Annotated in this window: 97 protein-coding genes; 31 read left to right on the top strand and 66 right to left on the bottom strand. The window is 53.3% G+C overall.

The window, feature by feature from the left end; translation table 11 throughout:
• Nucleotides 1-139 precede the first annotated feature (139 nt).
• From gyrA to ACLJR2_RS15990, 3 genes are all read right to left on the bottom strand, one after another.
• Nucleotides 140-2776 (bottom strand): DNA topoisomerase (ATP-hydrolyzing) subunit A, encoded by a 2637-nt coding sequence (gyrA, locus tag ACLJR2_RS16000; protein ID WP_001281271.1) that lies wholly within the window; start codon nt 2774-2776, stop codon nt 140-142.
• A gap of 409 nt (nt 2777-3185) precedes the next feature.
• A complete protein-coding gene (locus ACLJR2_RS15995) occupies nt 3186-4388 on the bottom strand; it encodes a mandelate racemase/muconate lactonizing enzyme family protein (protein ID WP_000705582.1) in 1203 nt (400 codons plus the stop codon).
• Nucleotides 4389-4402: 14 nt separating this feature from the next.
• Nucleotides 4403-5728, bottom strand: a complete 1326-nt coding sequence (locus tag ACLJR2_RS15990; protein ID WP_000098087.1) for an MFS transporter — start codon at nt 5726-5728, stop codon at nt 4403-4405.
• A gap of 49 nt (nt 5729-5777) precedes the next feature.
• On the opposite strand from ACLJR2_RS15990, the gene ACLJR2_RS15985 reads away from it, so the two are divergent.
• The 5 genes from ACLJR2_RS15985 (at nt 5778) to yfaE (ending at nt 11611) form a co-directional block, all read left to right on the top strand.
• The gene (locus ACLJR2_RS15985) at nt 5778-6662 is read left to right on the top strand and encodes a GntR family transcriptional regulator (RefSeq protein WP_000944714.1); all 885 of its coding nucleotides are present in this window, start codon (nt 5778-5780) and stop codon (nt 6660-6662) included.
• A gap of 82 nt (nt 6663-6744) precedes the next feature.
• Nucleotides 6745-7473, top strand: coding sequence for a bifunctional 2-polyprenyl-6-hydroxyphenol methylase/3-demethylubiquinol 3-O-methyltransferase UbiG (gene ubiG, locus ACLJR2_RS15980; protein WP_001091009.1), 729 nt, complete (start codon nt 6745-6747; stop codon nt 7471-7473).
• A gap of 355 nt (nt 7474-7828) precedes the next feature.
• Nucleotides 7829-10114 (top strand): class 1a ribonucleoside-diphosphate reductase subunit alpha, encoded by a 2286-nt coding sequence (nrdA, locus tag ACLJR2_RS15975; RefSeq protein ID WP_001076494.1) that lies wholly within the window; start codon nt 7829-7831, stop codon nt 10112-10114.
• Between the two features lie 112 nt (nt 10115-10226).
• Entirely contained in the window at nt 10227-11357 is a 1131-nt protein-coding gene (nrdB, locus tag ACLJR2_RS15970) for a class Ia ribonucleoside-diphosphate reductase subunit beta (RefSeq protein WP_000332026.1), read from the top strand.
• On the top strand, nt 11357-11611 hold the full coding sequence (gene yfaE / locus ACLJR2_RS15965) for a ferredoxin-like diferric-tyrosyl radical cofactor maintenance protein YfaE (RefSeq protein WP_000533921.1): 255 nt from the start codon (nt 11357-11359) through the stop codon (nt 11609-11611). Before nrdB ends, yfaE begins: the two co-directional genes overlap by 1 nt.
• Nucleotide 11612: 1 nt before the next feature.
• Here the strand turns inward: yfaE and ACLJR2_RS15960 are convergent, their stop codons facing one another.
• Nucleotides 11613-12803 carry an MFS transporter gene (locus ACLJR2_RS15960; RefSeq protein WP_000660250.1) on the bottom strand — a complete coding sequence of 397 codons (1191 nt, stop codon included), beginning with the start codon at nt 12801-12803 and terminating at the stop codon, nt 11613-11615.
• A gap of 161 nt (nt 12804-12964) precedes the next feature.
• On the opposite strand from ACLJR2_RS15960, the gene ACLJR2_RS15955 reads away from it, so the two are divergent.
• Nucleotides 12965-13843 (top strand): LysR family transcriptional regulator, encoded by an 879-nt coding sequence (locus ACLJR2_RS15955; protein ID WP_000176721.1) that lies wholly within the window; start codon nt 12965-12967, stop codon nt 13841-13843.
• Nucleotides 13844-13958: 115 nt separating this feature from the next.
• Here ACLJR2_RS15955 and glpQ read toward each other — a convergent pair whose 3' ends face one another.
• Together glpQ and glpT are read right to left on the bottom strand one after the other, a co-directional pair.
• On the bottom strand, nt 13959-15029 hold the full coding sequence (gene glpQ, locus ACLJR2_RS15950) for a glycerophosphodiester phosphodiesterase (protein ID WP_000858946.1): 1071 nt from the start codon (nt 15027-15029) through the stop codon (nt 13959-13961).
• Between the two features lie 4 nt (nt 15030-15033).
• Entirely contained in the window at nt 15034-16392 is a 1359-nt protein-coding gene (gene glpT, locus ACLJR2_RS15945; protein ID WP_000948740.1) for a glycerol-3-phosphate transporter, read from the bottom strand.
• Nucleotides 16393-16664: 272 nt separating this feature from the next.
• Here glpT and glpA point away from each other — a divergent pair, with 272 nt between their 5' ends.
• From glpA to sseL, 4 genes are all read left to right on the top strand, one after another.
• Nucleotides 16665-18293, top strand: coding sequence for an anaerobic glycerol-3-phosphate dehydrogenase subunit A (glpA, locus tag ACLJR2_RS15940; protein WP_000857218.1), 1629 nt, complete (start codon nt 16665-16667; stop codon nt 18291-18293).
• Nucleotides 18283-19542 carry a glycerol-3-phosphate dehydrogenase subunit GlpB gene (glpB, locus tag ACLJR2_RS15935; RefSeq protein WP_000667160.1) on the top strand — a complete coding sequence of 420 codons (1260 nt, stop codon included), beginning with the start codon at nt 18283-18285 and terminating at the stop codon, nt 19540-19542. The genes glpA and glpB overlap by 11 nt, the downstream gene beginning before the upstream one ends.
• A complete protein-coding gene (glpC, locus tag ACLJR2_RS15930; RefSeq protein ID WP_001285726.1) occupies nt 19539-20729 on the top strand; it encodes an anaerobic glycerol-3-phosphate dehydrogenase subunit GlpC in 1191 nt (396 codons plus the stop codon). The genes glpB and glpC overlap by 4 nt, the downstream gene beginning before the upstream one ends.
• 425 nt (nt 20730-21154) lie before the next feature.
• The gene (gene sseL, locus ACLJR2_RS15925) at nt 21155-22177 is read left to right on the top strand and encodes an SPI-2 type III secretion system effector deubiquitinase SseL (protein WP_001017724.1); all 1023 of its coding nucleotides are present in this window, start codon (nt 21155-21157) and stop codon (nt 22175-22177) included.
• Between the two features lie 109 nt (nt 22178-22286).
• On the opposite strand, the gene ACLJR2_RS15920 is transcribed toward sseL, so the two are convergent.
• Together ACLJR2_RS15920 and ACLJR2_RS15915 are read right to left on the bottom strand one after the other, a co-directional pair.
• A complete protein-coding gene (locus tag ACLJR2_RS15920; protein ID WP_000935682.1) occupies nt 22287-23483 on the bottom strand; it encodes a nicotinamide mononucleotide deamidase-related protein YfaY in 1197 nt (398 codons plus the stop codon).
• A 114-nt stretch (nt 23484-23597) separates the two neighbouring features.
• Nucleotides 23598-24140 carry a YfaZ family protein gene (locus tag ACLJR2_RS15915; protein WP_001670658.1) on the bottom strand — a complete coding sequence of 181 codons (543 nt, stop codon included), beginning with the start codon at nt 24138-24140 and terminating at the stop codon, nt 23598-23600.
• 278 nt (nt 24141-24418) lie between these two features.
• Between ACLJR2_RS15915 and nudI the strand changes: the two genes are divergently transcribed.
• Entirely contained in the window at nt 24419-24844 is a 426-nt protein-coding gene (gene nudI / locus ACLJR2_RS15910) for a nucleoside triphosphatase NudI (protein ID WP_001249902.1), read from the top strand.
• 44 nt (nt 24845-24888) lie between these two features.
• Here nudI and pmrG read toward each other — a convergent pair whose 3' ends face one another.
• A complete protein-coding gene (gene pmrG / locus ACLJR2_RS15905) occupies nt 24889-25494 on the bottom strand; it encodes a lipopolysaccharide core heptose(II)-phosphate phosphatase PmrG (RefSeq protein ID WP_000879258.1) in 606 nt (201 codons plus the stop codon).
• A gap of 298 nt (nt 25495-25792) precedes the next feature.
• Between pmrG and arnB the strand changes: the two genes are divergently transcribed.
• Genes arnB through arnF form a run of 7 tightly spaced genes read left to right on the top strand, consistent with a single transcriptional unit; the run spans nt 25793 to nt 33145 of the window.
• Nucleotides 25793-26932 carry a UDP-4-amino-4-deoxy-L-arabinose aminotransferase gene (arnB, locus tag ACLJR2_RS15900; RefSeq protein ID WP_001279289.1) on the top strand — a complete coding sequence of 380 codons (1140 nt, stop codon included), beginning with the start codon at nt 25793-25795 and terminating at the stop codon, nt 26930-26932.
• 2 nt (nt 26933-26934) lie between these two features.
• Entirely contained in the window at nt 26935-27918 is a 984-nt protein-coding gene (arnC, locus tag ACLJR2_RS15895; protein WP_000458893.1) for an undecaprenyl-phosphate 4-deoxy-4-formamido-L-arabinose transferase, read from the top strand.
• The gene (arnA, locus tag ACLJR2_RS15890; protein ID WP_000648768.1) at nt 27915-29897 is read left to right on the top strand and encodes a bifunctional UDP-4-amino-4-deoxy-L-arabinose formyltransferase/UDP-glucuronic acid oxidase ArnA; all 1983 of its coding nucleotides are present in this window, start codon (nt 27915-27917) and stop codon (nt 29895-29897) included. Before arnC ends, arnA begins: the two co-directional genes overlap by 4 nt.
• A complete protein-coding gene (gene arnD / locus ACLJR2_RS15885; protein ID WP_000169765.1) occupies nt 29894-30793 on the top strand; it encodes a 4-deoxy-4-formamido-L-arabinose-phosphoundecaprenol deformylase in 900 nt (299 codons plus the stop codon). The genes arnA and arnD overlap by 4 nt, the downstream gene beginning before the upstream one ends.
• Nucleotides 30790-32436, top strand: coding sequence for a lipid IV(A) 4-amino-4-deoxy-L-arabinosyltransferase (arnT, locus tag ACLJR2_RS15880; protein WP_000978034.1), 1647 nt, complete (start codon nt 30790-30792; stop codon nt 32434-32436). The genes arnD and arnT overlap by 4 nt, the downstream gene beginning before the upstream one ends.
• Nucleotides 32433-32768: a 4-amino-4-deoxy-L-arabinose-phosphoundecaprenol flippase subunit ArnE gene (gene arnE / locus ACLJR2_RS15875; protein WP_000579482.1), complete on the top strand. Its 336-nt coding sequence runs from the start codon at nt 32433-32435 to the stop codon at nt 32766-32768. The genes arnT and arnE overlap by 4 nt, the downstream gene beginning before the upstream one ends.
• Nucleotides 32768-33145, top strand: a complete 378-nt coding sequence (gene arnF, locus ACLJR2_RS15870; RefSeq protein WP_000538692.1) for a 4-amino-4-deoxy-L-arabinose-phosphoundecaprenol flippase subunit ArnF — start codon at nt 32768-32770, stop codon at nt 33143-33145. Before arnE ends, arnF begins: the two co-directional genes overlap by 1 nt.
• On the opposite strand, the gene pmrD is transcribed toward arnF, so the two are convergent.
• The 9 genes from pmrD to ACLJR2_RS15825 all read right to left on the bottom strand — a co-directional run bounded on the left by pmrD (nt 33140) and on the right by ACLJR2_RS15825 (nt 41421).
• Nucleotides 33140-33397: a signal transduction protein PmrD gene (gene pmrD / locus ACLJR2_RS15865; RefSeq protein ID WP_000455132.1), complete on the bottom strand. Its 258-nt coding sequence runs from the start codon at nt 33395-33397 to the stop codon at nt 33140-33142. The two genes, arnF and pmrD, sit on opposite strands and share 6 nt — an antisense overlap.
• Before the next feature lie 97 nt (nt 33398-33494).
• A complete protein-coding gene (gene menE, locus ACLJR2_RS15860) occupies nt 33495-34862 on the bottom strand; it encodes an o-succinylbenzoate--CoA ligase (RefSeq protein WP_000144658.1) in 1368 nt (455 codons plus the stop codon).
• The gene (gene menC, locus ACLJR2_RS15855; protein ID WP_001255571.1) at nt 34859-35821 is read right to left on the bottom strand and encodes an o-succinylbenzoate synthase; all 963 of its coding nucleotides are present in this window, start codon (nt 35819-35821) and stop codon (nt 34859-34861) included. The genes menE and menC overlap by 4 nt, the downstream gene beginning before the upstream one ends.
• Nucleotides 35821-36678, bottom strand: coding sequence for a 1,4-dihydroxy-2-naphthoyl-CoA synthase (gene menB / locus ACLJR2_RS15850; protein WP_000640013.1), 858 nt, complete (start codon nt 36676-36678; stop codon nt 35821-35823). The genes menC and menB overlap by 1 nt, the downstream gene beginning before the upstream one ends.
• A 14-nt stretch (nt 36679-36692) precedes the next feature.
• A complete protein-coding gene (gene menH, locus ACLJR2_RS15845; protein ID WP_000979135.1) occupies nt 36693-37451 on the bottom strand; it encodes a 2-succinyl-6-hydroxy-2,4-cyclohexadiene-1-carboxylate synthase in 759 nt (252 codons plus the stop codon).
• Nucleotides 37448-39118 (bottom strand): 2-succinyl-5-enolpyruvyl-6-hydroxy-3-cyclohexene-1-carboxylic-acid synthase, encoded by a 1671-nt coding sequence (gene menD, locus ACLJR2_RS15840; protein WP_000116395.1) that lies wholly within the window; start codon nt 39116-39118, stop codon nt 37448-37450. Before menD ends, menH begins: the two co-directional genes overlap by 4 nt.
• Before the next feature lie 85 nt (nt 39119-39203).
• A complete protein-coding gene (gene menF / locus ACLJR2_RS15835) occupies nt 39204-40499 on the bottom strand; it encodes an isochorismate synthase MenF (RefSeq protein ID WP_000555674.1) in 1296 nt (431 codons plus the stop codon).
• A 100-nt stretch (nt 40500-40599) separates the two neighbouring features.
• Nucleotides 40600-40905, bottom strand: a complete 306-nt coding sequence (elaB, locus tag ACLJR2_RS15830; protein ID WP_001519663.1) for a stress response protein ElaB — start codon at nt 40903-40905, stop codon at nt 40600-40602.
• A 54-nt stretch (nt 40906-40959) separates the two neighbouring features.
• The gene (locus ACLJR2_RS15825; RefSeq protein WP_000568155.1) at nt 40960-41421 is read right to left on the bottom strand and encodes a GNAT family N-acetyltransferase; all 462 of its coding nucleotides are present in this window, start codon (nt 41419-41421) and stop codon (nt 40960-40962) included.
• A gap of 60 nt (nt 41422-41481) precedes the next feature.
• Here ACLJR2_RS15825 and rbn point away from each other — a divergent pair, with 60 nt between their 5' ends.
• Together rbn and ACLJR2_RS15815 are read left to right on the top strand one after the other, a co-directional pair.
• Nucleotides 41482-42399: a ribonuclease BN gene (rbn, locus tag ACLJR2_RS15820; protein ID WP_000419092.1), complete on the top strand. Its 918-nt coding sequence runs from the start codon at nt 41482-41484 to the stop codon at nt 42397-42399.
• Nucleotides 42400-42464: 65 nt separating this feature from the next.
• On the top strand, nt 42465-43466 hold the full coding sequence (locus ACLJR2_RS15815) for a chemotaxis protein (RefSeq protein WP_000368560.1): 1002 nt from the start codon (nt 42465-42467) through the stop codon (nt 43464-43466).
• Nucleotides 43467-43506: 40 nt separating this feature from the next.
• Here the strand turns inward: ACLJR2_RS15815 and ACLJR2_RS15810 are convergent, their stop codons facing one another.
• Nucleotides 43507-45321, bottom strand: coding sequence for a vWA domain-containing protein (locus ACLJR2_RS15810; protein WP_000931760.1), 1815 nt, complete (start codon nt 45319-45321; stop codon nt 43507-43509).
• Nucleotides 45322-45779: 458 nt separating this feature from the next.
• On the opposite strand from ACLJR2_RS15810, the gene ACLJR2_RS15805 reads away from it, so the two are divergent.
• Nucleotides 45780-45947, top strand: coding sequence for a DUF1877 family protein (locus tag ACLJR2_RS15805; RefSeq protein WP_223151138.1), 168 nt, complete (start codon nt 45780-45782; stop codon nt 45945-45947).
• 376 nt (nt 45948-46323) lie between these two features.
• Here ACLJR2_RS15805 and nuoN read toward each other — a convergent pair whose 3' ends face one another.
• The 15 genes from nuoN to lrhA form a co-directional block, all read right to left on the bottom strand.
• Nucleotides 46324-47781 (bottom strand): NADH-quinone oxidoreductase subunit NuoN, encoded by a 1458-nt coding sequence (nuoN, locus tag ACLJR2_RS15800; RefSeq protein WP_000156667.1) that lies wholly within the window; start codon nt 47779-47781, stop codon nt 46324-46326.
• Nucleotides 47782-47787: 6 nt separating this feature from the next.
• Nucleotides 47788-49317 (bottom strand): NADH-quinone oxidoreductase subunit M, encoded by a 1530-nt coding sequence (nuoM, locus tag ACLJR2_RS15795; protein WP_000926428.1) that lies wholly within the window; start codon nt 49315-49317, stop codon nt 47788-47790.
• Between the two features lie 313 nt (nt 49318-49630).
• A complete protein-coding gene (gene nuoL / locus ACLJR2_RS15790; protein WP_001056579.1) occupies nt 49631-51472 on the bottom strand; it encodes an NADH-quinone oxidoreductase subunit L in 1842 nt (613 codons plus the stop codon).
• A complete protein-coding gene (gene nuoK / locus ACLJR2_RS15785; protein WP_000612687.1) occupies nt 51469-51771 on the bottom strand; it encodes an NADH-quinone oxidoreductase subunit NuoK in 303 nt (100 codons plus the stop codon). Before nuoK ends, nuoL begins: the two co-directional genes overlap by 4 nt.
• A complete protein-coding gene (gene nuoJ, locus ACLJR2_RS15780; RefSeq protein WP_000393522.1) occupies nt 51768-52322 on the bottom strand; it encodes an NADH-quinone oxidoreductase subunit J in 555 nt (184 codons plus the stop codon). The genes nuoK and nuoJ overlap by 4 nt, the downstream gene beginning before the upstream one ends.
• Before the next feature lie 10 nt (nt 52323-52332).
• Nucleotides 52333-52875, bottom strand: coding sequence for an NADH-quinone oxidoreductase subunit NuoI (gene nuoI / locus ACLJR2_RS15775; RefSeq protein ID WP_000172747.1), 543 nt, complete (start codon nt 52873-52875; stop codon nt 52333-52335).
• 14 nt (nt 52876-52889) lie between these two features.
• On the bottom strand, nt 52890-53867 hold the full coding sequence (nuoH, locus tag ACLJR2_RS15770) for an NADH-quinone oxidoreductase subunit NuoH (protein ID WP_000118515.1): 978 nt from the start codon (nt 53865-53867) through the stop codon (nt 52890-52892).
• Entirely contained in the window at nt 53864-56590 is a 2727-nt protein-coding gene (gene nuoG / locus ACLJR2_RS15765; RefSeq protein WP_001533724.1) for an NADH-quinone oxidoreductase subunit NuoG, read from the bottom strand. Before nuoG ends, nuoH begins: the two co-directional genes overlap by 4 nt.
• A gap of 30 nt (nt 56591-56620) precedes the next feature.
• Nucleotides 56621-57958 (bottom strand): NADH-quinone oxidoreductase subunit NuoF, encoded by a 1338-nt coding sequence (gene nuoF, locus ACLJR2_RS15760; protein ID WP_000800048.1) that lies wholly within the window; start codon nt 57956-57958, stop codon nt 56621-56623.
• The gene (gene nuoE, locus ACLJR2_RS15755; protein ID WP_000545038.1) at nt 57955-58455 is read right to left on the bottom strand and encodes an NADH-quinone oxidoreductase subunit NuoE; all 501 of its coding nucleotides are present in this window, start codon (nt 58453-58455) and stop codon (nt 57955-57957) included. The genes nuoF and nuoE overlap by 4 nt, the downstream gene beginning before the upstream one ends.
• Nucleotides 58456-58457: 2 nt before the next feature.
• A complete protein-coding gene (gene nuoC / locus ACLJR2_RS15750; protein WP_000247855.1) occupies nt 58458-60260 on the bottom strand; it encodes an NADH-quinone oxidoreductase subunit C/D in 1803 nt (600 codons plus the stop codon).
• Nucleotides 60261-60346: 86 nt separating this feature from the next.
• Nucleotides 60347-61009, bottom strand: coding sequence for an NADH-quinone oxidoreductase subunit NuoB (nuoB, locus tag ACLJR2_RS15745; protein WP_000386728.1), 663 nt, complete (start codon nt 61007-61009; stop codon nt 60347-60349).
• Between the two features lie 15 nt (nt 61010-61024).
• A complete protein-coding gene (gene nuoA, locus ACLJR2_RS15740; protein ID WP_000062993.1) occupies nt 61025-61468 on the bottom strand; it encodes an NADH-quinone oxidoreductase subunit NuoA in 444 nt (147 codons plus the stop codon).
• A gap of 394 nt (nt 61469-61862) precedes the next feature.
• A complete protein-coding gene (locus ACLJR2_RS15735; protein ID WP_001121022.1) occupies nt 61863-62015 on the bottom strand; it encodes a hypothetical protein in 153 nt (50 codons plus the stop codon).
• Nucleotides 62016-62095: 80 nt separating this feature from the next.
• Nucleotides 62096-63034 carry a transcriptional regulator LrhA gene (gene lrhA, locus ACLJR2_RS15730; protein ID WP_000606288.1) on the bottom strand — a complete coding sequence of 313 codons (939 nt, stop codon included), beginning with the start codon at nt 63032-63034 and terminating at the stop codon, nt 62096-62098.
• A 931-nt stretch (nt 63035-63965) separates the two neighbouring features.
• Here lrhA and alaA point away from each other — a divergent pair.
• Both alaA and yfbR read left to right on the top strand, forming a co-directional pair.
• A complete protein-coding gene (gene alaA, locus ACLJR2_RS15725; RefSeq protein ID WP_000074540.1) occupies nt 63966-65180 on the top strand; it encodes an alanine transaminase AlaA in 1215 nt (404 codons plus the stop codon).
• Nucleotides 65181-65273: 93 nt separating this feature from the next.
• Complete coding sequence (gene yfbR / locus ACLJR2_RS15720) at nt 65274-65873, top strand: 5'-deoxynucleotidase (RefSeq protein WP_000813882.1); 600 nt, start codon at nt 65274-65276, stop codon at nt 65871-65873.
• Nucleotides 65874-65978: 105 nt separating this feature from the next.
• On the opposite strand, the gene ACLJR2_RS15715 is transcribed toward yfbR, so the two are convergent.
• The 4 genes from ACLJR2_RS15715 to yfbV form a co-directional block, all read right to left on the bottom strand.
• Complete coding sequence (locus ACLJR2_RS15715; RefSeq protein WP_001012856.1) at nt 65979-67805, bottom strand: SLC13 family permease; 1827 nt, start codon at nt 67803-67805, stop codon at nt 65979-65981.
• Between the two features lie 76 nt (nt 67806-67881).
• On the bottom strand, nt 67882-68559 hold the full coding sequence (locus ACLJR2_RS15710) for a sugar phosphatase (RefSeq protein WP_001555201.1): 678 nt from the start codon (nt 68557-68559) through the stop codon (nt 67882-67884).
• Complete coding sequence (locus tag ACLJR2_RS15705; protein WP_000426137.1) at nt 68552-69046, bottom strand: YfbU family protein; 495 nt, start codon at nt 69044-69046, stop codon at nt 68552-68554. The genes ACLJR2_RS15710 and ACLJR2_RS15705 overlap by 8 nt, the downstream gene beginning before the upstream one ends.
• Before the next feature lie 82 nt (nt 69047-69128).
• The gene (gene yfbV / locus ACLJR2_RS15700) at nt 69129-69584 is read right to left on the bottom strand and encodes a terminus macrodomain insulation protein YfbV (RefSeq protein WP_000106617.1); all 456 of its coding nucleotides are present in this window, start codon (nt 69582-69584) and stop codon (nt 69129-69131) included.
• Nucleotides 69585-69923: 339 nt separating this feature from the next.
• On the opposite strand from yfbV, the gene ackA reads away from it, so the two are divergent.
• The 3 genes from ackA (at nt 69924) to yfcC (ending at nt 75085) form a co-directional block, all read left to right on the top strand.
• Entirely contained in the window at nt 69924-71126 is a 1203-nt protein-coding gene (gene ackA, locus ACLJR2_RS15695) for an acetate kinase (protein WP_000095689.1), read from the top strand.
• A 76-nt stretch (nt 71127-71202) separates the two neighbouring features.
• Complete coding sequence (gene pta, locus ACLJR2_RS15690; protein WP_000086692.1) at nt 71203-73347, top strand: phosphate acetyltransferase; 2145 nt, start codon at nt 71203-71205, stop codon at nt 73345-73347.
• Between the two features lie 217 nt (nt 73348-73564).
• On the top strand, nt 73565-75085 hold the full coding sequence (yfcC, locus tag ACLJR2_RS15685; protein WP_000117932.1) for a putative basic amino acid antiporter YfcC: 1521 nt from the start codon (nt 73565-73567) through the stop codon (nt 75083-75085).
• A 48-nt stretch (nt 75086-75133) separates the two neighbouring features.
• Here the strand turns inward: yfcC and ACLJR2_RS15680 are convergent, their stop codons facing one another.
• The 5 genes from ACLJR2_RS15680 to ACLJR2_RS15660 all read right to left on the bottom strand — a co-directional run bounded on the left by ACLJR2_RS15680 (nt 75134) and on the right by ACLJR2_RS15660 (nt 79115).
• A complete protein-coding gene (locus tag ACLJR2_RS15680) occupies nt 75134-76087 on the bottom strand; it encodes a transketolase family protein (protein ID WP_000593030.1) in 954 nt (317 codons plus the stop codon).
• Complete coding sequence (locus tag ACLJR2_RS15675; RefSeq protein ID WP_001103256.1) at nt 76080-76910, bottom strand: transketolase; 831 nt, start codon at nt 76908-76910, stop codon at nt 76080-76082. Before ACLJR2_RS15675 ends, ACLJR2_RS15680 begins: the two co-directional genes overlap by 8 nt.
• A complete protein-coding gene (locus ACLJR2_RS15670; RefSeq protein WP_001522266.1) occupies nt 76907-78298 on the bottom strand; it encodes a PTS ascorbate transporter subunit IIC in 1392 nt (463 codons plus the stop codon). The genes ACLJR2_RS15675 and ACLJR2_RS15670 overlap by 4 nt, the downstream gene beginning before the upstream one ends.
• 20 nt (nt 78299-78318) lie before the next feature.
• Nucleotides 78319-78591 (bottom strand): PTS sugar transporter subunit IIB, encoded by a 273-nt coding sequence (locus ACLJR2_RS15665; RefSeq protein WP_000699818.1) that lies wholly within the window; start codon nt 78589-78591, stop codon nt 78319-78321.
• 80 nt (nt 78592-78671) lie between these two features.
• Nucleotides 78672-79115 (bottom strand): PTS sugar transporter subunit IIA, encoded by a 444-nt coding sequence (locus ACLJR2_RS15660; protein WP_000901813.1) that lies wholly within the window; start codon nt 79113-79115, stop codon nt 78672-78674.
• A 252-nt stretch (nt 79116-79367) separates the two neighbouring features.
• Between ACLJR2_RS15660 and ACLJR2_RS15655 the strand changes: the two genes are divergently transcribed.
• Entirely contained in the window at nt 79368-80387 is a 1020-nt protein-coding gene (locus ACLJR2_RS15655) for a LacI family DNA-binding transcriptional regulator (protein ID WP_000026949.1), read from the top strand.
• Nucleotides 80388-80392: 5 nt separating this feature from the next.
• On the opposite strand, the gene yfcD is transcribed toward ACLJR2_RS15655, so the two are convergent.
• From yfcD to yfcF, 3 genes are read right to left on the bottom strand one after another with little or no spacing between them, the layout of a single operon-like run.
• Nucleotides 80393-80947: an NUDIX hydrolase YfcD gene (yfcD, locus tag ACLJR2_RS15650; protein WP_000230215.1), complete on the bottom strand. Its 555-nt coding sequence runs from the start codon at nt 80945-80947 to the stop codon at nt 80393-80395.
• Between the two features lie 56 nt (nt 80948-81003).
• A complete protein-coding gene (gene yfcE, locus ACLJR2_RS15645; RefSeq protein WP_000772458.1) occupies nt 81004-81555 on the bottom strand; it encodes a phosphodiesterase in 552 nt (183 codons plus the stop codon).
• 55 nt (nt 81556-81610) lie between these two features.
• A complete protein-coding gene (gene yfcF / locus ACLJR2_RS15640; protein WP_000043010.1) occupies nt 81611-82255 on the bottom strand; it encodes a glutathione transferase in 645 nt (214 codons plus the stop codon).
• A 142-nt stretch (nt 82256-82397) separates the two neighbouring features.
• On the opposite strand from yfcF, the gene yfcG reads away from it, so the two are divergent.
• Together yfcG and ACLJR2_RS15630 are read left to right on the top strand one after the other, a co-directional pair.
• Nucleotides 82398-83045: a GSH-dependent disulfide bond oxidoreductase gene (yfcG, locus tag ACLJR2_RS15635; protein WP_000566561.1), complete on the top strand. Its 648-nt coding sequence runs from the start codon at nt 82398-82400 to the stop codon at nt 83043-83045.
• 125 nt (nt 83046-83170) lie between these two features.
• Nucleotides 83171-84064: a TIGR01777 family oxidoreductase gene (locus ACLJR2_RS15630; protein ID WP_001166277.1), complete on the top strand. Its 894-nt coding sequence runs from the start codon at nt 83171-83173 to the stop codon at nt 84062-84064.
• Between the two features lie 51 nt (nt 84065-84115).
• Here the strand turns inward: ACLJR2_RS15630 and hisP are convergent, their stop codons facing one another.
• The 10 genes from hisP to ACLJR2_RS15580 form a co-directional block, all read right to left on the bottom strand.
• Complete coding sequence (gene hisP, locus ACLJR2_RS15625) at nt 84116-84889, bottom strand: histidine ABC transporter ATP-binding protein HisP (protein WP_001293591.1); 774 nt, start codon at nt 84887-84889, stop codon at nt 84116-84118.
• Between the two features lie 13 nt (nt 84890-84902).
• A complete protein-coding gene (hisM, locus tag ACLJR2_RS15620; protein WP_000569771.1) occupies nt 84903-85610 on the bottom strand; it encodes a histidine ABC transporter permease HisM in 708 nt (235 codons plus the stop codon).
• Nucleotides 85607-86293 carry a histidine ABC transporter permease HisQ gene (locus tag ACLJR2_RS15615; RefSeq protein ID WP_000965500.1) on the bottom strand — a complete coding sequence of 229 codons (687 nt, stop codon included), beginning with the start codon at nt 86291-86293 and terminating at the stop codon, nt 85607-85609. The genes hisM and ACLJR2_RS15615 overlap by 4 nt, the downstream gene beginning before the upstream one ends.
• A gap of 182 nt (nt 86294-86475) precedes the next feature.
• Nucleotides 86476-87258 carry a histidine ABC transporter substrate-binding protein HisJ gene (gene hisJ / locus ACLJR2_RS15610; RefSeq protein WP_000731868.1) on the bottom strand — a complete coding sequence of 261 codons (783 nt, stop codon included), beginning with the start codon at nt 87256-87258 and terminating at the stop codon, nt 86476-86478.
• A gap of 237 nt (nt 87259-87495) precedes the next feature.
• Complete coding sequence (gene argT / locus ACLJR2_RS15605) at nt 87496-88278, bottom strand: lysine/arginine/ornithine ABC transporter substrate-binding protein ArgT (RefSeq protein WP_000754423.1); 783 nt, start codon at nt 88276-88278, stop codon at nt 87496-87498.
• Between the two features lie 288 nt (nt 88279-88566).
• Nucleotides 88567-89136: a UbiX family flavin prenyltransferase gene (locus tag ACLJR2_RS15600; RefSeq protein WP_000825684.1), complete on the bottom strand. Its 570-nt coding sequence runs from the start codon at nt 89134-89136 to the stop codon at nt 88567-88569.
• Nucleotides 89137-89162: 26 nt separating this feature from the next.
• Nucleotides 89163-90569 carry an amino acid permease gene (locus tag ACLJR2_RS15595; RefSeq protein ID WP_000380356.1) on the bottom strand — a complete coding sequence of 469 codons (1407 nt, stop codon included), beginning with the start codon at nt 90567-90569 and terminating at the stop codon, nt 89163-89165.
• A 63-nt stretch (nt 90570-90632) separates the two neighbouring features.
• On the bottom strand, nt 90633-91736 hold the full coding sequence (locus ACLJR2_RS15590; RefSeq protein WP_000281910.1) for an alanine/ornithine racemase family PLP-dependent enzyme: 1104 nt from the start codon (nt 91734-91736) through the stop codon (nt 90633-90635).
• A 1-nt stretch (nt 91737) separates the two neighbouring features.
• Nucleotides 91738-93159, bottom strand: a complete 1422-nt coding sequence (locus tag ACLJR2_RS15585) for an APC family permease (RefSeq protein WP_000072512.1) — start codon at nt 93157-93159, stop codon at nt 91738-91740.
• A 90-nt stretch (nt 93160-93249) separates the two neighbouring features.
• Nucleotides 93250-94647: a diaminopimelate decarboxylase family protein gene (locus tag ACLJR2_RS15580; RefSeq protein ID WP_000132306.1), complete on the bottom strand. Its 1398-nt coding sequence runs from the start codon at nt 94645-94647 to the stop codon at nt 93250-93252.
• 210 nt (nt 94648-94857) lie between these two features.
• Between ACLJR2_RS15580 and ACLJR2_RS15575 the strand changes: the two genes are divergently transcribed.
• Nucleotides 94858-96285: a sigma-54 interaction domain-containing protein gene (locus ACLJR2_RS15575; RefSeq protein ID WP_000168925.1), complete on the top strand. Its 1428-nt coding sequence runs from the start codon at nt 94858-94860 to the stop codon at nt 96283-96285.
• Between the two features lie 35 nt (nt 96286-96320).
• Here ACLJR2_RS15575 and purF read toward each other — a convergent pair whose 3' ends face one another.
• The 9 genes from purF to pdxB all read right to left on the bottom strand — a co-directional run bounded on the left by purF (nt 96321) and on the right by pdxB (nt 105476).
• The gene (gene purF, locus ACLJR2_RS15570) at nt 96321-97838 is read right to left on the bottom strand and encodes an amidophosphoribosyltransferase (protein WP_000334205.1); all 1518 of its coding nucleotides are present in this window, start codon (nt 97836-97838) and stop codon (nt 96321-96323) included.
• Nucleotides 97839-97875: 37 nt separating this feature from the next.
• Complete coding sequence (cvpA, locus tag ACLJR2_RS15565; protein ID WP_000262102.1) at nt 97876-98364, bottom strand: colicin V production protein; 489 nt, start codon at nt 98362-98364, stop codon at nt 97876-97878.
• A gap of 310 nt (nt 98365-98674) precedes the next feature.
• Nucleotides 98675-99349, bottom strand: a complete 675-nt coding sequence (dedD, locus tag ACLJR2_RS15560) for a cell division protein DedD (protein WP_000157037.1) — start codon at nt 99347-99349, stop codon at nt 98675-98677.
• Nucleotides 99339-100607: a bifunctional tetrahydrofolate synthase/dihydrofolate synthase gene (gene folC / locus ACLJR2_RS15555; RefSeq protein WP_000792290.1), complete on the bottom strand. Its 1269-nt coding sequence runs from the start codon at nt 100605-100607 to the stop codon at nt 99339-99341. Before folC ends, dedD begins: the two co-directional genes overlap by 11 nt.
• Before the next feature lie 67 nt (nt 100608-100674).
• The gene (gene accD / locus ACLJR2_RS15550) at nt 100675-101589 is read right to left on the bottom strand and encodes an acetyl-CoA carboxylase, carboxyltransferase subunit beta (protein WP_000118383.1); all 915 of its coding nucleotides are present in this window, start codon (nt 101587-101589) and stop codon (nt 100675-100677) included.
• 149 nt (nt 101590-101738) lie between these two features.
• Nucleotides 101739-102398, bottom strand: coding sequence for a DedA family protein (locus ACLJR2_RS15545; RefSeq protein WP_000364318.1), 660 nt, complete (start codon nt 102396-102398; stop codon nt 101739-101741).
• A gap of 48 nt (nt 102399-102446) precedes the next feature.
• Nucleotides 102447-103259, bottom strand: a complete 813-nt coding sequence (gene truA / locus ACLJR2_RS15540; RefSeq protein WP_000016631.1) for a tRNA pseudouridine(38-40) synthase TruA — start codon at nt 103257-103259, stop codon at nt 102447-102449.
• Nucleotides 103259-104272 (bottom strand): aspartate-semialdehyde dehydrogenase, encoded by a 1014-nt coding sequence (locus ACLJR2_RS15535; protein ID WP_001289135.1) that lies wholly within the window; start codon nt 104270-104272, stop codon nt 103259-103261. Before ACLJR2_RS15535 ends, truA begins: the two co-directional genes overlap by 1 nt.
• A 67-nt stretch (nt 104273-104339) precedes the next feature.
• Nucleotides 104340-105476 (bottom strand): 4-phosphoerythronate dehydrogenase PdxB, encoded by a 1137-nt coding sequence (gene pdxB / locus ACLJR2_RS15530; protein WP_000699178.1) that lies wholly within the window; start codon nt 105474-105476, stop codon nt 104340-104342.
• A gap of 103 nt (nt 105477-105579) precedes the next feature.
• Here pdxB and flk point away from each other — a divergent pair, with 103 nt between their 5' ends.
• Nucleotides 105580-106581 carry a flagella biosynthesis regulator Flk gene (flk, locus tag ACLJR2_RS15525; protein ID WP_000553395.1) on the top strand — a complete coding sequence of 334 codons (1002 nt, stop codon included), beginning with the start codon at nt 105580-105582 and terminating at the stop codon, nt 106579-106581.
• Here the strand turns inward: flk and ACLJR2_RS15520 are convergent.
• Complete coding sequence (locus ACLJR2_RS15520) at nt 106578-107756, bottom strand: MFS transporter (RefSeq protein ID WP_001533705.1); 1179 nt, start codon at nt 107754-107756, stop codon at nt 106578-106580. The two genes, flk and ACLJR2_RS15520, sit on opposite strands and share 4 nt — an antisense overlap.
• Between the last annotated feature and the right edge of the window lie 296 nt (nt 107757-108052).

The following is a 108052-nucleotide window of genomic DNA, read 5'->3' as shown; positions in this document are numbered from 1 at the left end:
CGCAAGATGTTTTAACAAATCAAAAGGGGTTTTAATAACTGACTTAAAGCTGAAAGCTTTCCGGAACCCCCAGCCTAGCTGGGGGTTTTCCATAGACAAGAAAAAGGGCCGGATATCCGGCCCTCGCACAGTAATAACATTACTCGTCAGCGTCATCCGCAACGTCGTCATCGCTTTCCGCTTCCGGGGCGATATCCTCATCCCCTTCCGCCACGCTACCGTCGATAGCGTCGAGTTCTTCGTCATCTACCGGTTCAGCAACGCGTTGCAGACCCACCACGTTTTCATCTTCCGCCGTGCGGATAAGGATAACGCCCTGGGTATTACGTCCCACTACGCTGATCTCGGACACACGGGTACGCACCAGAGTACCGGCATCCGTGATCATCATGATCTGGTCGCAATCGTCTACCTGTACCGCACCGACAACGGAACCGTTGCGCTCGGTCACTTTGATAGAGATAACGCCCTGCGTCGCACGAGACTTGGTCGGGTACTCGTCCGCTGCGGTACGCTTCCCGTAGCCGTTTTGCGTTACGGTCAGAATAGCGCCTTCGCCGCGTGGGATGATCAGAGAGACGACTTTATCGTCTCCCGCCAGCTTAATACCGCGCACACCGGTCGCGGTACGCCCCATCGCACGGACGGCGTCTTCTTTGAAGCGCACCACTTTACCCGCGGCCGAGAACAGCATGACTTCGTCAGAACCAGAAGTCAGGTCAACGCCAATCAGCTCGTCGCCGTCGTTGAGGTTCACCGCGATAATACCGGCGGAACGCGGACGGCTGAATTCGGTCAGCGCCGTTTTCTTCACGGTACCGCTGGCGGTCGCCATAAAGACGTTGACGCCTTCTTCGTACTCACGAACCGGCAGAATCGCGGTGATACGTTCGTTGGCTTCCAGCGGCAGCAGGTTGACGATCGGACGACCGCGCGCGCCACGACTGGCTTCCGGCAACTGATAGACCTTCATCCAGTACAGACGGCCCCGGCTGGAGAAGCAGAGGATGGTGTCATGGGTGTTGGCCACCAGCAGGCGGTCGATAAAGTCTTCTTCTTTAATACGCGCGGCAGATTTACCTTTCCCACCACGACGTTGCGCTTCGTAATCCGTCAGCGGTTGATATTTGACGTAACCCTGGTGAGACAGCGTCACGACAACATCTTCCTGGCTAATCAGATCTTCGATATTAATATCGGCGCTGTTGGCGGTGATTTCGGTACGACGCTCATCGCCGAACTGATCGCGAATTAACTCCATCTCTTCGCGGATCACTTCCATCAGGCGATCGGCGCTGCCCAGAATGTGCAGCAGTTCAGCAATCTGCTCCAGCAACTCTTTGTATTCGTCGAGCAGTTTTTCATGCTCCAGACCGGTCAGTTTCTGCAAACGCAGATCCAGAATCGCCTGCGCCTGCTGCTCAGTCAGGTAATACTGACCGTCACGCACGCCAAATTCTGGCTCCAGCCATTCCGGACGCGCAGCGTCATCACCGGCGCGCTCCAGCATCGCAGCAACGTTGCCCAGATCCCACGGACGCGAAATCAGCGCCGCTTTTGCTTCTGCCGGCGTTGGCGCGCGGCGAATCAGTTCGATAATCGGGTCGATATTCGCCAGCGCAATCGCCAGAGCTTCAAGGATATGCGCGCGGTCACGGGCTTTACGCAGTTCAAAAATAGTACGACGCGTCACCACTTCACGGCGGTGGCGCACGAACGCTGAAATGATGTCTTTCAGGTTCATGATCTTCGGCTGGCCGTGATGCAGCGCCACCATGTTAATACCGAAGGAAACCTGTAGCTGGGTCTGGGAGTAGAGATTATTAAGCACCACCTCGCCCACCGCATCGCGTTTCACTTCAATCACGATGCGCATCCCGTCTTTGTCGGATTCGTCACGCAGCGCGCTGATGCCTTCCACGCGTTTATCTTTCACCAGCTCGGCGATTTTCTCGATCAGGCGCGCTTTGTTCACCTGATAGGGAATTTCATGGACGATGATGGTTTCACGGCCCGTTTTCGCGTCAGCTTCAACTTCCGCGCGGGCGCGAATGTACACTTTGCCACGACCGGTACGGTAGGCTTCTTCGATACCACGACGACCGTTGATGATCGCGGCGGTCGGGAAGTCCGGACCCGGAATATGTTCCATCAGCCCTTCAATGCTGATGTCTTCGTTGTCGATATACGCCAGGCAGCCGTTAATCACTTCCGTCAGGTTGTGCGGCGGGATATTCGTCGCCATACCAACTGCGATACCGGAAGAACCGTTCACCAGCAGATTCGGAATTTTGGTCGGCATGACGTCCGGAATTTTTTCCGTACCGTCATAGTTATCCACGAAGTCCACCGTCTCTTTTTCGAGATCGGCCATCAGTTCGTGGGCGATTTTCGCCAGACGGATCTCCGTATAACGCATTGCCGCCGCGGAGTCGCCGTCAATAGAACCGAAGTTACCCTGACCATCCACCAGCATGTAACGCAGCGAGAATGGCTGCGCCATACGAACGATGGTGTCATACACTGCGGAATCGCCGTGGGGATGGTATTTACCGATTACGTCACCAACGACACGGGCAGATTTTTTATAGGCTTTGTTCCAGTCATTGCCCAATACGTTCATGGCGTAAAGTACGCGACGGTGTACCGGCTTCAGGCCATCTCGGACATCCGGCAGCGCACGGCCAACAATGACCGACATCGCATAATCCAGATAGGAGCTCTTCAGCTCTTCCTCAATGTTGACCGGTGTAATTTCTCTCGCAAGGTCGCTCATCTAACCGCTATCCCTCTACTGTATCCCGGATTCAAAGGTCGCAAATTATAACACATTCGCCCACGTACTGGTAAACGGAATGCAGCCAGACAATGCTTTATTCGGGTGCCGCATGCTCTCTTCATTTATAAGCGTGGTCTCGGCGTTTATTGGCGATCGGCTTCAGAGGCGACACAGGGGAGATCGGGGCCTGGCCAGGAAGAGGTTAGAAAATCAATACCTCCCGTGTATACCCGTCATACTTCAAGTTTCATGTGCGTTGGCTGCGAGTTACTCGGCCCATCCCTGGGCCTCGCCCCGTCGCGGTTAGCGCAAGCGCTGTTCAAGACGGTTAACCATTTTATCCTGCAACTCGAATTATTTAGGGGATATGCCGGGAGGCATAAACCATAATCAGTATCACCAGATGCTATTTAATCACATAGGCCAGATATTCTTTCACTACCTCATCGTTTAATTCCTGACCCAATCCGGGCTGTTCCGGCGCGACATAATAGCCATTTTCCGGTTGATAATCGTGGGTACAAAGTTCCCGAATAGATGCTTTCATCGCATTGGTATGATGCTCATGAATAATAAAGTTGGGAATTGCTGTTTCCATATGCAGCGCGGCTACCGTGGAAACAGGACCGCCGCAAACATGCACCTGTACAGTGGTGTCATAAATATTAGCATAGTCACAGATTTTCTTTCCTTCGGTAATTCCGCCGCAGAGACACAAATCAGGTTGCGCTACGGCAATAGACTGCTTCTCCAGTAATTCCCTGTATCCCCATCTTGTGTAGGAACGCTCGCCAGTGGCGATTGGAATCGTTGTTGAACGGGAAACTTTCTGCATATTATCAGAATTTAATGGATGAATCGGTTCTTCATAAAGAAAGATACGATACTTTTCTATCGCCTTCGCAAATTGAATAGCTGAGTTTGTACCGAGAAGATAATGGATTTCCACGATAATATCAGCATCATCCCCCATTGCTTCACGCATAGCGGCAATTCGCGCTTCCCCCATTTTTAATTGATCGGCCAGTAACAATCCTGAATAGTTACGATTTTTATTCTGAAAAACACAGTCATCGCCATTACGATCGATTTCGAGTGGATCCACTTTAATCGCATCATATCCATCGTCAAGAGCCGCACGCGCCGCCTCAGCATATTCATCAGGTGTCACTAATATCTGGCGTTTATCCCCCCAACCAAATTGTAACTGACTAGCATAGGTTCTTAATTTTTCATTAGTTTTCCCGCCAAGGAGCTGATAAACAGGTACACCTAAATATTTACCTTTGATATCCCAAAGAGCAATATCAATAGCGCTCATTCCGGCATAAAAAACGTTCCCGCCTCCCATTCCCCAAAAAGTCTTTCTGAAAAAGAACTCCCAAATTTTTTCGATATTTAATGGATCTTCACCCACAATCAATGGCGCCAGATCTCTGATGATCCCTACGCCAGCTTTAGCGCCTGCGCCATAGGCCAGTCCTACTTCGCCAATACCACTTAATCCTGAGTCGGTATTCACCCGAATTAGTACTGGATTATAGGAGGACATCGTTTGATCTCTTTTTTTTAATTCACAGTCAAAAACTTCAATAGACGTAATTTTCATAATTTCTCCATTTATCAGGTTCGTGATACAATATTTGTTTGTTGGCTTTTTTCTTTTTTCACATCAATTTTCATTAACGCCAGAACGGCTACCGCAGCGAAGCAAAGTATTGCCTCTACAATAAATATTCCTGTCGCACCATAATGAGTAGAAACGAATCCCAGTGACTTATTAATCAGGAATCCGCCAAGACTTGAACATGAGTTAATAAACGCAATGCTGATAGCCAACCCTGACGGCGACAATAATGCAGAAGGCAGCGCCCAGTAAGGTCCGTAATAGCTGAGGATCCCAACACCATAGAACGTTAGCCCCAGCATTCTCAGCGACATTGAGGGGACAAGAGCAATCATCAGAAAACCACAGCCTGCCAGAAACATGGGTAATGCAGCATGCCATTTTCGTTCATTCTTTTTATCGGAATGCCAGCCCCACCAGGGCATGCTGAACATAGCGAAAATAAACGGAATACTCATGATTAAGCCAACGTCAGTATCCGTAAAATCAGCTGAAAATCCCTTCACCAACCCCGGCAACCAGTAGTTTGCCGCCAGAGCAGCCGCCTGAATCAACATGTAGGCGAAAGAAAGCTGAAGCAAAACTGGATTTTTGATTACGGAAAGAAAGGATGAGTTGGTATTTTTATTTAATGCAGCTGCGGTTTCATTGTCAGTGCGTAATTTATTAACTAAGGCCGATATCTGCTGTGGCGTAAGCCATTTAGCCTTTTCTGGACTGTCAGGCAGTAAATAAAATGTCAGGATGCCAAGGAATACGGTAGGGATACCTTCAATAGCAAAAAGCCAGCGCCAGCCTTCATAATCCGGGGTATTCAAATGCTCGATGATCCAACCAGACATCGGCGAAGCCAATACCGATGCAACAGCAATAGATAACATGAAGAAACTATTGACTTTTCCGCGTTCACGAGCCGGGAACCAGCATGCAAGATAATAAACCATGCCCGGGAAAAAGCCAGCTTCAAATACCCCCAAAAAAATGCGAGCCAGCAAAATATGTTGAGTATCTTTAGCAAAAAAAATCAGCCCTGTTACCGCTCCCCAGCCGATAATAATGGAACTAATCCATTTTCTTGCACCAAGCTTTTGCAAGCCAATGCTACTCGGAATTTGAAAGATTAAATATGATATGAAGAATATAGAAGAAATATTAGCGAAATCCTCAGGCGTAATACCGAGAGATTCATTCATGCGTAATGCAGCAAGCCCAATATTGACACGATCCATATAGTTAAAAAAGTAAAGAATAAAGGCCAAAGGAATGATTTTCCTTTTTACAATACGAATTGCATCGTATAAATTTTCTTGTGGACTACTCATTTTGCATCACCTTTTATGATTCAATGAATAAGGGTATTGACCGGAATCGATGTTACGTAAAAAACAATACAATTCAAAAGCTAATGTGTCATATCTGATATATCAGCAAGCAAACTTAATGAAATATACAATAACAACAATAAAGTATGTAAATTTTCTTATATCTGATATATTAGATCCGTTAATTTTGAATAAATTAATTACAATGGAGCCGGGTTTAACCATGGAGGAGAAGAAAATGAAAAATAGATTAAAGCGTGACTTTAGTCACATATCAATTGAAATACCCAAATCCATCACCCAGGTGATTAAAGAGAAAATAAGGGAGATGATTATCCATGGCGATTTCGATCTTGGGCAAGCGATCAGTGAAAATGAACTATCAAATATTCTGATGGTAAGTAAAACACCAATTCGTGAAGCTTTTATTTGGCTGAGCTATAATGAAAACCTGGTCAACATCATTCCCCGCAGTGGGACATTTGTTTTTTCTGTCACCGACGAGGATATCAATGATCTCATCAAAATGAGGGTTATCCTTGAACAGGGCGCAATTCGTGAAGCGATGGAGAAAAATGCTAACAATGTCATAGTCGAATTAAGCAATATTTTATCGAAGTCAGCAAAAATTAATGCAGAGCGAGATACGCAAGCTTACCTCAAACTGGATCATGATTTTCATTATGTTTTTGTGAAATATGCCGATAATAAATACATTTCACAAGCACACCTGTTGATCTCTGCACGTTTATTGGCAATTCGCTACAGACTGGATTTTACCGCTGAATATATCACCAGCTCTAACCGTGGACATGCCACTATTTTGGATATGTTAAAAAACAACAACGTCGAGGGCGTCTGTAATTTTATCACGCACCACATCGGTAGCGGTTTTACAGAACGCGCAAGAAAACTTCTTGCGCTGAAAGCGTAATAAAGACGGCAGTAGATATAACGCAGCGACTTTGCACCTGCTATACTGCCCCGATAGATCAATAGCGGAATCTCATGTACTCATGAACACTGAAAAACCGTCGGTAGCTCACAACGTTGACCATAATGAAATCGCCAAATTCGAAGCCGTCGCGTCGCGCTGGTGGGATCTGGAGGGCGAATTCAAGCCATTGCATCGCATCAACCCTCTACGCCTTGGCTACATTACTGAGCGCTCAGGCGGCCTGTTTGGTAAAAAGGTACTCGACGTCGGCTGCGGCGGCGGCATTCTGGCGGAAAGTATGGCACGCGAAGGCGCAACCGTCACCGGGCTGGATATGGGCTTTGAGCCTTTGCAGGTCGCCAAACTGCATGCGCTGGAAAGCGGCATCGAGGTAGAGTACGTGCAGGAGACGGTTGAGGAACATGCGGCAAAACACGCCCAGCAATACGACGTCGTCACCTGTATGGAAATGCTGGAGCACGTTCCCGATCCGCAATCGGTCGTCCACGCCTGCGCCCAACTGGTTAAACCCGGCGGCGAGGTGTTCTTCTCAACGTTGAACCGCAATGGAAAATCCTGGCTGATGGCGGTCGTCGGCGCTGAGTATATTCTGCGCATGGTGCCAAAAGGCACGCACGACGTGAAGAAATTCATTAAGCCTGCTGAACTGTTAAGCTGGGTAGATGAAACCGTCCTGAAAGAGCAACATATCACCGGGCTGCACTACAACCCGATAACCAATACTTTCAAACTCGGTCCCGGAGTAGACGTTAACTACATGTTGCATACCCGCGCTAAAAAAGCCTGACATCAAAGAATTTTCCTATAAGGGTTGCGTTAGATCATCGGGCGCAACCTTTCCCTTCGATGAAGAAATCAGCATTCGATCAACTTTTGATTTTTTTTTATGAATTGTTGACATCCTCTCCAGGCCTTATCAGACGCGCATTTAGCGATTCTTACGCTTTTGCAACCGCAATTTAACGCCAAAATCAACTCTTGTACTCAAAAGAATCCCTACTAGAATACTCACCATATAGCGTTTCACTTATCGATTACCCCCTATATATAGTATTTATCCACAGAGTTAGTCACAACGTGGCGTTGTGGATAAGCGGGGGGATATTTTTCTTTCACGGACAGGTAAACAGGTAGAAAACCACATGAATCAGAGTCTGCTGGTGACAAAGCGTGACGGCCGTACTGAGCGCATCAATCTCGACAAAATTCATCGCGTGCTTGATTGGGCGGCAGAAGGACTGAATAACGTATCGGTTTCTCAGGTCGAGCTACGCTCGCATATTCAGTTTTATGATGGGATTAAGACCTCCGATATCCATGAAACTATCATTAAGGCCGCCGCAGACCTGATCTCTCGCGATGCGCCGGATTATCAATACCTGGCTGCGCGTCTGGCGATTTTCCACCTGCGTAAGAAAGCCTTCGGCCAGTTTGAGCCGCCCGCACTTTACCACCATGTGGTAAAAATGGTTGAGCTTGGCAAATACGACAATCATCTGCTGGAAGACTACACGGAAGAAGAGTTCAAGCAGATGGATTCGTTTATCGTTCACGATCGCGATATGACCTTCTCCTACGCTGCCGTTAAGCAGCTGGAAGGGAAATATCTGGTGCAAAACCGCGTGACCGGCGAAATCTATGAAAGCGCACAGTTCCTCTACATTCTGGTAGCGGCCTGCCTGTTCTCGAACTACCCGCGTGAAACGCGTCTTGACTATGTAAAACGTTTTTACGATGCGGTCTCTACGTTCAAAATCTCGCTGCCGACGCCCATCATGTCCGGTGTGCGTACCCCAACCCGTCAGTTCAGCTCCTGCGTACTGATCGAGTGTGGCGACAGTCTGGATTCCATCAACGCCACCTCCAGCGCTATCGTGAAATACGTTTCTCAGCGCGCCGGTATCGGCATCAACGCTGGCCGCATTCGTGCGCTGGGCAGCCCGATTCGCGGCGGCGAGGCCTTCCACACCGGCTGCATCCCGTTCTACAAGCACTTCCAGACGGCGGTGAAATCCTGTTCGCAGGGCGGCGTGCGCGGCGGCGCGGCGACACTGTTCTACCCGATGTGGCACCTGGAAGTGGAAAGCCTGCTGGTACTGAAAAACAACCGTGGCGTGGAAGGTAACCGCGTACGTCACATGGACTACGGCGTACAGATCAACAAACTGATGTATACCCGCCTGCTGAAGGGCGGCGACATTACGCTGTTCAGTCCGTCCGATGTACCCGGGCTATACGATGCGTTCTTCGCCGACCAGGACGAATTCGAACGCCTGTACGTGAAATATGAAAACGACGACAGCATCCGCAAACAGCGTGTGAAAGCGGTCGAACTGTTCTCGCTGATGATGCAGGAACGCGCCTCTACCGGTCGTATCTATATCCAGAACGTTGACCACTGCAATACTCACAGTCCGTTCGATCCGGTTGTCGCCCCGGTACGCCAGTCTAACCTGTGTCTGGAGATTGCCCTGCCGACCAAACCGCTGAACGATGTCAACGATGAAAACGGCGAAATTGCGTTGTGTACGTTGTCTGCATTCAACCTGGGCGCCATTAAAACTCTGGACGAGCTGGAAGAACTGGCTATTCTGGCAGTACGCGCTTTGGATGCTCTGCTCGATTATCAGGATTACCCGATTCCGGCTGCCAAACGCGGCGCAATGGGCCGTCGTACGCTGGGCATTGGCGTGATTAACTTCGCCTACTGGCTGGCGAAAAACGGTAAACGTTATTCCGACGGCAGCGCCAATAATCTGACGCATAAAACCTTTGAAGCCATTCAGTACTATCTGCTTAAAGCGTCCAACGAACTGGCGAAAGAGCAAGGCGCCTGCCCATGGTTCAACGAAACCACCTATGCAAAAGGCATTTTGCCGATCGACACCTACAAAAAAGATCTGGATGCGATCGTCAACGAACCGCTGCACTACGACTGGGAACAGCTGCGTGAGTCGATCAAAACCCACGGTCTGCGTAACTCCACGCTATCGGCGCTAATGCCGTCGGAAACGTCGTCCCAGATCTCCAACGCCACCAACGGCATTGAGCCGCCGCGCGGCTACGTCAGCATCAAGGCCTCGAAAGACGGTATTTTGCGTCAGGTCGTGCCGGATTATGAGCATCTGAAAGACGCTTACGAACTGTTGTGGGAGATGCCGAACAACGACGGTTATCTGCAACTGGTGGGTATCATGCAGAAGTTTATCGATCAGTCGATTTCCGCCAATACCAACTACGATCCGTCACGTTTCCCGTCAGGAAAAGTGCCGATGCAGCAACTGCTGAAAGATTTGCTCACCGCGTATAAGTTTGGCGTGAAAACTCTGTACTATCAAAATACCCGCGACGGCGCGGAAGATGCGCAGGACGATTTGGCGCCTTCTATTCAGGACGATGGCTGCGAAAGCGGCGCTTGTAAGATCTGATGAATAGTGCCGGGTAGCGCTATGCTTACCCGGCCTACGATTGTACGGTTTGTAGGCCGGATAAGGCGCTTGCGCCGCCATCCGGCGCTCATCCCATAAAGGATTCACTTCAATGGCATACACCACTTTTTCACAGACGAAAAACGATCAGCTCAAGGAACCCATGTTCTTTGGCCAGCCGGTCAACGTTGCACGCTATGACCAGCAGAAATATGACATCTTCGAAAAACTGATCGAAAAACAGCTCTCTTTCTTCTGGCGTCCGGAAGAGGTCGACGTCTCCCGCGATCGTATCGATTATCAGGCGTTGCCGGAGCACGAAAAACATATCTTCATCAGCAACCTCAAATACCAGACGCTGCTGGATTCCATTCAGGGACGTAGCCCGAACGTCGCCCTGCTGCCGCTCATTTCCATCCCGGAGCTGGAGACGTGGGTAGAGACCTGGGCGTTTTCTGAGACGATTCACTCACGATCCTACACCCACATTATTCGTAACATCGTCAACGATCCGGCTGTCGTTTTTGACGATATCGTGACCAATGAGCAAATTCAGAAGCGCGCCGAAGGGATCTCCGCCTACTACGACGAACTTATTGAGATGACCAGTTACTGGCACCTGCTCGGTGAAGGCACCCATACCGTTAATGGCAAAACGGTTGTCGTGAATCTGCGTGAGCTGAAGAAAAAACTGTATCTGTGCCTGATGAGCGTGAACGCGCTGGAAGCCATCCGCTTCTACGTCAGCTTCGCCTGCTCTTTCGCATTTGCCGAGCGTGAACTGATGGAAGGCAACGCCAAAATTATCCGTCTGATCGCCCGTGACGAAGCTCTGCATCTGACCGGCACGCAACATATGCTGAACCTGTTGCGTAGCGGCGTGGACGACCCGGAGATGGCGGAAATCGCCGAAGAGTGTAAACAGGAATGTTATGACCTGTTCGTGCAGGCGGCGCAGCAGGAAAAAGAGTGGGCGGACTATCTGTTCCGCGACGGTTCGATGATCGGCCTGAATAAAGATATCCTGTGCCAATACGTTGAATATATTACTAATATTCGTATGCAGGCGGTGGGGCTGGATCTGCCGTTCCAGACCCGCTCCAACCCAATCCCGTGGATCAATACCTGGTTGGTGTCCGATAACGTTCAGGTCGCGCCACAGGAAGTGGAAGTTAGCTCTTATCTGGTCGGACAAATCGATTCGGAAGTCGATACTGACGATCTGAGTAATTTCCAGCTCTGATGGGACGCGTCACGCTGCGTATCACTGGCACACAACTGCTGTGCCAGGATGAACACCCTTCTCTGCTGGCCGCGCTGGAATCGCATAACGTTGAGGTGGAGTATCAGTGCCGCGAAGGGTATTGCGGCTCCTGTCGTACCCGGCTGGTTGCCGGTCAGGTTGACTGGATTACGGAACCTTTAGCGTTTATCCAGCCGGGAGAGATTTTGCCCTGCTGCTGCAGGGCAAAAGGCGATATCGAAATAGAGATGTAACTCAGTGCAACTCGCTGGTGGAAACCAAAGGCATCGCGCCACGTTTTTTCATCTGCACGGCATACAGTGCGCCAGCGAGTACCACCAGCACCGCACCAGCGACATAAATCATACGATAGCCAACCGACTCAACCATCATTCCCATGATAAAGGCGCCAATCGCCATTCCGGCATCCATCGCGTTAAAGAACAGTGAATTCGCCACGCCGATTTTATGCGGTTCAACCGAGCTGATAATTTGCGTCTGGAAAACCGGCGTGACCGAACCGTAGCCGATACCGATTAGCCCGCCGGAAATAATCATCATGATGCTGCCATTGGTGTAGCCCAGCGCCACCAGACCGATGGTAAAAGCCAACAGGCATGGGTAAACAACATATTTCGGCCCTTTTTTATCACAAATATTCCCGGTGAAGGTACGACATATCATCAGGAAAATAGCGTAGCACAGCAGGAAATTACTGGCCGCCGCCATCAAATCCAGCTCACGAGCATACAGCGCCAGGAAAGCCGACACGCCGGCATAGGAGAAAGTCATAAAAAAGGTGACCAGCGCAAAAGGCAAGGCGGCGCGGTCAAACATCGCGGCAAAACCCAGATTCGGTTTCGAACCATCGGCATGACGAATTACCGGAGGGACCGTCACAATCAGGGAAAGCAAAATCCCTAACACCGCTACAGCGGAACAAAGCCAGAATGCGGCAGTGAACGCGTTCCAGCGGGCCATATTCAAACCGATCCACGGTCCTACGACCATCGCCAGGCCCATCGCTAAAGAGAAAAAGCTGATGCCCTCTCCACGTCGGGAGGCCGGAATCAACCGCGCTGAAATAGTTCCTTTTACCGTGGTAATAACACCAAACGTAATCCCATGAAGTACGCGGATAAAGAGCAGCGACTCAATGGAATGGCAAACCGGATACAGAGCGGTAATCACCAAAAAAGCCAGAGAAGAGAGCACCAGAATCTTTTTATTCGAATATTTTCCCACCCACTGTCCGGCAAACGGCCGAATAACAATTGCCGCAGCCAGGAAACATGTCACTAACAATCCTGCCTTATCTGCAGAAGCATGCAGGCGGTCAGCGATATAAATGGGTAATAAGGTTAGCAGTACATAAAAAACAAAAAAGATAATAAAACTAACTATGGTTATTGCCCAAAAATCCTTCGTCCATAATTTTTCTTTCATTCTTAACGACCCGTTCAGATGGCGCACGCAGGCAACGCTCAGCTCAACTGAACACCTATCAGGTGCGTCAAAATGTGATGTATTCGATAGAATCGCAGTATAAACAAGTGCACTCTATTAGAAAAATTAATCGTTTTAATTATATTAATTAGGTTTTACTAATGACACTAACCCAAATCCACGCCCTGCTTGCCGTACTGGAGTACGGCGGATTTACCGAGGCCAGCAAACGGCTATACATGACGCAATCCGCCGTCAGCCAGGCCATCTCCGCGCTTGAGGAGGAGCTCGGCGTTGACATATTGATTCGTGAGCGTCGTAAAGAGATTGAGCTTACCGCCGCCGGTAGCCGCATCGTCAGGCACTTACGCGCGATCCAGCGCGACGTCAACGCGGTAAAAGAGATTGCCGAACAAGAAAAAAAGAACCCGGCCCGTACGCTACGGATTGGCTGTTTTCCCAGCGCCTGCGCCTGCATTTTACCCGGCGTCATTCGCTATTTTGAAAGCCATCATCCAAATGTAAAAATTATCCCTTATGAAGAGAACAGTACGGCTATTATTGATTCGCTGCAGGACGGAAGTATTGATGCCGGTTTCGTTCCTTTCCCGGTCAATGGTATGTATTGCGTCCCCATTTACCGGGATAAATTCACCGTAGTGGTGCCTGAAAATCATCCCCTGGCGACCAACAGTACAGTAACAGTCGAAGAACTGATGGACGAACCACTTATTGTCAGTAAAGGTCGTTATGAATTAAGCATTATGGCGTTGTTTAAAGAAAAGGGGATTGAGCCGATATTTAAATATGAATTTAACCATCCCGATACTGCGCTGAATTTTATTCGCCAGGGATTAGGCATCGCCTTATTGCCAGAATTAACCTTAAAAGCCACGACAGGAAAATTATGCTCCGTGGCGCTGGAACCCACCTTTTATCGACAAATTTCCCTGTTAGCAAAAGAACCGCCGGTAGAAGGAAGTCCGCTATTTTTATTACAAAAATGTATGGAAACACTGACCGATGAGGGTTTGCTATAAAACAATACCGCCTGATGGCATTGCGTTTACCAGACCTACGCTGGCAAACGTTGCGCCAGGCCGGATGAGGCGTTTATGCCCTCATCCGGCGCTTCACTTCGACTATGGCAAACCTTTAGTCATTTTTTTGCAGGAACATGACCGCCTTATCCGGGAAGTCGGTGAACAGCCCGTCGACGCCCGCCTTGTTATACAGGATGTCGTACAACTGATTAACGTCTGTGGCATAGTCCGGCAATTGATCGGCACGCACAGTGTAAGGATGCACTACCATCTTATTCTGATGCGCGTCTTGCACCATTCCAGTCAGTTTGATATTCCCTTTTGTTGAGCCTTCCGCGACCAGCATATGGTAATCCGGACCAATACCGTCCGCATATTCCGCCACCTGCTTCATAGCGCCCGGCTTAAACATCCAGTCGTAGTTGTAATTTACCCAACGACCGTCCGGCTGTTTCTGCTGTGTTTCATTCCAGTCGGTATACGCAATAAGTTGAACCAGATTGAGATCCATCCCCATTTTGGGTTCCAGTTCATTCTTAATACGTTTCAGCTCAGCGACATCAAAACACTGCAAATAGACATTGTCCTGCTTGCCGGTGTAACCATATTTCTTCAGCACTTCCAGCGTTTTCGCGGCAATATCTTTCCCTTCCTGATGATGGAACCACGGTGCTTTAATTTCCGGATAAATACCGATATTTTTACCGGTAGAGTGATTTAATCCCTGAACGAATTCAATTTCCTCTTCAAAGGTATGAATGCGGAAATCTGATTTTCCCATCGGGAAACGGCCCGGATAAGTTTGTACTTTTTTGCCGTTTTCAATATCAAACCCTTCAGTAAACTTCAGGGATTTAATTTCATCCAGCGTAAAATCGATAGCGTAATAGCGCCCATCTTTACGCGCCCGGTCCGGAAAACGGTCTGCGACGTCAGTCACCCGGTCAAGGTAGTGGTCATGGAGGACGACCAGATGGTCGTCCTTTGTCATCACCAAATCCTGTTCCAGATAATCTGCCCCTTGCGCATACGCCATCGCTTTCGCCGGTAGCGTATGCTCCGGCAGATAACCGCTGGCGCCACGGTGGGCGATAACGACTTTTTCAGCCGCCACGGCGCCGCTTCCGATGGCCATTCCTGCCAACATCAACGCCACGCTAAGATTTTTCAGTGTGGTTTTCATGTTATTAGCCTCCGTTGCGTTTTAACTGCTGCTCATCATGATGGCGTTTTTCGCCAATCATCACGACCACCAGCAGGATTACCGCCAGAATGCTGCCGCCAATCATCACCATAAAGCCGCCATCCCAACCGAAGAAGTCAACGGTATAACCCACAATGGCGCTTGCAGCGACAGAACCGCCCAGATAACCAAACAGACCGGTAAAGCCCGCCGCCGTACCCGCCGCTTTTTTCGGCGCCAGTTCCAGCGCATGCAGACCGATCAACATTACCGGGCCGTAGATCAGGAAGCCGATGATAATCATACAAGCCATATCAACGTTCGGGTTTCCTGCCGGGTTCATCCAGTAAACGATGGTCGCGATAGTCACCAGGGTCATAAAGAATACGCCGGTCGCGCCACGGTTGCCGCGGAAGACTTTATCCGACATCCAGCCACACAGCAGCGTGCCCGGAATACCCGCGTATTCATACAGGAAGTAGGCCCAGGAGGATTTATCCAGTGCGAAATGCTTCACTTCTTTCAGGTAGGTCGGCGACCAGTCGAGGATGCCGTAGCGCAGCAGATAAACAAACACGTTGGCGATAGCGATGTACCACAACAGTTTGTTTGGCAGTACGTACTGCATGAAGATCTGCTTCGCAGTCAGCTCTTCTTCCGCTTTTTCGTTGTAGTCGTCCGGATAGTCGTTTTTATACTCTTCGATAGGCGGCAGACCGCAGGATTGCGGCGTATCGCGCATCATTGCGAAAGCGAACAGCGCCACCACAATCGCGCCAAAGGCTGGCATATAGAGCGCCGCTTTCCAGTCGTTAAACCACGCCATCCCCAGCAGGAACAGCAGTGGCGGGATCCCGCCGCCGACGTTATGCGCGCAGTTCCAGACCGACACAATGCCGCCGCGTTCTTTCTGCGACCACCAGTGAACCATCGTACGTCCGCACGGCGGCCACCCCATCCCCTGGAACCAGCCGCAAAGGAACAACAGTACAAACATCACGGCGATGCTGGATGTCGCCCACGGTACAAAGCCCATAAACAACATGACTGCTGCGGCCAGAATCAACCCTGCCGGCAGGAAAACGCGCGGATTCGAGCGATCGGACACCGAACCCATTATAAATTTCGAAAAACCATAAGCGATGGAAATCCCGGACAGCGCAAAGCCCAGATCGCCGCGTGAAAAACCCTGTTCTACCAGGTAGGGCATCGCGAGGGCAAAGTTCTTGCGCACCAGATAATACGCGGCATAGCCAAAGAATATCCCCAGGAAAATCTGCCAGCGTAATCGGCGATAGGTCGGATCAATCTCCGCCGCTGGCAAGCGCGCTTTATGCGGCGCTGGTTTAAAAATACTCAACATATTGTAGCCTCCGTGGCCCGTATTTTATTTAGAGGTAAACACCGCAGTTTGTTCAAACAACCCCGCTGCTCCCAGTGTGGCCGCGATGTTAAGTAAAGATACGTCACGTTAATGTGAATTACAGCACATATTGTTACAGATTTATGACTAATGTTCAGAAAGGCGCACGAAATCACGTTTCATTTTCGAATAGTGAGCGATTATGCGCGAAATCAAACATTCCATATGATTTGTATGGCTAAATGATAAAAAACGAACTGTGAGGAAAAACAATGAAAACTCGCGACTCGCAAGCAAGTGACGTGATTATCATTGGCGGTGGAGCAACAGGCGCAGGGATCGCCCGCGACTGCGCGCTGCGCGGTTTACGTGTCGTTCTGGTGGAGCGGCATGATATAGCGACCGGCGCGACCGGGCGTAACCACGGGCTGCTGCACAGCGGCGCTCGTTATGCGGTTACCGATGCGGAATCCGCGCGCGAGTGCATTAGTGAAAACCAGATTTTAAAACGGATCGCCCGCCATTGCGTCGAACCGACGGATGGTCTGTTTATTACGTTGCCGGAAGATGATCTTGCGTTTCAGGCCACCTTTATTCGCGCCTGTGAAGCGGCAGGCATTCGCGCTGAAGCCATCGATCCGCAGCAGGCTCGCATCATCGAACCCTCCGTTAATCCTGCGCTCATCGGTGCGGTAAAAGTGCCGGATGGCACCGTGGACCCTTTCCGCCTTACCGCCGCCAATATGCTGGATGCCAGAGAACATGGCGCAATCGTGTTAACGGCGCATGAAGTGACCGGGCTCATTCGTGAAGGCGCAACGGTCTGCGGCGTCCATGTGCGCAACCATCTCACTGGCGAAACCCAGACGCTTCACGCGCCGGTGGTGGTCAATGCGGCAGGTATCTGGGGGCAACGGATCGCCGAATACGCCGACCTGAGTATTCGCATGTTCCCGGCGAAAGGCTCGCTGTTGATCATGGACCATCGGATCAACCAGCATGTCATTAACCGCTGCCGGAAACCATCGGATGCCGACATTCTGGTACCTGGCGATACGATTTCACTGATCGGCACCACCTCTACCCATATTGATTACAATGAGATAGACAGCAACCGCGTCACCGCAGATGAAGTCGATATCCTGCTGCGTGAAGGGGAAAAACTGGCCCCTGTCATGGCGAAGACGCGTATTCTGCGCGCGTATTCCGGCGTCCGCCCGCTGGTGGCCAGCGATGACGATCCCAGCGGTCGTAACGTCAGCCGCGGTATTGTGTTGTTCGACCACGCCGAACGCGACGGGCTTGAAGGCTTTATTACCATTACCGGCGGGAAGCTAATGACTTACCGCCTGATGGCGGAATGGGCGACCGATGCCGTGTGCCGCAAGTTGGGCAATACTCGCCCCTGCATCACGGCGGATACGCCGTTGCCTGGCTCAAAAGAGTCTACGGAACATACGCTGAAACGCATTATCTCGCTTCCCGCGCCGCTACGCGGATCGGCGGTTTATCGGCATGGCGATCGCACGCCGGGGTGGCTGAGTGAAGGCCGCCAACACCGTAGCCTGGTCTGTGAATGCGAGGCCGTCACGGCGGGGGAAGTGCAGTATGCCGTCGAAAACTTAACCGTGAATAGCCTGCTGGATCTGCGCCGTCGCACCCGCGTAGGGATGGGCACTTGCCAGGGCGAGCTATGCGCCTGCCGCGCGGCCGGGCTATTGCAGCGTTTTAATGTGACGACCGCGGCGCAATCTATTACGCAACTCTCTGAATTTCTGAATGAGCGCTGGAAAGGCGTACAACCTGTCGCCTGGGGAGACGCGCTGCGCGAAAGCGAATTCACGCGCTGGGTTTATCAGGGATTATGCGGTCTGGAGAAGGAGCACCAGGATGAAATTTGATACGGTTATTATGGGCGGCGGTCTCGCCGGTTTGCTATGCGGACTGCAACTCCAGCAGCATGGATTACGCTGCGCCATCGTCACCCGCGGACAAAGCGCGCTGCATTTTTCCTCCGGCTCGCTGGATCTGCTCAGCACCCTGCCCGACGGCCAACCGGTAACCGACATTACCGCCGGGCTTGATGCGCTGTGCCGCCAGGCGCCTGAACATCCTTATTCGCGTTTAGGCGCGCAAAAAATCCTTACGCTGGCGCAACAGGCGCAAACACTACTTAACGCCAGCGGCGCGCAGTTATACGGCGACGTACAGCAGGCGCACCAGCGTGTCACGCCGCTTGGCACATTGCGTTCAACCTGGCTTAGCTCGCCGGAAGTACCGGTCTGGCCGTTATCCGCACAGCGAATTTGCGTCGTCGGCGTTAGCGGATTACTGGATTTCCAGGCGCACCTTGCGGCAGCGTCGCTGCGCCAACGCGACCTCAACGTGGAAACCGCAGAAATCGACCTTCCGGAACTGGACGTACTGCGTGATAACCCGACGGAATTTCGCGCGGTCAATATTGCGCGTCTACTTGATAACGAAGAAAAATGGCCACTGCTGTACGACGCGCTGTCGCCAATAGCGACAAACTGCGACATGATCATCATGCCCGCCTGTTTCGGGCTGGCGAACGATACGCTGTGGCGCTGGCTTAACGAACGTCTGCCCTGCGCGCTCACGCTGCTGCCGACGCTGCCGCCATCGGTGCTCGGTATTCGTCTGCACAATCAACTCCAGCGCCAGTTTGTCCGTCAGGGCGGCATCTGGATGCCGGGCGATGAAGTGAAGAAAGTCACCTGCCGTCGCGGTACCGTGAGCGAAATATGGACCCGCAACCATGCCGATATCCCACTGCGCCCGCGTTTTGCCGTACTTGCCAGCGGTAGCTTCTTTAGTAGCGGGCTGGTTGCCGAGCGCGAAGGGATCCGCGAACCTATTTTAGGGCTCGACGTACAGCAAACGGCCACCCGCGCCGAATGGTATCAACAACATTTCTTCGACCCACAGCCCTGGCAGCAGTTTGGCGTCGTGACGGATGACGCTTTCCGCCCCTCCCTTGCGGGCAACACGGTAGAAAATCTGTATGCAATAGGTTCTGTGCTGGCGGGATTCGATCCTATAGCTGAGGGATGCGGCGGCGGCGTCTGCGCAGTCAGCGCCCTCCAGGCCGCGCACCATATCGCTGAGCGTGCAGGAGAACAGCAATGAGCGACACACGTTTTGAAAGTTGTATTAAATGTACGGTGTGCACCACCGCGTGCCCGGTCAGCCGCGTTAATCCTGGCTACCCTGGCCCTAAACAGGCCGGACCGGATGGCGAACGCCTGCGTCTGAAAGACGGCGCACTGTATGATGAGGCGCTGAAATATTGCATTAACTGCAAACGGTGTGAGGTCGCCTGTCCGTCGGACGTGAAGATTGGCGATATCATCCAGCGCGCCCGCGCGAAATACGATACGACGCGCCCGTCATTGCGTAACTTTATTCTCAGCCATACCGATCTGATGGGCAGCGTTTCAACGCCGTTCGCGCCGGTGGTCAATACCGCCACCGCATTAAAGCCAGTGCGCCAGTTGCTTGATTACGCGCTCAAAATCGATCATCGCCGCACCTTACCAAAATACTCTTTCGGCACCTTCCGCCGCTGGTATCGTAGCGTGGCGGCGCAGCAGGCTAAATACAAAGATCAGGTCGCCTTTTTCCATGGCTGTTTTGTGAATTACAACCATCCGCAGCTCGGAAAAGATCTGATTAAGGTGCTGAACGCAATGGGTACTGGCGTACAGTTACTGAGTAAAGAGAAGTGTTGCGGCGTACCGCTGATCGCTAACGGTTTTACGGATAAAGCTCGCAAACAGGCTATCAGCAATGTAGAGTCGCTACGCGAGGCGATTGCCGTCAAAGGTATTCCGGTCATCGCCACGTCATCCACCTGTACGTTTGCGTTGCGCGATGAATATCCTGAAGTGCTGGACGTGGACAACGCCGGGCTGCGCGAACATATCGAGCTGGCCACCCGCTGGCTATGGCGCAAACTGGATGCCGGGAAAACGCTGCCGCTTAATCCTTTGCCGCTGAAAGTGGTCTACCATACGCCGTGTCATATGGAAAAAATGGGCTGGACGCTTTACACGCTTGAATTATTGCGGCAAATTCCGGGGCTTGAATTGACGGTACTTGATTCACAGTGCTGCGGCATTGCCGGTACGTATGGATTTAAAAAGGAAAACTATCCGACATCACAGTCCATCGGCGCGCCGCTGTTCCGCCAGATTGAAGAGAGCGGCGCCGACATTGTCGTCACCGATTGTGAAACCTGTAAGTGGCAAATTGAGATGTCTACAAGCAAGCGCTGCGAACACCCCATTACGCTACTGGCCCAGGCGCTCGGCTAAGTAAAAAGCGCCGGAGCCCCTCCGGCGCCATTACCCTACTCACCAGGGCCGATTTTCCATCAGACATATACCCTTCATACTTCAAGTTGCTTATGTGTTGGCTACGGATTATTTTGGGTATAAACGCGGATGTCTCTTTGCAATAACCTGCCCTATTTGGTCAACCATGACCGCTAACCCACGGGGTCATGACAGATAACGACGTTACTGTTTATAGAGCAATATCTCTTGTATCGACGCGTTACCAGCCCCCTTTAAAGAGGGGGATAACTGAATATCCCCAATAATAATTGAGAGTTATGTGAATAATAAGAAAATCAGGTCTATGCCTGATTTAATATATCCTCCACTAATAATAATATTTTTACAAATAATTATACATTACATCATATTCGCTACTTTCACCTACCAGGAAACAGAGCAAAATGAATATATGTGTAAATTCACTTTACCGATTGAGCATACCGCAATTTTACAGCTTATATGCAGAAGAGGTGAGCGATGAGACGCTTGCGTTGTTGTTTAGCGCAGTAGAGAACGGTGATCAGAATTGTATTGATCTGTTATGCAATCTTGCGTTACGCAACGATGACCTGGGACATAAAGTTGAGAAATTACTTTTTGATCTCTTTAGCGGAAAAAGATCGGGATCACCAGATATAGACAAAAAAATCAATCAGGCTTGCCTTGTATTACATCAAATCGCCAATAACGATATAACAAAAAATAATACTGAGTGGAAAAAGCTACATGCCCCTTCCAGATTACTTTATATGGCCGGTTCCGCGACAACCGACCTTTCTAAAAAAATAGAAATAGCACATAAAATTATGGGCGACCAGTTCGCTCAGACAGATCAAGAACAGGTAGGAGTTGAAAATCTTTGGTGTGGTGCGCGAATGTTGTCGTCAGATGAGCTGGCAGCTGCAACGCAAGGTCTGGTTCAAGAATCACCTTTTCTCTCGGTAAACTATCCTATTGGGCTTATTCATCCTACCACCAAAGAAAATATATTACGCACTCAGCTACTTGAAAAGATGGCTCAATCAGGATTATCTGAAAATGAAGTCTTTCTGATAAATACAGGAGATCACTGGCTTATCTGTTTATTTTATAAACTTGCAGAAAAAATAAAATGCCTTATATTTAATACTTATCATGATTTAAATGAAAATACTAAGCAAGAGATTATAGAAGCAGCAACAATTGCAGGCATATCAGAAAGCGATGATGTTAATTTTATCGAAATGAATTTACAAAATAATGTACCCAACGGCTGTGGTCTATTTTGTTACCATACAATTCAACTCTTATCGAATGCCGGACAAGACGATCCTGCTACCACACTACGAGAATTTGCGGAAAATTTCTTAACGCTTCCAGTAGAGGAAAAAACACTATTTAACACCCAAACCCGGCGACAAATATATGAATACAGTCTCCAGTAATGGTGAGTACTTAGAGCCTATCCCATTAGGCTCTTATCCTGAAATGATGCTCTGCGAAGAATTTATAAGTATATAAGGGTGGGAAGGCCAGACCTTCCCACTAAAAGTTCTATGCCGTCAATGATTCAACCACGTCTATCCAGCCATGCTCGCTGATAATGTCCTCGCCATTAAGCCAGCGGCGCAACATATTTAGCGCCATCATCGCGCAGACCTCCTGACGTATTGCCAGACTATACCGATTGGCGCTAAAACGCACGCGTAAGGCATACGTGCCATCCGGCGTCGCCAGCGCGAAATTAAGATGTTCGTTTTCCAGCCCCGACACGGCCAGCGCCAGACCGGCATAATGATTGCTGCGCCGTTCTGTCGTCCAGTGCGCCGTTTGCGCCAGCGTCTCTTCCTGAGAAGGAACGACTTCGCTGGCAAGAACAGGCGCCCCGGCGCGGGAAAGCTGTAGCGCCAGTAAGCCGCTGGTGTATTGCTCGCTCAACGTCAGACTCAACTGCCTTTCCTGCAGGCGGCGGGCTATTTGCGCCGGCAGGTTTTCCGTACCTTCAAAAATCAGGTTCTGTCCGGCGACCCGTTTGACCTCTGGCCATAACGCCAGCATCGCCTCCCGTTGCGTCGCCGGGCCGGTCAATTTCAGTTCAATGATCGGCATTGATGAGCGATACCCCATCGTCACGCCGGGCGGCAACGGCAGTGAATCGAGACGCTGCGCGAGGTCACTTTCTGAACGTCCAAAAGTCGTTAACCGCAGGCAAAGCGGCGGCTCCGGCAGCGAAAAACGCGCGCGTAACCGCGGTAAGATTTCCTTCTCCACCATAACCTTAAATTCCGACGGTACGCCGGGGGTGAAAAACATCAGGCAGCGGTTGAGCTGTAGCGCAAATCCACAGGCAGTGCCGACCGGATTATTAATAAACTCCGCGCTGGCAGGCAGTTCCGCCTGTTTACGGTTGCTCGGCGCCATCACGCGACCACGCTGCTGAAAGTAGCGTTCCATTTCGGTCAGCCACGCCTGGTGCAGTACTAATCCTTCGCCTTTTGCCGTTGCCGCGGCGAGCGCGCTTAAATCATCGCTGGTCGGCCCTAACCCGCCATTAACAATCAAAACATCAGCATGTTGACTGCGTTCACGCAAGATAGCGACCAGACTGTCCAGATTATCGCCTACCGTATTTCGCCGTGATAACGGAACGCCCTGATGAAAGAAAAAATCAGCCAGCCAGGCGGCATTGGTGTCAACGATTTGTCCGTGCAACACCTCATCCCCGGTGGATAGCATTTCCACATTTAGCATTGTGTTCTCCTGCTCTTATGATGAAAACACTATAACGCAAAGACGAATATGACGTGGAAAGAAGAATGACGGGAAAAGGAGGAATATGGCGCGACGATTGCCGCGCCGTTAGCATCAAAAGCTGGCGTTTACGCCAACATAAGGGCCGTCAGCAATCGCATTATCGCGGTTGCCGTCTTTACCCGCCAGGTTCAGGTAACGATAACCGGCTTCAATGCTCAGCGGGCGCATAATGGTGAAACGCGCGCCTGCATTCGCTTCTTCATAGCTGTCGATACCGCTGGACAGCGAATCTGGTGAATAATAATACTCGCCGAACAGACGGAAGCTGTTGCCGATTTTCCATTGTAGCCCACCGCCGACAGCCGCCGCATAGCCTTCATCGCTGTCTTTCGGATTGGTATAAATACCTTTACCGCCGACCGTCGCCAGCAGCGGTCCCACCGGAATGTTCAGCCCCAGACCCACGCCCGCAGCGTCGCCATCATCATCGTTGTGCATCCAGTTGCCGCTTAGCGCCAGCCCCGTCGATTCCGTACCAAAACCCACGCCAATGTTGGTGTAATCTTCGCCCGCCTGGCCGCTAATACTGATGGCCTGCGCCGATGCAGAAACGAACAGCATTCCGGCAAAACCTAATAATATGCTTTTTTTCATTTTTACCCTTTCCAGCAAGCACATAAAGAAAAACTCCCCAAAACGGCAGAATTGTACTGCCAGACGCTGAGGAATCAATGCACTAAAAAACCATTCCAAAAACATATTGTAACGAAATACTACTTTCGCCATGCCGCATCATTGCGCCATCACATGGCGACGCCTGCATCAACAGGATTAACAAAAAACGCAGTCTGCGTTATCGCTTCCATTTTTCACAAAGAATTTCGCAGAATGATTTGTTAAGCTGATGTCCTGGTGGTTTAAGGAAGCGACTTATGCGTCAACGAACTATAGTTTGCCCATTAATTCAAAATGATGGCTGTTATCTGCTGTGCAAAATGGCCGACAACCGCGGCGTCTTTCCCGGTCAGTGGGCGCTGTCGGGCGGCGGGGTCGAGCCGGGCGAACGCATTGAAGAGGCGCTGCGTCGGGAGATTCGGGAGGAACTCGGCGAACAACTAATTCTGAGCGATATTACGCCGTGGACCTTTCGCGACGATATCCGTGTTAAAACCTACGCTGATGGCAGACAAGAAGAGATTTATATGATTTATCTCATCTTCGACTGTGTTTCCGCTAACCGCGATATATGTATTAACGACGAATTTCAGGACTACGCCTGGGTCAAGCCAGAAGAACTGGCGCTGTATGATTTGAATGTAGCGACACGCCACACATTAGCATTGAAAGGGTTATTATAATGACGACAGCCGCTTCAGGCTGTCTTTACGCTTTTAACATGCGGCTAGCCGGGAACAAATTCACCATCTAAAAAGAGTTTTCCGTTTTCCGCATGCATAACGAGCGCATTAAGATAGTCCGGATCAAACTTTACGCCGCGCTTATTTTTTGCAATATACGTCAAACAATGATTATGGGTAAAAATGACTATATTTTTATTCTGCGACTTTTTCAGTAACGTATTGATTGAAGCATAAATACCGCTGCCGCAATCCATCATTTTTTTATCCACCGTAAGCGACCTGCCCGCAGAAAACCAGGTTGCCGACTGGATGGTGCGCACCGTATTACTGGAATAGAGATTGTAATTTTGTATATCGGCACTGAAGGCTTTACCCAGCGCTCTGGCATCTTGCGCACCGTTGACCGTAATCCCCGTGCTGTCTGACAGGCAGGTATTATCGGAACGATCGCACCGCTCGGCATGGCGGAATAACACGACTACCGGATGCTGCTTCGCCAGCGCCGCCAGCGCTTTACCGTTAATCTGCGGTAGACCGTTACCACTCCAGGCATGTTGTGAGGTCAACCCGGCGATAATAACCAACGCCCCCGCCAGAGTCGCGAGATAGCGTTTGTTTTTAATAAAGCGTAGGGTAAATGCCAGCACATTAACCTCTCAGGCAGACAGTGCAGCTAACTTAATAGCAATACGATTAAAATGAAATTCCGCAACGGAAGACCAGGCCAGAAACATAAAAACAGCTTTTGGGCATGCATAAAATGCCTTAAACTTTCGGCGAAAGCAAAGCATAATTCCGTTAAAAATTATCTTTTTACTTCACCTTAATTTCTTAATGTTAATTTAATATTCATCCAGTAGGGTTCAGCTAAATGCGTTAAAAAATAAGCCCTTTTCTATTGCCGAAATATTTGAAAAGCGGCTTTCAATGGCTGAAGGAAAAATGATGTCGGACTTTTTGCCTTTCTCCCGTCCGGCGATGGGCGCGGAAGAGCTCGCTGCCGTTAAGACCGTACTGGACTCAGGTTGGATAACAACTGGCCCGAAAAATCAGGAACTGGAAGCGGCGTTTTGTCGGCTAACAGGCAATCAATATGCCGTTGCCGTCAGTTCAGCCACTGCCGGTATGCACATCGCGTTGATGGCGCTGGGCATTGGTGAAGGCGACGAGGTCATTACACCGTCAATGACGTGGGTTTCTACGCTAAATATGATCGTTTTACTCGGCGCGACCCCCGTCATGGTCGATGTCGATCGCGATACGCTGATGGTCACGCCTGAACATATCGAAGCCGCGATTACGCCACAAACCAAAGCAATTATCCCCGTCCACTACGCTGGCGCGCCCGCCGATCTGGACGCTATTTACGCTCTTGGCGAGCATTATGGCATCCCGGTGATTGAAGACGCGGCGCACGCGACAGGAACCAGATACAAAGGTCGCCACATTGGCGCCCGGGGCACCGCGATTTTCTCCTTCCACGCCATTAAGAACATTACCTGCGCTGAAGGCGGTATCGTCGTCACGGATAACCCGCAATTCGCCGATAAACTGCGCAGTCTCAAGTTTCACGGGCTTGGCGTTGATGCCTGGGATCGACAGAGCGGAGGACGCGCGCCACAAGCGGAAGTCCTGGCGCCGGGCTACAAATATAATTTGCCCGACCTCAACGCCGCTATCGCGCTTGCTCAGTTACAGAAACTGGATGCGCTTAACGCTCGCCGCGCCGCCATCGCAGCGCAGTACCACCAGGCAATGGCAGACCTGCCTTTTCAGCCTCTGAGCCTTCCGTCGTGGGAACATATTCACGCCTGGCATTTATTCATTATCCGGGTCGATGAAGCCCGTTGCGGTATTACCCGGGATGCTCTGATGGCATCGCTGAAAACGAAAGGCATCGGCACAGGGCTGCATTTCCGCGCCGCGCATACGCAAAAATATTATCGCGAACGTTTCCCAACGCTCACGCTGCCTGACACCGAGTGGAACAGCGAGCGGATCTGCTCACTGCCGCTCTTCCCGGACATGACCGAGAGTGACTTTGATCGGGTCATTACCGCCCTTCATCAGATAGCAGGACAATAAGCATGTTTGACGCCGCCCCCATAAAAAAAGTCTCGGTGGTTATTCCTGTCTATAACGAACAGGAAAGCCTGCCGGAATTGATAAGACGCACCACCACCGCCTGCGAGAGCCTGGGCAAAGCGTGGGAGATTTTATTGATAGATGATGGTAGCAGCGATAGCTCGGCGGAGCTGATGGTTAAGGCGTCCCAGGAGGCCGATAGCCATATCATCTCTATTTTACTCAACCGTAACTACGGTCAACATGCAGCAATTATGGCGGGGTTTAGCCATGTAAGCGGCGATCTCATCATTACGCTGGATGCCGATCTGCAAAACCCGCCGGAAGAGATCCCGCGCCTGGTGGCGAAAGCCGATGAAGGGTTCGATGTGGTAGGCACCGTGCGCCAGAACCGACAGGACAGCCTGTTTCGCAAATCGGCGTCAAAAATCATTAATCTGCTGATCCAGCGCACAACGGGCAAAGCGATGGGCGATTACGGCTGCATGTTACGCGCCTATCGCCGCCCTATTATCGATACCATGTTGCGCTGCCATGAACGCAGCACCTTTATCCCTATTCTGGCCAACATTTTCGCTCGTCGGGCTACCGAGATCCCGGTGCATCACGCTGAACGTGAATTTGGCGACTCTAAATACAGTTTTATGCGTCTCATTAACCTGATGTATGACCTGGTGACCTGCCTGACGACGACGCCGCTGCGCCTGTTGAGCCTGCTGGGCAGCGTTATCGCCATCGGCGGGTTTAGCCTGTCGGTATTGCTTATTGTACTTCGCCTGGCACTGGGGCCGCAGTGGGCGGCGGAAGGCGTATTTATGCTCTTTGCCGTCCTGTTTACCTTCATCGGCGCGCAATTCATCGGTATGGGGCTGCTGGGCGAATACATCGGTCGCATTTATAACGATGTCCGCGCCCGCCCCCGCTATTTTGTTCAACAAGTTATCTACCCGGAAAGCACGCCGTTTACTGAGGAAAGTCACCAATGAAAGCCGTTATTTTTGCCTATCACGATATGGGATGTCAGGGCGTGCAGGCCGTACTGGATGCCGGGTATGAGATTGCCGCGATTTTCACTCATGCCGATAATCCTGCGGAAAACACCTTTTTTGGCTCCGTCTCCCGGCTGGCGGCAGAATTAGGGATTCCGGTTTATGCGCCGGATAACGTAAACCATCCTATCTGGGTCGACCGCATCGCTGAGCTTGCGCCGGATATTATTTTTTCGTTCTATTACCGCAACCTGTTAAGCGAAGAAATTCTGCACCTCGCCCCGGCTGGCGCGTTCAATCTGCACGGTTCTCTATTGCCTGCCTATCGTGGCCGTGCGCCGCTAAACTGGGTTCTGGTTAACGGCGAAAGCGAAACGGGCGTAACGCTGCATCGTATGGTCAAACGTGCCGACGCCGGAGAGATTGTCGCCAGTCAACGCGTCGCTATTGCGCAGGACGATGTTGCGCTTACCCTGCATCATAAGCTATGTCAGGCCGCGCGCCAGTTGCTTAATAGCATCCTGCCCACCATGAAATGCGGCGATATACCTTCTGTTCCCCAGCGTGAGTCTGACGCTACATATTATAGTCGCCGCAGGCCGGAAGATGGCCTTATCGACTGGCACAAACCGGTTTCCACGGTGCATAACCTGGTGCGGGCGGTAGCCGCCCCCTGGCCCGGCGCGTTCAGCTATAACGGCTCGCAAAAATTCACTATCTGGTCTTCACGAATTTGTCCGGATGCGCAGGGCGCGCTTCCCGGCTCGGTAATTTCGGTCTCTCCGCTGCGGATCGCCTGCGCCGATGGCGCGCTGGAGATTATTACCGGCCAGGCCGGAGACGGTATTACTGTACAAGGCTCGCAGCTTGCACAGACGCTTGGTCTGGTGGCGGGCGCGCGTTTGAACCGTCCACCAGCGACCAGCGGTAAACGTCGCATTCGCGTTCTCATCCTCGGCGTCAACGGTTTTATCGGCAATCATTTGACCGAACGGTTACTGAATGAAGAGAATTACGAGGTCTACGGTATGGATATCGGCAGCAACGCCATTAGCCGATTCCTGCTCCACCCTCGCTTTCATTTCGTGGAGGGAGATATCAGCATCCACTCAGAATGGATCGAATATCACGTCAAAAAATGCGATGTCGTACTGCCGCTGGTAGCAATTGCTACCCCGATTGAATACACCCGCAACCCGCTGCGCGTCTTTGAACTTGATTTTGAAGAAAATCTGCGGATTATCCGTTATTGCGTGAAATACCGTAAACGCGTGGTTTTCCCGTCTACCTCTGAAGTGTACGGCATGTGTACGGACGCCTCTTTTGACGAGGACAAATCGAATCTGATCGTCGGGCCGGTGAATAAGCCACGCTGGATTTACTCCGTTTCCAAACAGCTTCTCGACCGGGTGATTTGGGCTTATGGCGAAAAAGAGGGATTGCGCTTCACGCTTTTCCGTCCCTTTAACTGGATGGGGCCGCGGCTGGATAGCCTGAACGCGGCGCGTATCGGCAGTTCACGCGCGATAACGCAGTTGATTCTGAACCTGGTAGAAGGGACGCCGATCAAGCTTATCGACGGTGGTCAGCAGAAGCGCTGTTTCACCGATATTCGCGATGGGATCGAAGCATTATTCCGCATTATTGTGAATGATGGCGATCGGTGCGATGGCAAAATCATTAATATCGGCAATCCTGACAACGAAGCCAGTATTCAGGAACTGGCGACGCTGTTGCTCGACAGTTTTGATAAGCATCCGCTGCGCTGCCATTTCCCACCGTTTGCCGGTTTCCAGGTCGTCGAAAGCCGTAGTTATTACGGCAAGGGTTATCAGGATGTCGCACACCGGAAACCCAGTATCGACAATGCCAGGCGCTGTCTGGGCTGGGAACCGTCTATTGCGATGCGTGATACGGTTGAAGAAACGCTGGACTTCTTCCTGCGCAGCGTAGATGTCGCGGAACGCGCATCATGACGAAAGTCGGTTTACGCATTGATGTTGATACCTTGCGAGGAACGCGTGAAGGTGTTCCCCGGCTGCTGGCGACATTGCATCGCCACGGCGTTCAGGCCAGCTTTTTCTTCAGCGTCGGGCCGGACAATATGGGACGTCATCTTTGGCGTCTGATAAGACCGCGATTTTTATGGAAAATGCTACGTTCAAACGCCGCCTCGCTCTACGGTTGGGATATCCTGCTGGCCGGCACCGCCTGGCCGGGAAAAAATATCGGCAACGCCAATGCCGGGATTATTCGTGAAACGGCAACATACCATGAGACGGGACTACATGCCTGGGATCACCATGCGTGGCAGACTCACAGCGGCCACTGGAGTATCCGCCAGCTTGAAGAAGATATTGCGCGCGGCATAACGGCGCTTGAGGCCATTATCGGAAAACCCGTCACCTGCTCAGCCGCGGCCGGCTGGCGAGCGGATGGGCGCGTTGTTCGTGCGAAAGAGCCGTTCAACCTGCGGTATAACAGCGATTGCCGTGGAACCACCTTATTCCGTCCGCTACTGATGCCGGGCCAGACCGGGACGCCACAAATCCCGGTCACCTTACCCACGTGGGATGAGGTTATCGGCCCCGCCGTTCAGGCGCAGTCGTTCAATACCTGGATTATCTCCCGTATGTTGCAGGACAAAGGCACGCCGGTATATACCATCCATGCGGAAGTCGAAGGTATTGTCCATCAGCCGCTGTTTGAAGATTTGCTCGTTCGTGCACGCGACGCGGGGATCACCTTTTGCCCTCTGGGCGAACTGCTGCCGGCATCGCCTGAGTCTCTGCCGTTGGGGCAAATTGTACGTGGACACATCCCTGGCCGTGAAGGTTGGCTGGGGTGCCAACAGGCCGCGAGCGCCTCATGATGAAATCGATACGCTATTATCTGGCTTTCGCCGCATTTATCGCGCTCTACTATGTTATTCCTGTCAATAGCCGCCTGCTCTGGCAGCCGGATGAAACGCGCTATGCCGAAATAAGTCGGGAGATGCTGGCGTCTGGCGACTGGATCGTGCCGCATTTTCTGGGATTACGTTATTTTGAAAAACCGATAGCCGGTTACTGGATAAACAGTCTGGGTCAGTGGCTTTTTGGCGCTACCAATTTTGGCGTGCGGGCTGGCGCTATTTTAACGACATTGCTGGCCGCAGCGCTGGTGGCGTGGCTGACGTTCCGCTTATGGCAGGATAAACGTACCGCGTTGCTCGCCTCCGTGATCTTTCTCTCCCTCTTTGCCGTTTACAGTATCGGGACGTATGCGGTACTCGACCCGATGATCGCCCTTTGGCTTACGGCCGGGATGTGTTGTTTCTGGCAGGGGATGCAGGCCACGACCCGAACGGGCAAGATTGGGATGTTTTTGCTACTGGGCGCAACCTGCGGTCTGGGTGTATTAACTAAAGGGTTCCTCGCCCTGGCCGTACCGGTGGTGAGCGTGCTGCCGTGGGTTATTGTTCAGAAACGCTGGAAGGACTTTTTGCTTTACGGCTGGCTGGCGGTCTTGAGCTGCTTTGTGGTTGTCCTTCCCTGGGCGATCGCCATTGCGCGACGCGAAGCCGATTTCTGGCATTACTTTTTCTGGGTGGAGCATATCCAGCGATTCGCCATGAGCGATGCCCAGCATAAGGCCCCTTTCTGGTACTATCTGCCGGTACTGCTCGCGGGAAGTTTACCGTGGCTGGGGTTACTGCCTGGCGCGCTTAAACTGGGCTGGCGCGAGCGAAACGGCGCATTCTATTTGCTCGGATGGACGATCATGCCGCTTCTCTTTTTCAGTATTGCGAAAGGGAAACTGCCCACCTATGTTCTTTCCTGTTTCGCACCGATAGCGATACTCATGGCGCGCTTCGTCCTGCATAACGTAAAAGAAGGCGTCGCTGCGCTACGTGTCAACGGCGGGATCAACCTGGTGTTCGGGTTAGTCGGGATCGTCGCGGCGTTTGTCGTCTCCTCATGGGGCCCGTTGAAATCGCCGGTGTGGACACATATCGAAACCTATAAAGTTTTTTGCGTCTGGGGCGTCTTTACTGTTTGGGCGTTTGTGGGCTGGTATAGCCTCTGTCATAGCCAAAAATACCTATTACCCGCGTTTTGTCCGCTGGGACTGGCGCTGCTGTTCGGCTTTTCCATCCCCGACAGGGTGATGGAGTCCAAACAGCCACAGTTTTTTGTCGAAATGACCCAGGCGCCTTTGGCATCAAGCCGCTATATTCTTGCCGACAACGTCGGCGTCGCCGCCGGGCTGGCCTGGAGTCTGAAACGAGACGATATTATGCTCTACGGATACGCAGGCGAACTCAGGTATGGTCTTAGCTATCCTGATGTGCAGGATAAATTCGTTAAAGCCGACGATTTTAACGCCTGGCTCAACCAGCATCGTCAGGAGGGCATTATTACGCTAGTACTTTCAATAGCCAAAGATGAAGACATCAGCGCTCTTTCCCTTCCCCCTGCGGACAATGTTGATTACCAGGGGCGTCTGGTGTTAATTCAGTATCGGCCTAAATGATCGGCATCGTTCTGGTGCTTGCCAGTCTGCTCAGCGTTGGCGGTCAGCTCTGCCAGAAGCAAGCGACACGGCCATTGACGGCGGGCGGACGCCGCCGTCACCTGATGCTGTGGCTGGGCCTGGCGCTGATATGCATGGGCGCAGCGATGGTGCTGTGGCTGCTGGTGCTACAAACCCTGCCGGTGGGAATTGCTTACCCGATGTTGAGTCTGAATTTTGTCTGGGTCACGCTGGCGGCATGGAGAATCTGGCATGAACAGGTTCCGCCCCGCCACTGGTTGGGCGTCGCATTGATTATCAGCGGCATTATCATTCTGGGGAGTGCGGCATAATGGGCGTAATGTGGGGACTGATAAGCGTTGCGATTGCCTCCCTCGCCCAGTTGAGTTTAGGATTCGCCATGATGCGGCTGCCATCGATAGCGCATCCACTGGCGTTTATTTCCGGACTGGGCGCATTTAATGCCGCGACCCTGGCGCTATTCGCCGGTTTGGCGGGGTATCTGGTTTCCGTCTTCTGCTGGCATAAAACATTACACACGCTCGCGCTCAGCAAAGCCTATGCGCTACTGAGTCTCAGTTATGTGCTTGTCTGGGTAGCCTCAATGTTGTTACCCGGTTTGCAAGGCGCCTTCAGCCTAAAAGCGATGCTCGGCGTATTGTGTATTATGGCGGGGGTAATGCTGATTTTTCTGCCCGCCAGATCATGATGGCTTGCGCGTCAACCGCTGCCATTCGTCGCAGGAATAACAGCGTGCATCAACGATTTTTAAGGTCTGGTGTTTTTCCCGATTAATACAATACTGCGCATCCTGTAAAGGCGACAGGATATCGCCGGGACTCAGTAATATCATGGAATTCGCCTCGGCGATCATTTTTAGCGAACCGCCGCTATCGCACAGCACCAGAACATGGCACGCCCTCTTTTTGACATAATGCGATTTCTTAACCAACCATTCCATAGCGCCCCCGTTTCACGCTGATTGTTCATAACACGTTACACATCAACGGATAAACAAAACGGCAATAGCGATGGAATGGTTGTATATTAACCTAACATTAATTTTTACAGTTCTCACACACCCACTGCTGGAGCGCACGGCGAGATATTTTAATCCCTCCGTTTTTCAGTTCTGACGGCAGCGTCAACCAGCGAACCGGCTGCTGAAAACGCGCCAGCTTATCACGGACCCATTCAGCGAGGTTCACGTCTCCGGCCTGCGATGCATACTCCACAACCGCAACGGGACGATGACCAAACTCTTTATCTTCTACCGGCACGACGAAGGCTTGTTGCACCAGCGGATGCGCGTTAATAACGCGTTCGACTTCCTCCGGCTGAATGCCTTCGCCGCCGCTAAAGAACAGGTTGTCCAGCCGCCCGGCGATGGTTAGCCTGCCGTGGTTCAACTCGCCGCGATCGCGCGTGGCAAACCAGCCCTCGTCATTAACCAACGGGATCAGTTTGCCATCACGCCAGTAACCTTCTGCCATACTGGCGGCGCGCAGCCAGACTTCATTATCGACGATTCTGATCTCTCTGCCGGGGAGCGGCGCGCCCACATCATCCGAACCATCGGCCTCTTTAGCGCATACCGTAGACGCGAACTCCGTGAGCCCATACCCGCACCAGCAGCGAATCCCTTGTTTGCTGGCCTGGTCGGTGAGTTCAACCGGAATCACCGCGCCGCCGAGCAAAACGGCTTTCAGCGTCACCGCCGCCCGATTCGCCAGCAGCCGCCATAGCTGCGTCGGCACCAGCGAAGCATGAGTACACCCTGCCAGCATCTGCTCCAGCGGTTGCTTATCGCGTACCGTCATGCGCGCCCCGGCGAAGAGCCAACGCCACATAATACCCTGCCCGGATACATGAAACAGCGGCAGCGATAGCAGCCAGTCATCCTGCGGGCCAAACGGCATTAGCGAAAGCACCCCCTGCGCGCTGGCAAGATGCGCCTGGCACGTATGTACAGCCGCTTTTGGCAATCCTGTGGAACCCGATGTCAGCGTCATGGAAACCAGACGCTGCGGTTGCCAGGCCACGGCATACGCCGCTGTGCTCTTTTGTATCTGCAACGCGGTTAACCCGGAAAACGCGTTTTCGCCTTCCAGTGTCAGCGCAAAACGCAGCGTTAACTTCGGCACCAGCGCCTCCAGCAACGTCTGGGGCAACTGCGGATTGACGGGCAGAACCCGCGCGCCGCACTGCATCAGCGCAAGCCATGCCAACAGAGTGCGCGGCTGATTCCCGGCGCGCAGCAGGACACCATCGCCCTCGCGTACGCCCTGCGCGGCAAACCCGCCCGCCAGCGCATCAATACGCTCACAGAGGGCGCGCCAGCTTAGCACTTCATCGTTCAGGCGCAGAGCGGGCGCCTGACTGCGAACCTGACGCCAGTGGCGCCACGGCCAGTCCGTGAATGTCATAACAGTCGTTCCAGCTCATCACGCTTCAGACAAGGCAACGCGTTACTAGGCCAGGGGCGAATCTGTTGCGCCTGCATCAGATGCAAGGTATCCAGTCCGGGCAGCGTTCCCGGCGTCAACCAGGCGGCAATCCGCGCCAGTTGCGTCAGGCCGAGGCTGGACTCGATCGAAGAGCTGATGACCGCCGTCAGTCCCAACGCATGGGCGGCAGCGACTTGCTCACGCACTTTATCAAGCGATCCGGTCAGCGTAGGTTTGATAACCACAGCCCTGACGCCCTCTTCGGCTTCAAAGGTGAAATCCGCTTCGCGCAGACTTTCGTCCCAGGCAATCGCGATGCCGGTTTCACGGGCAAAGGCGCGGGAATCATCCCGCGTCTTACACGGTTCTTCGAGAAAGGCGATACGAGCGCGGTAGTCCGGATTAACATACTTTGCGAACTGTTGGGCTTTTAGCGGCGTCCAGGCGCGATTCGCATCCAGACGCAGATGCAGATCCGGGATCGCCTCCAGCAGCAAATTAACCACCATGCCGTCACGTACCGCTTCATAGAGACCCACTTTGACCTTAGCGATTTTCTCGCCGGGCATATCGGCAAGCCGCAGCACCAAATCGTCAGGATCGCCAGTGCATAACGGCGCAGCGCGATAGTCCGCCGCCTCCGGCAAGACGCCAGTCAGTTCCGCCAGCGCGCAGCTTGCGCCAAACGCGACCGAAGGCATCTCCGGTAATCCCTCGCTCCCCTGAAGCCAGCCGTTCACCCATGTTAGTAACGCCGTCTGCGCCTCCTCCCACGTTTCCTGACTGAAGCCCGGCAGCGGGGAGATCTCTCCCCACCCTTCACGCTCGCCGTCACGCAGACAAACATACAGCCCGTCGCGAGTTTTTAACCGCCTGTCGCGCAGAACCACCCCCGCGTCCATGGGGATCTGCCAGCGGTATACCTGCGCGCTACGCATTATGGATTCCGTTTGAATTTGCTGAAGTCAGGCTGACGCTTCTGGTTAAAGGCGTTACGGCCTTCCTGCCCTTCTTCCGTCATGTAGAACAGCATGGTAGCGTTGCCCGCCAGCTCCTGCAGCCCGGCCTGACCGTCACAATCGGCATTCAGCGCCGCTTTCAGGCAGCGCAGCGCCATCGGGCTGTTTTGCAACATTTCGCGGCACCAGCGCACGGTCTCTTTTTCCAGATCCGCCAGCGGAACGACGGTGTTAACCAGCCCCATATCCAGCGCCTGTTGCGCATCGTACTGGCGGCACAGGAACCAGATTTCACGCGCTTTCTTCTGACCAACGATACGCGCCATATATGAAGCGCCCCAGCCGCCGTCAAAGGAGCCGACTTTCGGACCGGTCTGGCCGAAGATGGCGTTTTCCGCCGCGATGGTGAGGTCGCACATCATGTGCAGCACATGACCACCGCCGATAGAATACCCCGCGACCATCGCGACAACCGGTTTTGGACAGGTGCGAATCTGGCGCTGGAAATCCAGCACGTTCAGGTGATGCACGCCGGAGTCATCCTGATAACCGCCGTAATCGCCGCGCACCTTCTGGTCGCCGCCCGCGCAAAACGCTTTATCGCCTTCGCCGGTCAGAATAATCACGCCCACGTTGTCGTCGTAACGGGCATCCGCCAGCGCCTGAATCATCTCTTTGACGGTCAACGGACGAAATGCATTGCGCACCTGCGGACGATTAATGGTGATTTTTGCAATACCGTCGGTGGATTTTTCATAACGAATGTCGGTGTAACCCTCCGAGCAGTCGTGCCATTCTACCGGTGCGTAAAGCATTGTTTCATCAGGATAGATCATAGTGTGTCCTTTAGTCAGAGACGCAGAATCTGAGCCAGACTGTCTACCACGCCTGCGGGGTTTTCCCGATGCGCGTTGTGTCCGGCGTTACGAATAACATGGCATGTCGCCGCCACTTCCTGCGCCAGGGCGCGGAATTTGCTGTCGCGTTCGCCACATAAATAATAAAACGGAAATGCCAGCGCGTTGAGCACCTCGCGTAAATCCGGCTGGGCGGCAAGCGATGTCGCCTCCAGCATCGCAGCCAGCGTTTCGCCGTTATTCTGGCTACGCAGCGCCGTCAGCGCCTGCCTTTGCTGCGCCGTCAGCGAGGCGAACACCGGCTGCTGATACCAGTCGTGAAAAACCTCAGTCAGGGGTTCACGACGAAAACGCTCTGCCCAGCGCCCGTCGGACAATCGTCTTTCAGCGCGCGCCTGTTCATTTTGCAGCCCCGGATGACCGCCTTCGACCACCAGGCCGCACAGGCCTGGTATTCCCTGGCAGGCTGCCATCATCGCCACCCGGCCGCCAAGGGAGTATCCCACCAACCAAAACTTTAGTATGTTGTAACTAATTAACGTAGCGCGCAGCAATCTGATGACATCGGCAAATCCGCCGACCGGAATAGCCGCAGATCCGCCATGTCCCGGTAAGTCAATATAAAGCCGCGAACAGCCGTGAAACTGTTCGCCAACCGGCTGCCATTCACGGCAATCGCCAGAAAAACCGTGCAGGAAAACCAGCGAGGGCGCTCCAGGCTGTCCGGGCATGTGCTGCGCGTGCAACATCATAGATGGCTTACCTGAGCCAAAAGTTGCTGCAACGTCTGCGCGCCGTCCGTATCGTTTACCACCAGCTCAATCACCGTTGTCGCCGGGGTTCGCCACGCGCCAGCCAGCGCAGATTCAAGTTCTTCCCAGTTTTCCGGGCGATGATAGCGCAGGTTAAACATGGCGGCCGCATGGTCAAAATGGACGTTTTGCGGCATCAAATAAAAGCGCTCACGTTTGCTTTGCGGCGTCGGCAGCAGGGAAAAGATCTGCCCGCCGTTATTGTTGACCACAATCAACACAAACGGCGCGGATACCTGACGTAGTAACGCCAGCGCGTTAAGATCGTACAGCGCGGATAAATCGCCGACGATAGCCAGCGTCGATTTGGCGCTGGCGCGCTGCACGCCCGCCGCCGTGGAAAGCAGGCCGTCAATGCCGCTTGCCCCGCGATTGCTGTATACCGGATAGCCAGCCGGCAACTGTGACAGCGCGTCGATCAGACGCACCACCAGACTATTGCCCACGAACAATTGCCCCTGCTCCGGCAGATAGTCGCGGATACGGTGCGCCAGCTGCGCTTCGCCAAAGGTGTCTCGCTGCGCGACCACCCGTTGCCACGCCAGTTCTGCCAGACGCGGGATCTCTACACACCACGGTTTACGTTTTTCCGCCGGATGCATCTCCAGCCAGTCGGCGATTTTCGCTACCAGTCTGCGTCCACGATGGTGCGCCGGGTCCAGACGACCTTCAATATTGTCGATTACCCAATACTCTTCCGGCTCGCAGGTTGCCTGCCATTGCAGTAAGCGTTTTCCGGTAAGGCTACTGCCAAGCTGGACGACAATCTGCGCCTGCTGCAGTTCGGTAACCGCTTTGGCGTTGCCGAGCCACAGGTCGGCGCACGGCAGCGGCTGCCCGGTTTGCGACAATACGTCGCCAATTAATGGCCATCCCAGAGTTTGCGCCCACTGCGCCACTTTTTTGCCTTCTTCCGCGCTCATACGCCCGGCGACAACGACGCCGCGTTTTTGTCGCCAGAAGAACCAGTCGCGCTGTTTGTCGCTTTCCAGTCGACGCGCTTCGCGCAGCCAGGGTTTTTCATCCTGCCACCAGTCGCCGAGACGCTGCTGCCAGACCAGACCGGTGTCATTCATATCGCCATACAGCGGTTCGGCAAAAGGACAGTTAATGTGCAGCGCGCCCGCATGAAGCATAGCGAGCGCATTGTCGATGGTCGACACCAGCCAGCGCGCCGGAATATCCTGCGTGGGACGCGGCAACGACAGAGTTTGGGAGGGGTGAGAGGCAAACATCCCCGCCTGACGGATCGCCTGGTTGGCGCCGCAGTCAATCAGCTCCGGCGGGCGATCGGCGGTAAGTAAAATGAGCTTCTCGCCCGTCAGACCCGCCTCAATCAGCGCCGGATAGAGGTTCGCCACGGCGGTACCTGAAGTGACAATAACGGCAACCGGCTGCTGGCTGACTTTCGCCAGCCCTAACGCCAGATGACCAAGCCCACGCTCATCAAAGTGCGTATGGTGAATAAAAGCAGGATTCTCTGCCGCCGCCAACGTGAGCGGCGTGGAACGGGAACCAGGGGCGATACAAACATGCCTGACGCCATGACGGGTTAAGGCTTCCAGGATGACCGCCGCCCAGCGCCGGTTAAATGCACTTACTGACATGAGTTTGTCCGGTATCAATCATTGGGACTAAGTATAAAGAGCTGCAAAAATGGATTATTGATATGGGTCGGGAATATGTGACTCATTACGCATCCATCTGCAATAAGGTACGTAACCCGGCCGCTTTATTATCTATTTCCTGCCATTCCTGTTCCGGATCGGAGCCGCGGACGATTCCCGCGCCGGCATACAATCGCACCACATTGGCCGTCACTTTGGCTGAACGTAACGTCACGCAAAACTCACTTTGCCGCGTGGAGAGATAGCCTGCCGACCCGGCATACCATTCACGTTCGAACGGCTCATGTTGTTCTATAAAACAACGCGCGGGTTCACGAGGGATCCCGGCGACCGCTGCGGTAGGCTGTAACTGGTGCAGGCAGAGCGTGTCGTCCGCCTGATTAAGCGCCGTCCAGATACAGCGGCGCAAATGCTGTACCTTGCGCAGTCTGAGCACCTGCGGCGGCAGCACATCCAGCGAGTGGGTGCAGTTTTGCAGTCGCTGGCAGATGTCTTCGACAACCAGCATATTTTCTCGCTGGTTTTTATCGTCTTTCATTAACCATTCGCCAAGCTGCCAGGCTTTATGGTTATCCGGATGGTTCGCCACCGTCCCGGCCAGCGCTTCGGTACGCAGCGCCGTTTCACGCCGCCGCCAGAGCCGCTCCGGCGATGATCCCAGAAAGGCGGTATCGGCGGAAAAGGCCATAAAAAAGTGGTAGCAGTTGAGATTTAAACGACGACTGGACGCCATCATCGCGGCGGCATTGACCGGACGGGAGAATTGTAAGTCGGTGGCCCGCGCCAGCACAACTTTATCAAACGCCTCTTGCGCAATGGTGTGGGTGGCCTGCTGAATCAGCTTCACCCAACCGTCTTTGTCCGGCCAGTGTTGTTCGCTCGTGAGCGAAAGGCGTAGCGCCGGAACAGGCTTAATGCCGACCAGAGAAGCGAGAAACGCTTTCGCCTGGCGCGCATCATCGCGTAGCGAAACGTCACTGTGCAGATGTAAGCGTAAGGTCGCCGTACCACCGCTACGTCGCCACTCCAGCCGCGGCAGCAATAAGTAGCCCTCTTTCGGCTCGAACGCATTCAGCCCCCAAATACGCAGGTCAGGCTGCGCGTGCTGACGTAAAAACCGTTGCGCCAGATCGAGCGATGAAAAAACGGTGATTGCCCCGAGAACGGCAGCTTCTTCGTCGCCATTGCGCTGTTGCCAGTAGAATTGCGGAAAGGATGACTGGCTGGCCAGCCAGCTCAATGCATCGAAGGCATCGTTTAAAGGGAAAGGCGCATCGAAAACGCAAAGCCCTGGCGTCGCCGGTATCTCTTGCGATAGCTGACGCGTCAGATTTTCCAGCGCAGTAGTAATAGAATGCACGCGGACCCTCCCTGTTAAAAACCCCACATTATACGGGGTACTGCCCTAAAAAAGCAGTACCTCATTTAGGGAGGGTTGCAATTCTGTTCAGTGGGGGGATTTAGCGCCGCGCCAGCAGCAGTCCAAGCACCAGTCCTACCGCCGCGCCTACGCCAATACCCTGCCAGGGTTTTTCATGAACGTAGTCATCCGCTTTATAAACGGCCTGCTTTGCCCGGTAATAATAGCTATCCGACGCATGGCTTACGCGGTTTTTCACCTCTTCCAGCGCTTGTTCCGCGCGGGCTTTCAGCTCAATGTATTTTTGATCGGCGGGATCGCCTGAGGAACGTAAAATCTCTTCCAGCGTTTCGCTGAGCAAAGTCAGATCATCATCAACACGTGATTCACCAAATTGATATGACATTCTCATTCTCCGTTGTGTTAACACCTGCTCCTAACTATAGTCAACGGTTTCGGTTTATGCCTGATGAACCTCCCGCGCCATTCCCCGGTGCGGAATGCCATCTTCGTCATAAACATCGGTGACGGGAATAAAACCAAACCGCGCATAAAAAGGTTGCAGATGCGCCTGCGCCCCCAGATATAGCGGCTTATCCGGCCAGTGCCGCCCACAAGATTCCAGCGTTTTCGCCATTAATTGCTGGCCCAGTTTCGCCCCTCGCCAGGCATCGCTGACGATCACCCGGCCAATGACAACCGGGTCTGATTCGTTATCGCTTTTCAGAATCCTCGCATACGCCACCAGCTCATCCTGATGCCAGCCCAGAATATGCCGATTGTCGCCGACTAAATCATCGCCATCCACATCCAGGTAAGGACAGCGCTGTTCTACCACAAAGACCGCGCAGCGCAATTTGAGTAACGCGTAAAGTTGAGGAACGGTAAGTTCGCTATGGTGGAGATCCTGCCAGTCAATCATGATGCGCTCCTGTGTTGTGGTAATCTTGGGTTAAACGATAACCAAACGTGTATGGACAAGATGGAATTAATTTTTTTAGGTACGTCCGCAGGCGTTCCCACGCGCTCACGCAATGTAACGGCAATTTTATTACATCTGCAACATCCAACGCAGCCGGGAGTATGGCTTTTTGATTGCGGCGAAGGGACACAGCATCAAATGCTTAATACCGCGTTTCATCCCGGTAAGCTTGAGCGCATTTTTATCAGCCATCTTCACGGCGATCATCTGTTTGGCCTGCCGGGTCTGCTATGCAGCCGGTCGATGGCGGGGAATCCCCATCCGCTAACCGTATACGGGCCTCAAGGCGTGCGTGAGTTTATTGCAACCACACTGCGCCTTAGCGGTTCATGGACCGATTTTCCGTTGCAAATTGAAGAAATTAGCGCAGGCGATATTCTTGACGACGGTCTGCGTAAAGTGACCGCATTCAGGCTGGAGCATCCACTGGAGTGCTACGGATATCGCGTTGTTGAACATGACAAGCCTGGCGCGCTGAATGCCAGGGCGTTAAAAGCCGCAGGCGTTACGCCCGGCCCGCTGTTTCAGGCGTTGAAGGCAGGAAAAACCGTCACGCTTGCCGATGGAAGGCAGATCAATGGCGCCGACTACCTTGCTCCCGCCGTGGCCGGGAAATCAGTGGCGATTTTCGGCGATACCGCGCCCTGCGAGGCCGCCTTCGCGCTGGCGCAAGGTGTGGATGTGATGGTCCATGAAACCACGCTGGATGCGTCAATGGAGGAGAAAGCCAACGCTCGCGGACACAGCTCCACCCGTCAAACCGCGACGCTGGCGCGGGAAGCTGCCGTCGGTCGGCTGATCATGACCCATATTAGCTCACGCTATGACGATAAAGGCTGTCAGCGCTTACTGGCGGAATGCCGTGCTATTTTCCCGGCGACGGAACTGGCTTACGATTTTTCTGTTTTCCCGGTTTAGCGCTCCATTTTTTGTCCTCATTGCCGATAACACTAAAAAAGGCAGGCTTTCATAATGAGGTTAGGATGGACAATTTTCAGAAAGATATTGATGACAGGGCCAATTTAACCCTGTCCAACCGTTTTGAACTGCTGTTATTCCGTCTTGGTACATCGCTGCATGAACAGAAGTCAGAGCTGTTCGGCATCAATGTATTTAAGCTGCGCGAAATCGTACCAATGCCCGCCTTTACGCGCCCGGCAGGCATGAAAGCGCCGCTATTGGGCATGGTCAATATTCGGGATCAGGTCATTCCGGTGATTGATTTGCCAGCGGTAGCGGGCTGCAAGCCGGAAACCGGGCTGAATATTTTGCTGATCACCGAATATGCGCGCAGCGTACAGGCATTTGCCGTCGAGTCGGTGGAAAATATTATGCGTCTTGACTGGCAACAGGTGCATACCGCCGAGAAAGCCGTCAACGGTCGCTACATCACCAGTATTGCCTGCCTGGATGACAACAAAGAAACCAACAACCTGGCGCTGGTGCTCGACGTTGAGCAGATCCTTTATGATATTGTCCCCTCCAGCCACGATCTGCGCGCCACCAATCTGAAGACCAATAAATTTTATATTACCCCTGGCGCGGTAGCCATTGTGGCGGAAGACTCCAAAGTCGCCCGCGCGATGCTGGAAAAAGGGCTGAACGCGATGGGAATTCCGCATCAGATGCATGTGACCGGCAAGGATGCATGGGAGAGAATCCAGCAACTGGCGCAGGAAGCGGAGGCCGAAGGTAAGCCAATTAGCGAGAAAATCGCGCTGGTCCTGACAGATCTTGAGATGCCGGAGATGGATGGCTTTACGTTAACGCGTAAAATTAAAACCGATGAACGGCTGAAAAAGATCCCGGTCGTTATTCACTCTTCCCTTTCCGGCAGCGCCAACGAAGATCATATACGTAAAGTGCAGGCCGACGGCTACGTGGCCAAGTTTGAGATTAACGAACTCTCTTCGGTCATTCAGGAAGTGCTGGAGCGCGCAGCAACAAACAGCCAGGGACCACTGATCAGCCGCAAAAGCGCCTGACGTAACAGGGGATGCCTACAGTACAGGCATCCCCTGACGCTTAGTGAGACAAGCCTTCCGCCAGTTTTACCAGTTTAATAAACTCCGCGCGATAGCCTTGTTTATCTTCCCCGCGCGCCTGTTCACCCCATTTAATAATTTGCGGCCAGCTCGTATCTGCCAGCGTTTCTGAGCCACGCAGTTTTTGCCCGAAAGCCGCTACCGCCGCGCGGAAACGAAAATCTTCAGAGGCGTCAGCAAAGATCGGCATTTTTCCCATAACGACCGGGAACTCGGCTAATGTACTTTCGCTGCCCTGCGGTGCTTTCCAGCGGAATTTGATCCACGCCAGCTCGCTTGATTTTGTTGGCTTTGAGGCGGCTTTGTCCTGAGCGTAGCGCAGTTTATCCACCGAGGCTTTCTGCCCGTTAAGCGTCAGTTCAAAGAATAGCGTGACGTGTTTACCCGCGCCGATATCACCGGCATCAACCTTATCGTTATTGAAATCCTCGTCGCGCAGTTGGCGTTTTTCATAACCAATCTGCCGGTACTCAGTCACCCACTGCGGATTAAATTCGATTTGCGATTTTACATCTTTGGCAACGGTGACCAGCGTTTGATGCATCTCATCTTTGAGGACTTTTTGCGCCTCGGAGAGGGAGTCGATGTAGCTGTAATTACCGTTACCCACATCAGCAATTCTCACCATCATGGCTTCGTTGAAATTGTCATCGCCGACGCCCAGCGTAGATAAGGTAATACCTTTCTCGCGCTCTTTTTTTACCAGCGCTTCGATGTCTTTGGGATCGGTAATACCGAGGTTAAAATCACCGTCGGTGGTCAACAAAATGCGGTTAACGCCGCCTTTGATAAATCCTTTTTCGGCCTGCTCGTAGGCTAGTCGTAATCCCGCTTCACCACCGGTACTCCCGTAAGCATCCAGATTATCAATTGCCGCTTTAATCGCGGTTGTGTTATTTCCCGCTGTAGACGCCAGCGCGACGTGAGTGCCGCCCGCGTAGGTCACAATCGTGATGTTATCCTGCGCACGCAGATCGTTCACCAGCAGTTTTAGCGCCGACTGGATCAACGGCAGGCGTTCCGCTGGCTGCATAGAACCGGAAGTATCAATGAGAAAAACCAGGTTGGCAGGTGGCAGATCTCTGGTCTGCATGTCCCGGGCCTGAACATCAACTTTTAATAGCGTGCGCTGCGCGTTCCACGGCGAGGGAGCCAGTTCGTATTTAACCGCAAATGGCATCGGTATACAGGCCGCAATGGGTTTAGTGTTATCCTGCTTATCCGCAACGGGCTGAGGCGCGGGAAAATAGTTGAGCATCTCTTCTACCCGCACGGCTTCCGGCAGCGGCAGTTGCCCCTGATTCAGAAAGCGCCGCACGTTAGCGTAGCTGCCAGTGTCTACATCCAGACTAAACGTGGCGAGCGGCGCCTGACTTACCTGTTTAATCGGATTTTCATCGTAGTGTTCGTAACGCGCGGTCCCCATTACATTACCGCCTTGTGCAGCGAACGCTTTTGATGCCGAGGCACGTGTCCGCATTTCATATTGCGGTGCTTCGGCTGTTGCCAGAGATGCCGCCTTGGCATCTGCCAGAGACGCCGCTTTGGCATCTGCCAGGGCTTTGGCTTCAGCATTCGCTTTATATTCGGCTGCTTTTTTCGCAGCCTGTTGGGCGGCCTCGGCTTGTCTTTTCTGGACAGTGTCATCCCCGGCCTGAGCGCTATTTTCTTTCTGGATAGCCTGCTCCTGTTTTAACTCAGCCGGATTATTTCCCTGCTGGTCGGAGGGCTCCGGCCCACAGCCCGAGAGAACAACCCCACCCAACAACAGCATTAATGTTTTTCCATTAAGCATACAAATTCCTTTTCAATTATATTCGGGTAATTCTCTGCAGATGTCCTGCATTATATTCCGCTTTACTTTTATTATCTGCATGGCGAAAGTAGAAAATAATATTACCTGCGTTAATAACCACCCATAATAAAAAAGATAATTATATTTTTGAGGCAAATAATATTTACGTTTAAGATGACAGGCTTAATCAGTTGCTGGCGTTCGACCCACAGATTCTGCGTGAAGAACACTATTTACAGTGACCGATTTACCAAAAGTGAATATATAAGATGGGGGACAATCTGCACTGTGCCCTCGCCGATGCTTCCTTTTACAACCCACCAAACAGCAATCCATTAAGCCGTGCCGACACTCACGTTATTGATGGAAAGATATTATATGCTGCCGTCACATGAAATAATGAACTGAGCGCGATCGGACGCCTTGAAAAACGCTGACAGAAATACGCTTCAGATCAAATTTTTCCCATTGAAGTCGATGAGATAAACATTTATCCGGGAAACGGGTCACGAAAACAGTTGGGAGAGTTGTTCCACTGCCTGATGCAAGAAATGGACAAACTGCTGAGTTTTTATCAGCGATGCCTGAGAAATGACAGTCACGTTATAATTTTTATAGCGGAGTAATGGGCCATATGTTTAACACTTCGACAATTATTGTGAATTACCCATATGAAACCGCTGGCGCTTACGGAACCGCCCAACATCCGGCTCTTCGTTCGTCGGGACGTGTTGGGTATGAATTTGGGTTAGCTTCGCTCCACCCAACTACGCCACTAATACAACGTTGATGCCGGATGGCGGCTACGCCTTATCCGGCATCTGGTTCTGTGTTCGTTGAAAAAGTGTTGGGTTTCGGCTATGCCTCACCCAACGAGTCCAGGGTCTCTATGCGTCACAGGTTTTCATAAGTTGGATGCAATCCAACATTTAGAGGCTCCGGTGTTGCTCATCAGCCTCAACCGCCGATAAATCGGCGGTTATTGACATCATCAACGCGGCATTACATCAGCGGCATCGCCAGTTGCACAAGGCTAATCAGCGGCTGCGGCCAGACGCCCAGTACCAACACCAGCAACGCGGAGATCAGCACCACGATCCCACCCGCGCTGTACTGCCAGTTTGTCGGCGCGTCGCGTCCCGGTTGCTGCGGCGCGTGCAGGTAGAGACTCACCGCAACGCGCAGGTAGTAGTACAAACCAATCGCGGAACCCACTACCACGGCGGCGACCAGCCACCACAGGCTGGCCTGAACGCCGACCGCCAACACGTAGAATTTGCCGATAAAGCCCAACGTCATCGGGATACCTGCCAGCGACAGCATCATCACCGTCATTACCGCGGCAAGAACCGGACGGTGCCAGAACAGACCACGGTAAGAGTACAGGGAATCGGCATCCGGGCCGCGGAACGGGCTGGACATCAGGCTGACCACGCCAAACGCGCCGAGGCTGCTGAACAGATAACCGGCCAGGTAAACGCCAACCGCTTCCATCGACATCTCGCCGCTCTGCAGAGCAATCAGCGCCACCAGCAGATAGCCGAGGTGAGAGATAGAAGAGTAACCGAGCAGACGTTTGATGTTGGTCTGGCTCAGCGCCATCAGGTTACCAAAGATGATAGAGGCAAAGGCGATAATGCCCAGCACCACGCGTACCGCTTCGCTGTCGCCTACCGGCGCATAGAGGAACAGACGCATCACCACGCCGAAGATAGCAATTTTACTCGCCGTCGCCAGGAAGGTGGAAACCGGCGCAGGCGCGCCCTGATAAACGTCTGGCGTCCACAGGTGGAACGGCACCAGAGAGAGTTTAAAGCCCAGACCGACAATCATCAGGCCAAAGCCCGCCAGCAGCAACGGCTCATGCAGCATACCATCGCCGAGGCTCTTACCGAGCGCTTCGAAAGACAGGTTGCCGGACTGCGCATAGACCAGCGCCATCCCGAACAGCAGGAAAGACGAGGCGGCGGCGGAGAGGATGGTGTATTTGATACTGGCTTCCAGCGAGCGTTTCTGGCGGAAAGCATAACCAATCAGGCCGAACAGCGGCAGTGAGATCAGTTCAATACCGAGGAACAGCGCCGCCAGATGGTTGGCGTTCGCCAGCAGAATTCCGCCCAGGCTGGCGATTAACACCAGCAGGTAGAACTCTTCCTGGTTATCGTTATAGCCTTCCAGCCACGGGTAGGCAAAGGTGCAGGTGGCGAGGCTCGCCAGCAGCACCAGCCCGGTGTAGAGCATCGCAAAGCCGTCAACGCGCATCAGCGGCGTGACGTCCATTGCCCCGGCCTGGCCGACAAACCAAAGCGAAACCAGAGCAGCGTTAAGCCCAATGACCGACAGCGTGGCATTGAGGAAGTGATTGCGTCGCCACGCAATGGAGAGCATCACAACCACCACCGTCAAGCCGACGATCAGCAGCGGTAGCAGCGCAATCAGGTGTTGTGGAGTTATTGTCATGGCGATTTACGGCCTTGTAGTAGTAACGGAATTAACAAACCACTGCTGGATGTTGCTCATCGCAGAATGCGAGGTATCCAGAATCGGCTGCGGATAGAAGCCAAGCAGTACCAGAAGCACCACCAGCAACAGAATGATAAACAGCTCGCGCAGCGACATCCCTGGCAGTTCCTGGCTGGCAATCTGGCTCTTCGCTTTACCGAAGTAAGCGCGATGCAGCATCGCCAACGAGTATACAGAGGCGAATACCAGCCCAAAGGTGGAGATCACGGTAATCATCGGCACCACCTGGTAGCTGCCGAACAGAATCATAAATTCGCCGACAAAGTTACCGGTGCCCGGCATACCGAGCGTCGCCACCGCAAAGAACATGGACAGCGCAGGCAACCACTTCATCTTGCCCCACAGTCCGCCCATCATACGCATGTCGCGGGTATGCAGGCGCTCGTACAACTGACCACACAGAATGAACAGACCGGCCGCGGAGAGACCGTGCGCGATCATCTGGATCACCGCCCCCTGGTAAGCCAGTTGGCTGCCGGTGTAGATAGCGATCAGCACGAAGCCCATGTGGGAAACGGAGGTATAAGCAATCAGACGCTTGATGTCGTATTGGGTAAAGGCCATCCACGCGCCGTAGAAAATGCCGATAACGCCAAGCCACATAGCGATCGGCGCAAACTCCGCCGACGCGTTCGGGAACAATGGCAGGGAGAAACGCAGCAGACCGTAAGCGGCGGTTTTCAGCAAGATACCGGCCAGGTCGACAGAACCGGCGGTCGGCGCCTGGGAGTGCGCATCCGGCAGCCAGCCATGCAGCGGCACCACCGGCATTTTCACCGCGAAGGCGATGAAGAAGCCCAGCATCAGCAGATATTCCACTCCGTGGGACATCGGCGTATTCAGCAGCTCTTCATAGTTGAAGGTCCACACGCCGGTCGCGTTGTAGTGCACAAAGACCAGCGCCAGGATGGCAATCAGCATCACCAGACCACTCGCCTGGGTGTAGATGAAGAACTTGGTCGCCGCCGTGATACGCGTTTTCCCGTCAGAAGCTTTGTGGCCCCACAGCGCTATCAGGAAGTACATCGGCACCAGCATCATTTCCCAGAAGAAGAAGAACAGGAACATGTCGATGGCCAGGAACACGCCGATAACGCCGCCTAAGATCCACATCAGGTTCAGGTGGAAGAAGCCCTGATATTTTTCGATTTCTCGCCAGGAGCAAAGCACCGCCAGAACGCCGAGCAGGCCGGTCAGCACCACCATTAGCAGCGACAGTCCGTCGAGCGCCAGATGGATAGAGATGCCAAAACGCGGGATCCACGGCAGAACAAATTCAGATTGCCACTGCGGAATACCGGCGGATTGCGTCAGTGAATAGCCGCCCTGCAACCACAATTGCAGACCGAGCGCCAGCGTCAGCCCCATGGTAATCAGCGCTATCCAGCGCGGCACCTTCACGCCAAAGCGTTCGGTCTGCCAGCACAGAAAGCCGCCGATAAAGGGGATTAATATCAACCAGGGTAATAACATAGCTAAGTATGTCCCTTATATTTACTCCTGCTCAGGCTATCTCACTCGTCAGCCCAAATCCTGCCAGTGCTCACACAAAACGCAGCGCGTTTTGAACGTCCGTAAGGACGGCCCCGTAGGGGTGAGCTTCGCGAATCATCCTCACGTACTTCAGTACGCTCCGGTTGCTGTGCGCTGGCGGTATCCGGTCTGACTTCGCCGATGACGCCTGTACTTCAGGAACAGATTTTCAACGAATTCTAAAAATTATTTTTGGGTTTGTAGGCCGGATAAGCACTGCGCCATCCGGCAGTCGTTCATCCAGCCAACAAACTCAACGCAGTACCATCAGCAGCGCCAGCACAACAACCGCGCCGATGCTCATGGATGCCACATACCAGCGCAAATAACCGTTCTCGCTCAGTACCAGGCCTTTGCCTGCAAAACGGGAAAGGATAGCCGGAATGTTCATCAACGCATTAAGCGGGTCGCGCTTCAGCAGCCAGGCGATACCGAGGAATGGCTTGACGAATAATTTGTCGTACAGCCAGTCAAAACCCCAGGCGTTATACCACCAGGTCCCCAGCAGACGGCCCGGCGCGCTGTTGGCGATCGACGTCACCAGCGTGCGTTTACCCAGCCACAGCCATGCGGCAATCAGGATGCCGGCAATCGCCACTACGCCAGAGGTAATTTCCAGCGTCATGACGCGCCCATGCGCCAGTTCAGTTGTCTGCGGCAGCACCCCCTGCAATGGCGGCACAATCAGCGCGCCAACAAAGGTAGACAGAATCATCAGGACAATCAGCGGCAGATGGTGGGTAATCCCCTTCCCTGCATGAGCATGAATTTGTTCTTTACCGTGGAATACGATGAAAATCATCCGGAAGGTGTACAGCGAGGTCATGAACGCGCCGACCAGACCCGCCACCATCAGATTGATATGGCCGTTCGCCATCGCGCCGGCCAGGATCTCATCCTTACTGAAGAAGCCGGCAGTGACCAGCGGCAGCGCCGACAGCGCCGCGCCCCCCACCAGGAAGCAGGCATACACCAGTGGAATCGACTTACGCAGACCGCCCATCTTAAAGATGTTCTGTTCGTGATGGCAGGCCAGAATTACCGAGCCGGAGGCCAGGAACAGCAGCGCTTTAAAGAAGGCGTGCGTCATCAGGTGGAAGATCGCCGCATCCCACGCCTGCACGCCAAGCGCCAGGAACATGTAGCCAATCTGGCTCATGGTGGAATAGGCCAGCACGCGTTTGATGTCGGTCTGCACCAGCGCGGCGAAACCTGCCATTACCAGCGTAATCGCCCCGATAATGCCCACCAGATGCAGAATTTCCGGGGTCATCAGGAACAGACCATGGGTACGAGCGATCAGGTAGACACCGGCGGTGACCATGGTAGCGGCGTGGATCAGCGCGGAGACCGGCGTCGGACCGGCCATCGCGTCGGCAAGCCAGGTCTGCAACGGTAGCTGCGCAGATTTACCGACCGCGCCGCCCAGCAGCATCAGCGTCGCCCACATCAGCATGTTGTTGCCGTCAGCAAAGTGCGCTGGCGCCAGCTCGACCATTTCGCGGAAGTTCAGCGTGCCCAGTTCGTTGTAGAGGATGAACAGCGCGAAGGCGAGGAATACGTCACCGACACGGGTCACCACGAAGGCTTTCATTGCCGCCGCGCCATTCTTCGGATCGCTGTAATAGAAGCCGATCAACAGATAAGAGCACAGGCCCACGCCTTCCCAGCCGAGGTACATCAACAGCAGGTTATCGGACAGCACCAGAACAACCATGCTGGCGATAAACAGGTTGGTATAAGCGAAGAAGCGGGAGTAACCCTCTTCTCCACGCATGTACCAGGACGCGAACATGTGGATCAGGAAACCGACGCCGGTGACCACAGAGAGCATGGTCAGCGACAGGCCGTCCAGCACCAGGTTAAAACCGATGTTGAAGTTACCGACCGACATCCACGTCCACAGCGGCTGGCTGAACGCCTGTTTGCCGTTGGCGAAGAAATCCATCCCGACAAACGCTGTCACCAACGCCGCCAGACCAACGGAGCCCACGCCAATGGTCGCGGAGAGATTTTCCGACCAGCGTCCGCGAGAGAACGCCAGCAGTACAAAGCCAATCAATGGCAGAATAATGGTTAAGGCAAGCATGTTCATCCACGCATCTCACTTACTGAATCGATGTTCAGGTTCTGGCGACGGCGATGGAGTTGCAGCAACAGCGCAAGTCCAATACTCGCTTCCGCAGCCGCAAGGCTGATGGCGAGAATGTACATCACCTGACCATCGGTCTGGCCCCAGTAGCTCCCGGCGACCACAAAGGCCAGCGCGGAGGCGTTAATCATGATTTCCAGCCCGATCAGCATAAACAGCAGATTGCGGCGGATAACCAGACCGGTTAAACCCAGGACGAATAAAATCGCAGCGAGGATCAGTCCGTGTGTTAAGGGGATCATGCGCGCTCCTCCGTTTTTCTTTTCGCGCGGTCATCGGCGCGGTTGCTTAGCACTTCGCCTGCACGCTCTTCACGACCGACGTGGAACGCCACCACCAGGCCTGCCAGCAGCAGCATCGACGCCAGTTCGACCGCCAGAACATAAGGCCCGAACAGCGTAATGCCCACCGCTTTCGCGCTAATCGGCGTGCCGTCGATGCCCTGGTCGTTAACGCCCAGAATGGCGTACACAATGACCGCCAGCATAATGGCCGACAAAACCGCCGGACCAATCCACACCTGCGGCTTCAGCCACTGGCGTTCCTGTTCGATTTCGCTGCCGCCGAGGTTGAGCATCATCACCACGAACACAAACAGCACCATGATGGCGCCTGCGTAGACGATAATTTCCAGCGCACCGGCAAAATAAGCGCCCAGCGAAAAGAACACCCCGGAAATCGCCAAAAGCGATATCACCAGATACAACAGCGCGTGTACCGGATTGGTATGGGTGATCACTCGCAGGGTCGCGAGGATGGCTATCAGGCCACAGATATAAAAAGCGAATTCCATTGCCCTCTCCTTACGGTAACAGGCTCTTGACGTCGATAGGCTTGGCTTCGTTCTCTGCTTCGCCTTTATCTTTGCCGTCGATTGCCATACCCGCCATCCGGTAGAAGTTATATTCCGGGTATTTGCCCGGACCGGAAATCAGCAGATCCTCTTTTTCGTACACCAGATCCTGACGTTTGTATTCGCCCAGTTCGAAGTCCGGGGTCAACTGAATCGCCGTGGTCGGGCACGCTTCTTCGCACAGGCCGCAGAAGATGCAGCGTGAGAAGTTAATGCGGAAAAATTCCGGATACCAGCGGCCATCTTTGGTCTCCGCTTTTTGCAGAGAGATACAGCCTACCGGACAGGCTACCGCGCACAGGTTACAGGCAACGCAGCGCTCTTCACCGTCCGGGTCGCGCGTGAGCACGATACGACCACGGTAACGGGGCGGTAAATAGACCGGCTCTTCCGGATACATCCGCGTTTCGCGTTTGGCGAACGCATGCAGGCCGATCATCCAGATACTGCGTACCTGAGTGCCGAAACCTACTAATAATTCTTTTAAGGTCATGGTCTTTGTGTCCCTTATTGCGCCTGCCACAGAATGACAGCCGCCGTTACCAGCAAGTTGATGAGCGTCAGCGGCAGGCAAACTTTCCAGCCGAAGGACATTACCTGGTCATAACGCGGACGCGGTAACGACGCACGAATCAAAATGAACATCATCATGAAGAACGCGGTTTTCAGCGCGAACCAGACGAATGGCGGTAAGAACGGGCCATGCCAGCCACCGAAGAACAACGTTACCATCAGCGCGGAAACGGTGACGATGCCGATGTACTCCCCCACGAAGAACAGACCGAATTTCATACCGGAATATTCGATGTGGTAACCGTCCGCCAGTTCCTGCTCGGCTTCCGGCTGGTCAAACGGGTGACGGTGACAGACCGCTACGCCCGCGATGGCGAAAGTAACAAACCCAAAGAATTGCGGAATCACGTTCCACAGATGCGCCTGGTTATTGACGATATCGGTCATATTAAATGAACCGGCCTGCGCCACCACGCCCATCAGGGAAAGACCAAGAAACACTTCGTAGCTCACCGTCTGGGCAGACGCGCGCATCGCGCCGAGCAGCGAGTATTTGTTGTTACTCGACCACCCGGCGAACAGTACCGCGTAAACCGCCAGACCGGCCATCATCAGGAAGAACAGAATCCCGATGTTTAAATCGGCCACCACCCAATTAGGGCTAACCGGCACAATGGCGAAGGAGAGCAGCAGCGAAGTAAACGCGATCATCGGCGCCAGGGTAAAGATGACGCGATCCGAGAATTTCGGGATCCAGTCTTCTTTAAAGAACATCTTGATCATGTCCGCGACCAGCTGGAGCGAGCCGCCCCAGCCAACGCGGTTTGGTCCATAACGGTTCTGGAACAGACCCAGCAGACGACGTTCGCCAAAGCTCATGAAGGCCCCGCAGGTGACGACCACCAGCAGAATCACCACCGCTTTGAGAATGCTCAGCAGGATCTCAATCAGATCCGGTGTAATCCAACTCATTGTTGCGCCTCCCGCAGATCCTCAAGACGCGCGCCAGCCAGAACCGGCGCGATGCCAGGCATACCCATCGGCAGCCCTACCTGCCCTGCCGCTAACCCTTCAGAGATTTCAACCGGCAGCGTCACCGTATTGCCATCGTAGCTAAAGGAGACGCGCGTCCCGGCATTGACGCCCAACTTCGCGGCATCCGCCGGGTTAAGTTTGATATACGGCTGCGGCATACGGCTCTGGAAGACCGGAGAACGCTGAGACAATTCGTCGCTGCCAAACAGGTGGTAATACGGCGCAATACGCCACTGACCGTCCTGCGCCTGGAAGCTTGCCGGCACGGTAGTGAAATAATCCAGACCGCCCTCAGTCGCTTCAATCAAACGCACGCCCGGATCGCCGTGACGCAGTTTGCCGCCCACTTCATCCTGGAATTTGTTCCACGCCTGCGGGGAGTTCCAGCCCGGCGCCCAGGCGAACGGAATTTCAGATCGCGGGGCAGTCGGTTGGTTATTCCCTTCCATTGAGAAGGCGAACATGGTGTCTTTATCCTGCGGCTGACGTGGTTCGTGCACGCTGATATTGGCGCGCATTGCGGTACGACCGCTGTAACGATGCGGTTCGCGCGCCAGCTTCTGCCCACGAATGCGGAAGGTCGCATCCGGCGCGGCGTCTTTAATACCGGCAAATTGCGGCATGGCGGCAATGACCGCGTCGATCACGTGGTCAAGCTGAGTCCAGTCCACTTCGCGGTTTTCGACGGTGCTGTGCAGTGAATGCAGCCAGCGCCAGCTTTCCAGCATAATCGTCTTGTTATCGTAGTAGGCCGGATCATAAACCTGGAAGAAGCGCTGCGCGCGGCCTTCGTTGTTGATGACCGTACCATCGCTTTCGGCGAAGCTTGCCGCGGAAAGCACCAGATGCGCGTTTTCCATAATCGCCGTGCGCTGATGGTCAACCACCATCACCAGCGGCGCTTTGGCGAGCGCAGCGTTCACGCGCGTAGCGCTTGCATGACGGTGGAGATCGTTTTCCAGCACCACCACCGCGTCCGCACTGCCGGTTTCCAGCTCACCCAACGCATCGTCAAGCGAACCGCCGCCCATCATGCCCAGCCCCATGCTGTTCACGGAGCGGGCAATCATAGTAATACCGACGTCGGCGCCACGGCCTTTCAGCGCTTTCGCCACGTTGGCGGCCGCCTGAATCACCTCACTGCTACCGGCGTTAGTGCCGGAGATAATCAGCGGTTTTTTCGCGCCGGCCAACGCCTGCACAATGACATCAATTTTGTTTTGTAAGTCGCTGTCGATACCGTCAACCGCAGGCGCTGTCTTGTCCAGCGCATGGGCAATCGCAAAGCCCAGGCGCGCCTGATCTTCCACCGGCGCGCGATAGGTCCAGGCGGCGATATCATCCAGACGGGTGTTGTCCACGTTGGTCACGAACAGCGGATGTTTGGCACGCTGGCCGATGTTAAGGATGGCCGCAATCTGCCAGTCGGCCACTTTCTGCGCCGCCGCCATTTCACGCGCTTTACCCTTCACCGCCTGACGTACCGCCAGCGCAACGCGCGCGCCGGTCTGAGTGACATCCTCACCCAAGACCAGTACCGCGTCATAAGATTCGATCTCCCGCAGCGCCGGGGTGTAAATTCCGCCTTCACGCAACACTTTCAGCGCCAGTTGCAGACGTTCCTGCTCGCCGCGCGCGATACCGGTGTAGAAGTTTTCCGCACCAACCAGCTCACGCAGCGCAAAGTTGCTCTCAATGCTGGCGCGTGGCGAACCGATACCGATCACTTTCTTCGACTGGCGCAGAATATCCGCCGCGCCCTGCATCGCCTGCTCGGCGTTGAGAGTAATAAAGTCATCGCCGCGGCGCTGAACCGGCTGACGCGGACGGTCTTTCAGGTTCACATAGCCATAGCCGAAACGACCGCGGTCGCAGAGGAAGTAGTGGTTAACGGTACCGTTGTAACGGTTTTCGATACGGCGTAATTCGCCATAGCGCTCGCCCGGGCTGATGTTACAGCCGATGGAACACTGCTGGCAGATGCTCGGCGCAAACTGCATGTCCCATTTACGGTTGTAACGCTCGGAGTGCGTTTTATCGGTGAAGACGCCGGTCGGGCAAATCTCGACCAAGTTACCGGAGAATTCGCTTTCCAGCGTACCATCTTCCGGACGCCCGAAGTAGACGTTGTCATGCGCGCCATAGACGCCCAGATCGGTGCCGTCGGCATAATCTTTGTAGTAACGCACACAACGGTAACAGGCGATGCAGCGGTTCATTTCGTGAGAGATGAACGGCCCCAGATCCTGGTTGCGGTGGGTACGTTTGGTGAAACGGTAGCGACGGAAACTGTGCCCCGTCATCACGGTCATATCCTGAAGATGGCAGTTACCGCCCTCTTCACAGACCGGACAGTCGTGCGGGTGGTTAGTCATCAGCCACTCCACCACGCTTTCACGGAACTGTTTCGCTTCTTCGTCGTCAATAGAGATAAAGGTACCGTCGGTGGCTGGCGTCATACAGGACATCACCAGGCGACCACGCGTATCTTCCGCGTTTTGGTATTGCTTCACCGCACACTGGCGGCAAGCACCGACGCTTCCCAGCGCCGGGTGCCAGCAAAAATACGGAATATCAAGGCCCAGGGACAGACATGCCTGTAGCAGGTTGTCCGCGCCGTTGACCTCGTATTCTTTGCCGTCTACATGAATCGTAGCCATTAGCATGCTTCCAAATTAAAAATCGTTAACTCACCAGCGCTCTTTGAGCAGGTTCGGCTGAATACCATTGATTAAATGGGTATTGCTGAACGGCTGCTTGATGCCAGCTTCGAATTCTTCGCGGAAATACTTAATTGCGCTTTGCAGTGGCTCAACCGCGCCCGGCGCATGCGCGCAGAAGGTTTTACCCGGTCCGAGGAAACGACACAGTTGCTCAAGTGTCTCGATATCCCCCGGCTGGCCTTCGCCACGCTCCAGCGCGCGCAGAATTTTCACGCTCCACGGCAACCCGTCGCGGCATGGCGTACACCAGCCGCAGGATTCGCGGGCAAAGAACTCTTCCAGGTTACGCACCAGCGATACCATGCCGATTTCGTGGTCTACCGCCATCGCCAGCGCGGTGCCCAGACGGCTGCCTGCTTTACCGATGCTTTCGAACTCCATCGGCAGGTCAAGATGCGCCTCGGTCAGGAAGTCGGTTCCCGCCCCGCCCGGCTGCCAGGCTTTGAATTTCAGGCCATCGCGCATACCGCCCGCGTAGTCTTCGAGGATCTCGCGCGCGGTGGTGCCGAACGGTAATTCCCACAGTCCCGGATTCTTCACGCGGCCCGAGAAGCCCATCAGCTTGGTACCCGCATCTTTGCTTTTCGAGATGTTCTGGTACCACTCCACGCCGTTGGCGAGGATTGCCGGGACGTTGCACAACGTTTCGACGTTATTCACACAGGTCGGCTTGCCCCATACGCCGGAGGTCGCCGGGAAGGGCGGCTTGGAGCGCGGGTTCGCGCGGCGGCCTTCAAGGGAGTTAATCAGCGCCGTTTCTTCACCACAGATGTAACGCCCTGCCCCGGTGTGCACGAACAGTTCAAAGTCGAACCCGGTGCCCATGATATTTTTGCCAAGCAGCCCGGCCTCGGTTGCTTCAGCAATCGCACGGCGCAAATGTACAGCCGCTTCGATATATTCGCCGCGCAGGAAGATGTAACCACGATACGCTTTCAGCGCAAACGCGGAGATCAGCATGCCTTCCACCAGCAGGTGCGGCAGTTGTTCCATCAGCAGACGGTCTTTATAGGTGCCCGGTTCCATTTCATCGGCGTTACACAGCAGGTAACGGATGTTCATGGATTCATCTTTCGGCATCAGGCTCCACTTCAGACCGGTGGAAAAGCCCGCGCCGCCGCGCCCTTTCAGACCGGCGTCTTTTACCTGGCTGACGATTTCATCCGGAGACAGGCCGGTCAGCGCCTTACGCGCGCCTTCGTAGCCGTTTTTGCTACGATATTCATCCAGCCAGACCGGCTGTTTGTCATCGCGCAGACGCCAGGTCAGCGGATGGGTTTCGGGAGTACGGATAACGTTTTTCATTTATACCGCTCCAGTAGTTCAGGAATGGCTTCCGGGGTCAGATGGCTGTGAGTATCCTCATCAATCATCATGTTCGGCCCTTTATCGCAATTCCCCAGGCAGCAGGTCGGCAGCAGCGTAAAGCGACCATCAAAGGTCGTCTGCCCCGGTTTGATGTTGAGATTTTTTTCCAGCGCGGCCTGAATCCCCTGATAGCCGGTGATATGGCACACCACGCTGTCGCAGTAGCGAATCACGTGGCGACCGACCGGCTGACGGAAAATCTGGCTGTAGAATGTGGCGACGCCTTCGACGTCGCTCGCCGGAATACCCAGCACATCGGCAATAGCGTAGATCGCGCCGTCCGGCACCCAGCCACGCTGCTTCTGAACGATTTTCAGCGCTTCAATGGACGCCGCACGCGGGTCTTCGTAGTGGTGCTTCTCGTGCTCTATCGCTTCACGCTCTGCCGCACTCAGCTCAAAAGCCTCGGTTTGTGGTTGTTGATTCTCGTGCATAATTAGCGGTCCACATCTGACATAACAAAATCGATACTACCCAGATAGACAATCAGGTCGGAGACCAGGCTACCGCGGATCGCCGAGGGAATCTGCTGCAGGTGCGCAAAGCTCGGCGTGCGCACGCGGGTACGGTAGCTCATAGTGCTGCCGTCGCTGGTCAGGTAGTAACTGTTAATCCCCTTCGTCGCTTCCACCATCTGGAAGGACTCCTGCGCCGGCATCACCGGGCCCCAGGAGACCTGCAGGAAGTGGGTGATCAGGGTTTCGATATGTTGCAGCGTGCGCTCTTTCGGCGGCGGCGTGGTCAGCGGGTGATCCGCTTTGAACGGGCCTTCCGGCATGTTATCGAGGCACTGCTGAAGAATGCGCAGACTCTGGCGCAGCTCTTCCACTTTCAGCATCACGCGGGTATAGCAGTCGGAAACGCCGCCGCCCACCGGCACTTCAAAGTCAAAGTTTTCGTAGCCAGAGTATGGACGCCATTTACGTACGTCGAAGTCGATCCCGGTCGCGCGCAGCCCTGCGCCGGTGGTGCCCCACTCCAGCGCCTCTTTCGCGCCGTAAGCGGCAACGCCCTGCGAACGCCCTTTCAGAATGGTGTTACGCAGCGCGGCTTTCTCGTAAGAGTCCAGACGCTTCGGCATCCACTCAAGGAACTCTCGCAGCAGGCGATCCCAACCGCGCGGCAAGTCGTGCGCGACGCCGCCGATACGGAACCAGGCCGGGTGCATACGGAAACCGGTAATGGCTTCCACCAGGTCATAAATTTTCTGCCGGTCGGTAAAGGCAAAGAAGACCGGCGTCATCGCGCCGACGTCCTGAATAAAGGTCGAGATGTACAGCAGATGACTGTTAATGCGGAACAGTTCGGAGAGCATCACGCGGATGACGTTCACACGATCCGGGACGGTGATCCCTGCCAACTTTTCTACCGCCAGCACGTACGGCATTTCATTGACGCAACCACCGAGGTATTCGATACGGTCGGTATAGGGAATGTAGCTATGCCAGGACTGGCGCTCGCCCATTTTTTCGGCGCCGCGGTGGTGATAGCCGATATCCGGCACGCAGTCGACGATTTCTTCACCGTCAAGTTGCAGGATAATACGAAACGCACCGTGCGCAGACGGGTGGTTCGGGCCGAGGTTGAGGAACATAAAGTCCTCGTTGTCAGTCCCGCGCTTCATCCCCCAGTCTTCCGGCTTAAAGGTCAGCGCTTCCATCTCCAGATCCTGCTTGGCTTTGGTCAGCTCAAACGGGTCGAATTCGGTCGCGCGCGCCGGATAATCTTTACGCAGCGGATGGCCTTCCCAGGTTTGCGGCATCATGATGCGCGTCAGGTGCGGGTGGCCTTCGATATCAATACCAAACATCTCCCAGGTCTCACGCTCGTACCAGTTGGCGTTAGGGAAAAGTTTAGTGAAGGTCGGCACGCGCAGGTCGTTTTCAGACAACGCCACCTTGAGCATGATATCGCGATTACGCTCAATGGAAATCAGGTGGTAGAAAACGGAAAAATCCGCGGCGGGTAACCCGTCACGGTGCGTACGCAGGCGTTCATCCATGCCGTGTAAGTCAAACAGCATGACGTAAGGTTTCGGCAGTTTCTTTAAGAAATCGCCAACCTCCAGTAGTTGTTCACGCTTGACCCAAACAACGGGGATACCGGTGCGGGTCGCCTGAACGGTAAAGGCATCCGGCCCAAAACGGTTGCGCAGTTCGCCGATAACCGGATCATCAAGATGATCGCGGGTACTCCATGCAGCGTCTTGCGCGGTTAAGTCGGTCATATTGTTCACCATTGCAAATGGTCCGTGGTGGTCGGCAGTGCTTCGCGCTATTAAAATAGTGGTTAGCGAAGTGAAGTGCTGCTGCCGACAGGCGCAAATTAAATCTCGTCCGGGGTACGCAGGTTCGTGACGGCAATACGCTCGCCGCGTTTACGTTCGCGTTCTGGCTGCATATTGGCGCGATACACGCCCTGATCGCCCACCACCCATGAGAGCGGACGGCGCTCTTTGCCAATCGATTCTTGCAGCAGCATCAACGCCTGCATATACGCTTCCGGACGCGGCGGACAGCCAGGGATATACACATCCACCGGGATGAACTTATCAACGCCCTGCACTACCGAATAAATATCGTACATGCCGCCGGAGTTGGCGCAGGCGCCCATAGAAATGACCCATTTTGGCTCCAGCATTTGGTCATACAGACGCTGAATAACCGGGGCCATTTTGGTAAAGCAGGTACCGGCCACCACCATCAGGTCAGCCTGACGTGGCGACGCACGCAGCACTTCCGCGCCGAAACGGGCAACGTCATGCACTGCGGTAAAAGAGGTCACCATCTCTACATAGCAGCAAGAAAGGCCGAAGTTGTAGGGCCAAATTGAGTTTTTACGGCCCCAGTTAACCATGTCATGCAGTTTGCCCATGAACACGTTTTTGTTAACTTCCTGCTCCAGGGGGTCGGTTACGATCTCCTGTTTTTGCAGGGGGTAACGGTCATTCTCACCGTTAGGATCTATGCGGGTGAGCGTATAATCCATCTTAATGCCTCGCGGTTAGCGTTGACGATTAGCGATACTGTTCGTTTCCGGGTTCATACGCTCGCGGCGTGAACGCGCGGGCGTCCAGTCCAACGCGCCAATACGCGCCAGATAAACCAGACCAGCCAGTAACACAAAAATAAAAATTGCAGCTTCCACAAAGCCAACCCAGCCGCTTTCGCGGATAGAAGTCGACCATGCGAACAGATACAGCGCTTCAACGTCGAAGATAACGAAGAACATGGCTACCAGGTAAAACTTGGCAGACAGGCGTAAGCGGGCGGTGCCGACCGAGTCGATACCTGATTCAAACGGAACGTTCTTGTGCCTCGCGCGTGCGCGACCGCCCAAAAACCAACCGCCTACCAGCATCAGGCAGCACAGGCCAATGGCAACGATAAGAAAGATAGCGAATGCCCAGTGATGAGCGATGACTTCAGTGGATGTTGACATACTCATTGCTTACTCATCAAAAGTAGCGCCAGTTTCTCTGCTCTTTACGGCAGATGGGCGCCACATCGATTCATGGGGAGGAATAAAAAAAACCCTACAATTACTGTAGAAAATGATAAAAACAGCTAATTGATGTGGTTTTTTACTCCTTTCTATAACCTTTTGTCAACTTTAACAAAAGTTCCTTCACATTAATTTACATCAATTCATCACCATTAACATTAAGTGCCATCCTGGAGAAAATGACTCTTCGGCCAGGGGGGGTTTTATGTTGTTGAATCGTGTCCGTTGTGAAGCAAAAGAAATAACACACACCTATTTTGACAGGAATTTGTGAAGATGCCTCCCCCTAAATGGGAGTATTTTCTTGATCTGTGACACGCTTTTGTTAATTCACCCCCTAAAACAGCAACAATTTCTCTAGTTTTTTAACATGCAAATTCATAAAATGGATGTTCTGGTTATTTTTTACCCACATTGAACTGCGAATCGCTACTGGCTGATTTACCGCAACTTTTACAATTTGTGCGGTTAAGCGCGTACAGATGGGCACAAAAAAAAGAGCCACTGAGCGTTTTTTCATCGCCAGCGGCTCTTTTTTACATTTACGACTTAGCGCCTTTTGCCTGCGAGCTACTCAAAACCCCCTTCCACCATCAGCGGATCATCTCCGCCCTCTGCAGAAAACTGGTTGTAATGCCATGGGTTTTGATAGCTTTCCATCGCATGGAAAATCACCATCGCCAGCTCGTTCTGGCTATTGGGATCGCGGCACAACAGATATTCCGTATCCGGCAAAGGCGGTAATCCGTCTGCGGCGCCCAGCACGCGAAGGTCGGGACTCATCATTTCGACAGGTCGAGCCGTTACGCCAAGACCGGCTTTAACGGCCGCGCGTACCGCCGGTAAAGTAGACGCCACATAGGCCAGCCGCCAGGGAATACCCGCTGCATTTAGCGTCTCCAGCACCATATCGCGGAATGGGCTGGGATCGTCCAGCAGGACTAATGGTACGGGCTCTCCCCTTTGCAAAACATACTCAGCCGCACAATACCAATGGGTGGGCGAGGTCCGCAAATTCAGACAGTCCAGCGAATGAGGTTGGTTAGTCGTCACCACCAAATCTACTTCCTGCGATTTAACCATGTCCACCATATAGGCGTTGCGTTTTACCCGTACATCAAGCGCGAGTTTCGGATAAACCGAGCTGATTCGGCTAAGCAAAAAAGGCAGGATAGTATCAGCTGATTCATCAGAAGCGCCGATTGTTAACACTCCCTGAAGATTACTGAACATTAATGATGAACACGCCTCATCATTAAAACGCAGGATTTTTCTGGCGTACCCCAGAAGCTGGATACCGTGTTCGGTCAAAAGCTTGTTACGACCATGGCGGGCGAACAATTCCTTTCCCACGAGTTGCTCAAGACGCTGCATTTGCTGACTGACCGCAGACTGAGTACGACATACCGCCGCCGCCGCCGCGGCGAAGGTGTTCAGATCGGCAACGGCCACGAACGTTCTCAGCAGATCGAGATCGAGGTTAATTATCGGACGATTTGCATTTATCATAATTTTTCACTTACTGGCGGGTCATATCGGGCTGACCTGGTTAATGCTGTGCATTCAGAAACAAGCAATTCCATTTGTAATGTGCATCCTTCGCAGTACCGCCTGGTTACCCAGGTAAATGTTAGAATGTAATTGAAAATACGACCAAAACACTTCTCTTACTTACTGATATAATACCAAATGCAACTGATCGGGATATATCAAAGAGAATGTGTCATACCTTTAGGCGTCTACAGATTTCTGCTAATGATGGACGTGTAAATCTTGTAACAGCGTCAAATAGTTTACCGAGACGCACAGATACAAAAACAATATATTGAACAATAGGTTATGTATAAAATCGCGTCATGATAATTAGCAGACAACGCAGACTACGCCCCCGTTTCGGATCATTATCTTAACCTAAAACCGCTATATTTATAAGTATTATTACGAATAATCTTAACCTTGGATATGTTATACTAATCGGACCAGAAAGATATTATTACGACTTTAGTAAATGCTTTTTAAATATTAAATAATAATTAATTAAGATTTCTACCATTCATTAATTATACTTAACAATAGTTTCACACCCCCCGCCGCCGGAAAGGTCTAACCTTCTCATTTTACCTTTAATACTCAGTATTTCCGAAATAGCCAGCGCGACACTAATGATGAATGCTTATCTCTCATAAAACAGATAATTTCTGACAACATAAAAAACCACATTACGCGCAATCATATAGAATAAAACACTATACATACAGACAAAAATAGAAAATGCATCTAACCAAATGATTTTATGAAGTTTTAAACAGCACGAAAGCGCGTTAAAAATAAACAAAATCTTCTTCTGTTCACTCTTCAAAACTCACCGTCGTGGGAGTACATTGTTTCGTGCTGACTTCCACGGCAGGGAGTGGCAATAACAGCTAAAAGGTCAAGATTCATGTCCCCCATTGAAAAATCCAGCAAACTCGAAAATGTCTGTTATGACATTCGTGGCCCCGTTCTGAAAGAAGCGAAACGCCTTGAGGAAGAAGGTAATAAAGTTCTTAAACTGAATATCGGCAACCCCGCCCCCTTCGGATTCGAAGCGCCGGACGAAATTCTGGTCGATGTCATTCGTAATTTGCCGACGGCGCAAGGATATTGCGACTCGAAAGGGCTTTATTCCGCCCGTAAAGCGATTATGCAGCATTATCAGGCCCGTGGAATGCGCGATGTAACCGTGGAAGATATCTATATCGGTAACGGCGTTTCCGAGCTGATCGTTCAGGCGATGCAGGCGTTGCTTAACAGTGGCGATGAAATGCTGGTTCCCGCGCCCGATTATCCGTTATGGACAGCGGCGGTATCGCTCTCCAGCGGCAAGGCGGTACATTATCTTTGCGATGAATCTTCCGACTGGTTCCCGGACCTTGACGATATCCGCGCCAAAATCACCCCACGTACGCGTGGTATTGTCATTATTAATCCAAACAACCCTACTGGCGCCGTCTATTCTAAAGAATTGTTGATGGAAATTGTCAACATTGCGCGCGAGCATAATCTCATCATCTTCGCCGATGAAATTTATGACAAGATTCTCTATGACGATGCCGAGCATCACTCTATCGCCGCACTGGCGCCTGATCTGCTGACCATCACCTTTAATGGGTTGTCTAAAACCTATCGCGTCGCCGGCTTCCGCCAGGGCTGGATGGTGCTGAACGGGCCGAAAAAACATGCGAAAGGCTATATTGAAGGGCTGGAGATGTTAGCCTCAATGCGCCTGTGCGCCAACGTCCCGGCGCAACATGCTATTCAGACCGCGCTCGGCGGCTATCAAAGCATTAGCGAATTTATTCTGCCGGGCGGTCGACTGTATGAACAGCGTAACCGCGCCTGGGAGTTGATTAACGATATTCCCGGCGTTTCCTGCGTAAAACCGCGCGGCGCGTTGTACATGTTCCCCAGGATCGACGCTAAACGTTTTAATATTCACGACGACCAGAAGATGGTGCTGGACTTCCTGCTACAGGAAAAGGTGCTGCTGGTGCAAGGTACCGCCTTTAACTGGCCGTGGCCGGATCACTTCCGCATTGTGACGCTACCGCGTGAAGATGACCTGGAGATGGCCATCAACCGCTTTGGGCGTTTCCTCTCAGGTTACCATCAATAATCTTAAATTCAGGCTACTTCGGTAGCCTGAATTGCATCTTCATCCCCCTCCCCGCACAATGAAGTCTGCCGCAGTGAAAACAAAAGGTAATCTATGAAGCAGAGCCATTTTTTCGCCCATCTCTCCCGCATGAAGTTGATTAACCGCTGGCCGCTGATGCGTAACGTGCGTACGGAAAACGTCTCCGAACATAGTCTGCAGGTGGCGATGGTCGCCCATGCGTTGGCGGCGATAAAAAACCGTAAATTTGGCGGTCAGCTCAATGCTGAACGCATCGCGCTTCTGGCGATGTATCATGATGCCTCGGAAGTACTGACCGGCGATCTGCCGACGCCGGTAAAATATTTTAATTCCCAGATAGCCCAGGAATATAAAGCGATCGAAAAAATCGCCCAGCAAAAGCTGGTTGATATGGCGCCGGATGAATTACGCGATATTTTCGCACCGCTTATTGATGAGAATGCCTGGAGCGAAGAAGAACAGGCAATCGTAAAACAGGCCGATGCGCTTTGCGCCTACCTGAAATGCCTGGAGGAGCTCTCAGCGGGAAACAATGAGTTTGGACTGGCAAAAACGCGGCTGGAAAAAACGCTGGAATTACGTCGCAGCCAGGAGATGGACTATTTTATGGCGGTGTTCGTACCAAGTTTCCATCTCTCTCTTGACGAGATAAGCCAGGATTCACCGCTTTAAACGGTTTTGCCGGATGGCGACGCCAACGTCTTATCCGGCCTGGACGTAGCGTGATATCCGTAGGCCTGATAAGCGTAGCGCCATCAGGCCTTTTCCTGTCTGGGGTTAAAACGGAAACAACATCGGAATCATCACAATACAAACCGCCATCACAATAAGCGTGAACGGCACGCCAAGCTTCACAAAATCGCTAAAGCTATAGTTTCCCGGCCCCAGAACCAGAGTATTGACCGGCGATGAAACCGGCGTCATAAAGGCGGCGGATGCCGCCATCGCCACCGCCATCGCAAACGGATAGGGCGACACCCCCATCGATTTCGCCGCCGCCAGCGCAATCGGCGCCATCAGCACCGCCGTTGCCGTGTTAGAAATGAACAGTCCTATGACGGCGCACAGCACGAACAGGCATCCCAGCATCATATACGGCCCATAGCCGCCGCCGATATCCATTAATCCTTGCACGACCAGAGAGACGCCGCCGGTTTTTTGCAACGCCAGCGCAAACGGCATCATACCCACAATCAAGATAATGCTCGGCCAGTGGATCGCTTTATATGCGCTTTCAGCATCAATACAGCGAAATTTTCCCATCAGCAGGCAGGCGATAATCGCCGCGATCGGGTTGGGAATTTCATCGGTCAACATCAGCGCCACCATCAGTACCAGGCAGAAAATGGCGTGCGGCGCCTGGCTGTGCGCAGGAGAGGCTTCGCTGACCTCGACCGGCATATTCAGCACCACAAAGTCGCGGCCTTTTTGCCCCAGCAGGCTGATTAACTTCCAGTTCCCCACGACCAGAATGATATCGCCCATCAATAACGGCTCATCGGCCAGCGACCCTTCCAGCGCGACGCCGTCGCGTTTCAGGCCGACCACATTCAGCCCGTAACGTGTACGGAAAGCGATTTCACGCACCGACTTGCCAATCAGTTCAGACTCCGGAATAAGCGAAATTTCCGCCATCCCGACATCCAACGCCTGATCGGAAAAATATTCTCCACGCAATACCATCGGTTCCAGCAGTTGCTCGGCGCAGAACTCTCTGAGGTCGACCTCCGCCGCCGACATATCAATCAGCAGAACGTCGCGAGCGCGAAACTCCGATACGCCGTTCACATTGACGATAACCCGCCGAAAGCGCCGCCAGCGTTCAACGCCGATGACATTGGCGCCGTAACGTTCGCGCAATTTAAGGTCGTCCAGCCGCTGTCCCACCATTGGCGAACCGGGGCGAATCGCCAGACGACGAGCGCGCCCCGTCAGACGGTACTCGCGGATAAGATCGCGGAAAGTGCGACGCTTACCGGCCTGTTGTCCGGGCGCATCGCCTTTTAGCATGAAGCGCATCACCAGCATATAAACAATGCCGAGCGCCAACACCACTATCCCCAGCGGCGTCACGCTAAAAAAGTTGAACCCGTGCAGGCCTTCACGCAGCAGTTCACTGTTAACCACCAGGTTCGGCGGCGTCGCCACCAGCGTCATCATTCCGCTGATAAGCCCGGCAAAACTCAGCGGCATCATCAGGCGCGAAGGCGAGGTTTGCATATGCATAGAAACGCTAAGAACAACGGGGATAAAGATCGCCACCACGCCGGTTGAACTCATGAAAGCGCCAAGTCCGGCGACGGTGATCATCAGTAAAACCAGCATTTTGATTTCACTGCTGCCCGCCATTTTAACCAGCCAGGTACCGACCACCGTCGCAACGCCGGTGCGCACGAGGCCGTCGCCAATAATAAATAAGGCGGCGATAAGAATGACATTCGGATCGCTAAAGCCGGAGAAGGCTTCCGGAAGGGTCAAGGTACCGCTAAGGACAAAAGCAACAATGACGAATAAAGCCACCGCATCCATACGTACTTTGCCCGTCGCAAACAACACGACGGCAATCGCCAGTAAAGAGAGAACCCAAATCAATTCACCGTTCACAACATATCCTTGTCAGATGAGAAGATAACGCGATTCTGCCATAAATATGCCCCGCCAAAGCGGGGCGATATCATGATCAGGTCTTTCTTAACACCACCACATCGCCGTTTGGTTGTTTAGCGACCGATAATTGCGTCAGGCTATCCAACGCAAAATCAACATCCGCCAGACGCGGCGTGTCGGCCGGCGCATTGACCGCAATGACGTGGCAGCCCGCAGCCAGTCCGGACAGCACGCCAGCCGGGGCATCTTCTACTACGACGCACTCCTGAGGGGCCAGGCCAAGCAGTTGTGCGCCCAGCAAATACGCATCCGGCTCCGGTTTGCCGCGTTTGACTCGTTCGGCGGTGACAAACACCTCTGGCGCTGGAAGGCCCGCGACCTGATGGCGCGCACGCGCGACCGGCATTGAACCGGAGGTGACGATAGCCCACGGAATGCCCGCTTTATTCAGGTGATTGAGTAAATCGACTGCCCCCGGCAACGCGGTGATCCCTGCGGTTTCAGTGGCTTCTATTTGCTCCAGGCGCGTAAACTCAGCGGCAATTTCCGCCTCCGATTTACCCGCCATAAAATGCCGCAACGAGGTGATCGCCTGTTTGCCATGAATAAAGCCCAGCACCTCATCATGAGCAAGGTTAAAACGATCGGCCCAGCTACACCACGCGCGTTCAACGGCAGGTAATGAGTCAACCAACGTTCCATCCAGATCAAACAGAAAACCTTTACACTGCACGCGAGCCTCCTCAGGCATTAATGATTTGATTGATTTCATTCGCGCTCAGGTGGTACTGACGCGGGCAGGCATGCCAGACATTCAACATCCGCTGGTATTTTTCCCACATCGGCGTCTGGGCATTAAAGCCGTGCGTCCCGGCGTCAAAGTGAGTGTAGCGTCCTTCTATATTCACCATAAAACGGACATAGCCGAGGTAACGCGCTTCCGTCGCGGCGTCAAACCCCAGGAAGGTGACGCGACGTTCGTCGATGGTTTGCGTATCTTTGAGGTTGGTCCAGGAGACGTGCAGCGCATGGTACATCTCCATAATATCGATGATGGTACGACAGGTCTCTTCCGTCAGCTCGCCAAACTCGCGATCCAGCTCGCGCATCTGCAGGCCGTAGCCGCGTTCAATAATTGTTTGTAAGCGACGGTAACGCTCGGCGTTGGTGGGATCAAGCATCGTCATCATTTTGTACTGGTTAGACAAAATCAGACGTTGCGCGTTGGTCATTTCCATTTTGAACTCCTGTATCACGCTATAGCGATGAAAAAAAGAAGGCATTGGTATGCCTTCTTTTATATGCGTAATCCGGGGTCAATTACAAATCATCCAGGAAAGTTTTATCCAGTTGTTTGAAGGCGCGCTTAAGCGTGTCAGCTAATGCCTGGTAATCCGGCTTTCCTTCTACCGGCGCCAGCGCTTGTCCAGCCTCCTGCAATTTACCGCGAACTTCGTAAAACCAGTTAAGGATTGAAGGCGGCAACGGCGTCACGGAACGTTTCCCTAACCACCATAATCCCTGCATAGGCAAGCTCAGGGCGAACAGGGCGGTCGCCACGGCCGGACCTAACTGACCGCCCAGCGCTATCTGCCAGCATAATGTAAAAACGGCGACAGGCGGCATAAATCGTATGGCATAGCGCGTCATACGAATGACGCGGTTTTCGACGAAAACGGGCGCCAGCCGCTTTTCCATCGGCCACGTCTTCGCGTAGTGCTGCCCCCGGCGAAATAAGCTAAAAAAATTTACGGAGCGATTATCCGGTGTCGACATGGCCTACCTCAACTTCACATATAAAATTTAAAAAATTTGTGCAAAACAACAACTGCGAGGGACAACGTTCAAAACATTTTGTCTTCGATACCCACTATCAGGTATCCTGTGTCGGCCTGTCAAAGGCCGGTAGTTTAAAATCATTGAGTCGTCAATATTACACATAGTATGCCATTGGCTGAAAAATACGCAAAATGGCATAGACTCAAAGGTATTTCTTCCATCATGCCCAAAAAAACTCCTGCGCATGATGTTAATCATAAATGTCAGGGCTATCATGCGCTACGCTCTATGGCTCACTGACGTTTTTTTAGCCACGTATCATAAATAGGTACTTCCATGTCGAGTAAGTTAGTACTGGTTCTGAACTGCGGTAGTTCTTCACTGAAATTTGCAATTATTGATGCAGTTAATGGTGATGAATACCTTTCTGGTTTAGCCGAATGTTTCCATCTGCCAGAAGCACGCATCAAATGGAAAATGGACGGCAGTAAACAAGAAGCGGCTTTAGGTGCAGGCGCCGCTCACAGTGAAGCGCTGAACTTTATCGTTAACACTATTCTGGCACAAAAACCAGAACTGTCTGCGCAGTTAACTGCAATTGGTCACCGTATCGTACACGGCGGCGAGAAGTATACCAGCTCCGTAGTCATTGATGAGTCCGTCATTCAGGGCATCAAAGATTCCGCCTCTTTCGCACCGCTGCATAACCCGGCTCACCTGATTGGTATCGCCGAAGCGCTGAAATCTTTCCCGCAGCTGAAAGATAAAAACGTTGCAGTATTCGACACCGCCTTCCATCAGACCATGCCGGAAGAATCTTACCTGTATGCCCTGCCGTACAGCCTGTATAAAGAACACGGCGTTCGTCGCTATGGCGCACACGGCACCAGCCACTTCTATGTAACTCAGGAAGCGGCAAAAATGCTGAACAAGCCGGTAGAAGAACTGAACATTATCACCTGCCACCTGGGCAACGGCGGTTCTGTTTCCGCTATCCGTAACGGTAAATGCGTGGATACCTCCATGGGTCTGACCCCGCTGGAAGGCCTGGTCATGGGTACCCGTTCCGGCGATATCGACCCTGCGATTATCTTCCACCTGCACGACACTCTGGGCATGAGCGTGGATCAGATCAACAAAATGCTGACCAAAGAGTCCGGTCTGCTGGGTCTGACTGAAGTGACCAGCGACTGCCGTTATGTTGAAGACAACTACGCCACCAAAGAAGACGCTAAACGTGCGATGGACGTTTACTGCCACCGCCTGGCGAAGTACATCGGTTCTTACACCGCTCTGATGGACGGTCGTCTGGATGCAGTCGTGTTCACCGGCGGTATCGGTGAAAACGCCGCGATGGTTCGCGAACTGTCTCTGGGTAAACTGGGCGTGCTGGGCTTTGAAGTCGACCACGAACGTAACCTGGCGGCCCGCTTCGGCAAATCTGGTTTCATCAACAAAGAAGGTACCCGTCCGGCGGTGGTGATCCCAACCAACGAAGAACTGGTTATCGCGCAGGACGCGAGCCGTCTGACTGCCTGATTTCACACCGCCAGCCTCGCTGGCGGTGCTGTTTTGTAACCCGTCCCCAAAAGACGGTAACGAAAGAGGATAAACCGTGTCCCGTATTATTATGCTGATCCCTACCGGAACCAGCGTCGGCCTGACCAGCGTCAGCCTCGGCGTCATCCGTGCTATGGAACGCAAAGGCGTTCGTCTGAGCGTCTTTAAGCCTATCGCCCAGCCTCGCGCTGGCGGCGATGCGCCTGACCAGACCACCACTATCGTTCGCGCGAACTCTACCCTGCCGGCGGCTGAACCGCTGAAGATGAGCCACGTTGAATCTCTGCTCTCCAGCAACCAGAAAGACGTGCTGATGGAAGAGATCATCGCGAACTACCATGCGAATACCAAAGACGCGGAAGTGGTGCTGGTTGAAGGTCTGGTTCCGACCCGTAAACATCAGTTCGCTCAGTCTCTGAACTATGAAATCGCGAAAACGCTGAATGCGGAAATCGTTTTTGTCATGTCTCAGGGTACCGACACGCCAGAACAGCTGAACGAGCGTATCGAACTGACGCGCAGCAGCTTCGGCGGCGCGAAAAACACCAACATCACCGGCGTTATCATCAACAAACTGAATGCGCCGGTTGATGAACAAGGCCGTACTCGCCCGGATCTGTCGGAGATTTTTGACGACTCTTCCAAAGCGCAGGTGATCAAAATCGATCCTGCTAAACTGCAGGAATCCAGCCCGCTGCCGGTTCTGGGCGCGGTGCCGTGGAGCTTCGACCTGATTGCGACCCGCGCTATCGATATGGCGCGTCACCTGAACGCCACCATCATTAACGAAGGCGATATCAAAACCCGCCGCGTTAAATCCGTTACGTTCTGCGCGCGTAGTATTCCGCATATGCTGGAACATTTCCGCGCAGGATCGTTGTTAGTGACCTCCGCTGACCGTCCGGACGTACTGGTCGCAGCTTGCCTGGCCGCGATGAACGGCGTAGAAATCGGCGCCCTGTTGCTGACCGGCGGCTATGAAATGGACGCACGCATTTCTAAACTGTGCGAACGCGCATTCGCCACCGGTCTGCCGGTCTTTATGGTGAACACCAACACCTGGCAGACTTCGCTGAGCCTGCAAAGCTTCAATCTGGAAGTCCCGGTTGATGACCATGAGCGCATCGAGAAAGTTCAGGAATACGTCGCGAACTACGTTAACGCTGAGTGGATCGAGTCGCTGACCGCCACTTCCGAGCGTAGCCGTCGTCTCTCTCCGCCGGCGTTCCGCTACCAACTGACCGAGCTGGCGCGTAAAGCCGGTAAACGCGTAGTGCTGCCGGAAGGCGACGAACCGCGTACCGTCAAAGCGGCGGCAATCTGCGCTGAACGCGGCATCGCCACTTGCGTTCTGCTGGGCAACCCGGATGAAATCAACCGCGTCGCGGCATCTCAGGGCGTTGAGCTTGGCGCAGGTATTGAAATCGTCGATCCGGAAGTGGTGCGTGAAAGCTATGTCGCTCGCCTGGTTGAGCTGCGTAAGAGCAAAGGCATGACCGAACCGGTTGCCCGCGAGCAGCTGGAAGACAACGTGGTGCTCGGCACGCTGATGCTGGAGCAAGACGAAGTCGACGGCCTGGTTTCCGGCGCGGTTCATACCACCGCCAACACCATCCGTCCGCCGCTGCAGCTTATTAAAACGGCGCCGGGTAGCTCCCTGGTCTCTTCTGTGTTCTTTATGCTACTGCCGGAGCAGGTTTACGTTTACGGCGACTGCGCAATCAACCCAGACCCGACTGCAGAGCAGCTGGCAGAAATCGCGATTCAATCTGCGGATTCCGCCATTGCCTTCGGCATTGAACCGCGTGTGGCAATGCTCTCCTACTCCACCGGCACCTCTGGCGCGGGCAGCGACGTAGAGAAAGTACGTGAAGCGACGCGTCTGGCGCAGGAAAAACGTCCTGACCTGATGATCGACGGTCCGTTGCAGTACGACGCCGCGGTCATGGCTGACGTAGCGAAATCCAAAGCGCCGAACTCGCCGGTTGCGGGTCGCGCTACCGTGTTCATTTTCCCGGATCTGAACACCGGTAACACCACCTACAAAGCGGTACAGCGTTCTGCCGACCTGATCTCCATCGGGCCGATGCTGCAGGGTATGCGCAAGCCGGTGAACGACCTGTCCCGTGGCGCACTGGTTGACGATATCGTCTATACCATCGCCCTGACGGCGATCCAGGCTTCCCAACAGCAGCAGTAACAGTAAAAGCTAATGCCGGATGGCGGCGTGAACGCCTTGTCCGGCCTACAGGTGAGATACCGTTGTAGGCCGGATAAGACGCGTTAGCATCGCCATCCGGCATTCTGCTATTTACCCTGCAAAGCGGAATTTTTTGCTTAACTGCGCTGCATCAATGAATAACTATTGCCTTCTTCTCATACTTAGCCTCTTTGCTTTGCAACAGGGATAGTCTGTCATGTCTGTCGTTACAGAATCAAAAACAGCCAGAAAATGGGCAATGCCCGATACGCTGGTCATCATCTTTTTTGTCGCCATTTTAACCAGTATCGCTACCTGGGTCGTCCCCGTTGGGATGTTTGATAGCCAGGAAGTGCAGTATCAGGTCGATGGTCAGACAAAAACCCGCAAAGTCGTCGACCCGCACTCTTTTCGCATTGTGACCAATGAGGCCGGGGAAGCGCAGTATCATCGCGTACAATTTTTCACTACCGGCGATGAAAGACCAGGGCTGATGAATTTTCCGTTTGAAGGGTTAACATCCGGATCGAAATTCGGCACTGCCGTCGGCATCATTATGTTTATGTTGGTGATTGGCGGCGCATTCGGCATCGTGATGCGTACCGGCACCGTGGATAACGGCATTCTGGCGCTTATTCGCCACACGCGGGGCAACGAAGTCCTGTTTATTCCGGTGCTATTTGTCCTCTTTTCGTTAGGGGGCGCCGTATTTGGCATGGGCGAAGAGGCGGTCGCCTTTGCAATTATCATAGCCCCGCTGATGGTCAGGCTGGGCTATGACAGCATTACCACCGTCCTGGTGACCTATATCGCCACCCAAATTGGCTTTGCCAGTTCGTGGATGAACCCTTTCTGCGTAGTCGTCGCCCAGGGGATTGCCGGCGTGCCGGTACTTTCCGGCTCCGGGCTGCGTATTGTGGTCTGGATTGTCGCCACGCTGATTGGGCTGGTTTTTACACTGGTCTACGCCTCACGCGTGAAAAAGAATCCGCTGCTGTCCCGCGTCCACGAATCCGATCGCTATTTCCGCGAACAGCAGGATGAAGTCGTCCAGCGCCCTTTCACCTTCGGCGACTGGCTGGTACTGCTGGTCCTGACCGGCGTAATGATTTGGGTCGTCTGGGGCGTGATTGTCCACGCCTGGTTTATTCCGGAGATCGCCAGCCAGTTTTTCACCATGGGCGTGGTGATCGGCCTCATCGGCGTTATCTTCCGCCTCAACGGTATGACGGTCAACGTAATGGCGTCCTCATTCACCGAAGGGGCGAGGATGATGATCGCGCCTGCCTTGCTGGTGGGTTTTGCCAAAGGCATTCTGCTGCTGGTCGGCAACGGCGAAGCCGGGGAACCCAGCGTGCTCAATACGTTGCTTAACAGTATCGCGCATGGCATCAGCGGGCTTAATAATGCTATCGCCGCCTGGTTTATGCTGCTCTTCCAGGCGGTATTTAATTTCTTTGTCACGTCCGGTTCGGGCCAGGCGGCGTTAACCATGCCATTACTGGCGCCGCTCGGCGATCTGGTCGGCGTTAACCGTCAGGTGACTGTTCTGGCCTTCCAGTTTGGCGATGGCTTCAGCCATATTATCTATCCGACATCGGCCTCGCTGATGGCCACGCTGGGCGTGTGCCGGGTCGATTTTCGCAACTGGCTGAAAGTGGGGGCGTCGCTGCTGGGACTATTGTTTATTATGTCCAGCGTGGTCGTCATTGGCGCGCAGATGATGGGATATCATTGATCCAAAATGCCGGATGAGCACCAGCGCCATCCGGCAATATCTCCATGATTAAAGCAGTGATTTCGCGGCTTCTACAATCGCTGCGGCGGTGAGTCCGTACTCTTGTTGTAAGAAATCCTGCGTTCCTACCTGCCCATAACGCTCTTTGACGCCAACACGGCGCATCGGCACCGGGCAGTTTTCCACCAGCACTTCCGCCACCGCTGACCCTAGTCCATTATGGATGCTGTGGTTTTCACACGTGACGATACGCCGCGTTTTTTCCGCATAGTTTTTCACCAACATGCGATCGATAGGCTTTAAGGTGAACATATCAATGACCGCGGCGCTCACACCTTCCTGCTCCAGTTGGCGCGCCGCCTCCAGCGCCTCCACCACCATAATGCCGTTGGCGATAAGCGTAATATCATCGCCCTCACGCAGTACGTTGCCCTTGCCAATGGTAAAGGTAGAGCCTGGCGCATAGATACTCCGCGCCTGCTTACGGATGGTACGCAGCCAGTAAAAACCGTCCAGATCCATTAGCTGGCGTAAAATATCCGCGAACATCACCGCATCCGTCACCTCCAGTACTACGGAGTGCGCCAGCCCGCGAACAATCCCCATATCTTCAAAAGACATATGGGTGCCGCCGTTATGGCACGCCGTCACTCCGGCATCGGAGGCGATCACTTTGACGTTGTTACGCTGATAATCCAGCGCCATGAAGAGCTGATCAAAACAGCGACGGCTGGCAAAAGCGGTAAAAGTATGCACAAACGGTTTGCGACCGGTCAGCGCCAGCCCCGCCGCAGTGCCAATCACATTCGCCTCCATAATACCGCAGTTAATGACATGCTGCGGGTAGTCACGCGCCACGCTGTCCATCGCCATTGAGCTCATTAAATCAGCCTCAAGCGCAATAATTGGGCTTCCGGCCTCAATCTGCCCGGCGACAAAACCGGCGTAAACTTTGCGCATTTCGATATCGTCTTTAAGCCCTGCGGGCGCAAGCTTAATCATGCATGACCTCCAGTTGATGAATGGCCTCATTGAGCGTCTGCTTCATGCCATCCGTCAGGCGTAAGTGGTGAGAATTCGTTAACTGCTCCAGGCATGGCACCCCCTGCCCTTTAATGCTGTCAAGGATCACAACCCGTGGCTGGGCATCGGCGGGCGGCACAGGCTGAACCACCGCCAGTAGTCCGGCGATATCATCGCCTTTGACGGTGACGACATCGAAACCAAACGCGCGGAATTTCCCTTCCAGATCGAACGGATTGATAATCTCCTCCAGCTCACCGTCAAGCTGCTGTTTGTTCCAGTCAATGAAAACGGTCAGATTATTCAGGCGGTGGTGGGCAATAAACTGAAACGCCTCCCAGCACTGCCCTTCATTGAGCTCGCCATCGCCGACAATGCAAAATACCCGGTTGGGTCGCCGCGCCAGTTTATGCGACAGCGCCATTCCGCCCGCAATAGAGATGCCCTGTCCCAGTGAGCCGGTCGTGGCGTCCACGCCGCGCGTTTTTAGCCGATCCGGATGGCTGGGAAGACGGGTGCCGTTCTGGTTAAGCGTATTCAGCTCTTCGAGCGGGAAATAGCCTTTAATCGCCAGGGTACTGTACAACGCGGGGCCCGCATGGCCTTTCGACAGTACGAAGTAATCGCGTTCCGGCCAGTCCGGGTCGGCAGGGTCGATTTTCATCACCGCGCCGTACAGAACCGCCAGAGTTTCCACTACCGACATGCTGCCGCCATAGTGACCAAAGCCAAGATGGTTTAAGGATTTGAGCGTGGCGACGCGAATATCGCGCGCCAGTTGGGTGATTTCGGTTACGTTCATTCTTTCGCTCCGCTATTTTCCTGCACTTCGGCAGTCGCTTTTTTGTTTTTGGCCAACACGTTGTACGCCACCAGTAGCGCGAATAGCGCCACCACCAGCCCCGTGATAGCCATCGGCGACAGATAACGCGCCAGGTTGCCCAGCAAAATACCGATTACGCCAAAGTCAGCATCCGAGAACGTGGTATTGGCGAAGCCGATCGCGCCGAGAACCGGCAGTAACAGCACTGGCAGGAAAGTGATTAATAGACCATTAGCAAATGCGCCGATCATCGCCCCGCGGCGACCGCCGGTGGCATTGCCAAAGACGCCTGCGGTCGCGCCGGTAAAGAAGTGCGGCACAACGCCTGGCAGGATCAACACAAGCTTCATCTGTCCAAGCAGGAACAGACCCACCAGCCCACCGAGAAAACTGAACAGGAAGCCAATCAGTACCGCGTTAGGGGCATAGGGATACACCACCGGGCAGTCCAGCGCCGGACGCGCGTTTGGCACCAGTTTTTCTGAAAAGCCGGTAAAGGCCGGAACAATTTCCGCCAGAATCAGACGGACGCCTTGCAGAATGATGAATACGCCGGCGGCGAAGGTGATTGCCATGATAATGGCGTACACCAGATAGTTTTGCCCGCCGCTAAACGTCGCTTCGACATACTCACGCCCTGCGCTGACTGCCATGATCAGATAGATAATCATCATGGTCAGCGAAATCGAGATAGAACTGTCGCGTAAAAAACTGAGGTTTTTCGGCAGGTTCATCTCTTCCGTGGAGCGGGAGCCTTTACCACACAGGCTGCCAATCCAGCCGGAAAGCACATATCCCAGGGTACCGAAGTGACCAAACGCAATGTCATCGGTACCGGTAATCCGCCTCATATAACGTTGGGCCAACGCCGGGAAGAAGGCCATCACCAGCCCCAGGATCAGCGATCCGGTGAAGACCAGCCCTACGCCCTCAAACCCCGCCACGGTCAGGATTACGCCAATCATACAGGCCATGTAAAAGGTGTGATGCCCGGTCAAAAAGATATATTTAAGACGCGTAAAGCGCGCCACGACAATATTGGCCACCATACCAAATGCCATAATTAACGCCGTGGACGCGCCATATTTTTCCAGCGCGATTGAGACTATCGCTTCATTATTAGGAATAATGCCCTGAATATTAAAAGCGTGTTCAAACATACCCCCTAGCGGATTTAATGAACCCACCAGTACGGTTGCGCCACCGCCAAGCACAATAAAACCTAAAATGGTTTTAATCGTGCCTTTCACCACATCGGAAAACGCTTTTTTCTGCGCCACCAGACCAATCAGCGCAATTAACCCTACAAGCACCGAGGGCACTTTTAAAATATCAACAACAAAATTCAGCGTTTCAAGGATAAACATATCCACCTCGCCAGCAATAATTATTGTTTAGCGAACCATGCGCGCAGCTGCGTTTCCAGTTCGTTGATGTCGATGATGTTATTGATCACCACCAGTTGGCTTTCCGGTACGCTGGCGCTGGCCGCGATATCTTTGGCCATTACAAAAAGATCGGCAGCCCCGGGCGTGGCCGATGAGAGATCGGAGTGTTCCACTTCAGCGTCAATATTGAGTTTCTTTAATACTTTTTTAATGTTCATTTCTACCATAAAACTACTACCCAGGCCGGAACCGCAAATTGCCATGATTTTCATTATTGTCACCTTTTAAAAGTAGAGTTGGTCTGCATCACGCACGGGCGTAATGTTATTTACCGCAAGAAAATGGAATAAAATCAGAAACGGTCAATAATCGTTTTAATGTCCTCCAGGTTTTTTGCCTGATGTAATTTTTCCATATCTACATCACTGGAAAATAATTCCGCCAGCGCCGATATCATTTCGATATGACTATGCTTATCAGGCGCCGCCAGCATAATAATGATGTCAACCGGATCAAATTCGTCTGCGCCAAATGAAACGCCGCGCTGTAGTTTCAGTAACGATAAACCTAACCCTTTCGCCCCCTCTTCCGGCCTCGCATGCGGCATCGCTAACCCTGGCGCTAATACATAATACGGCCCAAGCTTTTGGTGCTGCTGAACAATCGCCGTAAGGTATTCCGGTGCGATAACACCTGCGTCCAGCAGGGGTTTGCCGCAAATTTCCAGCGCCTGCGGCCACGTTTCCACGCTCTCCTGTAGCGTGATGGTTGCGTCAGATAACCAGGTTCCCAGCATGTTATTCGCCCCCACGGTGTATGAAATTATGAACAAACTTTATTCAAGCCATTCGATATTAGCTGCGATCGTTATCACAAAGATAGCGCTACCAGCGACTATTACTCAGAATTGTGATAGCGCTATCAAATTAAAATCATGGTGTGAAATCACAGCAAAAAAGCGGATTTAAGGCGTATACTGCCAGTCATGCGAAGCAAAGAACGACAATAAAAAAGCATCTCAACATGTTGTAATGACGCAGGAATTTGTATGTCGATACCCCGTAAACGGCGCAGTACCGGTAAAGTGACTATCGCCGATGTAGCCCAACTTGCCGGTGTAGGCACGATGACCGTATCACGCGCCTTACGCACGCCGGAACAGGTCTCTGATAAACTCCGGGAAAAAATCGAAGCGGCAGTGCATGAGCTGGGCTATATGCCTAATCTCGCCGCCAGCGCGCTGGCGTCTGCCTCCTCGCACACCATCGCAATGGTCGTACCGAACCTTGCGGAAGCGGGGTGTTCTGAAATGTTCGCCGGGCTGCAACAAATTTTACAGCCCGCAGGCTACCAGATAATGCTGGCGGAATCGCAGCATCGCGTGGAACAAGAGGAGAAGCTGCTCGAAACGCTGCTGGCCTCCAACATTGCCGCGGCGATTCTGCTTAGCGTCGAACATAGCACTACCGTGCGCCAGTGGCTGAAAAATGCCTCTATCCCGGTGATGGAGATGGGCGCGATTCGCAGCGATCCTATTGATATGAATATCGGTATTGATAACGTTGCGGCAATGTATGAGCTGACGGAAATGCTGATTCAGCGCGGTTATCAGAATATCGGGCTACTATGCGCCAATCAGGAGCAGTGGATTTTTCAGCAACATCTGCACGGCTGGTACAAAGCGATGCTTCGCCACCATATGTCGCCAAACCGGGTGATTAATGCCGCCTTGCCGCCCAATTTTTCTACCGGCGCGTCGCAACTGCCGGAGTTTTTACTGGCGTGGCCGGAACTGGACGCGCTGGTATGCGTATCGGATGAGCTGGCCTGCGGCGCGTTATACGAGTGCCAACGACGGCGGATCAAAGTTCCGGACGATTTAGCGGTGGTCGGGTTTGGCGATAGCGATGTCAGCCGGGTCTGTCAGCCGCCGTTAACCACCATGGCCGTACCGCACCGTAAGATTGGCAGTGAAGCCGGACGGGCGCTGTTGGAAAGGTTAAATCAGGGCAACTGGAGCGATCGAAAATCCATCGCCTCCAGTTTATGTATGCGGGAAAGCTGCTAAAACGCTTATTCCGTCTCTTCCGGTTTCTCCTGAAGCGCAGCTTCGTTTTTGGCGTTGCGGGTCATCCACAGCGCCAGCGCTTTGAGCGAGTCCGGCGTAAACTCATCACAGCGCGCGGTGATCTCCTCCGGAGTCAGCCAACACACTTCGCTGACTTCATCTTCCTGAAGCGCGAAAGGCCCGTGGGAAACGCAGCTAAACAGCGCGCCCCAAACCCGGCAATGTTGGTCTTCAAAGTAAAACAGACCGTGTTCGGCAAACGGCACGCCTGCAATACCCAACTCTTCTTCCGCTTCGCGGCGGGCAGATTCCAGTAGCTGCTCATCAGCCTGGACCACGCCACCTGCGGTAGCATCTAACATACCGGGCAAAAAATCTTTTGTTTCGGTACGACGCTGCACCAGAATTTTACCCATACCATCATGAACGACGATATACGTCGCACGATGCCGTAAGCGTTGCGCACGCATCTGTTCCCGGCTGGACTGTGCAATGACTTCATTGTCTTCATTCACAATATCCACCCATTCCGTACTTGCCAAACGACGCTGTTCCACCATCAGGAAACCTTCTTATTTCTGGCGCTCTTACGGCGCATTTACGTTTGTGAGGTAAATTACGAGTTAATTGCAACCTGCGCAATGATACTTTGATCATTGAGTGCGATTACGCTCAACACATTATCATCCAGAATACCGTAGCTTGCCGCATACCCGCCTTTCGGGATGCTCACTGACCCAGGATTAAAGTGATACAGTCCTTCCTGCTGTTGCGCCACCGGCAGATGCGTATGACCATAAACCAACACATCGCCAGTATGCAGAGCGGGCAGATTCGTCGGCCCGAAGAGGTGCCCATGCGTTAAAAATAGCCGCCTCTCTTGCGTCAATATTTGCTGCCACGGCGCAGTTATCGGGAAATGCAGCAGCATCTGATCCACTTCGCTATCGCAGTTGCCGCGCACGGCAATGATTTGCGTCGCCACCGCGTTCAGGCGTTCGGCGACCTGGGCGGGCGCATAGCCTTCAGGCAGCGCATTTCGCGGCCCGTGGTTAAGGACATCGCCTAATATCACCAGCCAACGCGCGCCGCTTTGCGCGAACCGCTCAAGCACGCGTTCCGTGGCGGGTAAAGAACCATGAATGTCCGATGCGAACATCAGTTTCATCGCTCACTCCTCGTTGTGAAAAACGGCGTTATGATACTGGAATATGAATAGATTTTCAGCCTGAACGCTTCGAGGAAAGCGCAATAAAACGCTGTACGGAAGCACGCTGCCACTGGAATGTCGCATACGCCGCCAGCGACGCCGGCACGTCATCGCCATGCAGCGCCAGACGATTGATCATCAATGCCAGATCGGTATCGGCAATGCACCATTCACCAAATAAATTTTGCGTCCCCTGCCCCAATAGCGCTTCAGCCGTCGCAAACAGTTTTGCCGCGCTGGCTTTTCCAGCCTCGCTTAGCGGCGCTTTTTTCGCCCCGGCAAACACCACGTCGGTAGGCCGTTCTTCGCGAAGCGGCAGTAAATCGCTGCGTAGCCACGCCTGAATCTGTCGCGCGCGGGCGCGTTTTTGTAAATCGTGCGGGTAGATACGCTCCCACTGCGGCGGCGCGAAACGCTCCTCCAGGTATTCCGCAATAGCGGACGACTCGCTCAACTCAAAATTGTCGGCCTCAAGCACCGGTACGCGCTGCGTCAGCGCATATCCCCGCCAGCCAGGTTGCAGATGTTCTCCCTGGTCCAGATCGCGAGTTTTCAGAGTAAAGGAAAGCCCTTTTTCTTGTAATGCCACCCAGGCGGACAAGACGTAAGGAGAGAAAAAGTTCGCATCCGACCACAGCACAATAACAGGCTTACTCATAATGTCCTCTTGAGGGCGTATTAAGTTTCTTCCCAAAATATAGCGTCTTTCGCCTGCTGTCACCTGATGAAAACTCACACACATCAGGAGGCTTTCTATACTTAATTCAGCCCAGACTCTTTACGCACATGCAGGAGCCAACATGATTGACCTTTACTACGCCCCCACGCCCAACGGGCATAAAATAACGCTGTTTCTGGAAGAGGCGGAGCTGGCGTATCGTTTGCTAAAAGTAGATATCAGCAAGGGCAATCAGTTTCGCCCTGATTTTTTGGCTATCTCTCCCAATAATAAAATTCCTGCCATCGTCGATCACGCCCCGGCAGACGGCGGTCAACCGCTTAGTCTTTTTGAATCCGGCGAAATTCTTCTCTACCTGGCGGAAAAAAGCGGCAAACTGCTTAGCGGGGAGCTGCGTGAACGCCATACCACGCTGCAATGGCTGTTCTGGCAGGTCGGCGGGTTAGGGCCGATGCTGGGCCAGAATCATCACTTTAACCATTTTGCGCCGCAGGCCATCCCCTATGCGATTGAACGCTATCAGGTTGAAACGCAACGCTTATACAACGTCCTGAATAAACGCCTGGAAACCTCCCCGTGGCTGGGCGGCGACCACTACAGTATTGCGGATATCGCCAGTTGGCCGTGGGTTAACGCACATCAGCGTCAGCGAATCGATCTTGATAGCTACCCGGCGGTGTATAACTGGTTTGAACGCATTCGCACGCGTCCTGCGACAGCGCGCGCACTGTTACAAGCGCAACTGCACTGTAACAGTACGAAAGCGTAACGCGGTAGCATACATCATGTATGATGTAGAGGTGTATACACGGAAAAAACCTGCGTCCGGCACCCTTATTCGTATTAAAAACCTGACATTAGGGAAGAGGAAATCCTCCCTACTCTGGAGGTCATATGCAGATTCTGATTACCGGCGGTACGGGCCTGATAGGGCGTCATCTCATTCCCCGGCTGTTAACACTGGGGCACCAGGTGACGGTCGTTACGCGCAATCCCGATAACGCGCGTCAGATTCTCGATTCCAGAGTGACATTATGGAAAGGGCTGGCGGAACGTGAGCACCTCAATGAGATTGATGCCATCATCAATCTGGCGGGCGAACCGATTGCCGACAAGCGCTGGACGTCGCAACAAAAAGAACGGTTGTGCCAAAGCCGCTGGGCTATCACGCAAAAGTTGGTGGATTTAACTCATGCCAGCGCTACGCCGCCCTCGGTGTTGATATCCGGCTCCGCCACGGGCTATTACGGCGATCTGGGCGACGTTGTCGTCACTGAAGATGAGCCGCCGCACAACGAATTTACGCATAAACTTTGCGCCCGCTGGGAACAGATTGCCTGTCGTGCGCAGAGCGACCAGACCCGCGTCTGCCTGCTGCGTACCGGCGTTGTCCTGGCGCCGCAAGGCGGGATTCTGGGGAAAATGGTTCCGCCGTTTCGCCTCGGACTCGGCGGTCCGGTGGGTAATGGTCGGCAATATCTGGCCTGGATTCACATCGACGATATGGTCAACGGCATCCTGTGGCTGCTGGATAACGATCTTCGCGGTCCCTTCAATATGGTCTCGCCGTATCCCGTCCATAATGAGCATTTTGCTCATGCGCTGGGTCGCGCGCTGCGCCGTCCGGCGATTATTCGCATTCCGGCGACGGCAATTCGCTTATTGATGGGAGAGTCGTCAGTGCTGGTATTGGGCGGACAGCGGGCGCTGCCAAAACGGCTTGAAGCCGCCGGATTCGCATTTCGCTGGTATGATTTAGAAGAGGCGCTGGCGGATGTGATTCGCTAGTTCCCAAAGCGCCGTATCCTGCCCGGTAAGCGATGCGCCGCCGGGCTTCTTTTATTTCAGCGAGCCTTTCAGGAATTGCTGTAAACGCGGGCTTTGCGGATTGCCGAACACCTGCTCCGGATCGCCCTCTTCCTCAATTTTCCCCTGATGCAGAAAAATAACGTGCGAAGAGACATGGCGGGCGAAGCCCATTTCATGCGTGACCACCACCATCGTTTTGCCTTCTTCCGCCAGTTGTTGCATGATGCGCAACACTTCGCCGACCAGTTCAGGATCGAGCGCCGATGTGGGTTCATCGAACAGTAAAACGTCAGGTTCCATCGCCAGCGCGCGCGCAATAGAAACGCGCTGCTGTTGGCCGCCGGAGAGATGGACGGGATATTTGCCCTGAGCGCGCTCATCAATCCCCACCTTCGCCAGATATTTCAACGCCCGCTCGCGCGCGTCGTGCTTGCTTAATCCCAGTACCTGAATCGGCGCTTCCATCACATTTTCCAGCACCGTCATGTGGCTCCAGAGGTTAAAGTGCTGAAACACCATCGTCAGGCGGGTACGCAACAAGCGTAGCTGATTTTTATCCGCCACTTTGAGCTGCCCGTCTTTGTCGCGCACCAGATTAATGTTCTGACCGTTCACGATAATCGCGCCTTCGCTCGGTTTTTCGAGGAAGTTAATACAGCGCAAAAAAGTGCTTTTACCGGAGCCGGACGAGCCGATGATGCTAATCACATCTCCGGCGCGGGCCTGCAGCGATACCCCTTTCAGCACTTCATGACCGCCGTAGCGTTTGTGCAAATCGATAACGTGTAATTTATTTTCTGACATCATGTTACTCGAATTATTTAGAGGACACGTGCTGCAACCAGCGTCTTTCCGCCCGACGGAACAGGCTTATCAGGACATACGAAATGAGTAAATACAACACGGCGGCAATGCCAAACGCGGTAAACGGCTGGTAAGTCGCTGAGTTAATATCGCGGGCGATTTTCAACAAATCCGGCACCGTCGCGGTAAACGCCAGCGCCGTAGAGTGCAGCATTAAAATCACTTCGTTGCTGTAGGCAGGCAAGGCGATGCGTAATGCCGACGGCAAAATAATGCAGCGATACATTTTAAATGACGAGAAGCCATAGGCCCGTGCCGCTTCAATTTCACCGTGCGGTACCGAACGAATCGCCCCCGCGAAAATTTCCGTGGTGTACGCGCAGGTATTCAGCGTCAGCGCCAGTACGGTACAGTTCAGTCCGCTGCGGAAAAACGCGTTAAGAAGATCGGTGCCTTTGACTATCTCCAGCGTATACATCCCCGAATAGAACACCAGTAGCTGTACGTACAGCGGCGTGCCGCGAAAAATATACGTAAACAGCCAGATGGGAAAACGGATGAATTTATTACTGGAAACGCGACCTACCGCCAGAATCACCGCCAGAAGACCGCCCATCACCACCGATGAAATTAACAGCCACAGCGTAATCGCCACGCCGGTAAAACGATAGCCATCCGTCCACAGCAGGGATTTCCAGTACTCCTGAATGATCTCAATCACAAATCGGCCCTCTTCACGCCCACGGAATAGCGACGCTCAAGTAAGAGCAGCACACCATTGGAAACGGTGGTAAATACCAGGTAGATAAGTCCACAGACCACGGCAAAATAGAAAGGCTCCCAGGTGCTTTTACCGGCAAGCTGCGTGGCTTTGACGACATCTTCCAGGCCCAGCAGCGACACCAGCGCCGTCGCTTTGAGTATCACCTGCCAGTTATTGCCGATCCCCGGCAGGGCGTAACGCATCATCGCCGGGAACATAATCCGCCGGAAGGTTTGCCTGTGGGTAAAACCAAAGGCCGTCGCCGCCTCGATATGACCTTTCGGCACCGCCATAAACGCGCCGCGAAAGGTTTCGGTAAAATAGGCGCCATAGATGAAACCGAGGGTGATAATACCGGCCACCATCGGATCAATATCTATCTGGTCGATACCCAGCGAATCGGTCACCACGTTAAGCGCGATTTGCAATCCGTAAAATATCAGCAGCATTAATACCAGATCCGGCACCCCGCGAATCAGGGTGGTGTACCCTTCAAAAATAAGCCCCGTTACCCGGTTTTGCGAAAGCTTCGCCCCCGCGCCAACGAGACCAATAAGCACGGCCAGCACCACGGAACTGAGCGCCAGTTCCAGCGTGACGATCGCGCCCTGTAAAATTACGCCTGAAAACCCGTACAACATGCAGCCTGTCCTGTTGTGTGTGGTGAAGTAAGAAGCCTCTTTTGCATTTTTGCCTCACATCACGCCGGATGGCGGCTGTGCCTTGCCCGGCCTACGATGCTCCCCGTAGGCCTGACACGCACAGCGCCATCAGGCAATGCAGACAGTCAACATTCTTTGGGCTTTATCTGCACCGACGGTGATTAACCGCCATAAACATCAAAATCAAAGTACTTTTTCGCCAGCTTTTCGTAAGTACCGTCAGCACGCATTTCAGCAAAGGCTTTGTTCAGCGCTTCGCGCAGCTCGTTATCCTCTTTGCGCAGCCCCATACCGGTTCCTACGCCGAATAACTTCTCATCTTTCACCGCCGGGCCGCCGAATTTATAGTCTTTTCCGACAGGCTGTTTAAGGAAACCTTCGCTGGCCGCGACCTCGTCCTGGAACGCTGCATCAATACGGCCAGCCGTCAGATCGGAATAAATGTTGTCCTGCCCCTGGTAAGAGACGATCTCAATCCCTTTCGGCGCCCAGTGCTCATTGCCGAAGGTCTCCTGCGTCGTCCCCTGTAGCACGCCGACGCGCTTGCCTTTCAGCGACGCGACGGTCGGCTGAATATCAGAGTTCTTCGCCACCACCAGACGGGAATCAGCGGCGTAAAGCTTGTCGGTAAACGCGATTTCCTGCTGGCGCTTTTCAGTGATGGACAGCGAGGACATGATGGCATCAATTTTCTTCGCTTTTAAAGACGGAATCAGCGCATCCAGCGGGTTTTCCACGAACGTACACTGTGTGTTGATACGTTTGCACAGCTCTTTGGCCAGATCGATATCAAAGCCGACCAATTCACCTTGTGCATTTTTGGATTCAAACGGTGCGTATGTAGGATCGGTACCGATACGAATCTTTTGTGGAATAGCGGCAAATGCTGCGGTAGCGCTGGAAAATGCCAGCACCAGAGAAAGGGATAACGCCAGTTTTTTCATAACTATCCTCAACAGACTGTCTTTCCAGGAGATCTTTACAGATCCGATGCGACTATCGTGCCATTAATCAGGCCGACAAGGCAAAGCATTCTACCTTGTCAGCCGGTTTATTTTGCATAAAAATCGATTAAGTATGCATTTATGCGCCTGTTCCGCAACGGCTTATGCACCAAAAAGGTGCAAAACATCTATTTTGCACCGTGATAGTTCCCCAGCGCGGCACGTTATCCCCTTCCCTCAATCGCCGTAGACATTAAAATCGAAGTACTTTTTGGCCATTTTGTCGTAAGTTCCGTCCTGGCGCAGTTCGGTCAGCGCTTTATCAAACGCGGCTTTTAGCTCGGTATCGTCTTTACGCAGCCCAACCCCCGTCCCGTCGCCAAAATATTTTTTATCCTTCACGGAAGGACCGGCAAACGCATACTCTTTGCCCGCTGGCTGCTTCAGGAAACCTTCGCTGGCGGCGACTTCATCCTGCAATGCGGCATCCAGACGACCGGCGGTTAAATCGGAATAGATAAGATCCTGGTTGGCATAAGCCACCACATCCACACCTTTAGTGCGCCAGTTATCATTGGCGTAAGCCTCTTGCGTGGACCCTTGCAGCACGCCGACATGCTTGCCTTTCAGCGATTCCAGCGTCGGCTGAATGGGAGACCCTTTTGCCGCAATCAGGCGTGAATCCGCCGCGTAAAGTTTGTCGGAAAACGCAATTTCTTGCTGGCGTTTATCGGTGATAGAGAGCGATGAAATAATGGCATCAATTTTTTTCGCTTTTAGTGAGGGAATAAGCGCATCAAAGTCGCTGGCGACCCAGGTACATTTCACCTGCATACGCTTACACATTTCATTACCGAGATCGATATCAAAGCCAATAAACTCGCCTTTGGCATCTTTTGATGAGAAAGGCGCGTAGGTGGTATCTGTTCCAATACGAACCGTTTGCGGGAGCGCGGCGTAACTGGCCGCCGTCGCGCCCAGACCTATCAGCAAAGACAAAGCGAGAACGGTCTTCTTCATACATACCCCTCAAGTGGCGTCATTTTCTTATGTTTTACGTGGTGTTGTGTGTTTGCAGACTTTTTCATGCAGGTCTTATGCCATTTTCACGTCAGCAAAACGATTCGACGTTAAATTTGTTAATAAAACGTTGCAATATTGTCCTGATGTTGAAGATAGCAGGTATGACGGTTGAACCGCAGCGTTTCGGCGGCTTTTAACGAATTAAATGTTGAGGATATGATCGCGGTTACAAAATTGCCCTGAAACAGGGCAACAGGGACAATAATGCACGCTAAACAGACAACGCTATGCGCCCTGCCAGCGAACAAAAAGATCGTGCGGAAGGGGGATATCAAACTGATCCAAAACTCGGTTAACCGTTTGATTTATAATATCATCTAACGTCCGAGGAAGATGATAAAAAGCCGGAACCGGCGGCATAATCACCGCGCCTATCTCAGCGGCCTGGGTCATTAAACGCAAATGCCCGATATGCAGCGGCGTTTCGCGCACACACAGCACCAGAGGTCGCCGCTCTTTTAATATCACATCCGCCGCACGGGTAAGCAGTCCGTCAGTATAACTGTGGACAATCCCCGACAGCGTTTTAATCGAACAGGGCAAGATAACCATTCCCGCCGTCGGGTAAGAGCCCGAGGAAATGCTGGCGGCAATGTCGCGCGCATCGTGCGTCACATCGGCCAGCGCCTGCACCTCGCGCAGCGAAAAATGGGTCTCCAGCGCCAGCGTTTGCCGGGCCGCCTGGCTCATCACCAGATGTGTTTCCACGCTATCGACATCGCGCAAAATTTGTAATAAGCGCACGCCATAAATCGCTCCGCTGGCGCCGCTAATTCCTACAATGAGTCGTTTCATGTTCTCTTACCGTTTACGAGCGCCGTTCATCCCACTGTGTTACGTAATCGGCTCAAAGTGGGTCTGAAGAGATACCATGACAAAAGAATCCCTATCATAAAAGCCAGCTCAACCAACATTATCACTACCCCTTGCTCACTAAACCAGGTGCCGACCATAATGGCAAAATTGGTGATAATGACAAATCGGGCCGTCCAGGGGAAAAGCGGCGATCGATAGCGTAGCAAATCGCTGGCGTACGTTCCATTACGCACCGATTGTCGGAAACGATACTGGCACCATCCGATGGTTATCCATGCCAGGCAACCCACCTGCCCGGTACTGGCGATCAGATATAAATAAAATTGCTGTGCGGGAATATAGCGGGTCAGCAACGACACCAACGCCAGCAAGGCCGTGATTAAAATAGCATACACCGGCACGCCGCCGCCGTTCGTTTTACCAAAGCAGGCTGGCGCAAAGCGATCGCCCGCCATAGACCACAGCATACGCGAACTGGCGTAAATGGCCGAGTTAGCGGCAGAAACCGCGGCGGAAAAGATCACCAGCGTCATCAGCGTATCCGCCCCCGGAATGCCCGCGTGGGAGAATACCCATACAAAGGGACTTTGTCCATTTGGCGTCAGTTCATGCGGATAGACCAGCGCCAGCACCGCAATCGCCAGGCCGTAAAACAAAATGATTCTGAGACCGATCCCCAGGATCACTTTCGGTAAAATAATGTGCGGCGATTCGGTCTCCCCTGCCGCATTTCCTACCAGTTCCACCCCCTGGAAGGAGTAAATCACGATCGTCATACAGACCACAATTTGCTCCCAACCGTGTGGAAACCACATTCCGTCTGTTTTTAACGTCGGGTGCCAGTCACTATGGCCCATTAGCGAGTAGATCATGACCCCGCCCGCGCAGATAAACAGCACGATCGCGAAGACCTTAATGGCCGAAAGCCAGTATTCGCATTCGCCAAAACTTTTTGCGGAGGTGAGATTGATGGCTGTCAGGATGAGCAGAATCGCCAGGCAGAACATATATACCGGAACCGCGGGGAAAAACTGGTGAGCAATAAACCCTGCGGCAGTGAGGTCGGCTGCCAGGGAAAAGACCCAGCTAAACCAGTAAAGCCAGCCAATGGTATAGCTCCAGCAAGGTGACGGCATAAACATCAGCGCGTAATGTTGAAATGAACCGGAGTGAGGAAAGGCGCATGATAATTCGCCAAGACACATCATCGTCGCCAGCATAATGGTTCCGGCAAACAGATAGGCCAGTAAGGTTCCCGCCGGCCCGACGCTGCTTAACGGTTCGGCAATGCCGATAAATAAGCCGGTGCCAATCGTGCCGCCCAGCGACATCATCAGCAGATGCCGTTTCTTCAGGTTACGCCGCAGACCGCCTTCAGGCTCTGCTGGCGGAGATTGTTGCAGGGTATCCATCGTTACTCCCTGTCTTTCGTGAGGTCAAAGATGCCGCCGCGACATAGCCGCGGCGGTTATGCGTTAACGCGTAAACCTCCAGGCGACGCCTTTGGTCTGGCAGGCCATTAACAGGCCCGTATAATCCAGCTCAAAGCGAACCACATCGCCTACTTTTAGCGACTGACGACAATCTTCAATATCCACCAGCGTATGATCGCTGGTTTGCCCTAAGATAGTGATAGCGTCGTCGCATGGCACACAGTTATCCGACGGCACATCCTGGCGACCAAACGCCAGCAATGCGCGTCGGCGTATGCCACGATCGACAAAGGTTTTACTTTGCAAAAAGGCATCGACGCCCAGCTCCCCGACCGGGACGGTCGGTTTACTGTTCAGTTCGATGATTTCCGCTTCCAGGATATACATATCGGAACAGGCTTTACCGACCGGTTTTGCGGAGTGGTGAAATTCATTCAGGTATTTCATGTCCACATATTCAATGCCGAATTCATGCAGTCCGCCGATGCGCAGATGATTCAGTCCCTGCGGCCAGATACCTTTATCCAGCAGGTGATAGCTGGTGCAGTTTCCCGCAGAAAGCCGCCGGACAGGAATACCGCTGTCGGCTTCCAGCCGGGCGGCCAGCGCCAGAAAATCCTCGCCATTTTTTACCGTTGGCAACACGGTGCCGTAACAATTAAAGTTAGTGCCCAGTCCATATAATTCCAGACCGGGCAGACCAGTAATCAGAGTCACGGTCTCAAGAATGCGTTGATATTCACCAAACCAGATACCCTCGCGTAAATCGCCCATATCCACCATCAGTAATACCTGATGCGTTTTCCCCTGGCGTTGGGCTTCTTGCGATAATGCCCGTAATACCACCGGCTCGCTATTTAAACTAATATCCGCGTAGCGCACCACATCTTCGATTTCACTCAGACACGGGCTGCGTAACAGGCAGGTTGTACATCCTGTCTCGCGTATTTTTTTCAAATTATAGGTTCGTGATTCAGCAATAACGGTAATTCCGCCGTTGAATACCGCCTGCGCGGTTTCCACGCAGCCGTCAAAAACTTTATTGACAGCCATCACGTCAATACCGCTACTTGCCAGCAGAGCTTTTTCCGTGCGGGCGTTTTCTTCCAGCTTGCGTAGATTTATTTCCAGAACTGGCATATACATTTTATTTTCCTCCCGCCATGCTTAAACGGGCATTACGTTTCTGCGCCCGATGGTAAATGTACTCCGCGACGACAACCGCCAGCACGGCTCCGCCAATAATTTTCCCGGCGTACTGGAAATATCCGCCCATATCAATTTGAGAAGGCGGAATAAATAACAGCGCAACGGCAAAGGCAATAGAAAGAAAGCCCAGCGCGGGTAAAATAGCCGGTAAAACCTTGCCCGGAATTTTAAAACTTCTTGGCGTATCCGGCTGAGTCTTACGTAAACGCCAGAACGCCGGGAACATCACCAGGTAAGGAATAAAATAGGTGATGGTCGTTAGCGCCGTTAACATCCAGTAAGCCGCCGCAACGCTTGGCGAAATAAAAGTCGAAAAACACAGGACCGTGACAATAATCGCCTGTACAGTCAAGGCAAAGGCGGGCGTTTTCCACACCGGATGTAATTTGCCGATTCGGTCCCCCAGCAGATTATCTTCACGCGAGGCTTCCTGGAGCATATAAATCGGCCCCACCAGCCAGGAGTTAATTTGCCCGAGAGCGCCAAAAAACATACAGATGGCCATAACAGGAATTAACCACGGCATATGCAGCGTGTCCGCAGCAGCATGCATAGCCTGCATGACGCCTGCCACAATGTCGGTTTTCCCGGCGGGTAAAAGCGTGTTTAGCGCCCAGGTACCGACCATATAGATCCCAACGATAACGGCGGCGGAGACGGCCATCGCTCGCGGAAAATCACGCTGTGGATTACGGGTACGCCCGGCAATCATCGGGGCGACCTCCAGTCCGGCAAACGCAAACATCATGCTGGATAAGAAAACGATCGTATCCCAGTGTCCGAGATCCGGAATCCAGTTTTTCGCTGTAGTGTAGTCCGTCTGCATCTGGTGTCCGGTACATAGCCATACTACCGCCAGCAAAATGAGGATGGCGGAGGGAATAAATACGCCGCACCAGGCGCTGATGCTATTAATAATTTTTGTCCATTCCATCCCGCGGATATTCATCAGCGTTAATAGCCAGAAAATTACCGCGGAACCAATACCGATAAATGCTTTATTTTCCGCCAGGCCGCCGCCGATCATATAGCCCAACGCGGTAAAGCCGAATTGCAGCATTAATGGGAAAAACAGTACGCAGGAAAAGAGAAAACAAACCACGACAATCCATGCAATACGTTTACCAAATGCCTCTTTAATCCAGACAAATATCCCGCCATCTTTCGGCCAGCCGGTTGACAGCTCGCCGCATACCATCGCTAAAGGAAAAAACAAACAGAATGCGGCGATCACCCATAACAACATGGCCGATGCCCCGTAAGGCGCCACGTTAGGGATTTGCCGCAAACTCAGAATAGCGATGACATTCATAAAGACAATGTCTTTGATGCCAAGTAAGCCAGAATTCGTGTTACTCATGGCCATCTCCTGTTATGCATTCAGGCATCACTGCCCTCTTCTTATCATCTGACGACGGGCTTCAGCATGAAACTGAAGCCCAAAACAGTATTAATAAATGTCGTACTTGACCATATCTTCGTAACTGTCTTCCCGACGAATCAGACGCGTCTCACCATTTTTATCGATCATCACCACGCCCGTGCGCGGACGGTTGTTATAAACGGTTTGACTTTCAATGGTGTATGCCCCGGCGTCAAGAAATGCGACAATATCGCCAACATGAGTCTCCTTCGGCAGTAAAAACTCTTCGCCTTTCACTCCCATGTGGAAATAATCTCCGCCATCACACAGCGGCCCGGCTAATTTTATCCAGGCGTCGTGCGCTGCCGTCATGCGAGAGGCGTTATAGACATAAAAGAACCAGTCAAAATGCTGGCTGTCAGAGAGTACGCTGTAACCGGCGTCGACAAATTTCCATTCAACGTGGCATTCCACATTGCCGTTAAGATCGTAATTTGTTTTACGTTTTTCGCAGGAGACTTCCGTCAGTAACACCGCCGCCGACCCGGTCACTTTACGTCCAGGTTCAATACATATTTCCACATCGGTACGCCATTTATGCACTTCGCGAATGACCGCATCGGCAAAATCCTGGGCGGTAATACCGGCATACATATTATCTTTTAACGGGTCGCCATTCTCGTCGTCATATTTATAGGGAACCGGAATTCCGCCGCCTACGTTGATCAAATCAAATTTAATACCGAGCACCTCTTCCAGGCGACGGGATTCATCCACCAGCACTTTAGTCGCTTTTGCGAAAGGCTCTGACTCCGGCACCTGATCGCCCACATGCATATGCAAGCCGCGCAAATGCACATAAGGCATCGCCAGAATGCGGCGGCAGGTTTCTTCCGCCTGTTCCAGGTCGAGACCCGACTTCGCATGGAAAGCGGTAACCAGTTCCGCATGCGTCGCCGAGGGAACATTCGGCTCTACGCGGACGCAAACATTGGCGACTTTCTTCAGCTTGCGAGAGATGGCATCAATATGTTCCAGCTCATACAGGCTATCAACATTAATAAGATACAGATCGTTGGCGATGGCATATTCCAGATCGGCAGGCTTTTTCACCACGCCGTTGAAGACGATCTGATCGCCGCGAAAGCCTATCTCCAGACACTTGCGAACCTCATATTGTGAGTTTGCCTCCGCGCAAATTCCGGCGTCACGAATGGCTTTCAACACCCCCATGACCGAGCAGGTTTTTGACGCAAAGAAGGTTTTGGTATTTTTATGCGCCGCAAATGCCTGCTGGATTTCATGAATGTTACGAATAATCTCCGGCTCAGAAAACACATAGAACGGCGTGGGGTACTGGCGCGCCAGTGCGTCCAGATCGACCCCTTCAAAACACAAATGACCGTCTTTGTGCTGGAAACGGCGATCGCCGTTGATTACCTGCTCACGTAGCTGGTTGTAATTCTGCATAATCGAGTCAGTCATAACGCCCTCTGCTTAATGTTTATGGTAAAAATCCGCATTCTTTACAGGGATAAAGCAAAAGGCATACCACTATTTTTTATCAAAATAATCAATTACTTATAAAAATAAGCTTTTTCTCATTTTCGTCATTGAGTTTGCTATTCATCACAACGACGAAAATTCGTCACTTTTATAATGACAACATGAACAATAGATATGAGGAATGCATATATGGCATCCACCAATCAGGAGCTGGCCTCGGCGCTCAGGATGTTTTCCCGCTTTTTCGATTTGATTCATCAGCCGTTGGCCGTCATTAATGAGCGTGGTGAATACGTTTACTACAATCAGGAAAGCGCGGATCTGGACGGCTATAGTATTGAACGGGCAATGGGAAAACATATGCTGGATGTCTATCCGGGCATGAAAGAGACCCAAAGTACGATGCTTTCATCGTTAAAAAAAGGCGTGGAATACATTGGCCATTATCAAATTTATTACAATGCGCGAGGCCAGGCCGTTGACTATCAGCACACCACCGCGCCGCTCTATGCAAGCGATGGCGGCATGGTCGGCGTTATCGAAATCGGCAGGAATATGTCCGGCGTCAGGCGGCTCCAGGAGCAGGTGGTAGAACTGAACCAACTGCTGTATGCCGATCACCATGAGAAGCACCATGCCATTATTACCGAAAACCCGGAAATGCTCAGTAATATCGCCAAAGCCAAACGGCTGGCCGCCAGTAATATTCCGGTGACGATTGTCGGGGAGACGGGAACGGGTAAGGAGCTATTTTCCCGCCTGATACATCAATGCAGCAAGCGGGCGAATAAACCTTTCATCGCCCTGAACTGCGGCGCCCTACCGCCTACGCTTATCGAAAGTACGCTTTTCGGCACCGTGCGCGGCGCCTATACCGGCGCGGAAAATAGCCAGGGCTATCTGGAACTGGCAAACGGGGGAACGCTCTTTCTTGATGAGCTGAACGCCATGCCGATAGAGATGCAAAGTAAGCTGCTGCGATTCTTGCAGGATAAAACCTTCTGGCGCCTCGGCGGACAGCAGCAACTCCACTCTGATGTCAGGATCGTTGCCGCCATGAACGAAGCGCCCGTCAAATTAATTCAACAAGAACGTCTGCGGGCAGATCTTTTTTATCGGTTGAGCGTCGGAATGTTAACGTTACCGCCGCTGCGCGCCCGCCCGGAAGATATTCCCTTACTGGCGAATTATTTTATTGATAAATACCGTAATGACGTGCCGCAGGACATTCACGGACTAAGCGAGACGGCGCGTGCTGATCTGCTCAATCACGCCTGGCCGGGTAATGTCAGGATGCTGGAAAACGCGATTGTACGCAGCATGATCATGCAGGAAAAAGATGGGCTGCTCAAACACATCATTTTTGAACAGGACGAGTTAAATTTAGGCGTACCGGAAACCGCGCCGGAAAATCCCCTTCCCTCGTCACCCGATCCGCAGTATGAAGGGTCGCTGGAGGTACGGGTTGCCAACTACGAAAGGCATTTAATAGAAACCGCGCTGGATACGCATCAGGGGAATATTGCCGCCGCGGCCCGCAGCCTTAACGTATCGCGCACCACGTTACAGTACAAAGTACAAAAATACGCTATTCGCTTCGGCGTGGTGCGTAATTGACATCGGCCAGCGGCATCGCGCCGCTGGCAAAGCCATTAGCCTTCGTTATGCATTTCCAGGTTTTCCATTTCGTTCTGGAACAGCACCGCTTTGGCGTCGTCATTACGTAATGAATCCAGGAAGTCGAGGTATTGCTGGTCTACGTCTTTGGTGACATATACCCCGTTAAATACCGAACATTCAAACTGCTGGATATCCGGATTTTCCGCGCGCACGGCTTCGATCAGATCGTTCAGATCCTGGAAGATAAGCCCGTCTGCGCCGATGATCTGACGAATCTCATCCACCTCGCGACCATGCGCGATCAGCTCATTGGCGGTCGGCATATCAATGCCATAGACGTTGGGGAAACGAATTTCCGGCGCGGCGGACGCCAGATAAACCTTCTTCGCGCCGGCTTCCCGGGCCATCTCGATGATCTGCTCTGATGTGGTGCCACGCACGATGGAATCATCCACCAGCAGGACGTTCTTATCGCGGAATTCCGCGCGATTAGCATTGAGCTTACGGCGCACGGATTTACGGCGTAGCTGTTGGCCCGGCATGATAAAGGTACGTCCCACGTAACGATTTTTGACAAATCCCTGGCGGTACGGCTTGCCGAGAATACGGGCAATTTCCAGTGCGATATCGCAGGAGGTTTCCGGGATAGGGATCACGACGTCGATGTCCAGATCTTCCCATTCACGAGCGATTTTTTCGCCAAGTTTGGTGCCCATATTCACACGAGCGCTGTAGACGGAGATCTTGTCGATAAAGGAGTCCGGGCGAGCAAAATAAACGTACTCAAACAGACAGGGGTTACTGACCGGGTTATCCGCGCACTGGCGCGTGAACAGTTGCCCCTTTTCGGTAATATAGATAGCTTCGCCCGGCGCGACATCGCGCAGGAATTCAAAGCCCAGCGTATCCAGCGCCACGCTTTCAGAAGCGACCATATACTCCGTACGACCATCGCCAACGTCACGCTTGCCCAGCACTAACGGGCGAATGCCGTGCGGATCGCGAAAAGCCACCATGCCGTGGCCGATAATCATCGCCACGCAGGCATAGGCGCCGCGGATTTGACGGTTAGTCGCGGCAATCGCGGCAAAAATATTGTCGGCTTCCAGCGGATAGTGACGGAAGTTGTCGAGCTCGCTGGCGAAAATATTGAGCAGGATTTCGGAATCGGAGGTGGTGTTGATATGACGGCGCTTTTCTTCAAACAGCTTCTTACGTAGCTCGTGCGCGTTAGTCAGGTTGCCATTATGGGCCAACGTGATGCCATACGGCGAGTTAACGTAAAAAGGTTGCGCTTCGGAAGCGCTGGAGCTGCCTGCGGTAGGGTAGCGCACATGGCCGATCCCCATGTTGCCCTGCAAACGCTGCATGTGGCGAGCTTCAAAAATATCGTTCACCAGCCCGTTTGCCTTACGCAAGCGGAAGCAGTTATTCGCATCAATGGTGATGATACCGGCAGCATCCTGACCACGATGCTGGAGCACTGTTAACGCGTCATAAATCGACTGGTTGACCGGCATAACACCGGCGATACCGACAATACCGCACATACGTCATTTTCCTCGTTAAGCCACATCTCAGAACCTGTTACGTCCTGGGCAAGAAACTCGACGAGCTTTGCAGATAGTCAAAGAACCATCTGATGATGAAGCTGAACTGCGGGATGAGCTGCGATTTGCTCCAGTCTTCGCTTTTCGACAAGCCGGTAAAGGTATCAAGGAAGAACAGAATGGCGGCGACAATCAGCGCGCCTCGCAGTGCGCCGAAACAGATCCCCAACACCCGGTCAGTTCCCGACAGGCCGGTCTTTTCTACTAGCTGACCTATCACAAAATTCACGATAGCGCCGACGATAAGCGTCGCGATAAACAGTACCGCGATAGCAATCCCATTACGAACCAGTTCGTCTTCAAAGCCCGTAAACCAGACAGACAGGTAAGTGTAGTAGTGACTGGCGACAAAGAAAGCACAGCCCCACGTCACCAGCGATAACGCTTCACGAACAAAGCCGCGGATCAGGCTAACCAGACAGGAAAAAGCAATCACCGCGATAATGGCGTAATCAATCCAGACCATAGATGTCCCACGATTTTACGCCCTGTCGTCCTGTTCGGGGCGCATTCTAACAGAAAAAGAAAACGTTTGCGTAGGGATTTCCTTCCCACGCGTAAATAAAAATGGCGCTGAAAAAATATTCAACGCCATCACACTTTTTATCTCTTCGGGCACGACCAGAAGAGCTGCCATCGGCCTGATAAGCGCAGGATACCAGGTTCATTCCTTCTGCCGGATGGCGGCGTAAACGCCTTATCCAGCCTACAGAACTTCGGCTATTACCAGGTGAACACCGTAGGCCTTAACGCTGCGCGCTCAGGCAAAACGCGCCTTAGTTCGGGCTATATCCCATCACCACGCCGCTTAACCCGGAAATCTGCTTGAGCTCGCCAAGCGATCCTTTCATCTTATCTTTCGACGCATCCGGCCCGACGAGAATACGGGTTATTTTACCCTGTACCGGCGTTGAGGGGGAAGTATAAACCCGGAACCCGGCGGAACGAAGCTTGCCGACTATCTCGTTGACTTTATCCGCGTTTTTCAGCGCGCCCAACTGTACGACATAGGCTTTGCCGGTCGGCGCAGGTTTATCGTCGGCGACTGGTTGCGGCGCGGGCGTCGGCGTGGAAGCGGCGACAACCGGCTGTTGCGGTTTAGGCTGCGGCTTCGGCTTTTCAACCGGCTTCGGTTTAGGCGTCTCCACCGGTATCGGATCAAGCTCAACATTGTTAGACGCCATGCGCGACGGGTCCAGAGACGGCGCTGCCGCATCTCCCGCCCGCACCTCTTCAGCCGCCCCTTCCGGCGGCTGTGTCGGCAGCGCCTGCGTTGCGGCAGGCATCATATCCGGCTCATCGCGGTCGCCAGGCTTCGGTACCAGTGGAATCGCAGCAAATTCATCCTGATAATGCTTTTTCTGTCCGTCCAGCAGACCGGGAAGCACAATAACCCCCAGCGCGACTAACACAATCGTGCCGACTAAACGATTCTGAAACTTACTCGCCACCGATTCTCCCCGCGTCTATCACTTCCATAACATGTGCGACGGTGTGGAACGATCCGCACACCAGCACGGTATCTTCTGGCTGCGCCGCGTCGATAGCGGCCTGCCATGCCTGCGCGACGCTATCATAGACATTCCCTTTCCCCAGATGTTCCAGAAGTTGTTCCGCCGTCGCGCCGCGCGGCCCCTCTAACGGAGCACAATACCAGTCGTCAACCACGCTTTTCAACCAGGCTAACGTGCCGGCGATATCTTTATCATGCAGCATACCAATCACCGCAAGCACGCGCCCGCGTTTCGGCAACATTTTCAGACGACCCGTCAGGTATTCCGCCGCGTGGGGATTATGGGCGACATCAAAGATAACGCGCGGCGACTCACTCACGATTTGAAAACGTCCCGGCAAGGTAGCCTGCGCAATACCGTCGCGAATCGCCTGTTCGTCAATGTTCAACCCGCTGGCGCGCAGCGCGGCCAGAGCGGTGGCGGCATTCGGCTGGGGAACCTGCGGCAACGGCAGTCCGGCAAGCGTGCCGTCGCCATCGGTAAACGCCCACTGGGTCGCTGTCACCTCATAACGCCAGTCAACGCCGCGACGCCGCAACAGCGCGCCGGTCTCCTGCGCGACATCCGCGATGGTTGCCGGCATTTCCGGTTCGCCGACGATAGCGGGTTTTTCCGCACGAAAAATCCCGGCCTTCTCGCGGCCGATACTTTCGCGATCCGGCCCCAGCCAGTCAGTATGGTCAAGCGCGATGCTGGTAATTACCGCTACATCGGCATCCACAATGTTCGTGGCGTCCAGGCGCCCGCCCAACCCGACCTCCAGAATCACCACGTCAAGGTTAGCCTGTTTAAACAGCCACAATGCCGACAAAGTACCATATTCAAAATAGGTCAATGAAATATCGCCGCGCGCCGTTTCTATTTCCGCAAAGGACGCGGTATGCGCGGATTCCGCTAATTCTTTCCCCTGCACGCGCACGCGCTCGGTGTAACGTACCAGATGAGGCGAACTATAGACGCCCACACGGTATCCCGCCGCGATTAACACCGACTCCAGCGTGCGACAGGTCGTACCTTTGCCGTTGGTTCCCGCAACGGTAAAAACGAACGGCGCAGGCTTGAGGATGTCCAGACGCGCTGCCACCTGGCTTACGCGCTCAAGGCCTAAATCGATACTCTTGCTGTGCAGGTTTTCCAGATAAGAAAGCCACGAGGCCAGGGGCGACGCAGCTTGAGGTATAGATTTGTTTTTCATTGATTCCGCTGCTTCTTTACGGTGAAAAGCAAAAAGGCAGAGCCTGCGGCCCTGCCCTTTTCAGTTATCAGGCCTCAGACTCCTGATCCGGCGCCGGAGGCACCACCACGCCTTCACGCGGGGCGTCCGGGTTCGGCGCGGGCAGATTCATCAGCTTCGCCAGAATGCTCGCCAGCTTCAGGCGCATTTCCGGGCGGCGGACTATCATATCAATAGCGCCTTTTTCGATCAGGAACTCACTGCGCTGGAATCCTGGCGGGAGCTTCTCACGAACGGTTTGTTCGATAACGCGCGGGCCGGCGAAGCCAATCAGGGCTTTTGGCTCGGCGATGTTGAGATCGCCCAGCATCGCAAAACTGGCGGAAACGCCGCCCATTGTCGGATCGGTCAATACCGAAATGTAGGGCAGACCACGTTCCTGCATTTTCGCCAGCGCCGCCGAGGTTTTCGCCATCTGCATCAGCGACATCAACGCTTCTTGCATACGCGCGCCGCCGGAAGCAGAGAAACACACTAACGGACAGTTATCTTCCAGCGCCTGTTCAACGGCGCGAACGAAGCGTGCGCCAACGACAGACCCCATTGAGCCGCCCATGAACGCGAATTCAAACGCGGCGGCGACAACCGGCATACCGTGAAGCGTCCCTTTCATGACCACCAGCGCGTCTTTCTCGCCGGTTTCTTTCTGCGCGGACGCCAGTCTGTCTTTATATTTTTTGGAGTCGCGGAACTTGAGCACGTCTTTTGGCTCCAGCTCGCTACCCAACTCCACAAGGGAACCTTCATCTAACAGGCTATGCAGGCGATTGCGCGCCGACATGCGCATATGATGGTCACACTTAGGACAGACCTCAAGATTACGTTCCAGCTCAGCGCGGTATAAAACCTGACCGCAGCTATCACACTTGGTCCACACCCCTTCAGGAATGCTTGCCTTGCGGGTGGGAGTAATGTTGCTTTTAATTCGTTCAATCCAGCTCATTGGTGACCTTTCTGCCTGAACCTTAGTCAGCTTTATTATAAGGGGCGCATAATGCCATTTTTGCCCCCAACAGACCATGAATGTTGCACATTAAAACATAACAGCCCGAAACTTTGGATAAAAAAGTGGTCGAACCGCTGAGTTACTTTCTATTTTGCGGCACGCGACGCAGCGCGCTTATGCCGGACAATCTCAATGACGCCAGGTAATATCGAAACTACGATAATCCCCACAATCAGCAGCTTAAGGTTATCCTGAATCAACGGTATCGTACCGAAGAAATAACCGGCGTAGGTAAAGAGCAGCACCCACAGCAGCGCGCCGATGACGTTATAGGCGGCAAAATGCCGATAGGACATGTGCCCCATCCCTGCCACAAACGGCGCAAAGGTTCTGACGATCGGCACGAAGCGAGCGAGAATGATAGTTTTACCGCCGTGTTTTTCATAAAACTGGTGGGTTTTATCCAGATAACTGCGGCGGAAAATTTTCGAATTCGGATTACTGAACAGTTTTTCGCCGAACAGTCGACCAATCGTGTAATTTACCGCATCGCCGACAATTGCGGCGATCAGCATTAACGCCACCATGACATGCACATTGAGATCGTTGGTTTCCAGCGAAGCCAGCGCCCCGGCGACAAACAGCAGCGAGTCGCCCGGCAGGAACGGCGTGACGACCAGGCCGGTTTCACAAAACAGAATCAAAAACAAAATAGCGTACACCCAGACGCCGTACTCCGCGACCAGCTCCGCCAGATGCACATCGATGTGCAGAATAAAATCAATAATAAAGTAGATCAGGTCCATATTTGTCTTTGCCTTTCTACCCGACACGTTTCGGGTGTGCGATTCGGATTAGTCCGCCAGAAATAGCGGGCCCATTGGCGGTTTTGGAAGGTCAAACCGGTCAGGGTAATCCACCGCAACCAAATATAGCCCTTCCGCCTTCGCCGTTGCCGCCGCCAGCGTTCTGTCCCTGGCCGCTAACAGCTCTGCGATCCAGCTCTCCGGCTGGTTGTGAGCGCCTACTTCCAGCAGGCTGCCGACAATATTCCTGACCATATGATGAACAAAGGCATTCGCTTTGATATCGACCACCACATAAGGGCCGTGGCGGGTAACGTTGATGTGCATCACATTACGCCACGGCGTGCGCGACTGGCACTGCACCGCGCGAAACGAGGTAAAATCATTTTCGCCAAGCAGACACTGCGCCGCGCGATGCATCCGCTCTGCATCCAGCGGCTCATAGTAATGCGTCACGCCTTTTGCTAATACCGCAGGACGCAGTCGATGATTGTAGATGATATAGCGATAACGGCGAGCCGTAGCGCTAAATCGCGCGTGAAAATCATCCGGTACAGTTTTCACCCAACGCACGGCAATGTCACCAGGCAAATTCGCATTTACCCCCAGCGTCCATGCCGCATCTTTGCGCAATGCGGTCGTTTCGAAATGGACAACCTGCCCGGTGCCGTGAACGCCGGCATCGGTGCGCCCGGCGCAGAACACGTTAATAGGTTCATTTGCCACCTGCGAGAGCGCTTTTTCCAGCTTTTCCTGCACGCTGCGCACTTCATTCTGACGCTGCCAGCCATAATACTTGCTGCCGTCGTACTCAATACCCAGCGCAATTTTATAGACCGGCGATGATTGCTGTCCGGACATCAGTACAGATACTCCTGCACCAGCTTCTCCGCAATTTTAACGGCCATCAGCGCACCGCCGAAACGCACGTTGTCCGCCACTGACCAGAACTGAATTTGTTCCGGCATACCGTAATCATTATGCACACAGCCAATAGAGAGCTGTGGATTGCCGGAAGCGTCGCCCACCTGCGTCGGGTAATCCGTCTCTTCTGACAGTACGATATCTTCACCGCGGGAAAACGCCTCGCGCGCCTCTTCCGCCGCCAGCGGACGGAGCGCTTCAAAGCTCACCATCTGCGCATGGCCATAGAACACCGGCGACTGCACGACACTGGCGGAGATCATCACGCCATCGTCCTGCAAAATTTTACGCACTTCATCGACGATACGACGTTCCTGGCGCACGCTGCCTTCACGATCCGGCAGCAGCGGCAGCATATTGAACGCCAACTGGCGGCCAAAGAAATCATCTTCATCAATCGGTATGCCGTTAAGCAGCTTCGCACTCTGTCCGGCCAGCGCATCGACCGCTTTTTTCCCCTGTGCGGACGCTGATAACATACTGGTGACGGCGATGCGCGACAGTCCCCCCTGATCGATTAACGGCTTGAGCGCCGCCAGCAGTTGACTGGTCAGACTATCGGCGACCGCAATCACGTTACGGTTGCGGTAATCCGCCAGTACATACGGGTTAACTTCCGGCACGACCAGCAGCACATCAGGCTCCAGCGCGAACAGACCGCTGGAATCTATCACCAGGCAACCTGCATTGGTCGCGTCGTCTATCCAGGCAGCCGATGCCTCTGCGCCGGCAACGAAAAACGCCAACTGCGCCTGCGTCCAGTCAAAGTCCGCCGCATCCTGGACAATGACCGACTTGCCACCAAAACGGAGGTGCTCGCCCGCGCTTTCATGACGCGCCAATGCATAAATTTCACCGACCGGGAACTGGCGTTCAGCCAGTGTTTCAAGCAGGGCTTCGCCTACGGCGCCCGTTGCGCCCAGAATGGCAATGTTCCAGCCTTCAGACATGGTGATTTACTCCAGAAATACATAAGCGTCCCTGTCGCATTATTCGACAGGGAGCATTAAGAAGACATTAATGTGCCGGGTGATGAACAGCGTTAAAACCTAGCTTACACAGCAAGGCGGCTGCCGTTTCGTCGTCACACATCACGTATAAAGACGACCATTCACGGCGCTCAAGATAATTTTTACGCAATTTATCAAATTCACCCGGAATTCCAGCGACTTTACGCAGCGGCGCATCGTCGCGGCGCACATCATACACCAAATGCGCCAGTCTTTTCAGCGTCGGTTGATCCAGCGGGCCGTGAAGCGTAATACGACCAAACTCAGGCGCAGGCAGTAATGTCTCCAGCGCGACACGCTGCTCGCGACCGATAAACGCGCTATACGCCTCAAAGACCTGGGTGGTGCCGCGCGCTTTGCCTTCCAGCGTATAGCCGGCAATATGCGACGTGCCGATATCCACGGCTTCCAGTAGCGCGACGTTAAGATCCGGTTCGCCCTCCCACACATCAAGCACCACGCTCAGCGGCTGCCCGGCATTAAGTCGCGCCAGCAACGCAGCGTTATCCACCACCGGACCGCGGCAGGCGTTAATGAGAATGGCGCCGGGTTTCAGTCGACGGATCAGCGTCTCATCGGCCAGATGCAGCGTTTTGTACGGTCCGTCTTTATAGAGCGGCGTATGGAAAGTCAGGACATCCGCTTCCTGCACCAGCTCATCCAGCGTACGAAAATCACCCTCGTCCCCGCGTGCGGCGCGTGGCGGATCGCACAGCAACGTGCGGATACCCAACGCTTCAAGCCTGGTCTGTAGCCGGCTTCCGACGTTACCCACGCCGACAATCCCTATAGTGCGATCGCGTAACGAAAAGCCGTCACGTTCGGCCAGCATCAACAGCGCGGAAAACACATACTCCACCACGGCGATAGCATTACAGCCGGGCGCGGCTGAAAAACCGATGCCCGCCTGCTTCAGCCATGCCTCATCCACATGATCGGTGCCTGCCGTAGCAGTACCAACGAAGTTAATCGGCGTGCCGCTCAGCAGCGATTCATTCACTTTCGTGACCGAACGCACCATTAACGCATCGGCATGGTTCAATTCTTCAACGGGGATCGGGCGACCCGGCACTGCCTTTACCTCACCCAGGCGGCTAAATAATTCGCGGGCGTAAGGCATATTTTCATCAACGAGAATTTTCACGACTGTCGTACCTGTTTGAGAACGAGAGTTAACCGGACAAGTGTGCCATAATCTGGCCGCCAGGCATATATTGCTCAGATTTATGGTTAAAGGATAATTAATTATGCATCCCATCTCCGGCGCCCCTGCACAGCCTCCAGGCGAAGGGCGTAATCCTCTTTCCGCTGCGAGCGAGCAGCCGCTTTCCATGCAACAGCGTACGGTACTGGAAAGGCTGATCACGCGCCTGATTTCACTGACCCAGCAGCAAAGCGCGGAAGTATGGGCCGGAATGAAACACGATCTGGGGATAAAAAATGACGCGCCGCTACTGTCGCGCCACTTCCCCGCCGCTGAACAGAATCTTACCCAGCGTCTGGGCGTAGCGCAGCAAAATCACGCCAATCGTCAGGTGCTTTCACAGCTAACAGAGCTGCTTGGCGTCGGGAATAATCGTCAGGCCGTCAGCGATTTTATCCGTCAGCAATACGGTCAAACCGCGCTTAGCCAGCTTACGCCCGATCAACTCAAAAACGTGCTGACGCTCCTGCAACAGGGGCAGCTTTCCATTCCGCAGCCGCAGCAACGTCCGGCAACGGATCGGCCATTATTGCCTGCTGAACATAATACGTTGAATCAGTTGGTGACGAAGCTGGCGGCCGCGACCGGCGAGTCAAACAAACTTATCTGGCAATCAATGCTGGAACTCTCCGGCGTGAAAAGCGGCGAGCTCATTCCGGCAAAACAGTTTACTCATCTGGCGACATGGCTACAGGCGCGGCAGACGCTGTCACTACAACACGCGCCTACGCTACATACGCTGCAGGCTGCGTTAAAACAACCGCTTGAGCCAGACGAGCTCACAGCGATCAAAGAGTATGCCCAACACACTTATCAAATTCAGCCGCAAACGGTGTTGACCACCGCCCAGGTGCAGGACTTACTTAACCATATTTTCCTGCGTCGCGTAGAGCGGGAGGCGGATGAGCTGGAACCGCTCTCTATTCAACCCATCTACCGTCCGTTCGCGCCGATGATTGAAACCGTGAAAAATCTGTCTGCGCGACCAGGCCTGTTGTTTATCGCGCTAATAATTGTACTGGCGCTTTTCTGGCTGGTTTCTTAACCACGCCGGAACGATAATATCGTCACCAGGATGCCAACCACCGCGGAGATCGCTCCCGCGAGAAATACGGAAGGATAGCCGCATGACGTGGCCAGCATGCCCGCCAGCGGGCCGGTAACGCCGTAGGAGATATCCTGAAACGCGGCGTAGCCGCCCAGCGCCGTACCGCGTACCTGTGCAGGTACGCGTTTCACAACCTCCACGCCCAGCGCCGGGAAAATCAGTGAACACCCAGCCCCGGTGAGCGCCGCGCCTACCAGCGCTATCCAGGCCGTCGGCGCCAGCCACAAGAGCAGCAGCCCTGCCGTCTCAACCAGCAATGAGACAACGGCGACCTTCACGCCGCCAAAGCGGTCCGGCATCCAACCGAACAATATGCGCATCAGTACAAACGCACCGCCAAACGCGGTCAGGGTGAATCCCGCCATCGTCCAGCCATTGCTGACAAAATAAAGTGAAATAAACGTACCGATGACGGCAAAACCCACGCCCTGCAATGCCAGACCCAGACCCGGTTTCCAGATAAGCCCGACCACGCTCCACAGTGAAGGTCGCTCCCCCGTATGCGCAGGCACTTTACGCACGGTGCCGTTGAATGCCCAGGCCAGCAGCGGTAAAACCATCGTCGTCCCCGCCAGCGCCGCGAAGCCAAAGTGGCTATGGATCAGCAAGCCCAACGGCGCACCGGCCGCCAGCGCGCCGTAAATCGCCATTCCGTTCCACGACATCACCTTACCGGAACGCGTTGGGCCAACCAGCCCCAGTCCCCAGGTCAGGGTTCCGGTCAGCAGCTGACTTTCGCCAAATCCGAGGATCAAACGCCCGACAATAAGCAGCGCGAATTTTACCGGCGCGGAAACCGGCAACAGCGCGGCCAGGAGCCAGGCGGCGCCCGCCAGCCCGCAGGCAAACATCCCCTGTAACGCCGATCGTTTAGCGCCATATTGATCCGCCAGCCGTCCGGCATAGCCGCGCGTCAGTACCGTCGCAAAAAACTGAATGCCCACGGCGATCCCAACCATCGTATTGCTATAGCCCAGTTCGTGATGGACAAAAAGCGGGATGACGGGTAACGGCAGGCCGACCGTCATATAGGTCAGGAAAACCGCAAAGGCGATGCGGAACAGCGAAAAATTCGCAGACGGGGTCGTTGTTTTTTGGCTAACTGCTGTCATGCCTTACTCCAGAATGCAGAGTAAGGCGGGGAAAGGCCACGCCCCCCTCTACCTGAACGTCAGGATTAAGGTGCGTTGGATAACGTTAAACGCTTACGCATTATCGGAAGGATAATGTAGAGAGTGAAGTCTGCCTGTGAGACGCGAAACTTGTCAACCTTGAAATTGCAGCCAGGGTATCAACGTGGCGGCGTGTCGAGAGCGTTCAGAATTCTGTGTCACGTTAAAAATTCTACAGCGTCATCACATTATTCAGCCGCCCTTCAAAATAAATCGCCAACTGCGACAATGTCAAA

Origin of the sequence: Salmonella sp. SAL03688, from assembly GCF_046551895.1 — a bacterium.
In the GTDB taxonomy this organism is placed as follows: domain Bacteria; phylum Pseudomonadota; class Gammaproteobacteria; order Enterobacterales; family Enterobacteriaceae; genus Salmonella; species Salmonella enterica.
The sequence above is the reverse complement of the archived record's forward strand: the minus strand, read 5'-3'. Positions and strand labels throughout refer to the sequence as shown.

Coding starts and splice junctions, on each gene's coding strand:
- gyrA (WP_001281271.1), bottom strand. CDS start 2,776: ATGAGCGACCTTGCGAGAGAAATTACACCGGTCAACATTGAGGAAGAG.
- ACLJR2_RS15995 (WP_000705582.1), bottom strand. CDS start 4,388: ATGAAAATTACGTCTATTGAAGTTTTTGACTGTGAATTAAAAAAAAGA.
- ACLJR2_RS15990 (WP_000098087.1), bottom strand. CDS start 5,728: ATGAGTAGTCCACAAGAAAATTTATACGATGCAATTCGTATTGTAAAA.
- ACLJR2_RS15985 (WP_000944714.1), top strand. CDS start 5,778: ATGTTACGTAAAAAACAATACAATTCAAAAGCTAATGTGTCATATCTG.
- ubiG (WP_001091009.1), top strand. CDS start 6,745: ATGAACACTGAAAAACCGTCGGTAGCTCACAACGTTGACCATAATGAA.
- nrdA (WP_001076494.1), top strand. CDS start 7,829: ATGAATCAGAGTCTGCTGGTGACAAAGCGTGACGGCCGTACTGAGCGC.
- nrdB (WP_000332026.1), top strand. CDS start 10,227: ATGGCATACACCACTTTTTCACAGACGAAAAACGATCAGCTCAAGGAA.
- yfaE (WP_000533921.1), top strand. CDS start 11,357: ATGGGACGCGTCACGCTGCGTATCACTGGCACACAACTGCTGTGCCAG.
- ACLJR2_RS15960 (WP_000660250.1), bottom strand. CDS start 12,803: ATGAAAGAAAAATTATGGACGAAGGATTTTTGGGCAATAACCATAGTT.
- ACLJR2_RS15955 (WP_000176721.1), top strand. CDS start 12,965: ATGACACTAACCCAAATCCACGCCCTGCTTGCCGTACTGGAGTACGGC.
- glpQ (WP_000858946.1), bottom strand. CDS start 15,029: ATGAAAACCACACTGAAAAATCTTAGCGTGGCGTTGATGTTGGCAGGA.
- glpT (WP_000948740.1), bottom strand. CDS start 16,392: ATGTTGAGTATTTTTAAACCAGCGCCGCATAAAGCGCGCTTGCCAGCG.
- glpA (WP_000857218.1), top strand. CDS start 16,665: ATGAAAACTCGCGACTCGCAAGCAAGTGACGTGATTATCATTGGCGGT.
- glpB (WP_000667160.1), top strand. CDS start 18,283: ATGAAATTTGATACGGTTATTATGGGCGGCGGTCTCGCCGGTTTGCTA.
- glpC (WP_001285726.1), top strand. CDS start 19,539: ATGAGCGACACACGTTTTGAAAGTTGTATTAAATGTACGGTGTGCACC.
- sseL (WP_001017724.1), top strand. CDS start 21,155: ATGAATATATGTGTAAATTCACTTTACCGATTGAGCATACCGCAATTT.
- ACLJR2_RS15920 (WP_000935682.1), bottom strand. CDS start 23,483: ATGCTAAATGTGGAAATGCTATCCACCGGGGATGAGGTGTTGCACGGA.
- ACLJR2_RS15915 (WP_001670658.1), bottom strand. CDS start 24,140: ATGAAAAAAAGCATATTATTAGGTTTTGCCGGAATGCTGTTCGTTTCT.
- nudI (WP_001249902.1), top strand. CDS start 24,419: ATGCGTCAACGAACTATAGTTTGCCCATTAATTCAAAATGATGGCTGT.
- arnB (WP_001279289.1), top strand. CDS start 25,793: ATGTCGGACTTTTTGCCTTTCTCCCGTCCGGCGATGGGCGCGGAAGAG.
- arnC (WP_000458893.1), top strand. CDS start 26,935: ATGTTTGACGCCGCCCCCATAAAAAAAGTCTCGGTGGTTATTCCTGTC.
- arnA (WP_000648768.1), top strand. CDS start 27,915: ATGAAAGCCGTTATTTTTGCCTATCACGATATGGGATGTCAGGGCGTG.
- arnD (WP_000169765.1), top strand. CDS start 29,894: ATGACGAAAGTCGGTTTACGCATTGATGTTGATACCTTGCGAGGAACG.
- arnT (WP_000978034.1), top strand. CDS start 30,790: ATGATGAAATCGATACGCTATTATCTGGCTTTCGCCGCATTTATCGCG.
- arnE (WP_000579482.1), top strand. CDS start 32,433: ATGATCGGCATCGTTCTGGTGCTTGCCAGTCTGCTCAGCGTTGGCGGT.
- arnF (WP_000538692.1), top strand. CDS start 32,768: ATGGGCGTAATGTGGGGACTGATAAGCGTTGCGATTGCCTCCCTCGCC.
- pmrD (WP_000455132.1), bottom strand. CDS start 33,397: ATGGAATGGTTGGTTAAGAAATCGCATTATGTCAAAAAGAGGGCGTGC.
- menE (WP_000144658.1), bottom strand. CDS start 34,862: ATGACATTCACGGACTGGCCGTGGCGCCACTGGCGTCAGGTTCGCAGT.
- menC (WP_001255571.1), bottom strand. CDS start 35,821: ATGCGTAGCGCGCAGGTATACCGCTGGCAGATCCCCATGGACGCGGGG.
- menB (WP_000640013.1), bottom strand. CDS start 36,678: ATGATCTATCCTGATGAAACAATGCTTTACGCACCGGTAGAATGGCAC.
- menH (WP_000979135.1), bottom strand. CDS start 37,451: ATGATGTTGCACGCGCAGCACATGCCCGGACAGCCTGGAGCGCCCTCG.
- menD (WP_000116395.1), bottom strand. CDS start 39,118: ATGTCAGTAAGTGCATTTAACCGGCGCTGGGCGGCGGTCATCCTGGAA.
- elaB (WP_001519663.1), bottom strand. CDS start 40,905: ATGTCATATCAATTTGGTGAATCACGTGTTGATGATGATCTGACTTTG.
- ACLJR2_RS15825 (WP_000568155.1), bottom strand. CDS start 41,421: ATGATTGACTGGCAGGATCTCCACCATAGCGAACTTACCGTTCCTCAA.
- rbn (WP_000419092.1), top strand. CDS start 41,482: ATGGAATTAATTTTTTTAGGTACGTCCGCAGGCGTTCCCACGCGCTCA.
- ACLJR2_RS15815 (WP_000368560.1), top strand. CDS start 42,465: ATGGACAATTTTCAGAAAGATATTGATGACAGGGCCAATTTAACCCTG.
- ACLJR2_RS15810 (WP_000931760.1), bottom strand. CDS start 45,321: ATGCTTAATGGAAAAACATTAATGCTGTTGTTGGGTGGGGTTGTTCTC.
- nuoN (WP_000156667.1), bottom strand. CDS start 47,781: ATGACAATAACTCCACAACACCTGATTGCGCTGCTACCGCTGCTGATC.
- nuoM (WP_000926428.1), bottom strand. CDS start 49,317: ATGTTATTACCCTGGTTGATATTAATCCCCTTTATCGGCGGCTTTCTG.
- nuoL (WP_001056579.1), bottom strand. CDS start 51,472: ATGAACATGCTTGCCTTAACCATTATTCTGCCATTGATTGGCTTTGTA.
- nuoK (WP_000612687.1), bottom strand. CDS start 51,771: ATGATCCCCTTAACACACGGACTGATCCTCGCTGCGATTTTATTCGTC.
- nuoJ (WP_000393522.1), bottom strand. CDS start 52,322: ATGGAATTCGCTTTTTATATCTGTGGCCTGATAGCCATCCTCGCGACC.
- nuoI (WP_000172747.1), bottom strand. CDS start 52,875: ATGACCTTAAAAGAATTATTAGTAGGTTTCGGCACTCAGGTACGCAGT.
- nuoH (WP_000118515.1), bottom strand. CDS start 53,867: ATGAGTTGGATTACACCGGATCTGATTGAGATCCTGCTGAGCATTCTC.
- nuoG (WP_001533724.1), bottom strand. CDS start 56,590: ATGGCTACGATTCATGTAGACGGCAAAGAATACGAGGTCAACGGCGCG.
- nuoF (WP_000800048.1), bottom strand. CDS start 57,958: ATGAAAAACGTTATCCGTACTCCCGAAACCCATCCGCTGACCTGGCGT.
- nuoE (WP_000545038.1), bottom strand. CDS start 58,455: ATGCACGAGAATCAACAACCACAAACCGAGGCTTTTGAGCTGAGTGCG.
- nuoC (WP_000247855.1), bottom strand. CDS start 60,260: ATGGTGAACAATATGACCGACTTAACCGCGCAAGACGCTGCATGGAGT.
- nuoB (WP_000386728.1), bottom strand. CDS start 61,009: ATGGATTATACGCTCACCCGCATAGATCCTAACGGTGAGAATGACCGT.
- nuoA (WP_000062993.1), bottom strand. CDS start 61,468: ATGAGTATGTCAACATCCACTGAAGTCATCGCTCATCACTGGGCATTC.
- lrhA (WP_000606288.1), bottom strand. CDS start 63,034: ATGATAAATGCAAATCGTCCGATAATTAACCTCGATCTCGATCTGCTG.
- alaA (WP_000074540.1), top strand. CDS start 63,966: ATGTCCCCCATTGAAAAATCCAGCAAACTCGAAAATGTCTGTTATGAC.
- yfbR (WP_000813882.1), top strand. CDS start 65,274: ATGAAGCAGAGCCATTTTTTCGCCCATCTCTCCCGCATGAAGTTGATT.
- ACLJR2_RS15710 (WP_001555201.1), bottom strand. CDS start 68,559: ATGCCTGAGGAGGCTCGCGTGCAGTGTAAAGGTTTTCTGTTTGATCTG.
- ACLJR2_RS15705 (WP_000426137.1), bottom strand. CDS start 69,046: ATGGAAATGACCAACGCGCAACGTCTGATTTTGTCTAACCAGTACAAA.
- yfbV (WP_000106617.1), bottom strand. CDS start 69,584: ATGTCGACACCGGATAATCGCTCCGTAAATTTTTTTAGCTTATTTCGC.
- ackA (WP_000095689.1), top strand. CDS start 69,924: ATGTCGAGTAAGTTAGTACTGGTTCTGAACTGCGGTAGTTCTTCACTG.
- yfcC (WP_000117932.1), top strand. CDS start 73,565: ATGTCTGTCGTTACAGAATCAAAAACAGCCAGAAAATGGGCAATGCCC.
- ACLJR2_RS15680 (WP_000593030.1), bottom strand. CDS start 76,087: ATGATTAAGCTTGCGCCCGCAGGGCTTAAAGACGATATCGAAATGCGC.
- ACLJR2_RS15675 (WP_001103256.1), bottom strand. CDS start 76,910: ATGAACGTAACCGAAATCACCCAACTGGCGCGCGATATTCGCGTCGCC.
- ACLJR2_RS15670 (WP_001522266.1), bottom strand. CDS start 78,298: ATGTTTATCCTTGAAACGCTGAATTTTGTTGTTGATATTTTAAAAGTG.
- ACLJR2_RS15665 (WP_000699818.1), bottom strand. CDS start 78,591: ATGAAAATCATGGCAATTTGCGGTTCCGGCCTGGGTAGTAGTTTTATG.
- ACLJR2_RS15660 (WP_000901813.1), bottom strand. CDS start 79,115: ATGCTGGGAACCTGGTTATCTGACGCAACCATCACGCTACAGGAGAGC.
- ACLJR2_RS15655 (WP_000026949.1), top strand. CDS start 79,368: ATGTCGATACCCCGTAAACGGCGCAGTACCGGTAAAGTGACTATCGCC.
- yfcD (WP_000230215.1), bottom strand. CDS start 80,947: ATGGTGGAACAGCGTCGTTTGGCAAGTACGGAATGGGTGGATATTGTG.
- yfcE (WP_000772458.1), bottom strand. CDS start 81,555: ATGAAACTGATGTTCGCATCGGACATTCATGGTTCTTTACCCGCCACG.
- yfcF (WP_000043010.1), bottom strand. CDS start 82,255: ATGAGTAAGCCTGTTATTGTGCTGTGGTCGGATGCGAACTTTTTCTCT.
- yfcG (WP_000566561.1), top strand. CDS start 82,398: ATGATTGACCTTTACTACGCCCCCACGCCCAACGGGCATAAAATAACG.
- ACLJR2_RS15630 (WP_001166277.1), top strand. CDS start 83,171: ATGCAGATTCTGATTACCGGCGGTACGGGCCTGATAGGGCGTCATCTC.
- hisP (WP_001293591.1), bottom strand. CDS start 84,889: ATGTCAGAAAATAAATTACACGTTATCGATTTGCACAAACGCTACGGC.
- ACLJR2_RS15615 (WP_000965500.1), bottom strand. CDS start 86,293: ATGTTGTACGGGTTTTCAGGCGTAATTTTACAGGGCGCGATCGTCACG.
- hisJ (WP_000731868.1), bottom strand. CDS start 87,258: ATGAAAAAACTGGCGTTATCCCTTTCTCTGGTGCTGGCATTTTCCAGC.
- argT (WP_000754423.1), bottom strand. CDS start 88,278: ATGAAGAAGACCGTTCTCGCTTTGTCTTTGCTGATAGGTCTGGGCGCG.
- ACLJR2_RS15600 (WP_000825684.1), bottom strand. CDS start 89,136: ATGAAACGACTCATTGTAGGAATTAGCGGCGCCAGCGGAGCGATTTAT.
- ACLJR2_RS15595 (WP_000380356.1), bottom strand. CDS start 90,569: ATGGATACCCTGCAACAATCTCCGCCAGCAGAGCCTGAAGGCGGTCTG.
- ACLJR2_RS15590 (WP_000281910.1), bottom strand. CDS start 91,736: ATGTATATGCCAGTTCTGGAAATAAATCTACGCAAGCTGGAAGAAAAC.
- ACLJR2_RS15585 (WP_000072512.1), bottom strand. CDS start 93,159: ATGAGTAACACGAATTCTGGCTTACTTGGCATCAAAGACATTGTCTTT.
- ACLJR2_RS15580 (WP_000132306.1), bottom strand. CDS start 94,647: ATGACTGACTCGATTATGCAGAATTACAACCAGCTACGTGAGCAGGTA.
- ACLJR2_RS15575 (WP_000168925.1), top strand. CDS start 94,858: ATGGCATCCACCAATCAGGAGCTGGCCTCGGCGCTCAGGATGTTTTCC.
- purF (WP_000334205.1), bottom strand. CDS start 97,838: ATGTGCGGTATTGTCGGTATCGCCGGTGTTATGCCGGTCAACCAGTCG.
- cvpA (WP_000262102.1), bottom strand. CDS start 98,364: ATGGTCTGGATTGATTACGCCATTATCGCGGTGATTGCTTTTTCCTGT.
- folC (WP_000792290.1), bottom strand. CDS start 100,607: ATGAAAAACAAATCTATACCTCAAGCTGCGTCGCCCCTGGCCTCGTGG.
- accD (WP_000118383.1), bottom strand. CDS start 101,589: ATGAGCTGGATTGAACGAATTAAAAGCAACATTACTCCCACCCGCAAG.
- ACLJR2_RS15545 (WP_000364318.1), bottom strand. CDS start 102,398: ATGGACCTGATCTACTTTATTATTGATTTTATTCTGCACATCGATGTG.
- truA (WP_000016631.1), bottom strand. CDS start 103,259: ATGTCCGGACAGCAATCATCGCCGGTCTATAAAATTGCGCTGGGTATT.
- ACLJR2_RS15535 (WP_001289135.1), bottom strand. CDS start 104,272: ATGTCTGAAGGCTGGAACATTGCCATTCTGGGCGCAACGGGCGCCGTA.
- flk (WP_000553395.1), top strand. CDS start 105,580: ATGCATCCCATCTCCGGCGCCCCTGCACAGCCTCCAGGCGAAGGGCGT.
- ACLJR2_RS15520 (WP_001533705.1), bottom strand. CDS start 107,756: ATGACAGCAGTTAGCCAAAAAACAACGACCCCGTCTGCGAATTTTTCG.